This window comes from Streptomyces sp. NPDC048337 (genome assembly GCF_043201175.1).
GTDB lineage: Bacteria > Actinomycetota > Actinomycetes > Streptomycetales > Streptomycetaceae > Streptomyces.
On the sequence record NZ_JBICYR010000020.1, the window covers coordinates 90,990 to 171,833 of the forward strand.

At 71.1% G+C, this 80,844-nt stretch carries 86 protein-coding genes and 1 pseudogene; 54 read left to right on the forward strand and 33 right to left on the reverse strand.

From position 1 onward, the window contains the following. A partial coding sequence (locus tag ACGFYU_RS28000; RefSeq protein ID WP_393830072.1) for a hypothetical protein occupies nt 1-257 on the forward strand: 257 nt, incomplete at its 5' end. A gap of 75 nt (nt 258-332) precedes the next feature. Here the strand turns inward: ACGFYU_RS28000 and ACGFYU_RS28005 are convergent. Both ACGFYU_RS28005 and ACGFYU_RS28010 read right to left on the reverse strand, forming a co-directional pair. After that, nucleotides 333-1,109 carry a restriction endonuclease gene (locus ACGFYU_RS28005; RefSeq protein ID WP_393830073.1) on the reverse strand — a complete coding sequence of 259 codons (777 nt, stop codon included), beginning with the start codon at nt 1,107-1,109 and terminating at the stop codon, nt 333-335. A gap of 466 nt (nt 1,110-1,575) precedes the next feature. Continuing rightward, entirely contained in the window at nt 1,576-3,660 is a 2,085-nt protein-coding gene (locus tag ACGFYU_RS28010) for a GDP-mannose 4,6-dehydratase (RefSeq protein WP_393830074.1), read from the reverse strand. 247 nt (nt 3,661-3,907) lie between these two features. Between ACGFYU_RS28010 and ACGFYU_RS28015 the strand changes: the two genes are divergently transcribed. Next, nucleotides 3,908-5,299: a sporulation protein gene (locus ACGFYU_RS28015; RefSeq protein WP_393830075.1), complete on the forward strand. Its 1,392-nt coding sequence runs from the start codon at nt 3,908-3,910 to the stop codon at nt 5,297-5,299. 94 nt (nt 5,300-5,393) lie between these two features. Here the strand turns inward: ACGFYU_RS28015 and ACGFYU_RS28020 are convergent, their stop codons facing one another. The 8 genes from ACGFYU_RS28020 to ACGFYU_RS28055 all read right to left on the reverse strand — a co-directional run bounded on the left by ACGFYU_RS28020 (nt 5,394) and on the right by ACGFYU_RS28055 (nt 13,212). Then, a complete protein-coding gene (locus ACGFYU_RS28020) occupies nt 5,394-5,765 on the reverse strand; it encodes a DUF192 domain-containing protein (RefSeq protein WP_393830076.1) in 372 nt (123 codons plus the stop codon). A gap of 13 nt (nt 5,766-5,778) precedes the next feature. Continuing rightward, nucleotides 5,779-6,579, reverse strand: a complete 801-nt coding sequence (locus ACGFYU_RS28025; protein ID WP_393830077.1) for a hypothetical protein — start codon at nt 6,577-6,579, stop codon at nt 5,779-5,781. Further along, entirely contained in the window at nt 6,576-6,827 is a 252-nt protein-coding gene (locus tag ACGFYU_RS28030; protein ID WP_393830078.1) for a hypothetical protein, read from the reverse strand. Before ACGFYU_RS28030 ends, ACGFYU_RS28025 begins: the two co-directional genes overlap by 4 nt. Then, nucleotides 6,824-9,034 carry a Mucin-19 gene (locus ACGFYU_RS28035; RefSeq protein WP_393830079.1) on the reverse strand — a complete coding sequence of 737 codons (2,211 nt, stop codon included), beginning with the start codon at nt 9,032-9,034 and terminating at the stop codon, nt 6,824-6,826. Before ACGFYU_RS28035 ends, ACGFYU_RS28030 begins: the two co-directional genes overlap by 4 nt. 13 nt (nt 9,035-9,047) lie before the next feature. Then, nucleotides 9,048-10,409 (reverse strand): replicative DNA helicase, encoded by a 1,362-nt coding sequence (gene dnaB / locus ACGFYU_RS28040; protein ID WP_393830080.1) that lies wholly within the window; start codon nt 10,407-10,409, stop codon nt 9,048-9,050. Continuing rightward, complete coding sequence (locus ACGFYU_RS28045) at nt 10,406-11,440, reverse strand: hypothetical protein (protein ID WP_393830081.1); 1,035 nt, start codon at nt 11,438-11,440, stop codon at nt 10,406-10,408. Before ACGFYU_RS28045 ends, dnaB (ACGFYU_RS28040) begins: the two co-directional genes overlap by 4 nt. 666 nt (nt 11,441-12,106) lie before the next feature. After that, nucleotides 12,107-12,742, reverse strand: coding sequence for a DDE-type integrase/transposase/recombinase (locus ACGFYU_RS28050; protein WP_393830082.1), 636 nt, complete (start codon nt 12,740-12,742; stop codon nt 12,107-12,109). A 95-nt stretch (nt 12,743-12,837) separates the two neighbouring features. Then, nucleotides 12,838-13,212, reverse strand: coding sequence for a hypothetical protein (locus tag ACGFYU_RS28055; RefSeq protein ID WP_393830083.1), 375 nt, complete (start codon nt 13,210-13,212; stop codon nt 12,838-12,840). A gap of 321 nt (nt 13,213-13,533) precedes the next feature. Between ACGFYU_RS28055 and ACGFYU_RS28060 the strand changes: the two genes are divergently transcribed. Both ACGFYU_RS28060 and ACGFYU_RS28065 read left to right on the forward strand, forming a co-directional pair. Then, the gene (locus ACGFYU_RS28060; RefSeq protein ID WP_393830084.1) at nt 13,534-14,154 is read left to right on the forward strand and encodes a hypothetical protein; all 621 of its coding nucleotides are present in this window, start codon (nt 13,534-13,536) and stop codon (nt 14,152-14,154) included. Then, the gene (locus ACGFYU_RS28065) at nt 14,151-16,004 is read left to right on the forward strand and encodes a TniQ family protein (RefSeq protein ID WP_393830085.1); all 1,854 of its coding nucleotides are present in this window, start codon (nt 14,151-14,153) and stop codon (nt 16,002-16,004) included. Before ACGFYU_RS28060 ends, ACGFYU_RS28065 begins: the two co-directional genes overlap by 4 nt. Here ACGFYU_RS28065 and ACGFYU_RS28070 read toward each other — a convergent pair. The 3 genes from ACGFYU_RS28070 to tap form a co-directional block, all read right to left on the reverse strand. After that, nucleotides 15,990-17,552, reverse strand: coding sequence for a PQQ-binding-like beta-propeller repeat protein (locus tag ACGFYU_RS28070; RefSeq protein ID WP_393830086.1), 1,563 nt, complete (start codon nt 17,550-17,552; stop codon nt 15,990-15,992). The genes ACGFYU_RS28065 and ACGFYU_RS28070 overlap by 15 nt on opposite strands. Nucleotides 17,553-17,755: 203 nt before the next feature. Then, nucleotides 17,756-18,319, reverse strand: coding sequence for a telomere-protecting terminal protein Tpg (tpg, locus tag ACGFYU_RS28075; RefSeq protein ID WP_393830087.1), 564 nt, complete (start codon nt 18,317-18,319; stop codon nt 17,756-17,758). Nucleotides 18,320-18,334: 15 nt separating this feature from the next. Next, a complete protein-coding gene (gene tap, locus ACGFYU_RS28080) occupies nt 18,335-20,569 on the reverse strand; it encodes a telomere-associated protein Tap (protein WP_393830088.1) in 2,235 nt (744 codons plus the stop codon). 92 nt (nt 20,570-20,661) lie between these two features. Between tap and ACGFYU_RS28085 the strand changes: the two genes are divergently transcribed. Beyond that, nucleotides 20,662-22,518 carry a zeta toxin family protein gene (locus tag ACGFYU_RS28085; RefSeq protein WP_393830089.1) on the forward strand — a complete coding sequence of 619 codons (1,857 nt, stop codon included), beginning with the start codon at nt 20,662-20,664 and terminating at the stop codon, nt 22,516-22,518. Here the strand turns inward: ACGFYU_RS28085 and ACGFYU_RS28090 are convergent. Then, complete coding sequence (locus ACGFYU_RS28090) at nt 22,482-22,724, reverse strand: hypothetical protein (protein WP_393830090.1); 243 nt, start codon at nt 22,722-22,724, stop codon at nt 22,482-22,484. The two genes, ACGFYU_RS28085 and ACGFYU_RS28090, sit on opposite strands and share 37 nt — an antisense overlap. 152 nt (nt 22,725-22,876) lie before the next feature. Between ACGFYU_RS28090 and ACGFYU_RS28095 the strand changes: the two genes are divergently transcribed. After that, on the forward strand, nt 22,877-25,543 hold the full coding sequence (locus ACGFYU_RS28095; protein WP_393830091.1) for an ATP/GTP-binding protein: 2,667 nt from the start codon (nt 22,877-22,879) through the stop codon (nt 25,541-25,543). Nucleotides 25,544-25,621: 78 nt separating this feature from the next. On the opposite strand, the gene ACGFYU_RS28100 is transcribed toward ACGFYU_RS28095, so the two are convergent. Beyond that, a complete protein-coding gene (locus ACGFYU_RS28100) occupies nt 25,622-25,882 on the reverse strand; it encodes a hypothetical protein (RefSeq protein WP_393830092.1) in 261 nt (86 codons plus the stop codon). 126 nt (nt 25,883-26,008) lie between these two features. Between ACGFYU_RS28100 and ACGFYU_RS28105 the strand changes: the two genes are divergently transcribed. The 5 genes from ACGFYU_RS28105 to ACGFYU_RS28125 all read left to right on the forward strand — a co-directional run bounded on the left by ACGFYU_RS28105 (nt 26,009) and on the right by ACGFYU_RS28125 (nt 30,779). Further along, nucleotides 26,009-26,542: a hypothetical protein gene (locus ACGFYU_RS28105; protein WP_393830093.1), complete on the forward strand. Its 534-nt coding sequence runs from the start codon at nt 26,009-26,011 to the stop codon at nt 26,540-26,542. 219 nt (nt 26,543-26,761) lie between these two features. After that, the gene (locus ACGFYU_RS28110) at nt 26,762-28,732 is read left to right on the forward strand and encodes a hypothetical protein (protein WP_393830094.1); all 1,971 of its coding nucleotides are present in this window, start codon (nt 26,762-26,764) and stop codon (nt 28,730-28,732) included. Between the two features lie 87 nt (nt 28,733-28,819). After that, on the forward strand, nt 28,820-29,092 hold the full coding sequence (locus tag ACGFYU_RS28115) for a hypothetical protein (protein WP_393830095.1): 273 nt from the start codon (nt 28,820-28,822) through the stop codon (nt 29,090-29,092). A gap of 11 nt (nt 29,093-29,103) precedes the next feature. Continuing rightward, on the forward strand, nt 29,104-29,880 hold the full coding sequence (locus ACGFYU_RS28120) for a hypothetical protein (RefSeq protein ID WP_393830096.1): 777 nt from the start codon (nt 29,104-29,106) through the stop codon (nt 29,878-29,880). 380 nt (nt 29,881-30,260) lie between these two features. Continuing rightward, on the forward strand, nt 30,261-30,779 hold the full coding sequence (locus ACGFYU_RS28125) for a hypothetical protein (protein ID WP_393830097.1): 519 nt from the start codon (nt 30,261-30,263) through the stop codon (nt 30,777-30,779). Between the two features lie 45 nt (nt 30,780-30,824). On the opposite strand, the gene ACGFYU_RS28130 is transcribed toward ACGFYU_RS28125, so the two are convergent. After that, a complete protein-coding gene (locus ACGFYU_RS28130) occupies nt 30,825-32,069 on the reverse strand; it encodes a transcriptional regulator (RefSeq protein WP_393830098.1) in 1,245 nt (414 codons plus the stop codon). Between the two features lie 352 nt (nt 32,070-32,421). On the opposite strand from ACGFYU_RS28130, the gene ACGFYU_RS28135 reads away from it, so the two are divergent. After that, nucleotides 32,422-33,597, forward strand: a complete 1,176-nt coding sequence (locus ACGFYU_RS28135; RefSeq protein WP_393830099.1) for a cupin domain-containing protein — start codon at nt 32,422-32,424, stop codon at nt 33,595-33,597. 8 nt (nt 33,598-33,605) lie between these two features. After that, nucleotides 33,606-34,415, forward strand: coding sequence for a hypothetical protein (locus ACGFYU_RS28140; RefSeq protein ID WP_393830100.1), 810 nt, complete (start codon nt 33,606-33,608; stop codon nt 34,413-34,415). 51 nt (nt 34,416-34,466) lie between these two features. On the opposite strand, the gene dnaB (ACGFYU_RS28145) is transcribed toward ACGFYU_RS28140, so the two are convergent. The 5 genes from dnaB (ACGFYU_RS28145) to ACGFYU_RS28165 all read right to left on the reverse strand — a co-directional run bounded on the left by dnaB (ACGFYU_RS28145) (nt 34,467) and on the right by ACGFYU_RS28165 (nt 40,221). Next, the gene (dnaB, locus tag ACGFYU_RS28145) at nt 34,467-35,813 is read right to left on the reverse strand and encodes a replicative DNA helicase (protein ID WP_393830101.1); all 1,347 of its coding nucleotides are present in this window, start codon (nt 35,811-35,813) and stop codon (nt 34,467-34,469) included. Nucleotides 35,814-35,901: 88 nt separating this feature from the next. Beyond that, the gene (locus ACGFYU_RS28150; protein ID WP_393830102.1) at nt 35,902-36,552 is read right to left on the reverse strand and encodes a hypothetical protein; all 651 of its coding nucleotides are present in this window, start codon (nt 36,550-36,552) and stop codon (nt 35,902-35,904) included. 194 nt (nt 36,553-36,746) lie between these two features. Further along, a complete protein-coding gene (locus tag ACGFYU_RS28155) occupies nt 36,747-37,592 on the reverse strand; it encodes a DciA family protein (protein ID WP_393830103.1) in 846 nt (281 codons plus the stop codon). A 10-nt stretch (nt 37,593-37,602) separates the two neighbouring features. Further along, nucleotides 37,603-39,075, reverse strand: coding sequence for a transcriptional regulator (locus ACGFYU_RS28160; protein ID WP_393830104.1), 1,473 nt, complete (start codon nt 39,073-39,075; stop codon nt 37,603-37,605). An 840-nt stretch (nt 39,076-39,915) separates the two neighbouring features. Beyond that, nucleotides 39,916-40,221, reverse strand: coding sequence for a helix-turn-helix transcriptional regulator (locus ACGFYU_RS28165; protein WP_042812012.1), 306 nt, complete (start codon nt 40,219-40,221; stop codon nt 39,916-39,918). A 114-nt stretch (nt 40,222-40,335) separates the two neighbouring features. On the opposite strand from ACGFYU_RS28165, the gene ACGFYU_RS28170 reads away from it, so the two are divergent. Further along, a complete protein-coding gene (locus ACGFYU_RS28170) occupies nt 40,336-40,983 on the forward strand; it encodes an HAD family hydrolase (RefSeq protein WP_393830105.1) in 648 nt (215 codons plus the stop codon). A gap of 4 nt (nt 40,984-40,987) precedes the next feature. After that, nucleotides 40,988-41,827, forward strand: a complete 840-nt coding sequence (locus tag ACGFYU_RS28175; RefSeq protein ID WP_393830106.1) for a DUF1932 domain-containing protein — start codon at nt 40,988-40,990, stop codon at nt 41,825-41,827. Between the two features lie 7 nt (nt 41,828-41,834). Here the strand turns inward: ACGFYU_RS28175 and ACGFYU_RS28180 are convergent, their stop codons facing one another. The 4 genes from ACGFYU_RS28180 to ACGFYU_RS28195 form a co-directional block, all read right to left on the reverse strand. Continuing rightward, nucleotides 41,835-42,404, reverse strand: a complete 570-nt coding sequence (locus tag ACGFYU_RS28180; RefSeq protein WP_393830107.1) for a guanylate kinase — start codon at nt 42,402-42,404, stop codon at nt 41,835-41,837. Then, complete coding sequence (locus ACGFYU_RS28185; protein WP_042812010.1) at nt 42,401-43,438, reverse strand: AAA family ATPase; 1,038 nt, start codon at nt 43,436-43,438, stop codon at nt 42,401-42,403. The genes ACGFYU_RS28180 and ACGFYU_RS28185 overlap by 4 nt, the downstream gene beginning before the upstream one ends. Nucleotides 43,439-43,588: 150 nt before the next feature. Beyond that, a complete protein-coding gene (locus ACGFYU_RS28190) occupies nt 43,589-44,299 on the reverse strand; it encodes an AAA family ATPase (RefSeq protein WP_393830108.1) in 711 nt (236 codons plus the stop codon). Continuing rightward, complete coding sequence (locus ACGFYU_RS28195; protein ID WP_042811980.1) at nt 44,296-45,054, reverse strand: GntR family transcriptional regulator; 759 nt, start codon at nt 45,052-45,054, stop codon at nt 44,296-44,298. The genes ACGFYU_RS28190 and ACGFYU_RS28195 overlap by 4 nt, the downstream gene beginning before the upstream one ends. A 337-nt stretch (nt 45,055-45,391) precedes the next feature. Here ACGFYU_RS28195 and ACGFYU_RS28200 point away from each other — a divergent pair, with 337 nt between their 5' ends. From ACGFYU_RS28200 to ACGFYU_RS28355, 32 genes and pseudogenes are all read left to right on the forward strand, one after another. Then, complete coding sequence (locus tag ACGFYU_RS28200) at nt 45,392-46,243, forward strand: hypothetical protein (RefSeq protein WP_393830109.1); 852 nt, start codon at nt 45,392-45,394, stop codon at nt 46,241-46,243. Nucleotides 46,244-46,411: 168 nt separating this feature from the next. Continuing rightward, the gene (locus ACGFYU_RS28205; RefSeq protein WP_393830110.1) at nt 46,412-46,945 is read left to right on the forward strand and encodes a WhiB family transcriptional regulator; all 534 of its coding nucleotides are present in this window, start codon (nt 46,412-46,414) and stop codon (nt 46,943-46,945) included. Next, nucleotides 46,942-47,286 carry a hypothetical protein gene (locus tag ACGFYU_RS28210; protein WP_393830111.1) on the forward strand — a complete coding sequence of 115 codons (345 nt, stop codon included), beginning with the start codon at nt 46,942-46,944 and terminating at the stop codon, nt 47,284-47,286. Before ACGFYU_RS28205 ends, ACGFYU_RS28210 begins: the two co-directional genes overlap by 4 nt. Nucleotides 47,287-47,423: 137 nt before the next feature. Continuing rightward, nucleotides 47,424-47,606 (forward strand): hypothetical protein, encoded by a 183-nt coding sequence (locus ACGFYU_RS28215; RefSeq protein WP_393830112.1) that lies wholly within the window; start codon nt 47,424-47,426, stop codon nt 47,604-47,606. 217 nt (nt 47,607-47,823) lie between these two features. Further along, nucleotides 47,824-48,015 (forward strand): annotated as a pseudogene (locus tag ACGFYU_RS28220) (DUF5999 family protein); the annotation flags it as partial. A gap of 227 nt (nt 48,016-48,242) precedes the next feature. Beyond that, nucleotides 48,243-48,620 (forward strand): hypothetical protein, encoded by a 378-nt coding sequence (locus tag ACGFYU_RS28225; protein ID WP_393830113.1) that lies wholly within the window; start codon nt 48,243-48,245, stop codon nt 48,618-48,620. 92 nt (nt 48,621-48,712) lie between these two features. Next, a complete protein-coding gene (locus tag ACGFYU_RS28230; RefSeq protein WP_393830114.1) occupies nt 48,713-50,731 on the forward strand; it encodes a hypothetical protein in 2,019 nt (672 codons plus the stop codon). 59 nt (nt 50,732-50,790) lie between these two features. Beyond that, nucleotides 50,791-50,955, forward strand: a complete 165-nt coding sequence (locus tag ACGFYU_RS28235) for a hypothetical protein (protein ID WP_393830115.1) — start codon at nt 50,791-50,793, stop codon at nt 50,953-50,955. A gap of 267 nt (nt 50,956-51,222) precedes the next feature. Beyond that, the gene (locus ACGFYU_RS28240; RefSeq protein WP_393830116.1) at nt 51,223-51,780 is read left to right on the forward strand and encodes a hypothetical protein; all 558 of its coding nucleotides are present in this window, start codon (nt 51,223-51,225) and stop codon (nt 51,778-51,780) included. Nucleotides 51,781-52,153: 373 nt separating this feature from the next. Then, nucleotides 52,154-53,647, forward strand: coding sequence for a hypothetical protein (locus ACGFYU_RS28245; RefSeq protein WP_393830117.1), 1,494 nt, complete (start codon nt 52,154-52,156; stop codon nt 53,645-53,647). A gap of 10 nt (nt 53,648-53,657) precedes the next feature. Further along, on the forward strand, nt 53,658-54,029 hold the full coding sequence (locus ACGFYU_RS28250) for a hypothetical protein (protein ID WP_393830118.1): 372 nt from the start codon (nt 53,658-53,660) through the stop codon (nt 54,027-54,029). A 6-nt stretch (nt 54,030-54,035) separates the two neighbouring features. Further along, nucleotides 54,036-56,246 carry a hypothetical protein gene (locus tag ACGFYU_RS28255; RefSeq protein ID WP_393830119.1) on the forward strand — a complete coding sequence of 737 codons (2,211 nt, stop codon included), beginning with the start codon at nt 54,036-54,038 and terminating at the stop codon, nt 56,244-56,246. 16 nt (nt 56,247-56,262) lie between these two features. Further along, on the forward strand, nt 56,263-56,670 hold the full coding sequence (locus ACGFYU_RS28260) for a hypothetical protein (protein ID WP_393830120.1): 408 nt from the start codon (nt 56,263-56,265) through the stop codon (nt 56,668-56,670). Nucleotides 56,671-56,730: 60 nt separating this feature from the next. Next, nucleotides 56,731-57,204, forward strand: a complete 474-nt coding sequence (locus ACGFYU_RS28265) for a hypothetical protein (protein ID WP_393830121.1) — start codon at nt 56,731-56,733, stop codon at nt 57,202-57,204. 98 nt (nt 57,205-57,302) lie between these two features. Then, nucleotides 57,303-57,638 (forward strand): hypothetical protein, encoded by a 336-nt coding sequence (locus ACGFYU_RS28270; RefSeq protein WP_393830122.1) that lies wholly within the window; start codon nt 57,303-57,305, stop codon nt 57,636-57,638. A gap of 66 nt (nt 57,639-57,704) precedes the next feature. Next, complete coding sequence (locus ACGFYU_RS28275) at nt 57,705-57,920, forward strand: hypothetical protein (protein ID WP_393830123.1); 216 nt, start codon at nt 57,705-57,707, stop codon at nt 57,918-57,920. Continuing rightward, nucleotides 57,920-58,381 (forward strand): RRQRL motif-containing zinc-binding protein, encoded by a 462-nt coding sequence (locus ACGFYU_RS28280; RefSeq protein WP_393830124.1) that lies wholly within the window; start codon nt 57,920-57,922, stop codon nt 58,379-58,381. Before ACGFYU_RS28275 ends, ACGFYU_RS28280 begins: the two co-directional genes overlap by 1 nt. A gap of 18 nt (nt 58,382-58,399) precedes the next feature. Continuing rightward, on the forward strand, nt 58,400-58,648 hold the full coding sequence (locus ACGFYU_RS28285; protein WP_393830125.1) for a hypothetical protein: 249 nt from the start codon (nt 58,400-58,402) through the stop codon (nt 58,646-58,648). Further along, nucleotides 58,645-58,935 carry a hypothetical protein gene (locus ACGFYU_RS28290; protein ID WP_393830126.1) on the forward strand — a complete coding sequence of 97 codons (291 nt, stop codon included), beginning with the start codon at nt 58,645-58,647 and terminating at the stop codon, nt 58,933-58,935. Before ACGFYU_RS28285 ends, ACGFYU_RS28290 begins: the two co-directional genes overlap by 4 nt. A gap of 116 nt (nt 58,936-59,051) precedes the next feature. Beyond that, on the forward strand, nt 59,052-59,669 hold the full coding sequence (locus tag ACGFYU_RS28295; protein ID WP_393830127.1) for a hypothetical protein: 618 nt from the start codon (nt 59,052-59,054) through the stop codon (nt 59,667-59,669). Nucleotides 59,670-59,773: 104 nt separating this feature from the next. Beyond that, on the forward strand, nt 59,774-60,748 hold the full coding sequence (locus ACGFYU_RS28300) for an AAA family ATPase (protein ID WP_393830153.1): 975 nt from the start codon (nt 59,774-59,776) through the stop codon (nt 60,746-60,748). Next, complete coding sequence (locus ACGFYU_RS28305) at nt 60,745-60,957, forward strand: hypothetical protein (RefSeq protein WP_393830128.1); 213 nt, start codon at nt 60,745-60,747, stop codon at nt 60,955-60,957. Before ACGFYU_RS28300 ends, ACGFYU_RS28305 begins: the two co-directional genes overlap by 4 nt. Nucleotides 60,958-61,005: 48 nt before the next feature. Further along, nucleotides 61,006-61,779, forward strand: a complete 774-nt coding sequence (locus ACGFYU_RS28310; protein ID WP_393830129.1) for a hypothetical protein — start codon at nt 61,006-61,008, stop codon at nt 61,777-61,779. Between the two features lie 123 nt (nt 61,780-61,902). Beyond that, nucleotides 61,903-62,760 carry a DUF4097 family beta strand repeat-containing protein gene (locus tag ACGFYU_RS28315; RefSeq protein WP_393830130.1) on the forward strand — a complete coding sequence of 286 codons (858 nt, stop codon included), beginning with the start codon at nt 61,903-61,905 and terminating at the stop codon, nt 62,758-62,760. Between the two features lie 122 nt (nt 62,761-62,882). Next, nucleotides 62,883-63,131: a hypothetical protein gene (locus tag ACGFYU_RS28320; RefSeq protein WP_393830131.1), complete on the forward strand. Its 249-nt coding sequence runs from the start codon at nt 62,883-62,885 to the stop codon at nt 63,129-63,131. 256 nt (nt 63,132-63,387) lie between these two features. Then, nucleotides 63,388-64,062, forward strand: a complete 675-nt coding sequence (locus tag ACGFYU_RS28325) for a GGDEF domain-containing protein (RefSeq protein WP_393830132.1) — start codon at nt 63,388-63,390, stop codon at nt 64,060-64,062. Beyond that, the gene (locus ACGFYU_RS28330; RefSeq protein ID WP_393830133.1) at nt 64,059-64,499 is read left to right on the forward strand and encodes a hypothetical protein; all 441 of its coding nucleotides are present in this window, start codon (nt 64,059-64,061) and stop codon (nt 64,497-64,499) included. Before ACGFYU_RS28325 ends, ACGFYU_RS28330 begins: the two co-directional genes overlap by 4 nt. Beyond that, entirely contained in the window at nt 64,496-64,774 is a 279-nt protein-coding gene (locus tag ACGFYU_RS28335; protein WP_393830134.1) for a hypothetical protein, read from the forward strand. The genes ACGFYU_RS28330 and ACGFYU_RS28335 overlap by 4 nt, the downstream gene beginning before the upstream one ends. 21 nt (nt 64,775-64,795) lie before the next feature. After that, complete coding sequence (locus ACGFYU_RS28340; protein WP_393830135.1) at nt 64,796-64,999, forward strand: hypothetical protein; 204 nt, start codon at nt 64,796-64,798, stop codon at nt 64,997-64,999. Then, nucleotides 64,999-65,484: a hypothetical protein gene (locus ACGFYU_RS28345; protein ID WP_393830136.1), complete on the forward strand. Its 486-nt coding sequence runs from the start codon at nt 64,999-65,001 to the stop codon at nt 65,482-65,484. The genes ACGFYU_RS28340 and ACGFYU_RS28345 overlap by 1 nt, the downstream gene beginning before the upstream one ends. 167 nt (nt 65,485-65,651) lie before the next feature. Beyond that, the gene (locus ACGFYU_RS28350) at nt 65,652-66,332 is read left to right on the forward strand and encodes a hypothetical protein (RefSeq protein ID WP_393830154.1); all 681 of its coding nucleotides are present in this window, start codon (nt 65,652-65,654) and stop codon (nt 66,330-66,332) included. Beyond that, nucleotides 66,329-66,859 (forward strand): hypothetical protein, encoded by a 531-nt coding sequence (locus tag ACGFYU_RS28355; protein WP_393830137.1) that lies wholly within the window; start codon nt 66,329-66,331, stop codon nt 66,857-66,859. The genes ACGFYU_RS28350 and ACGFYU_RS28355 overlap by 4 nt, the downstream gene beginning before the upstream one ends. A 99-nt stretch (nt 66,860-66,958) precedes the next feature. Here ACGFYU_RS28355 and ACGFYU_RS28360 read toward each other — a convergent pair whose 3' ends face one another. Together ACGFYU_RS28360 and ACGFYU_RS28365 are read right to left on the reverse strand one after the other, a co-directional pair. Next, nucleotides 66,959-67,945, reverse strand: a complete 987-nt coding sequence (locus tag ACGFYU_RS28360) for a ParB/RepB/Spo0J family partition protein (protein ID WP_393830138.1) — start codon at nt 67,943-67,945, stop codon at nt 66,959-66,961. Further along, nucleotides 67,942-68,991 (reverse strand): ParA family protein, encoded by a 1,050-nt coding sequence (locus ACGFYU_RS28365; protein WP_393830139.1) that lies wholly within the window; start codon nt 68,989-68,991, stop codon nt 67,942-67,944. The genes ACGFYU_RS28360 and ACGFYU_RS28365 overlap by 4 nt, the downstream gene beginning before the upstream one ends. 500 nt (nt 68,992-69,491) lie before the next feature. Here ACGFYU_RS28365 and ACGFYU_RS28370 point away from each other — a divergent pair, with 500 nt between their 5' ends. Next, nucleotides 69,492-69,908 carry a restriction endonuclease gene (locus tag ACGFYU_RS28370; RefSeq protein WP_393830140.1) on the forward strand — a complete coding sequence of 139 codons (417 nt, stop codon included), beginning with the start codon at nt 69,492-69,494 and terminating at the stop codon, nt 69,906-69,908. 315 nt (nt 69,909-70,223) lie between these two features. On the opposite strand, the gene ACGFYU_RS28375 is transcribed toward ACGFYU_RS28370, so the two are convergent. After that, the gene (locus ACGFYU_RS28375) at nt 70,224-70,418 is read right to left on the reverse strand and encodes a hypothetical protein (RefSeq protein ID WP_393830141.1); all 195 of its coding nucleotides are present in this window, start codon (nt 70,416-70,418) and stop codon (nt 70,224-70,226) included. Nucleotides 70,419-70,637: 219 nt separating this feature from the next. Here ACGFYU_RS28375 and mobF point away from each other — a divergent pair, with 219 nt between their 5' ends. Beyond that, nucleotides 70,638-72,377 carry a MobF family relaxase gene (gene mobF / locus ACGFYU_RS28380; protein ID WP_393830155.1) on the forward strand — a complete coding sequence of 580 codons (1,740 nt, stop codon included), beginning with the start codon at nt 70,638-70,640 and terminating at the stop codon, nt 72,375-72,377. Then, the gene (locus ACGFYU_RS28385; RefSeq protein WP_393830142.1) at nt 72,374-72,700 is read left to right on the forward strand and encodes a hypothetical protein; all 327 of its coding nucleotides are present in this window, start codon (nt 72,374-72,376) and stop codon (nt 72,698-72,700) included. Before mobF ends, ACGFYU_RS28385 begins: the two co-directional genes overlap by 4 nt. 661 nt (nt 72,701-73,361) lie before the next feature. Here ACGFYU_RS28385 and ACGFYU_RS28390 read toward each other — a convergent pair. Beyond that, nucleotides 73,362-73,829: a hypothetical protein gene (locus ACGFYU_RS28390; RefSeq protein ID WP_393830143.1), complete on the reverse strand. Its 468-nt coding sequence runs from the start codon at nt 73,827-73,829 to the stop codon at nt 73,362-73,364. Nucleotides 73,830-74,099: 270 nt separating this feature from the next. Here ACGFYU_RS28390 and ACGFYU_RS28395 point away from each other — a divergent pair, with 270 nt between their 5' ends. Beyond that, a complete protein-coding gene (locus ACGFYU_RS28395) occupies nt 74,100-74,570 on the forward strand; it encodes a hypothetical protein (RefSeq protein WP_393830144.1) in 471 nt (156 codons plus the stop codon). A 20-nt stretch (nt 74,571-74,590) separates the two neighbouring features. Here ACGFYU_RS28395 and ACGFYU_RS28400 read toward each other — a convergent pair whose 3' ends face one another. Further along, a complete protein-coding gene (locus ACGFYU_RS28400; protein ID WP_393830145.1) occupies nt 74,591-74,812 on the reverse strand; it encodes a hypothetical protein in 222 nt (73 codons plus the stop codon). 130 nt (nt 74,813-74,942) lie between these two features. Between ACGFYU_RS28400 and ACGFYU_RS28405 the strand changes: the two genes are divergently transcribed. Together ACGFYU_RS28405 and ACGFYU_RS28410 are read left to right on the forward strand one after the other, a co-directional pair. Continuing rightward, on the forward strand, nt 74,943-75,752 hold the full coding sequence (locus tag ACGFYU_RS28405; RefSeq protein WP_393830146.1) for a replication-relaxation family protein: 810 nt from the start codon (nt 74,943-74,945) through the stop codon (nt 75,750-75,752). Nucleotides 75,753-76,169: 417 nt separating this feature from the next. Beyond that, nucleotides 76,170-76,646, forward strand: coding sequence for a hypothetical protein (locus ACGFYU_RS28410; protein WP_393830147.1), 477 nt, complete (start codon nt 76,170-76,172; stop codon nt 76,644-76,646). A gap of 66 nt (nt 76,647-76,712) precedes the next feature. Here ACGFYU_RS28410 and ACGFYU_RS28415 read toward each other — a convergent pair whose 3' ends face one another. Beyond that, on the reverse strand, nt 76,713-77,420 hold the full coding sequence (locus tag ACGFYU_RS28415) for a hypothetical protein (protein ID WP_393715043.1): 708 nt from the start codon (nt 77,418-77,420) through the stop codon (nt 76,713-76,715). A gap of 433 nt (nt 77,421-77,853) precedes the next feature. Here ACGFYU_RS28415 and ACGFYU_RS28420 point away from each other — a divergent pair, with 433 nt between their 5' ends. Next, nucleotides 77,854-78,681: a hypothetical protein gene (locus ACGFYU_RS28420; RefSeq protein WP_393830148.1), complete on the forward strand. Its 828-nt coding sequence runs from the start codon at nt 77,854-77,856 to the stop codon at nt 78,679-78,681. A gap of 29 nt (nt 78,682-78,710) precedes the next feature. Here ACGFYU_RS28420 and ACGFYU_RS28425 read toward each other — a convergent pair whose 3' ends face one another. Then, nucleotides 78,711-79,136, reverse strand: coding sequence for a hypothetical protein (locus tag ACGFYU_RS28425; RefSeq protein ID WP_393830149.1), 426 nt, complete (start codon nt 79,134-79,136; stop codon nt 78,711-78,713). A gap of 376 nt (nt 79,137-79,512) precedes the next feature. Then, the coding region (locus ACGFYU_RS28430; protein ID WP_393830150.1) for a helicase associated domain-containing protein at nt 79,513-80,844 on the reverse strand (1,332 nt) is incomplete at its 5' end.

The following is an 80,844-nucleotide window of genomic DNA, read 5'->3' on the forward strand; positions in this document are numbered from 1 at the left end:
TGTTGACCGCGGTTAACAACTCCGTGCCGGCAGGACGCACCGCAGCCCCGCCCGAACAGCCCAGCGAAGTGTTGACCGCGGTCAACAGTTCCGCTGGCCGGACAGCCACGCCGGTCCCACACCCGATCAACGAGTCAGCCCTGCGCCTGCGCCAGCACCTCGGCGCCACGCCACAGGAACAGGCCGACAACATCGTCCAGGCACTCTCTGCCGAGGAACTGGAAGCGCTGGTCGAGGAGCTGTACAGCAGGATCTGACCCCTTACGAGACAGGAAGCCGGGACGCTTGGCGTCCCGGCTTCCTGCGTTCCGGCTCACGGCCCTCGCGGAGCCTCAGCCAAGCGGAGGCCGGACGTGCCGTGGACGCGCTCGACGAGGCGACGGACCGACCTGCCGCGGGACTGGCAGGTCCGGCAGCAGAGCCCACAGGGGAGTGGAGCCAGCAGCCCACTCGTTAAGGAGGCCACGGTCCACCAGGTGCAGGCGCTGGCTTCGGGCGAACTTCACCGCGGGAGCGGTGATCCGGCCGTTGGTGACGAGGACGACGACATCTCCGCCGTGGACGGGGCGGCCGGTCCCGTTGAGGACATGAAGGTCCGGCGTCCCCACTGCCGCCCCTGCAGCTCCGTCGCGGCGGTGCTTGCACTGGATGACCCAGCGCCGGCCTGCGGGGTCGGTGCCCTTGACGTCGGCGCCGTTGTCGCCGGCGCCACCCACGCGGACGGCATCGCGGGCGCCATCACGGCGCATCAAGTCCCGCACGGTTTCCTCGAACTCGGTGTGATGCAGACCGTCCAGGAATCGGATGTCCCAGCCATCCGGCCGACGGCGCCGTCCGGCCCAGGCAAAGAGGCCGCGCCGTACGGCCTTAATGAGGAGCAGGATCAGCACCCCGGCAACGAGGGCCGCGGCGGCGCCTGCGGCAATGCCGGAGCCGTTGAACTCCAACCACTGTCGCGCCTGCGGAACGAGGACGGACGCGAGCGCGGCCGCTGCCAGAAGGCCAGCCGCGTCCTTGCCCTGTCCTCCCCTCCCTCGGCGCGCGGTTCGACGCCCTCGTCCTGGTCGTCGTGGAACAGCGGTGCGCGTCGGGTACCGACGTCCGGTCATGGCCGGCCTTCCTGGAGCGGGGCACGGCGCGCGGCCCCCCGAAAGTGCCGGCGAGCGAGCGGCCGCCTCCCACCGGACGGTGGGAGTCGGCGACCAGCCTCCTCAGAGCGGCTTGCCCAAAGGCTTGCCCACCTCCCGAAGAGACGCAGGGGGAGGCTTGCCCAACGAGGAGTTCTGCAAGGCGCTCCGCCGGGCGGATCCGCGTGCAGGGTCTCCGGCGGCGCCAGGACACTCATTTGCCGTAACCGACGGCCGATCCAAGGGTCGGAAACGCCACGAGAGGTCGCCTAAAGGCCTCCCAGATGATCAGAGGTCGATCCATACCGAGCCTGCCGAGTTCGTCGACCGTAGGGCCCATTCTGCGCGTCGCTTTTCGGTGCTGATTGCCGAATTTGCCGGATTGGATCCCCGTGCAAGGCCATCTTGCCTGTGGGCTCCCCAATTGGAGAGCTGTCGGCGTCGTCCGCTACGCCCAACGCATGCCGAGGACCGACAGCTCCTCGATTCGCTGCACCGACAGCTTCCCGGCCTTAACCCGCTGCTGGCTGATCCAGGCACCGAGTCGCACCGCCTCACCGTCGACCTCTTCGGTGTGGCTGCGCGGTACGTCGAGGTTGCCGACTCGGTCGCGGTACTGGACAGCAGCCCGCAGGTTGTGCGCCCACATCTCCTCCCGGGTCCGCTTGGCGGGCGCGGGGGCGGACGTGATGCCGAGCGCGGCGAGCATCGCCCGCTGCTCCCCCGCCAGCCTCCCGAATCCCTGCCGCTGCGCGGCGGCCCAACGGCCGAGGTCCTCGCCGTCTTCCACGAGGAGGCCGGGCCCGTCCGGGAGCTCACCGCCGGCGCTCACGTGACGATGGGCGAGCCGGAAAGCCCGCTGCCAGTCGATGGTCCACTCCGGGCACCAGCCGGGGTCGATCTCCGAGAGGGCGGCACGGCGCTCCGGGGACAGCGGGGCCTTCGCCCGGCGGGAGGCCGCGCGCTGGTTCTTCAGCCACCGGCCGACGGGGTAGCCGTCGAGGTCCGCGTCCACGGGGGCGGCCAGGCCGACGCCGGATTCGGCGGCCCAGGCGGCGGCCGCGGCCAGGCCCTCGTCGAAGCGTGCGTCGAAAAGACTCCAGAGCATGCCGAGCTTCTCCAGCTGCACGATCCGGCCGCCGTCGGGATTGCCGGCCTTGTGGTGGCGGCGGCAGTCGGCGATCCAGACGCCGAGCGGGAAGCCGGCGGGGGACCAGTCGTCGGGGGTCCGGTAGCCGTACGGGACGCGGAGGTCGTCGTGTTCGGTCCGGTAGCGCTGGGCGGCCTGGAGGCCGCGGCGCCACTGGACGCGCTCGGGGTTGAGGACCCGCAGCTGGACGAAGCTGGCCAGCTGGCTCGCGTCACGCGGCTTCGAGAACCGCAGGAGCTCGCGGGCCGGGGCGCTCACCGTGTCCTGGTCGTCGTCCGGGGCACCGTCACGGTCGGAGGGCATGGGGTCGGGGGTGTCGGTGCGTGCGGGGGTCGGGTTGCCCGGGTTGGTGAGCTGCTCGATGCGGGCGTCGTGTGCGCGCAGCGCGGCGAGGAGCTTGGCCAGGCCCGCGTACGCAGGGGAGGTGAGCATCAACTCCGTGCTCTCACCGGTGGCGAGGAAGGCCGGCACGAAGAGGGTGGCCATCTTGCCCTCACCGGGGTGCATCGGCCGGAAGCCGAGGGCGGCGATCTTGTCCCAGAGCATCGAGTACCGCAGGTCGTTGGCCTGCCGGTCGGGGATGCAGGTCACCGAGGTCTCGTCCTTGCCGCACAGGGCCAGGAGTTTGGCGGTCAGGTCCCGGACGGTGAGGTCGGTGCCGCCGCCGAGGTTGTAGACCTCGCCCGGCTTCCCGTCGTCGAGGATCAGTTCGATGCCGGCGCAGTTGTCCTCGACGTGCAGCCAGTTCCGCACGTGCTGCCCCTGGCTGTGCAGGGTCACCTTCTCGCCCCGCAGGAGGCGGGTGGTGAAGAGGGGGATGACCTTCTCGGGGAACTGGTGGGGCCCGTAGTTGTTCGAGCTGCGCGTTACGCAGACGGGCAGGCCGTAGGTCTGGAAGTGGCTGAGTGCCACGAGGTCGCTGGCGGCCTTCGACGCCGCGTAAGGGACACCGGGACGCACAGGGTCGCTCTCGCTCGCGGCGCCTTCGGCGAGCGATCCGTACACCTCGTCCGTCGAGACGTGCACGAACTTGGTGATGCCGTGGCGGCCGGCGGAGGCGGCGAGGGTCTGCGTGCCCAGGACGTTGGTCGTGAGGAAGTGGTCGGCCGTGGTCAGGGAGCGGTCGACGTGGGACTCGGCGGCGAAGTGAACGACTACGGTGTGCTGGGCCATGAGCTCGTGCACGAGGGGGCCGTCGAGGATGTTGCCGTGGACGAAGACCAGGCGCGGGTCGAGGAAGGACTCCCCCAGGTTCTCGGGGTGGCCCGCGTAGGTGAGCGCGTCCAGGACGGTCACCCGGGACACGTCGTCGCGGCGCAGTATCCGCCGGACGAAGTGCGAACCGATGAAGCCGGCACCGCCGGTGACGAGGACTTCGTACATCTGACACCCACCTTGGTCGTGGACCGGGAAGGGACAGCGGACCTCGAAGGCTCCTGGGTACGGGGCCGTCAGACGGGCCGCTGCCTACACCCAGAAAACCGCCGGAACAGATGGGTGCGGGAGGCGAACTAGGGGGGCGAACAACGCACATGCCGTTCCCCCGCCTCACCCCCGCCGCCTACGCTCGGAGTGATCCCGCAACCGCGGCATCCACGTCGCAGGACACCCGCTGGCACAAGGGGGCTCGGTGGCATCCACCAAGGACCGCCGGGGCAATCCCAATGAGGATCTGGCCCGGCTCGTCAAGCAGGCCGGGGCGAGCCACAAGTCCCTGGCCGCGCAGATCAACAAGCTCGGTGCTGCGGCCGGGGTGGCGCTTCGGTACGAGCACACCAGTGTCGCCAGATGGGTGAATCTCGGAATGATCCCGCGCGGCCGCACACCGGAGTTCCTGGCCACTGCGCTGGGAGAACGCCTCGGCAGAGCGGTGAGCGTGACCGAGATCGGCATGTACAGCAGGTCGGGCGGAAACCCTGATGTGGGGTTGGATTTCGCCCGCGACCCCGTCGATGCGATCCGCGTCGCCGCCACCTACTGGAGAACCGTGGACCGCACCCGCCGCCAGCTCATCAGCAACGGCTTCGCCATCGCCGCCTTCGCCACCCCTGTCACCCGCTGGCTGACCAAGCCGACCGACGCTCCGATCGCGCACGAGGGCGGACGGCAGGTCGGGCGCAGCGACCTCGACGAGCTCTGGAAGGCCGCCGATGAAGCCCGCCTGTGGGATTCGCGCTTCGGCGGCGGGAACTGGAAGGCCTCCTCCGTCACCGAGTGCCTGCGCCTGAACGCGGCGCCGCTGCTGACCGGAACCTACACCGAGACCGTCGGGCGAGAGCTGTTCGCGGCGACCGCCGAGCTGTCCCGTGTCGTGGGCTGGTCAGCGGTCGACACCGGCCACCACGACGTCGCCCAGCGCCACTTCGTCCAAGCCCTGCGCCTGGCACGCGCCGCGGGGAACGTGGAGTCGGGCTGCTACGTGATGGCGACCATGGCCCTCCAGGCCTTCCTCCGCGGCCACCCCGAGGAGGCCGCCGACATGGCCGAAGGCGCCTACGAGCGCGGCCTCGGCCACGCCGCACCCCGCGTGCTGGCCTTCGCCAAGCTCGCCGAGGCCCGCGCCCACGGACGCATCGGAAACGCCAACGCCGCCAAGGCCGCGCTCGGCCGCACCGAAGAACTGCTCGACTCCATCCGGCCGGGCAGCCACGACCCGCAGCAGCTCGCCTACATGACCCACGCCCGGCTCGCCGCCGACGCCACCGAAGTCCACCGCGACCTCCACGACCCTAAGGGCGCCTTCGCCTGGAACGCGCTGGCCGAACCCATGCCGGCCGACCGCTTCACTCGCGCCACCGGCATCCGCATGGCCGTCCTGGCCACCAGCCACCTCCACAACCGCGACCTTGAGCACGGGCTCACCGCCGCGCACACCTCGCTGCGCATCCTCAGCAACGTCCACTCCACCCGCGCCCACAGCTACCTCCACGACGTCACCCGCGCCCTCACCCCCTGGAAGGCTCAGCCCGAGGTGGCCGACCTCATCCACCGCACCCGCACCGAACTACCCGCCGCAGCCTGAAGCTGCGGAACGTCCGCCGGGCGGATCACACCGCGCTGCCAGTCAAAACTTCTGACACCAACACCGGTTTCCTGGGCCGCTACTACTCGCCCCCCTAGAGGGTGTCCGCCTGCGCAGGATCCTGCTGCAGCTCCACCACGCTGCCGACACGCAGGCCCCAGGCGGCCATGGCGCCGGCCTCGGCCTCCAGAACGTGGCGGGAGCGGAATCTCGGGAGGCCCAGGCGGTTGGGGACCATGGTGGTCAGCGCGATGACGCGGTGGCGCCGGTCCAGGAAGGCGACGTCGATGGCGAACCGCATGCGGAAGGTGTGCACGCTGCCGGCCGGAGTGAGCAGCAGGGCCCCCGCGATCCCGTCCCGCCCGAGCAGCCCCCGCGTCCGGGCCCGGTAGGAGGCGGCCACTTCCAGCTCCACCTCCACCGGGCCGCTCCGCAACTGCCCGCGTCCGTCCCGCCACTTCACCATGCGACCACCCTAGCTAGGGCTTCCAGGCGCGGATCTCCAGCCCGACGATCGGCGTACCGGGCTCGATCCGGTCGTTGTCGACGAGCCACTTCTGCACCGCGGCCGCGACGTCCCCGCCGGCCGCGTCGACCAGGGCCTTGAACTCGGCGCCGTCAAACCCCTCCTCGCCCGAGCCCGGGCCGCCGCGGTTGTCGGCGTAGGCCCGCTCCTCGGTGCCATCGCGGCGTTGGACGACGTTGCGCCGGACACCGGGGGAGTCGGCCATACGGCCGGCATCGTGCTTGAAGGAGCCCTTGCGGGCCCGGACGGTGAACGCGATCTTCCCGCCGTTGGCGGCCGCGTCGTCGACCACGGGCCGCAGCCGACCGGCACCGGAAGCGATGTGCTGCTTGCCCGCCTTGGCCAGGGACGAGGACCAGGCCCTGACCGGCCTCCCGTCGGCGCCGATGACCGGCTTGCCCTTGGCGTCCTTGACCGTCCGCTCCGCCCGCACCCGCGTCTTCCCGCGCACACGGGCCTTGTAGCCCTCGCGGTTCAGCCGCGGCTGGACATGCCCGGCAGCCAGCGCCTTCAGGCTCGCGAGATCCCGAGGGCCGCCGGCCTGCACCTCCTGGACCACGGCCCGAAGCGCCTCCACCATCGACGCCCCCTTGTTCTTGGTGAAGAACTGGCTGACCAGGGACGGGTTGCGGCCGAGGATCTCACCGACCTGCTTCCGGCTGAACCCAGCGCGCGCCAGCTCGTCGGTGAGCCTGGCGGCCTCGTTGCGCTGCGCGCCCCGGCCGCCCGCCGGCCTCCTCCTGCGCGGTGTCACGCCGCCACCTCCTCGTCCTCGTCTTCACACTCGTGGTCGGCGTACACCGGGCTGTCGTCCTCGAACTGGTCGTCGCCCTCGTCACCGCAGCCGTGGCACCGCCACTCCGCGCTCCAGGTCACCGCGCCTTCCCGGCCGCAGTCGTGCCCGGAGTGGACGGTGTCCTCGTCCTCCCACATGGCCTCGCCCGAGGCGCCACAGGCCGGGTGCTCCCACTGGCCGCCCCAGATCACGTCGGCGCTGCTCACATGCCCTCCGCTTCCAGCGCCTGGCGACCCAGGCCTTGCAGGTAGTAGAACTCCTCGTCGGTGCACGGGGTGGTCTGCTCCCAGGGCATGCGGCCCTTGAGCAGGTAGTCGCCCGGCTCCCCGCCGTACTCCCAGTCGACCGGCGCCGAGGTGTAGATCGCGTCGGTCCGGAACGCCAGGATGCTCCCCGGCGGGAGGTGCAGCGCACCGGCCTTCAGCGGCTTCCCGGTCGCCGGGTCCTTCGAGCTGGTGCTCACCGACAGCAGCGCCGCCCGGGCCGCCGACCACACCCCGGCCGCCCACTCCGGGTGAGCGTACTGATCCCGCGCGAACCCCTGGTTGCGCTCCCAGGTGACGTGGGTGTCCGTGATACCGGTCAGCCGCGCACCATCCGGCAGGTCCGGTACCGCGCCGCCGGCGCCCAGCTCCAGGGAGCCGGTCGTGATCCGGGGGCGCTGCGCGAAGGTGCCGATGCCGTACAGCAGGATGCTGCGCACCGCGCGGGAGGCCAGGTGACAGGCCTGCTTCTGCTGCTCGTCGCCGTGGAGTTCGGCGGTGGCCCGCAGGGACTGCCAGGCCTCGCGCAGCTTGGTGCTCCAGCTCTTGAGCGGGTCGCCGGACTCCCACAGCAGGCCGTCGAGGATCTCGATCCGCCACGGCGCAATCGGGTTGCGCAGCGCGAGGTTGACCTCGGCGCCGCCCGCCCATGTGACGAAGGTCTGACCGCCCTCGTACGGGTAGTGCCAGGACCGCTCCCCCGGAGCCGGAGCGGGCAGCAGCCCGACGTGGCTCCACCCCTTCGGGATGGTCACCCGCACCTGCCAGTGCGACGGGGCGAACAGCGCGTTGTTCTGCTCCTTCTCGGTCATGGCCGCGAAGGCCGCGGCGGTGATCCGGCGCGGGACGCCGACCCCGGACGCCCAGGTGTGCTTGGCGTAGGCGAAGGTGCGGTCGACCTCGTACCAGCCGGGCACCCGCTCCGGCACGCGCGGCGGCGTGATCAGCTCGGTGCGGCCCTGACCGGCAGTGGCGTGGAGCAGGCCGCGGATCTCCTGCGACATGACCGGGAAGCCGTCCGCCCACTTCGCGCCGGCCTTCGTCGGGATGGTCCGCGACCACAGGTCCCGGCCGGTCTGCGACGGCGAGCCCATGAGGACGACGTCCTCGAAGTGCGGCCGCAGCGCCTTCCACAGCTCGACGAACGCGGCGCGCACCGTCGCCGGGTCGGCGCCCTCGGGGTCGAACCACTCGCCCACGCTGCGGATCTCGGTGTGCTGGTCGCCGCGCTGCCAGCGGCCGACCGGGTTGCGGGGGTGGACCAGGTGGCCGGCCTGGCGGTCCTTGCCGCGGGAGGACTCCACCGTCCACCCCTCCGGGAGCGGTCCGTTCAACCAGGCCGCGACGGCGTCCTTCAGGAACTCGTGCCGCTCGCTGCCCCGGTGCCACGGGTCGCCCGCGGTGACGTAGATCCGCTCGACGGTGGCCGGGGCCTCCGCGTACACGGCGGTGAGGATCTCCGCCACCGAGGCCTGGCCGAGGTCCAGGCGCACCGTGCCGCCCTGCCACACCAGGACACCGGTCGCAGCGTCGAGGAACGCCATCCCGCGCGCGGCCTGCTTGAAGTTCGGCCGCTTCGAGGCCAGGTCACGCTCAGCGTGGAACCACCGGTCACCCTCAACGCCTGCGGGGATCGACGGCAGGACACGTTCGGCCTCGCCCGTTCCGGCAGCAGCCGGAGCCAGAGAGACCCCGATCTGCCCGCGCTCGCCGAGCACTGCCAGGTCGAAGGCCCCATCGGCGGTCGCCGCGCGCAGGCGCGCAAGGGCACTGGCCGGCTCGGAAGGGGCCTCGTCCGGCTCCGGTACCGCAGCCGTTTCGTTGATCGGCTCAGCGGGCGCCTGAGCGACTGGCTGATCAACGGTGACGGATTCGGCCACGGGAGGCTCTACGGGCCTCGCAGAGGCGCTTTGAGGGGCCAGAAAGGGCACCAGGGCCACGATGTCGATCACGGAAAGGCCGGCGGCCGTCGCGATCCGGTCCGAAGTGGCCTTCTCGTACTCGCCGAGCTGCCGGATCTTCTCGGCGCGGCTGCCGTGCAACTTGCCGATCTTGGCCTGGAGCTGCGTCAGCTCGCGCTCCAGGGGCTTGAGTTCGTCGCGTACGGCCCGCAGCTCGGCGAGGCCGGTGGAGAATTCCTTGCTGTTCATGTGGTGGTCCCCCTCAGGTGCTGGCCATGTCGACGAAGCGCGAATAGTGGCCCTGGAACGCGGTCGTGATCGTGGCTGTCGGGCCGTTGCGGTGCTTGGCGACGATGAGGTCGGCTTCGCCCGCGCGCGGCGATTCCTTCTCGTAGGCGTCCTCGCGGTGCAGGAGGATCACCATGTCCGCGTCCTGCTCGATCGCGCCGGACTCCCGCAGGTCGGAGACAACCGGCTTCTTGTCCGTCCGATGCTCGGATCCGCGGTTGAGCTGGGACAGGGCCACCACCGGGATCTGCAGCTCCTTGGCGAGCATCTTCAGAGCCCTGGAGATGTCGGAGACCTCCTGCTGTCGGCTCTCCGGACGACGCCCGGCGCCGGACTGCATCAGCTGCAGGTAGTCGATGACCATGAGCTTGAGCCCCTGGCGCTCTCGGAGCTTTCGGGCCTTGGCCGTGATGGTGACCAGGTTCAAGTTGGCCGAGTCGTCGATCCACAGCGGGGCGTCCATCAGCTCCGTCGTGACCCGGTCGACCTTGGCTCGGAGCTCGTCCGGCAGGATCGCGTGATTGATGTGGTGCAGCGGAACCCTGGCCTGTGCCGAGATCACCCGCCGGGTGATCTCGCGCCGACCCATTTCCAGGGAGAAGAACACGGAAGGCTGCCGGTCCCTCAGGGAACAGGCCCGCACGAAGTCCTGGGCGAGGGTCGACTTGCCCATCGCCGGGCGGCCGGCAACGACGATCAGCTGCCCGGGCTGGAGACCGTCGGTCAGTGAGTCGAGGTCGGTGAAGCCGGTGCTGATCCCGCTGAGCTTGCCGCTGCTGGCCGCCCGCGCCTCGTAGTCGTCGTGGAAGTCCTCCAGCGCTGGCCCGAGCAGGCTCAGGCCGTCGTCCTCATCCTCGTCGACTGCCGAGAGCAGGGCCCGCTGCTGCGCGGCGATCAGCTCGCTGGCCGTGCCTTCGCCGCGAAGAGCGGTGTTCAGGGTGGTGCGGGTGGCGATGATGACCTGCCGTACCGACCACGTCTCGCGGACGATCTCCGCGTAGAACCTGACGGAGCCGACTCCGAACATGAAGCCGGTCAAGGTGAACAGGTAGGCGCTGCCGCCGACCCGGGCGCTCTCGCCTCGCTGCGTGAGCAGGGCGGAGAGCGTGATGGGGTCGGCGGCCTCGCCGCGCAGGTACATCCCGACCGTGGCCTCGAAGATCGTGGCGTGGGCCGGCTTGTAGAAGTGCTCGGCCTTCAGGACTTCGACGGCCTCGGCAATGGCTTCCCTGGACATCAGCATCGCGCCGAGGACCGCCATCTCGGCGTCGAGGTCGTGCGGCGGGGCGGCACCATCGAGGCCGCCCCGCTGCTCGGGGAGTTCGAGTTCCTTCACTGGGCCACTCCGGCAAGGGCGATCGGGCTGCAAGTCCAGCAGTCCACGTATTCGTACTGGTCGTTGAAGCGCTTACGGTCGTGCTGGCCGCAGTTGCCGCACCACTCGACAGAGGCACTCCGCTCCGTCGGCGCGGTGGAGCGATCCGCGTGCTTGTGCAGATCGGTCCACCCTCGCGGGGCCATCTCCTGCACCCGGTCGCACAGCCACCAGGCGGGGAAGCCGTCGGCCAGCAGGTCGATGGCAGCGGAGCGGATCGTACCGAGGGCTTTGCTGGTGATGGGCCTGCGGAGCGCCTCCCGGTAGGCGGCGACGACCTGATCCGCTTCCTGGTCTGCCGTCCGCGGGGCGGGAACTACCCCGTGGTTTTCCGGCGCAGCCGAGGTCTCTCTCTCCGTCACGACAGCACCACCCTCACCGGGTGCCGCATCAAGCGCACCCCCCTCTTGAGAGAGAGATTCTTTAAGAGAAGAAGGAACCGCCGCACTGGTGCGGCCACCCTGGCCGCGTCCATGCGGCCCCCCTGGCCGCACGGGTGCGGCCACCCCCTCATCGGGGGTAGCCGCACCCATGCGGCCACCCCTCTTAGGGCTGCTGGCCTGCTGCTTCGCCTTTCGGGCAGCCCTCGCGTCCCGCTCTGCCTGCCGCTTCTCGGCTCGGGCGGCGGCGCGCTCGTCCCACCGCTCGTGGTCGAGCAGCCGGTACAGGCTGGGGATGTTCACGCGAGGGTTGTTGGGGTCCGGGCGACGCTCGACCTCCAGCAGCCCCTTGTCCTCCAGCCGCTTCGTGGACCGGTCCACAGTGTCGACCGACCTCCCGATGCAGCGGGCGAGCACCTTGCGGGTGGGGATGTCGTCGGCGTCCGGGGCATCGTCGGTCTCACGGGTGCCCTGGTCGGCGAAGGAGGCGATGGCCGCGTAGAGCGCCTTGTCGACAGGCTCGACACTGCCATCGCGGGCGAGCAGGGCATCGAACTTGATCCAGTCGATGGCGGCCGCGCTGACGACCCGGGGGATCAGATCGTGGCGCATACCGCTCCTCCCGGGATGAGGGCGGTGGGACGGGCCGCTGCGGACCCGGGGTGCACAGGTACGTGCACGGCACACCTCCTAGTGGATGTTGTGCCGTGAACTCTCCACATGCGGGCTTGCCCGAAGGCTTGCCCACTGCTCGGAAGGCCCAGGTGACAGGCTTGCCCATTCCCGCGCGGCGTGGGCAAGACGGCACCGGGCAAGCCGGTGTGCGCGGGCAAGCCGGGCGGTCGGTGGGATGGGAGGGGTACAGCCGCCGTGGCGGCCTTTCTCAGGTGTGACACATACGGTCCCTTGATCAAGGGAGCCGTGGATCAGCTGGTCAACCGTGTGACTCAGGCCACTGGGCAAGCCTGTCTGGGCTTGCCCGGGAGTCGTTGTCTATGCTGTTGGGTAGGTGACCGGCGGGCCTGATGGTCCAGGCACCCAGCGCGGTCACGCGCTGAACCACGACTCCGGATTGCTTGCCGGCAGGGGAGTCGCTTCGACGGCCGTCCTGTCCAACCAGGGCGGCCGTCCTCATTTTCTACGCAGGATCTGTACTCATGGCGCGTTCTCCTCGCGTTTCCTGTGCTGCGAGCGGGGACCCGCTCGTGGGCCGGCCCGATCAGTTGTTCACCGAGGACGCTCTCTCCGTGGCGGGGCCGACGCACGACGTAGCCGCGCTCAACCAGCCGCGGCCAGGCGGACGGTGTCCTCCGCGAAACCCCACCGGTGCCCCACGATAGCCCGCGAGTGATCGTCGATGAAGGCGAAAAGGTAGGTCTTGCGGCCGTCGATCCGCGGCCCGTGCAGGGCGTCCCCGGTCCAGAGTTCGTTGGGCCGGTCAGCCTCGAACCGGCCGAAGATCTCCGTCTGCTTCGGGGCCCGTAAGGACGTCAGCCCCGTGCGGTTGAACATCCGCTGGACCGTGCGTTCGTCCGGAGCCCAGCCGATCTGGGCCTTCAAGATCCGGCGGATCTGCGCGGCCGTCCGCTCCGGGTTCTCCTTCTTGAGCGCGCTGGCCAGCTCGAACACCTCCGGAGGCGTCCGTGGCTGGGCCTGTCGGGGCGAGGGGACCAGCGCGTCGAAGCCGCCCTGGCGCCATTCCAGGATCCACCGGTCCAGCGTCCAGCGGCTGATCCTGATCCGCCGCCCGTCGGGGTCGGTGTGCTCTTCACCTGCGAGTTTGCGGACCAAGGCCCCACGCTGCCGCCCGGATAAGGACGGGTCGGCAGCCTCCCTGATCAGCATGTAGCGGAACAGGCCGATCTGCCTCGCCCGTTCCAGCCGGGCAGCCTGTTCATCGTCGTGGTGTGACACGTGCACCTTCCTGAGACTCGGTCGTGCTCATGGGCCCGCCGAGGCTGTCAGGAACAACCCGCCTTCCATCAGAGGCAGTTGGTGTTGATCGTTGATCAAGGCCAGGACGGAGCCAGCAGCCGGCCATGCGAGACCGCCGCGGCCAGCCGCCACGGCGACACCTCGCCGACGGCCGGCCACCGCGAGCGGACCGCTTCCCAGGCCCCGGCGACCGCCGAGACCGCGTCCGCGAACGCCGTCAGCGTGGCCGCCGGCGGCACCGGATCAACGCCTGCGTCAACCAGGAGCACGGTGAAGTACGCGCGAACGTACTCAGCCCGCCGCCCGAACCTTCGCAGCCATCCCCGAACCGTCTCGACCGGCCTCCCCAGCCAGGCCGCGATCGTCCTCGCCCCGGCCCCTGCCGCCTTCGCCGCCAGCGCGGCCCCGATGACCTCCACCAGATCCACTCGCCTGACCAGCACGAACACCGGAAGAAGGACCTGTGAGATGCCGCAACCACCACACCGGGCCCGCCGAGGACGGACCCGCACCGGACCCGACCCGCCCCGCAGGACCCGCCACCTGGCCCAGCCCCACGGAGCCAGCACACCACCACAAACGGGACACTCCATGCCACCCGATAACAGCCGGGTCTCGACCTCAGCCACGTCCGCCTCTACCGTGAGCACAAGCGCCTCCATGCGCTGCACGGCCCTCCCGGACACTCGGCCAAGAGAAATGCGGGAGGGCCTTTTGCATGCCCTCATCGGCAAGGTGCCGCCGCCAACGAACACCCCGACCTCAACGGCATGCAACCGAAAACGTCGGCATGTTCAACGCCGCAAACCCGCCCGCGACATGGGCATCTTCAATGCCGCTCAACAGACATCCCCGGCTCCGGGCTGCTGCGCGAAGGACGCCACGACCCCGCCACCGGACAGTGGCGCCTGCCCCCGTCCCGGCATGCCAAGGCTCATGGGCTGGAGGCCACCCAGACCGAACGGCGTTTCGACCTGATCGAACTGGACCGTTTCCACTACAGCACCGCACCGCAGATCTCCGCCTGGGTCCAGCACCTGCACGGAGTCCAGAGCGGTCTGCGGCTCCTGGACGCGGGCCCTGGCATGCTCACCGAAGGCACGATGCCCGAGTACCTCTACCACCGCACCAACGGTGTCGTCGGACTCCTGGAACGGCTCATCGAAGACGGCTGCCGCGAGGCCATCGACTCCGGCCGCGAACGCCTGGACGAAGAAGTCCTGGAGCACATCGCCATCGACCTGCGCGACAGCGACCGCCGCGACGCCGGCGCCGGCGAAGTCCCCGACGTCCCCGAAAAGCCCGCCTCACGCCAGCGCTCCCGCCGCGGCCGCAACACCGTCTTCGACGACCGCGGCCCCATCGGCACAGCTCAGGAAGGCGCCCGGTGATCACACCTCTGCCCCGGAGCCTGGACCCGCTGGCCGGAGAGCTTCTGGCCGGCTACGTGATGCGGCTCGCCCACCGCCTCGACGTCGCTCCGGACACCGTCCTGCGTCGCACCGGCCTGGTCGACATCCAGGCCAACACCCAGGCGGTCACCCGCACCGCCTTCTCCCTCGAGCTGCCGGCCCAGCGGATGAACGACTTCCTGACGGCCACCCGGCTCACCGAAGCCGAAGCCGCGGCTTTGACCCTTCTTCCGCTCGCACCCCGCTACCCGCCCATCGTCCACAGCCTCAACGTCGCCCGCACCGGCAAACGCATCCCCGCACTGGACTGGCTCTTCCCCGCTGCCGCCCGCTACTGCCCCGACTGCCTCACCGGCGACGGAACCTCCTTGCAGACGGACCACGGCGGCCCATGGAAGACCGACTGGAGACTGCCCGTCGTCTTCGCGTGCTCCGGCCACCAGCGCTTCCTCGAACATGCCTGCCCTGACTGCCGGGAATCCATCTCCGGCCGACCCGGAGTGCTGATTCCCCGGCCGACCATCGCCGGTCTGCACCCGGCCCAGTGCAGAGCGCCCCTCGCCCACGGATCGTCCCCAGCACGGCGGGCAGCCCAACTCTGCGGAGCCCGCCTGGACCGGCCACAGCCCGAACCGGGTGGGCCCTTGCCCAGCGAACTCGCCGCGCTGCAGATGAAGATCACCGCCATGCTCAGCCCGGACACCCCAGCGGTCACGGCCAGCGAGTACTTCACCGACCTCCAGATGGTCAGCGGGCTGGTCATGATCACCTGGCCGAAAGCCCGCCCATCCGCACCGGGCGTCGACACCCACCGCACCGACCTGGTGCTGGCGGGCCGCCAGGACCCTTCGCACTCCCTCCACGCCAGTGCACCGCCCCAGGACGCCCGCGCCTGCGCAAGCATCCTCTTCGCCGCCGACGCCATCCTGACGGCCGCCGACCTGCGAACCGCATTGGCTCCCCTCGCGCCGGTCGAGAACCGCACCCGCAGCGGCATCGAACCGAAACGTCACCGCAGCTGGGACAGCACCTACCGCCGCTACCAGGACGAGTGCTCCGAGAGGTTCCGGAACGCCGCTGAATACCTTGTCTCGACTCACCGCAGACGCGGCAGGGGCGGAAGCCGGCTGCCCCACCGCGGCCTCGACTACAGCCCCCAGCACGTTCCGGCGTTCCTCCCCCTGGAATGGGCCGAGACCCACCTCGGCGCCTTCACCGAGGCCTGCAGCATGTCCGTCCTACGGCGCACCACCTCCACCTTCCTTGCCCGGCGAGCCCTCGGAAGGACCGTCCCCGAGGCCGCTGAATTCCTCGGAATCCGACTCGCCGGACACGGCCTGGGCGGGCCCATCAACAGATGGGCCCGCCGCCAGGGCACCCCGGAAGCATACGAACGAGCCCTGGACGCGATCGCCGCAGAACTCGCCTCCTCACCGCTGATCGACTACCAGCACCGCCGCACCCTCCTCGTCGACTGGGCACTGCCACCGCAGGCATGGCGCCAGATCGCCGACCAGCTGGAACGCCGACCCAGCCCCCGCTACATCTCCGACGACCGAGCTCGCCTCGCCGTCACCGTCTACCTCTGGACGCAAGTCACCCAAGGCGAAACCCAGTTCGCACCGAAGCCGACGGAAGCCCGAAACGCCCCCGAGCTTGACGCGTCATGGAGACTGGACCGGTTCACCATCGGACACTGGCTCCGGCAGAACAAGGTGCCCTTCTACCGGCAGATGAAGCCGCTGCTCGACGCCTACGCCACCCAGCTCGCCCGAACCGTCGATACAGCACGCTCCACTCGCCAACTCACACACTCACTCGCCAACTGAAGCGCTCAGAGGCCGTCGCGTGGCGGCGGAGCAGACGAGGATCCGGCCGTCGCGGGTCCCGACGAGGAGCCGACCCGACGGGGTGACGGTGAGCGCCGTGGGGATGACGGAAGCGTCTCCGAGGGTGAGGTGGTCTCGCCAGAGCACGGTGCCGTCGTCGAGGCTGAGAGCGACGATCTCGCCGCCGTCGAAGGCGGTGAAGACTGTGCTTGCGTCGGCGGTCAGCGCGGTTGCGGAGCGGTCGGTGCGGAATACCCATCGAGGTGACCCGTCCGAGGCTTCGCGTCGTACGACGAACGAGTCACCGGGCTGGCGCCGCTGCCGGAAGACCCTGCCCGCGTGGACCAGGCTCCCGTCGGCGGCCTCCACGCCGGGCCCACCGAAGTGTTCTTCCTCGGGAACCCAGGAGTAGGGGAACAGCCGTCGTACGTCCTTCTGCGCCGGCTCGACCGGTCGGCCAGACTCTCGTCCGGATTTCAGCTCGGCCGTGGCCACCCAGGGGACTCCGGGATGCGAACGCCGAGTGCCCCCCTGCTTCACGTAGGACAGGAACCAGGTGCAGCTGGCGTTCCGGACGCGCAGGGGCGCCCTGCCATTGACGGGTACACCCCGGACCCAGTACCCGGCGGGGGCGAGGGCCGGTTCACCGTCCGCCGCACTCGACAGCGATACGTAGCCGGACGGTGCGATCTGGTCCACTTGCGCACCGTCCGCCAGAGACAGCCGGACCACAGACTGCGGGCGCCGGTCGTGTCTTTCGGGACGTACAAGGGAGACCCAGGCTGAGCTCTCGTCCCGGGCCACGGCAATCTCGCGGCCCCCGTCTTCGTCCGGGACGGCCCATGCCCGTTCCCCCGACGGAAGCCAGCACTCCAACTGCACTCCGCCGAGCGTGGCGAGGATCCGGCCGTCCGAGAGTTCCTCCACTGCCTGAACAGCGAGACGGGGCTCCCAGTCCGGCCCGAGCTCGGTCACCAGCCGATACGCGGCGGCCCTGCCATCGGGACGGGGCGCCGGCACCCGGGGGCCGGCCAGCTCGTTGGGCGTGATGGACCTGGGCGGCACCAAGCTCCAGTCGGACCGGCGTACCACGGCGGTGTGACCGTGCGTGTGCGCTTCCTTGTCCTGCCAGTCATCAGGCGGGGCCATAAGCACGCGAAGTCGCTGCTCGTCGAGCCACTCCAGCTCCAGGACCTGGCGCCCGTCCTGATGCTCGAAGGCTGAGATGGATGCTCCTGTCTCCAGGTGGAGGAGGAGCAGGTCACCGGAGAAGAAGTACCCGCCGTCGTAGGAACCGGTTCCGACGGCGAGTAGCGGCAGCGTGGGGTGGAACGCCATCGCCTGGACCACGTCGCGAGAGCGGATCAGTGCGCGGCAGGACAGGGTGGCGGTGTCGTAGACGCCGACCGCCGGGTGATCGGAGAAGCCGTGCGTACCCGCCACAGCGAGAAGCCCCCGCCGTCCGTCAGCCACGGCAAGGGTGGGGTAGCCGATCTCGGCGAAGGAGCGGTCGCCGAGAATCCGGTCGACGGAGAACGAGTAGGGCATGGGAACGATCTTCGCAACACCTTGTGAAGGACGAAAATGAAATCCTGGTCTACGAGCCGCCACCGACCTCAGCCCTTAAGCGCAGCCGTGGGCGGCGGCGTACACGCCAAGGTGTGACGCTCAAGGTGCCAACTCAAGCACTCACTCGCCAACTGAAGCGCTCAGTCACAGGGGCTCACGGGCTGTTCGGGCTGAGGCCTGACTCAGAGGTCAAACTCGAGATCCAGGACGTCGTTGATCTGGACCTCTTCGAGGGAGCCGGCGCGGCGGCCGCTGTCCTGGAAGTAGACCTCCTTAAGTGCTTCGGCCGTGAGCTGGCGCAGGGTGTTCTCGTTGGCTCCCTGCTGCTGGGCGTCGAAGAGTCGGGCGGCGTGCTGCGGGGGCAGGGCGACGGTGAGGTGCCGGATGCGGGCCTCGTCGGTGCTTTCCATAGGAGCCCCGGTGTAGCCGAGGCGGGCGTGGACGTCGATGACGATGCCGCCGGTGGTCGCCGCCTTCTCGCGGGCCTTGGCCCTGACCTGAGGCTGCCAGCGCTTCTTCACCTCGCGCTCCAGGCGCGCGGCGAGGTCGGCACGCGGCTTCTTGGCCGTGCCCGCGACGTACCGCTCCACCTGCCGCTGCGAGATCCCGAGCACCTCGGCGACCGCCTTGGTGGCCTTGAGCTGCTTGACCAGGTACCGCATCTGCGTGCCCGCGCCCTTGGGCGCGGGGCGGGTGAACGCCTTCTGCACCGCCTGGTCCAGGCCGTCCCCGAACTCCTTGGCCATCGCCTGCTCTCTCCCCTACTCGCCGTTGTCGTCGTCGGTGACGTTGCCGTCCTTGATGTACCGGGCGAGGTTGAGCTCCGGAGCGTTGTGCCGCTCGCGGACCTCCTCGCCCCACAGCACGCTCTGGGTGCCCTCCCACTTGACCAGGCCGGGGTTGACCCCGAGCTTGAAGCCGCCCGGGAGCGGCTTGCCCTCCCGGTAGGGCAGGAAGTCCAGCGGGGTCTCGCCGGCCGAGGCGTAGACGACGCAGTCGGACAGGATCGCGATCGGGTACTGCCCGGTGAACGCCGCGTGCTTGACGATCTTGCGGTGCAGGTTGATCCGGGTGCGGGAGATGACCGCCGCGCGGATGTCCGGTCGCCACGTCGGCCGGGACAGCGCGCGCCACGGCTCACCCGGCCGCCAGCCCTCGCCGCGGGGCCGCTCGCGGAGCTTGCCCAGGCCGCCCTTGACGGTCGCCTTGATCGCCGAGGCCACGATCGTCATCTGCGGGTCACGCTGCTTGTAGCCGTCCATTGCCGCCAGGAAGTCGGCCGGGGCCAGGTCGGCGTCGACGCCGAGGTCGGCCATGGTGGCGAGGTAGGCGTCCCGCAGGCGGCTGTACCAGCCGTCCAGGTAGCGGCCGTTGTCGTACCGGACCCACGCCTCAGTCGGCGCGACGTCGTAGCCGAGCTCCACCGCGTACGCCACCGTCGGCGTCGCGTACCAGGCCGGCCCTTCGGGGCGCTCGCCCTTCGGCGTGAACGGCGAGGGCAGCAGGCTGCCGTCCAGCTGCAGCCACTCCTTGCCGACCTTCACCTTCGACAGGTCGACGTGGCTCAGGTCCACCAGCCAGGAGCCGGGCAGCTTCGGGTCGAAGACCGGGTTTGTGACGCGCGTGGGCGCGCCCAGGCCGACGATCAGGCCGTTGGCGCCCGCCGCGAAGGCCATGTTCACGTCCAGGCCGACGAGGTGGCGCAGGGAGCACTCGGCGTCGGTCATGGGACGGGCCCAGTCGTACGCCTCCTCGAAGAGCCGCTCGGCGGGGCCGCGGACGTGGAAACGGCCCAGGTCCTTGAGCAGCGGGTGCCCGTCGGGGGCCTCGCACGGGGCGCAGTCCACCGGGTCCTTGCCCAGGGAGCCGGGGGTCTTCTCGTCGGCCTGGCGCAGGGCGCCGGTCTCCTCGTCCCGCACGGCGTGGGTCGGCGGGTGCAGGGCGGTCATCAGCTCGAGGCCGGTGACGGCGGTGGAGCCGCGCGGCGTCATCACCCGGGTCGCGTACACGCCCAGGAGACGGGCGAGTTCCGCCGGCGCCAGCTGTCCGGCCGCGCCCCAGTGGCGGGTGTCCAGTGCGTTCCATGAGGGGATGCACAGCTGGACGCACTGGCGGTCGGAGCCCTTGGCGGGCCGATAGATGCGGGCCCAGGGACCGAAGCCGCGCTTGGTGAGCTGCCAGTCGGCGCGGGTCAGCTGCCGGATGACCTTGTGGTTCTCCGGGATGCGCCCGGCGGCCCGCTGCTCCTCCGTGAGGGTGGCCGGGAGCCCGTAGCGCTCCAGCGCGGCCTCCGTGAGGACGATCAGCGGGTCGGCGTCCTTGCCGGGGCCGACGAGCTTGGGCTGCCCGAGCTTGGCCTCCTTGAGGGTCCAGTCCACCAGAGCGGGCAGGGACTTGGCGGGCACGTCCAGGACCAGGCCGCCGGTGCAGTACGCCAGCACCTTGCCGTCCTCGACGTCCAGGACCGCCAGCGGGCCGTTCTCGAACCGCGGGTCGGTGCCGCCCGCCGGGGTGTTGGCCGGGGCGGCCTTCTTCGCCGCCGGGCGGCGCGACGTGGACGGCGTCCTGGTGGCGGGCGCCCGGGTCTCGGCGGCCGGGGCCGCAGCGGCGACGGGAGCAAGAGCGGGGGTCTGGGTGTTCTCGGTTGAAGTCATGGCCGCAGCCTCGGCGGCCGGGCCTGTGGACAGAGTCGGCGCTTCGGCCGGAGCGGGTGCGCTGGTGAACGTGGCGGGCACCGGGGCAGCCGACTCCTCGAGCGCGGGGTAGAGCTCGGCGAGCTGCTTCAGCAGTCGCGCGTACGCGTCGCGCTCCGGCGGGCGGGGCTCGGTCTTGCCCGCCTCCCAGCCGGACACCGTGGCGCGACGCACCTTCAGCGCGGTGGCCACCTCGTCGATCGTCAGGCCGTGCGCGGCACGCAGCCGCTTGCGCTCCGCCGGCGGCGGGAGCGTGGCGCGGGACGCGATCAGGGCGTCGACCGCGTCGAACAACTCGGACATGCAACACCTCCTTTCGTCGATTCTACCCCGTGGAACGAACGAATGCCGTACGTTTGCCGTACGAAGTGCGTACATCACTGCGGAGGGTTGTGTTGAGAGACGAGAACGTCGTCCCGGTCGTCTTGGCCGAGGGTCAGCACGAAGAGATCCTGAGGACGGAGATCCTGCCGACCTGGACCAAGGACGCCGTTCCCCAGGACCGGCCGGTGGTGGTGATCGTCGCGGGGCCTGGGGGCAGCGGGAAGTCCGAGCTGTGTGAGCTCCTCCTGGCCGTCCTTGACCGGCGCGGCGGCGCGGTGCTGATCGGCCGCGACCTCTACAAGGGGGCCCATCCTCACTACGCCGGCCTCATGCGCAGTGATGACCGCACGGCGGGCGTGCGGATCCGTCCGGACGTCATGCGGTGGCAGGCGGAGGTCGAGGAGTACGCCCGCAGCGGGCGGTTCGACGTGGTGTTGGAAGAGCCACTTCCTGACCTGGAGGAAGCATGTGCGAGGGCCCGCTCCTACCGCGCGGCCGGCTACCGCGTGGAGCTGGTGGCGGTGGCCACGGCGGAGGCCACCGCGCAGCTCAGCGGCCTGGACCGCTACCTGACGCAGGTCGCCGAAGAAGGCGTCGGCCGGTACATCTCCTGGGGCAACTTCGACCGGTGTGCGCGCAACCTGCCGCTCTTCTTACAGGCCGTCGAAGCCGAGAGGCTGGCGGACCAGGTCCTGGTGGTGCGGCGCGGCCTTCACGTGCTGTACCGCAACGAGCTCACCGCGGACGGAACGTCCTGGCGCGAAGAGGAGGGCGCCTCCGAGGCGCTGACCTCGGAGTGGGGCCGGCCGTGGACCGCGCCGGAGACCTGGCAGTTCCGGCGCCGTCTGACCAGCACGCAGGAGCGCCTGCACCCGGCGGCGCTCGCGCCGGAGCGCCGTCTGGCGGTGGCTGGCGGGCTGGAGCGGGCCTTCGCGCTGGCCGAGCCGGTGCGCCGGATCGCCCAGCCGCTCACCGTGCCGCCCGGTGTCGACTACCACCGTCTGTCCGCCAGCGAGCACCGGTGGGTCTTCGACGAGCTGATCGTCCCCATGTTCCTGGGCACCATCACGCCGCAGGACGACCCGGTCACCCTCTACGTGATGGGGCCGCAAGGGTCAGGGAAGACCCACACCGCGCGGGCCCTGCGCCGTGCGCTGCGCGTGCGCCGGCCCACCCGGATCGAGGGCGGCACGTTCAAGTCCTTGCACCCCGACTACCGCCAGCTCCTCCAGGAGGAGCCACGTACGGCGTCGGCGCGGATCCGGGCCGACTACCGGGCCTGGCAGGAGATGGCAGAAGCCCACGTCCGGGCCCGCCGTGGGGACATGCTGATCGAGATCGCCCCGGACAGCATCGACCACTTCCTCGGCAGCGCGCGCCGCGACCACCGGGCGGGGCGCCGTGTGGAGCTGGTCGTGATCGGGGCGCGGGCCGCGGACAGCCGGCTGGGGACCGCGACCCGGTGCGCCGAGGTGGCCCGCATGGGCGTTGCGCCCCGCTTCACTGCGGCCGCCGCCCACACCAGAACCTTCGGCGTCGTGCCCGCCGTGGTCCGCGCGGCCGAAGCCTCACCGTACGTGCACTGCGTGTCCGTCATCCGCCGTGACCTGACCGCGCTGTACCGAAACGAACGGACTCCGGACGGTGCCTGGAGGAAGCCGGCCCGGGGCGGGGACGTCCTGGAGGCCGAGCAACACCGCCCCTACACGTCCGCCGAGGCCGCCCACCTGCTGGCCACCTTGCAGCGGCTGAAAGGCGAGCTGCCGCAGTACTGGGCGGACCTTGTCGAGATCGCCGCGCTGGCCTGGCCGCTGATGCCCGGGCACCTGCGGCCGCGTACCCTCGCTTCCACGATCACCCCGGCCCTGTTGCCCGTCCGGACGGGCAGCGGCTACTGGCCCTCCAGCTCCTGGGCGAGGGCCGCGTAGCGGTCCCCGATCTCAGCCGCTTCCGTCTGACCGCCGTCCTGGAGTGCCTCTAGGTCGGCGGCGCAGCCGGCCAGGCCCTCCTTCAGCGCCTGGAGCCGCTCCGGGTCCGTCCCGGCCTGCTGCTCCTTCCTGATCTGCTCGACGTACCACCTGGTCACGCCGTGTACGGCCTGTTCGGCGGCCTCGGTGCTCCACTGTTCTGACAAGGGACTTCCTTCACGTATCGGGAGGCGGTGGGGCGTCATTGTCTCTGGCCGAGACGATGCGGGAACGGCACCCGCGTTGCGGAAGACAGCCACGCCGCACGCCCCAGGCTCTACGGTTGATACCGTCGATGATCATTCTGGGGGGACCGACCGTGGCCGACCTTCGTGCGCTGTTCAGCTCCAACAACCCGTCGGAGTACGACGCGGTGGAGGCGTTCACCGACCGCCAGTACCAGTGGGCGGTGGTCGCGGCCGCGCTCGGCGAGCACCTGCAGCACGTGGCCCGGCCCGGCTTCGACGTCGAAGACCTCGAGTCCCCCCGTACGAACCTGCTGATGTTCCACGGGGTGGGCGGGGCCGGGAAGTCGACCCTGCTCCGCAAGATCGAGGCTGCCCTGACCACGGCCGAGGACCGCCCCGCTCAGTGGGGTGAACCGGCCTGGACGCAGCGGCTCCTGCCGATCCGGATCGACCTGTCGCGCTCCGCGCAGGCCGGGTCTGACTACGAGCGCGTCCTGCTGACGATCCGCCTCGCGCTCGCCGGCGGACTCGGCCGAACCCTGCCGTCCTTCGACGTGGCCCTGCGCAACTACTGGGAGACCGTTCACCCGGGCGAGCCCCTCGACGAGTACATCCGGCGCACCGGGATCGCGGGCAAGGTCACCAACCTGCTGCCCAGCCAGCTCCAGGCCGGCGTCGGCGAGCTCGCGGCCGCCCTGCAACTGCCCGGCCTGGTCGGCTCGGCCGCCGGACAGCTCACCTCCGCCCTGGTCACCGCACTGCGCGAACGCCAAGAACGTGCCCAAGCCCTCGCAGGCGCCGTACGGACCGCGGCCCTGCTGGAAGCCACCCCGGACCTGGAAGCCCTGTCGTACTACCCGCACCTGCTGGCATGGGACCTGAGCCGCCTGCCCGCGAAGAAGACGGTGACGCCGGTGGTCCTGCTGGACACCTTCGAGGACACCGCGGACCGCCACCGCGACCTGGAGCGGCTCCTGCAGCGCTTGGTCTGGCTCATGCCGAACGTCTTCTTCGTCCTCGCCGGGCGCAGTCGCCTGCAGTGGGCCGACCCGGCGCTCCACGGCCAGCTCGACTGGACCGGACCCACCGCCTGGCCCGGCCTGTCTGCCGCCCGGAGCGTGCCCGCGCCCCGGACCGACGCACCGACCGGGCGCCAGCACCTGATCGGGGACCTGTCCGCCGAGGACTGCGAAACCCATCTCGCCCAGCGGCTCACCATCGAGGGCCGGCCCCTCATCGACGCCGACATCAGGGCCGCGATCACCACCCGGTCCCACGGCCTGCCCCTCCACCTCGACCTCGCCGTCTCCCGCTTCCTGGAGATCCGCCGCACCGGCCGCACACCCGTCGCGGCGGACTTCGACTGCTCCTTCCCCGCCCTGCTCGCCCGCACCCTCTCCGACCTCACGGCCGAAGAACGCCACCTCCTGCGCAGCGTCTCCCTCCTCGATGCCTGGGACCTGGAGCTGGCCACCCGGGCCGCCCGCCTCACCCAGCAGGCCCTCGCCCGACGCCTCACCGAACGCCCCCTGATTGCCGAGAACCCGAACGCGTTGTGGCCGTACCACCTGCACCGGGCGATCCGCACGGCCGTACGCGAGGACACCCACAGCGAGGACCGCTGGACGGACGCCGACTGGCAGCAGGCCGCCACCCGCGCCCTGGCCGCCCTCGGCGAGCAGTGGACGGCAGCCACCACGCTCGGCCCCAGCCGCCTGCTCCTGGTCGCCTGCCTGCGTCAGGGCCTGCGACTCGCCCGCGACCACAACCTCGCCGACCTCGGCTGGCTCACGGACGCCGCCTACGCCTACACCGACGACTCCGTCTGGGAGCCGCTCACCCTGCCCGCCGACGCCGCCGACGCCCCGGACACGCCCGCGGACGCCCTGGCCGAGCTCCTCACCGCGATCACCCGCCGCCAGCACGAACACCGCCAGCGCACCGTGGACCGGCTGACCGAGGTGCTCGACTCCGGCCTGCTGTCCGCCGAGGTCATCGAGCTGGCCCTGTACTACCGGTCCAAGGCATACAAGGACCTCGATCAGGGTGCCTCCGCCCGAGCCGGGATGCAGCAGGTCGCCGACGCCGACGGGCGCCTCGCACCGAAGGCCCGCCGCGGCCTTGCCAACCTGGCGCGGCTCGCCGGCGACTTCCCCACCGCCCTGGCCGCCGTCCCCACCCTGGGCTGGAAGGGCCGCCACCACCGAGTGCTCGGTGACATCCTGTGGTCCCACGCTGACACCGCGGCCGCCGTTGCCGCCTTCGAAGCAGGCCGTGCCGAAGCCGAGCAGCACGGCGCCCCTGGCGAGCGCGCCATGATGCAGGTCCGCCTCGCCCTCGCGGCTTCCTTCGCCGACCCTGACCGTGCCGACGACGAGCTCGTCCTCGCCCACCAGCTCCTCGAGGGCCTCGACCAGCGCTCCAACACCCTCCTCGCCCAGGTCGTCGCCCTGATCAAGGACGCCGGAACCGGCGAGGTCACCGCCCGCGCCGAGACCCTGCGGACCGACATCGAGGCTGCGGGACTCCCCTTCCTCCACCGTTTCGTGGAGCTCGCACTTGTCTTCCACCACGCCGTCCGCGGCGACGACCAGGACCTGGCCGCCACCATCGACCGGCTCCGCGCGCTCACCGCCACCGGGGACTTCGCCTACTTCACCGACATCGCCCACTTCATGGCCGGCCTGCCCCTCCCGGAGCCCTCGACCACCCGGTGGACCAGGAGCGACCACGAGGTCCGCTCGGCATGGCGCGACCTGGTCCAGGCCCGGCAGGAACACCTACGCGCCGGAAACTGACCCCGGACGCACCACGGCCCCGACCATGTGTCTGGTCGGGGCCGTCGCCATGACGGGCCGGGGGCGGGCCCGGAAAGATCAGCTGGCGTCGGGGCGCTGGCCGACGAGCTGGGTGAGCAGCTCTACGATCTGGGCCTGGTTCCGGTCGATCTTCTGTTCCAGGCCGCTGACCGTGCTCATCAGGCTGTCGACCTTCTGGTCGAGGTTGCTGACCTTGAGCTGGAGGGTGGTCAGCTCGCTCTTGATGATCCCGAACTCGCGGACGTTCTGATCCTGAGCCTGCTCGTGGCGCCGGGTCAGCGCGGCGAGCTCACCGTGAGCGATGGGGTCCTCGGGCACGCGGGCACTCCTGCCAGATCACAAAACCGCAGATAAGAAGCTCCACAATATCGCGCTCTCACAGCCATCCGAGTGAGGTTCTTTCCCGCAGGGCAGCTTCCGTCGAAGCCGGACCGTTGGTGTGGGGTGACCAGCTGCACGTGCGACTTCGGCTTCATCAGCGGGCCGGCTGCGAGGGCCGCGAGCCTTCTTCACCTCATTCAGGCCCGGGCCAGCGGCAAGAAACGCGGAGGCGAGGGCGGGACCATCAGGGATGTGCTGGCCATCCTTTCCTGCCAGCTGCAGGGCAGCGGGCCGGTCCTGTTCGAGTTCGCTCGATGGTCGGAGCAGCTCGATGTCACCGTCGTGCGCCTGCGGGAGGCGGTGGCGTGGCTCGCTGAGCACGAATTTCTGGCGCTGGAAGGAGACGTGGACGGTGTCGCCCGATTGTGGGTGAACCCTTCGGTGGCCTTCTCCCCAGGTGCAGACCCGAGGATCACTGCCGCCCGTCACCGCTTCCCCTACATCATGGCGGCGGACCAGGGCGCGGCCGCCGAGCAGCGCGTGATCGTCCACCCGTACGACGCCGACGCGTGGAATGAGGTCTACCAGGGGACCCGGCACATGGTCGAGGACCCGTTCTGCTACTCCTCCAAGGGATGCGCACTCCACGACCGGTAGTAGCCAATTGCTGGCCTCCGGCTCACAGGTCGGCCCGTTCCCATGGCTCCGCCACGCCGGCCGGTCGCCTGAGCGCGCGTCCCCAGCCGGTCACGGCGCCGACGGGCCAGTACCTCTGCGGAGGGACACAGATGGGCTGAACCGGTGACAGAGCTCATGAGTCCTCACGCTTCCGGGTGGAAGGTGGGCCCGGCGAGAACCAGATGCAGGGAGCGGCTCATGGCGTACGAGGTGATCAGGGTGGAGTTCCGTACGGAGCTGCACGCGCGCTGGTCGGTGTTCTTTGACCACCTGCGGGTGCCGTGGGCGTACGAACCGGTGACCTTCTACGACAGCCAGGGCTCGCCGCGAACGCCGGCGTTCTGGCTCCCGGAGCAGCGGATGTGGTTTGCGGCCGAGCTGGAGTCCCCGGTGTGGTGGGGCCGGTTCGCCATGGCCGCCGAGGGCAGCGACTACTGGGGTGACGGCTGGGGTGAGCAGGCCGGCCGCTGTCTGCCGGTAGAGGTCCCGGAGGAGTGGCAGGGGCTGACGCTGCTGTCCGAGGGCCCGTTCTTCCCCGACGACGACCCTGGCATCGACACCTGGGGGCGACCCGACCCTTGGGACGGGCCTTGGCGGCTTCACGAGGCGAAGGGGATGCTCACCTACGGCGACTCGCCCTACCAGTGGACGATGTGTCCGCAGTGCGGGTCCTTCGGCGCCGAGTTCTGCGGATACGCCGAACGGCTGCCCTGCGGCTGCCTCGACGACGGCGAGCACAGCAAGGTGGCGGGCGGCAGCGACAAGCGGCTGCTCGCCGCCTACCGGGCCGCGCAGCTCGAGCGGTGGCACGACGACATCTCCCACGCGACCGTGCTGTGGCCCACCGTGCGCGAGGCTCTGGTCCAGCAGCCCGGCGCCGGGGCCGCCGCCGAGAACTGCGTCGGCGAGTGCCAGTCGGTCGCCGAGCAGATGCGCCAGGAGCTGTGCCCGCCCGATCCCGGGGAGAGCGAGGAGCTGGAGACCCTGTGTTCGGCGTGCCCGGGTTTCGTCTGCGGGCAGTGCGGCGAACAGCCGGCCCCCGCGGCCGATGCCCCGTGCCGGACGTGTGAGCCGGTCGTACTGCTCACCGAGAACCAGGTCCGGCAGCGGATCAACTGGAAGGTGGAGAAACTCGCCGCCGCCACAGGCATGCAGGGGCGCCGGGTCAACGGCATCGTCAACGACTCCATCGGGGAAAAGAGCAGGTCAGGGGTCTCACTGGCCAAGCTTGGGACCGCCCTCACCAATGTCGAGCGGTGGCTGGACGACCCGTCGTCCATGCCGACCGGGCTTCCCGCCCCCTCCTCCGACGAGCTCGGCGAGCTGCACGGAGCCGAGCTGCGCAAGCTCCTCACCACCTACGTGGGACCGCTGGCGGGCGCGCTGCGCGACCCGATCCCCTTCGTCCAGCGGCAGCTGAACGACTGGATGGGCGCGTCCAGCCGCGCCGAGGCCACAGACGAACAGCTGCGAGACGCCATCATCCAGGCGAGGGCCTGGATCGAGGACCCCGCCTCCTACCGCGCCTACACCCACCCGGAGCCGGCCGAGCCCGGCGGCCTGGCCGCGCCAATGCGCACGAAGAACGCCCTCGCGGACGGCTCCTGCAACCTGTGTGCGGCGCCGGTGGTGGCGGGCGAACTCATCGGCCGGATGCCAAACCCCCGGAATCCCTTCAAGCCGATGACCTGGCTGTGTGCCCACTGCCTGTACGACCGGCGGGCCAAGCCTCGCCTCACCGACGTGCTCCTGCGGGTCTTCCACCACACCCTCAGCGGCAGCAACGCCACCTTGCTGAACACCGCCGAGGCCGCCGTGCTCCTCGCAGCTCTACTGGCGCTTCCCGTCATGGTGAATGAGGAGCACCTCCAGGAGGCAATCACCGAACTCCGGCAGGGCATCGACGCGCCGGAGCCCGTGATGCAGCTGAGCTACCACCCGGCCGACGCTGCTGTCGCCGCCCTTCACGCGGCGGCCCCGCAGGAGAGCGGGCCCGGTGACGCTGCTGTTCTCGCAGCCGTCGCCCAGCATCTGGCCGAGTGGCGGCACAACCCGCAGAACATCGACGAGACCCCCTACAGGAACCGCGCCCTGTGGCGGCAGGCCGTCCTCGAAAGCACGCCCGCCCCGACGATCCTGTCCCAGCGCGGCGGCCCCTTCTGGGTATGACCCGGGCCCCTTCGCCCCCAGCCCGGCGCGGACCTTCACCACACAGGACACCCGCTCTGCCACGCCCGACCCACCTGGAGGACACCGATGCCGTACGACGTCACCCGCGACATCACCGCTGGCTCCCTCGTGCTGCCCGGCGTCGCCGGGACCGTAGGCGCCACGTACTCCGAGCACCGTAAGGACCAGCCGGGACGTGGCGCCGCCGTCGAACTCCCCGCCGTACTGGAGCTCCTCGGCGCCCTCGAGGCCGGCCAGATCACCGCAGCCCAGGCCCGGGCAGCGTTCGACCCCTTCCTCGACCGGCTCGAAGGGTACGACCGGGACATGGACAACCACCTGGCTCGCTACGAGTACTGAGGGGAACAGCCATGGCCGACACCGAAGACTGGCGCACGCACTGGACGACGTACGAGGACGGCGGAACGGACCGCGGGATCGTCCACGACGTGTGCAACGGGATCCGGATGATCGCTGAAACCGGAGCCAACGACCCCGTGGAGACCATCGCCCTGTCCATCGCCGGGGCCGAGGCCGCCGAGGCTCTGACCGAGGCCCTCGCCAGTGAGTGGGCGCTGTACACCCCCGAACAGATCACGGCCACCGCCTCCGCCGTCTTCAGCCAGCTCGAAGGAGTGCTGGCCAACCTGCAGGCCCTCAAGGACACCCTCGACCGCATGGAGGCCCGCCGGGAAACGGCCTTCACGGCCATCGCCCATGACCGGCTGAAGCATGCTGCTGCCGCTGTCGAGTTCGCCCGCGGCTTCGCACCCGGCGTGATCGACGCGCTCCACAGCCTCCCCCGGATGGTCGAACTCCCCAGGGACGCGCACGAACTCCTTGCCGCGGTCGCCGGCCTGCTGGGCCCGGATGCCAAACTCCGAACCGTCCACGAGCCCGGTGCCTACCGTGAAGACGACAGCGGATTCGGCTGTGGATGCGAAGTCCTGATCGCCCGCGACGGTGATATCTGGAGCCTTCACCGCGGCGACTCGGCCTGGAACATGACCCGAGAGAGCGAGGGCAAACAGCAGCCGGACGGCAGCACCCACTTCAGCAACTGGATCGACCTCGAGCCCACACCCACTACCAGCCACCCTCAGCACCTGGCCGCAGAAGTCCGTACGGCGCTCGCCACCGTCACCTGATCCACACCCGACGGTTCTGTCAGGGGCACAGGGACGACGGCCGAGTTCAGCCTGGCCCCGTACCGCCGCTTCGTCGTCGTGGTGGTGGCCTTTTCCAACGGTCATCGGGGCGCGCGCCAGCTTGAGGTGCCAGCTCGGCGTTGGCCGCCAGGCCGACAGCACCTATGGTTCTCGGCTGCTGCGAGAGGCGGCACACGTCATCCCGCGAACGGGCAGTTCCCTCGGACGCGCTGACGAGAAGGCGTCTGACAGCCCGGCTCCGCGGATGGAGCACGGAAGAATCCGAGGGCATGGCGAAGAAGCGCAAGGACAACAAGGGCGGCCCCAACAAGCAGGCGGCTCGGGTGGCCGAACAGCGCCGGGAGCAGCGACTGCTGTAGATGAATCCCCTGTTCCACGGCAGGCCGCCCTACGACGGATACCAGGAATGGCTGACGCCAAATCCGCTGACCGGCAGGTTCGATCTGCAGGCGGCTGCACCCATGGACACCCGGCTCTTCTTCGCACGGATCGAGGAGCTCCTGCTGCCTCTCTACCAGGGCAGAGTTCCGATGGCGGCCACCTACCTGGATGACCGGATCAAAGCAGGCTTCATTGTGTACGCCCAGGGCGACGAACCGAACGACACGGTGAATGTGGTGCCTGTTGCAGAGTTCGCAGAGAAGGTCGGAGTTCACGACGGGACCGGGCACCAAGACGTGTGCCCTCGGCTGAACTGCAGCGGCAAGCAGCACGTGGCCGCCGAGCACAGGATCTGGGTCCACCTGCACCACCTGCACGCCAGTGGCCGGCTCCTGCTGAACAACCACGATGCGATCCGCCTCACCATCCCTCCCCACGCCCCCGGAGAAGCCTGGCAGTTCGTCTCCGCCAGCCCCAGTGAGGAGCACGTCGGTTGAACGGATGACATCGGCCAGCTCGGAGAGACTGCCTGACCGGTTGCCTCAGGCGAGGGCGTCGCCGAGTAGCCGGCGTGGGGCGCCGTCCAGGTGTTGGTGCAGCAGCTGGGCGCGGGAGTGCACCAGGCCGGTCCGGTAGGCGGGCGGCAGCCGGTCGTAGACGGCGGCTGCCATCGCGGCGGCCGCGCCCGGGTCCCCGTCGACGCGCAGGCACGCGGCGGTGTCCATGGCGATCAGGGCCCGGGTCATCACCGACGGCGAGGTCGTCAGGGCCAGGGCGTCGTCCTGCGCGCGGTAGGCGGCGCGGGTGTCGCCGAGCAGCGTGTACGCCTGGGAGAGGTGCACCGCGTGCTTCTGGGCCGGGTATCCGAACCAGGTGTCCGCCGACTCGGGGCCGTCCAGCTGCTCGGCCAGGGTGCGAACGTCGTCGACCGCCCGGCGGGCGCCGGGGACGTCGCCGATGGCGGCCAGGGCGCGGGCGTTGACGGCGGCCGCGAGTGCGGCCGCGCCGGACGGGCGGGCGCCGGCCTCCCGGCGGGCCTGTTCGGCGATGCGGGCGGCTTGTCCCGGGGCGCCGTAGTTCAGGCCGACCATGGCGTGACGGCCGAGCACCCAGGCCGTCATCCGCCGGTCCCCGGATTCGCGGGCGGCTTTCGCCGCGGTGGCGAACCAGCGGTGCGCGTCGGCCTGGTCGCCGCGGTCGTGCTGGACGATCGCCACCAGGCCGGAGATCCCGGCGGCCGTGCGTGCCAGGTCGGTGCGGTCCTTCGCGGGGTGGGGCCGGCGCAGGACGGCGGCGAGGAGCGCCAGGTCCTCACGCATCTCCCCGAGGACGGCGTCGGGTGCCCGTCCGTTGTAGCCGCCCCGGTGCCGCTCGAAGGCGCCCTCCAGGTAGGCGAGATCCCCGGCGCCGTCGGCGTCCAGGCCGTTGTCGATGCCCTCCCGGGCCTGCGCGATGCCGGGCAGCACGGCGAACCCCGCCGTGGCCGCCGCCAGGGTGAACAGCTTGCGTCGCTTCACGTCGTCGTCCTCCATCCTCTGCTGCCTGCGGTACCTGCGGGTGTTCTCCAGGGCCCGGTCCAGCTGCTCGTCGGTCAGGCCGTAGACGGCACGGATCGCCGAACGCCAGACCGGAGTCGGTAACCGCTTCTCGGTCTCCCAGCGCTTGATGTTCTCGACCGTGCACACCAGGCCGACGGCCGTCATGCGCTTGGCCTGCTGCTCGCGGGTCCGCTCCGCCCGCTCCCTGATGGTGCGCAGCAGCTCGCCGATTCCGTCCGGGCTCACCATGCCGGGCCTCCCCTGTCCAGGTCTCGAAAGACCATCCTGGCCCCCCAACGCGGCACCCCGCAGGGGTAATCGGCCCCCCGGAGCGGCCCTCCCCTGTGGTCTTCCCCAGACCTTCAATGGTCGAACGGAACCGGCCGGGACAACGCCTCCAGGGGCTCCCCCTCCCGGCTGGCCCCGTACTGGGCGCCCGCCTTGCCTGGGGGCGGCGGGCGCCGTCCACGCTCCATCCGACACGAAGGAGTACGTCATGAACGGTCTGATCCTCTCCAGCCGCTCCATCAAGGGAGCCGCGACCCGGACCCCGGACGGCGGGGGCACCGGCAAGGGCGACGGCAACGACTGATCGCCGACCATGACCACCGCGATCAACGCGGCGGTCCGGAGCCTCGGCGGGGACTTCCTCGCCGGGGCTTTCGGCCGCTCCTACCAGCACTGGTCACAGGCCGCCGCAGGACTGTGCGGCCTGTTCACGTGGGACGACCTGAACGACCTGGTCGCCCGCCACCGCCTTGACGCCCCGCGCCTGAGGCTCTTCAACGACGGCACCCAGGTCCCGCCGTACGAGTACCTGCACACCTCGGTCACCAAGCGCTCCGAGGTCCGCCACCGCGTCGAACCCTCCGGCCTGCACCGGCAGATCAGCGCCGGCGCATCCCTGGTCCTGGACGCCGTCGACAAGCTCCACCCCGGCGTCCAGGACCTGGCCGAGGCGCTGGAGCGGCACTTCCGCACCGACGTCCAGGCCAACCTGTACGCCTCCTGGCACCCCACCGAAGCCTTCGGCATCCACTGGGACGACCACGACACCGTGGTCTTCCAGCTCGCAGGCGCCAAGCGGTGGAACCTGTACGGGGCCACCCGCACAGACCCGCTCCGCCTGGACGTGGAAGCCCCCGAGAAGCCCGACGGTCCGCCGATCGCCGAGGTCATCCTGCAGGCGGGGGACATGCTCTACGTCCCGCGCGGCTGGTGGCACGCGGTCGCCGCCACGCAGGGCCGGTCCCTGCACCTGACGTGCGGCCTGACTCCCGCGACCGGCCACCACCTCCTGGTGTGGTTGGCCGGGCAGCTCCTCCACTCCCCCACCCTGCGCGCGAACGTACCGACCGTGGCCGGCCCCGCCGAGCGCACCGCGTACGCCGAGCAACTGCGCAAGGAGGTCGCCGAGGCGCTCCACGACCACGTGGTCGCCGAGTTCGCCGCCTCCATGGACGCCCGCGACCCGGGCCGCCCGGCACCGTCCCTGCCGCACATCGGCGACGTCCCCGCCGACCCCGAGCTGATCCTGGCCCTCACCACCGCCCGGGCCGCGCTGGAGGGTGCCGACGCGTCGGTGGTGCTGCGCGCCGCCGGACACGAATGGGAGCTCCACCCCGGCGTCCGGCCCGCGCTGGAGGCCCTGGTCTCCGGCGCCCGCCTGAGCATCGGGGACCTGGCCGAGCGCTCCGGCCTTACCGTGGAACAGGTCGCGGCCCTCGCCACGGAGCTGGTATCCAAGGACGCGGCAGCCGTCTCCCACCCGAGGTAGGACCCGCCGTGTTCGAGCCCCCCGCCACCGCCACCGCCGACCGGATGCTGGCCGCCCAGCGGCACGCCGCCGACCAGTTCGGCCTGCGCGCCACCGGCCGACGGGTGTGGGGGTACCAGGGCCGGACCCTGTCGGCGGCCGCCGGCCCGCACTGGCTCCGAGTGGTCTGCGCCGAGGCCGGCACCGAGGGCGGGACGCTGTGGGACGGCCCGTCCGCCTCCCGCGCCCTGCCCCCCTCGGTGCCCCGCCCCGGCCTCTTCCGAATCCGGGACTGGACCACCGAGGGCTACGCCTACCGGGCCGAGCTGTACGCCTTCGCCCCGGACCCGATCGTCTCCCCGCGCCCCGTCCTCGACGCAGACCCCGGCCTGCCCGAGACATGGTGGAAGGAGACGACCGCTGCCCTGGACGCCCTCGCCGACGTCCCGCCGCCGACGGACCGCGAAGCCGTACGCGAGGAGTACCTGCGCCGCGTCATCCCCCAGTTCACCGGCCACCAGGCCGACACCCGCATCACCTGGAGCACCGCCCACGGCGACCTCCACTACGGCAACATCACCCGCGGCCCGCACATCCTGGACTGGGAAGGCTGGGGCCGCGCCCCGTACGGCTACGACGCCGCCACCCTGTATCTGTACGCGCTGCTGGCTCCCGTCACGGCCGCCCGGATCCGAACCGTGCTCGCCCCCGTCCTGGACCGGGCAGAGGCCCGCACCGGTCTGCTGACCGTGGCCGCCCAGATCCTCCAGGCCCAGGACCGCACCGACTTCTACGCCGAGCTCGCCAGCCCCGTACGCGAGCACCTGAACCACCTGTAGCTGCGCCTTCGCGCCGCCGTTTCCAATGGAAACGGCGGCCGCCTTCGAGGGTCAGTGCTGTGCCATGTCGACGAAGCGCCCGTAGTGGCCTTGGAAGGCCGTGGTGATTGTCGCGGTGGGCCCGTACCTGTGCTTCGCGACGATCAGGTCGGCTTCGCCGGCGCGGGGTGAGTCCTTCTCGTAGGCGTCCTCACGATGCAGGAGGATGACGAGGTCGGCGTTGTCCTCCAGGGCACCGGAGTCGCGCAGGTCGCTGATCTGCGGCAGCTTGTCGGCACGCTGTTCGGGGCTGCGGTTGAGGGTGGAGACGGCTACCACGGGGACCTCGAGCTCCTTGGCGAGGTGCTTGAGGCCGCGGGCGATCTCGGAGACCTCTTCGTAGCGGGAGCCGAGGGGCCTGGTGCCGTAGTGGAGTTGTTGGACGTCGTCGACGGCGATGAGCTTCAGGTCGTGCAGGCGGTGCAGGCGCCGGCAGCGGGCGCGGAGTTCGGTGAAGCTGGTGCAGGGGTCGTCCTGCAGGTAGAGCGGTGCTTCGGAGATGTCCGGCAGGCGTTTGGCCAGGCGGACCCAGTCGTCGTCGGCCATGGTGCCGGAGCGCATGTGGTGTAGGGGTACGCGGGCTTCGGCGGCCAGCAGGCGCATGGTGATGTCGATGCGGCGGGATTCCAGGGCGAACAGCGCCGCGGGGAGGTTGTGCTTGATGGCCGCGCAGCGCAGCAGGTCGAGGGCGAGGGTGGAGGTGCCCATGGCGGTGCGGCCGGCGATGACGATGAGCTGCGCGGGGTAGAGGCCGCCGGTGAGGGTGTCGAGGTCTTCGAAGCCGGTGGAGATGCCGGCGATCTGGCCGGGCTGGCTGCCGATGGTCTCGATCTCGTCCAGGGCGCCTTCGAGGATGTCGGCCAGTGGGTGGGACGGGGCGGTGAAGGACCGGGTGCGGCTGGTGGCGGCGAGGATCTCCGCTTGAGCCGTGTTGATGATGTGTTCCACGGTCTCGGGAGTGGCGTCGGCGGTGAGGTCGTCGATGTGGGCGGTGGCGACCTGGAGGCGGCGCAGCACGGCCATGGCCTGGACGGTATCGGCAGCCTGCACCCAGGTGCCGGGGGGTGCCGGGTCGTGGGCCAGGGTGTGTAGGTAGACGTTGCCGCCCGCCTTCGTCAGCTGGTCGTCCTTGGCGAGTTCGGCGCCGACCGTGACCGGGTCGGGTGTCTCGCCGCGGGCGTAGACCGCGATGACGGCGTTGTAGATCAGCTCGTGCGCGGGGCGGTAGAAGTCGTCGCCCAGGAGCACGACGACGATGTCGGCGACGGCATCGACCGTGCGGAGCATCGCGCGCAGCACGGCTTTCTCTGCTGTCAGGTCGTGAGGGGGCTGCGCCGCCTGGGCGCCATCGTCGGCCACGGGTCTCCTTCGTACGTCGTGCTCGGAGGTCCAGGCGCTCCGGCGCCGCGGGTCAGCGTAGCGACCATCCTGGTGGTGGCCGGTCAGATCAGGACGGGGAGCTTCGGGCTGTGCGGGCCCGTGCCAGTGCGCGGGCCCGCACAAGGTCGCTCTGCGATGTGGCCGGCTGTGCGTCGTTGGGAGGGAACCGGTGCCCGGGTTCGCGGGGTCCTTGCGCGGCCTGCCGTCGGCGGGCGGCGAGGACCAGTTGTTCGTCGTCCTGGGGGGCCGGCTCTGGGTGCCGGAAGGCCCGCGGCGGCAAGGACACAGCTGGGCGGTGCACGGCGGCGGGCGGCAGGATGGCGATTTCCCGCACGAGCTGCCGCCCGAGGGCCTTGTTGACGGTGTGCTTGATCTGCGGCGTACGAAAGCGCCCGAGGGTCCCGTATGCGGGGCTGGTGCCCCGCAGGCTCAGCAGGCCGGAGACCGGATCGAAGTGGACGGCGATCAGGCCGGTGGCGAGGTCTCCGGCGAGCTTCGGCCACTGGGTGACCACGACGGCCTCCGCGGGTACGGGCCAGCCGAGGTGGTCGGCGACTTCGGCGACAGTCACCTTCAGCAGCACGGGCAGTCGCCCGCCCGGCCGGGGACCCAGTCGCGAGCGCAGTCGGTGGGCGCGGCCCCGGCTGTAGCGGGCGTCCTGGATCGCGTTCCGCAGGGCGAGTCGTGCCAGGTCCTGACCACCGGCTTGCTCTGCCACCTCGTCCTCCCCGCTGCCGTCCACGGCGCCAGTCTCCCCCCTCTCCGTGTGAGCCACGCTCACGATGCGCTCTGCCGGGGCCCGGGTCGGTCCGGCCGGATTCCCGCGAAGATTCCCGCGCCACAGCCTGGCCGTGGGCGAAGGCGGCTCCCCGGGGCGCTCAGAACACGGGTTGCCGTTCACAGGCGAGCCGCTCAGGCAGTGCGGCCCAAGAACTCGCCTGCGGTCGCGGTGCTCTGGTGCGGGAGGTGGCCGAGGCCGGCCCTCTCTGCGCGCGACCGAGCCAGCGCCCGGGCCTCCGAAGATGCCCGGGCCTGCTCTCGTTCCGCCTCTCCGCGGAGGCGTTCGGCTTCGGCCCGGCCTTCGGCGAAGGCGGTCTCGGGCTCGAGGATCCTGGTGCGGATCTGCTCGCGGGCCGCCCGGGCGATCCGGGTGTCCGCAGGGGGTGTGTAGCGGTGGGCGCGGTGCTGGGCGATGGCCTCCCGGTAGCCGACGGGCTGCTCGTAGGGCTCTGCCCGTGGCGGAGCGGGAGCAGGGGCTGTGCTGGTTCGGGGTGCCTCGGCCTGGTGGGGGATGGCGGGGGTGGTGCCAGGCGGAAGGATGCGGATCGTGCGGACGGCAGTCGCGGAGCGCATGACCTGGTTGGCGTTGTCGATGAGCTGGCGGGTACGCAGCCGGACGGCGGTGGCGTAGGGGGAGGAGGCGGGGCGCACCGCGAGTTCGCCGGTGTCCGGGTCGTAGCCGACGAGGGCGACGTGTCCGGTGAGGTCGGTCACGACAGCCGACCATTCGTCGACCAAGGATCCTCCGGCGGAGGGGAGTTCCCAGGCCCGGTCGGTGACGAGGTTCGCCAGGAGTGCGGCAAATCCGATCGGCTCGCGGCCGTCGGCCTGTCGGCTGGTGGGACTGCGACGGGCTTTGCGGGACCCGCTGGGCCGCTCACCCCGCTGCCTGGCTGCGGCGCGGGCGGCAGCGAGGGCCTGGCGGGCGAGGTCGACACCGGACGTCGGGGCCTGCGTGGTCGTGATCGTTTCGGTCATCGAGGGCTCCCTACCGGTATGCGGGGCTGGTCGGGCGGGCGGAGCGGGGGATGTTGAGCGCGCGGTGGACGAGCTCGGCGCCGAAGACCATGTCGGCGGCGTTACGACCGGAGCTGCTGAGGATGGAGCGGATCAGCGTGCTCTGGCCGTTCTCGTACTCGGCCTTGGCCAGGGCCCTCATGTCTGCGACTTCCAGAGAGCTCAGTCCGTGGCTGGAGTGCTGGTCAACGACGGTGCCTGCGGTCCTGTCGTAGTCGGAGGTGAGGGCCTGGCGGGCGGTGAGGTAGGGCATCCACGCGGCCTGCGCGGCCCGGCTGCGGGGGCCCTGGGGTACTGCTTCGAGCTCCTGGTGGCGCCGTCCTGCGGCGATACGGGAGTCCCGCCAGTCGGAGACCAGCCCGGCCCGGGCCGCGGGGGTGCGGACGATCTCGTGGGCGCCGCGCAACAGTGTCGCGAGGAGCCCCGAGGCGCGGTGAACGGTGTCGACCTGGCCGCGTGCGTGCAGCCACGCCTGGACCTCGGCAGCGCTCCAGCCGGCGTCGGCGACGTGCCGGACCACCCAGGCGATCCGGGGCGTCGAGGCCCGGCCCAGCCAGGGGATCTCCCGGATCAGCTCAGCGGCCAGCTGGTAGCGCCGTCCCACGCTGTTGATCCCCCGACGAGCCTGCTTGCCGGACTTCTTCCTGGTGAACGACTCGCTCTCCCCGCTGGCGACGTCTGTCGTCTCAGAGGGAAGCGAGGTAGTTGCTGCAGGAGATAGACCAGAGGTACCCACCTGCATTGGGGTGCAACGGCTCTCACCGGAAACAGCCGTCACAACGCCCTGGCCAGCACCCTCTATGGCACTCCTCGCCGGGGCCTTCGAGGAGGTCTTCGAGCGCGGCTTACGCACCTTCCGGGACGCCTTCTTCGCCAGCTTCGCGATCAGCTCCCGCTTGGACTCCGCAATCCCGGACACCGCCCGCGTGTACGCCGGAGCGTCCTCATCCCGCTGCACCGTGCGGATCCCCAGCGCGACGTCGAAGGCCGGCGGGATCATCCGCGCGAACTCCGATGCCTGCGCCGGGCCGCCGGAGACCCGGGTGCCACGGACGACCCACGCGAGCAGGCCCGTCTCCCTCAGCATCTGCAGGTGGTACTCGACAGCCCGCTCCGACAGCCCGGTACGCCTCATCAGGTAGTCGATGCCGGGACGGCAGGGCGACAGCTCGCTGAGCAGCTGCGCGATGTAGACGGTCGTCGGCCCGAAGCTGCGCGGCCCGTGCGACCGGTGCTGCCGCGGCTCGTACAGCCCGGACCCGGCGACCCAGTGGACCGCCTGCATCCAGGAGTACCCATCCAGCGCGACCCGGCCCGACGACGTCGACAGCCACTGCATCGCCTCCGGCACGAACAGGCCGGGCAGCACGGAGACCGCGTCGCCGTCGACCGACGCACGCGGAGCAGGAATCAGCACAGCGGCCGGCGCCGCCACGGCGCTCACCGGTCCGCCCGAGGGTACGAGATGGAGATCATCTCGGCAGCCTGGCGCAGGCAGCCTGTGGACAGAGTCCGGGAAGCGGCGGGTACCCGGTTCGCTCCCGCCCGGCGGGCAGAAATCTGGAAACCCGTCCCGCCACACGGGAAGCCGCCCTCGCGGACGCTCCCGCCGACGCAGTTGTGGACGTCGTCCGCGAGCAGGTGCACGAGCCGAGTGGCCGGCGCTGCGACCGTTCCCGGCGAGCCTGCTCTGAAAGCACCGCTCTTGTAGCTTCCTACCGGAAATCTAACTTCCGGTACGGAACGGAAAAAGAGGGATGAATCGAGCGTCGACCCCGTTGCGCGGGACGACTGGCGCGCCTGAACTGGGGTGAAACGGACAAGGTCAAGCTGACAGGGGGACACCACTTCGGGCACTATGAGAACGACCTGCCTTCCATATAGCTGGACCGGCCAGAGCCCTCGGGGCTGGACGAGCCAGGTGTGCGGATGTGTGGGACCGCCCCCTTCGCGAGAAGAGGGCGGACACCGATCGGGTGGGGGGAGATTTCTCCGTCCCTCCCGGTCCTGCTGAACCGCATGGCCCCTGTGGTGGGGGCGCTGCGGGTAACGCGGGTCGGTACTGATCTGGCTGTGGTGGCCGTGGTTAGTGGCCGGTGGTACTGGTGGCCCTGATAAGGGGCCGGATTTCGAAATGAGCGGCTTGATAAGCCGCAGCTCAGGACCGGTAGCAGCCGGGACTTGAGCGGCCGACGCGGGTGGTTATTCCGGTCGGTAGACGGGCCGCGCGAGGCCAGCGGGAGGTTAGTCCGCTTCTTGGCGCGCGCGGCCGATGGCCACTAGGTCATCCCGACCCCCCTTCGGAGGCCGGCGTCGGCATACCCTCATCCGCCTTCGCGGCCTCAGGAAAGCGTTCCGCAAGGCCCTTCAGGAGACGCAAGTAGTTCTCGCGATGCGGGCGTCGAGGGCTGGTCTGGCCCAACTCCCAGCGCGTGACCGCGACCCTCTTCACGCCCACGGCATCCGCGACGTCCTGCTGGGTGAGGCCAGCCGCCAGGCGCAACTTCGCGCACACGTGCGGAGGCGGCAGAACCTCGGGCAGGCCGTTCAGCAGGGCGTCGACCTGCTGCGAGCGGTCCGGGTCGGGCATAGTCAAGCCTTCCATGATCGTTGTAACCATGAAAGATACACGATCTGATCTCCGTTTGGGTGAAGCGGCCGCCGCGAATTGAGTTCCGCTAAGCGCCGGGTAGGGTCCGTGCCCATGTCCCGCTTCGCATTCTTCGATCTGGACGGCACGCTGGCCGACCGACAGTCGGCGCTCAGCGACGCGTTGACGTGCCTGACCCGCTCCCGCGCACTCTCCCCAAGTGCCGAGCGGTGGCTGCGTATCGAGCTGGCCGACCGCGCGACCGTCAATGACTTCGCCCGGCTGCGGGACGCCTTCGGCCTGGAGGCGTCGGCCGCGGACCTGTGGGAGGAGTACGCCGACCTCATGTCGGCCGCCGTCACCTGCCGCCCCGAGGTCCTCGAGGGCCTGGCCCGCCTGCGCGCGGCGGCCTGGACGATCGGCATCATCACGAACGGGGCCGGCGACATCCAGCGCGCCAAACTCGCCGCGACCGGTCTCGCCGACCTGGTTGACGGTGTCGCGGCCTCGGGCGACCTGGAGATCCGCAAGCCGGACCTGCGCCTCTTCGAACTCGCGGCGACCCGGTGCGGGGTGAACCTCGCGGACGGCGGCTGGATGATCGGCGACAACCCGGCCGACGACATCGGCGGCGGCCACCAGGCCGGCCTGCGCACCATCTGGCTGCGCGGCCGCCCCTGGCCGGACGATCTTCCCGCCGCGCACCACGTCGTCGACGACGTCACCGCCGCCATCACCATCCTGCTCAACGAGACGGAGTAGCACCGTGGACCAGCCGACCGTTGGCATCCTCCACCCCGGCAGCATGGGCGCCGCCGTCGCCGCCTGCGCCGCGACCAACGCGGCCGCGGTCCTCTGGTGCGAGACGGGGCGCAGCGCCGCGTCGGCGGCGCGTGCCGCCCGGTTCGGCCTGACGCCGGTGTCCGCGCTGCCCGAATTGCTGGACCGCAGCGACATCGTCATCAGCCTCTGCCCGCCGGCCGCTGCCGAGGACCTGGCCAGCGACGTCGCCGAGCACGCCTTCACCGGGCTGTACGTGGAGGCGAACGCCATCAATCCCGAGCGTGTGCGGCGGATCGCCGAGCTGCTTGAACCCAGCGCGACCGTCGTGGACGGGGGTGTCGTCGGCTCCCCGCCGGTCGGCGGCAAGACACCGACCCTGTACCTGTCCGGCCCGGCCGCCGCGGCTGAGCGCATCGAGGTGCTGTTCGGGGGCACTGCCGTCCGGACGGCAGTGCTGGGCACGGAGGTGGGAAAGGCGTCCGCGTTGAAGTTGTCGTACGCCTCGTTCCAGAAGACCAGCCGGGTGCTGGTGGCGCTCGCGGTCGGGATGGCACGCGAGTACGGCGTCGACCAGGAGCTCATCGAGGTCGCCTCGAGGCGCACCGACTCGTACCTGTCCGAGCCGCAGTACGTCGCCAAGACCGCGGCTCGCGCTTGGCGCTGGGGCCCGGAGCTGGAGGAAGCCGCCGACGCGCTCGCGGCCGCCGGCCTTCCGCCGGAGATGCTGCGCGCGGCCGCGTCCACGCTGGCACGGTGGAACGACGCCAAGGACGACGGCAAGCTCACGCTCACCGACGCCCTGGACCGCCTCGCCCAGCCGTAACCCGCACTCATGCCGTCGCCGCTCCCGCCCGCTGCGCCAGCAGCCGGTCGATGAGCTGCGCCGCGTCCGGCGGAGCCGACGTCGTGGTGTCCACGATCAGGTCCCAGACCATGCCCGGGTGCGCGGTCAGGTCCTTGCGGGTCGCGTCCCACGCCGCCAGACGCGCCGCGGTGTCGCTGTCGCCGCGCCCAGCCGACCGCTGCTCGGTCACCTCACGCGGGCACCACAGCAGCACCACCGACCAGTCGGCCGGGTAGCTGTCGACCAGCGCGCGGATGCCGTCGACCTGCCCGAGGTGCACCACCGGCACCCCGGCCGCGAACGCGGCATCGACGCCGGGCCGGTCGATCGCGTACGTGTTGCCGTACCGGGCGTTCGCGTAGACAACGTCGCCCGCGGCCTCCAGCTCGCGCAGCTGCTCTGCCGTGCCCATCCGGTAGCCGGCCGACTTGCCCGACCCGACCTTGAGCCGCGCGAACTGGGCGTACTTGGAGTCCAGTTCGCCAAGCGCCGCGGTGACGGTGTCCTTGCCCGAGGCCGGCGGGCCGTAGAGGATCACACCCTGCTTCGCCGTCATGCGTACATCGCCCCCATAGCCTGCCGGGCCTGGTCCGCGAGCGTCACCGCGGTCCCCAGCCGGTTGTCGACGACCAGGTGCGGCACCGCCGGGCGCAGGTCGAGGTCGATCGTGGCCATGTACTCATCCCACCGCTGGAGCTTCCACGCGTCCCGGGCCGCAGAGCGGAATCCGATGTACTCGCGCATCGACTCCTCGTCGCAGCGCACCCACACCGGGAAGACGTCGACTCCCATCGAGCCCGCGCGATTGGCCAGGCGCTGCATCCAGGCCGGGTCAGTCATCTCCGCGATGAACGGCGCGGTCAGCACCGTGGAGATGCCGCACTTGATGTTGGCCATGGCCGACTGCATCAGACAGTCGTACTCCACCGGCCGGACCTTCTCGCGGTAGAGGTCGGTGTGCCGGTCGTTCGCGTCGCCGCCCAAGGCAATCAGGAGGCGCTCCACGAGAGGGCGGGTGAGCGGGTCCTTGTCGAGCAGCGGCCAGCCGGTGAGCTGAACGAAGAAGCGGGCGAGCTCCGTCTTGCCGCTGCCGGCGTAGCCGCCGACGAGGATGAGCACGGGGCGGTGGGGGTCACCGCCCGTGTGACGGCGCTTCCAGGCGTCGATGATCCGCTGCTGCAAGTCGAAGTGGTCGGCCTCATCCGAGCCCGGCGCGATGCGATGAACCGCGCGCTCAACAGCCAAAACGTGCGATCCGTTGAGGCGGTCGTCCAGCGGCGTGAGCTTGAAGGCGGACTCCTCACCAGGCAGTGCGGCGCGGAACCCCAGGTCAGGCTCGGTCGCCCGGTAGAGGAGACAGTAGGCCCGCCGATAGTGAGGACCGGGGAAGACCTCCCCCTGCTCGTGCTGCCACAAGGTCTGAGGATTCGCGGCCGGGATGCCCTTCAGCTTCGCCCGCTCCGCCACTTCGCGAAGGCGTTCGCCGGCCTTCTCCAGGGTGAGACCGTGCGCCTCCCGCTGCTCACGGAGCCGGTCCGGCCTCCACCCTGCTCGCTGCCTGCCCACGCTGTTCCCCTCCGTCATCGTCATGCCCGCGAGCCTAGACCGCAGCCCCAAAACCCCATGTGTATGCAGATGTTGAAAACCTGTGAATGAAGCTGCTCACGGCGCTGTGATGGTCGGTTTCCTCCGTCGAGAGTGGGATGGCCCACGTGAATTGCCGCTCGTGGGAGGTCGGAATCAATGAGGGTCGTCATCCGTGGAAGGACGCGCACGGCGGAGCTTCTCCAAGACGTGCTCTGGGACACCGTCGTACACGATGTGCGGCTCTCCGTCGGTCGGCGGGACGAAGCGGCCCGCGTGGCGCAGGAGGTCCTCCTCACTGAACTCGATCGCGTTGGCGTCGACCAGCGACTGCTCATTTCGCTGCCGGATCCGGTCCCAGCGCACCTCGTGCGGCACGGGCAGGTAGATCAGGACAGGCGCGCCGCCGGCCTCCATCACCGTCGCAGCCCAGTGGGCCCGCTCTTCGTGAGTCCAGAACCCGTGATCGACCACGACGTCGTGCCCGGCCTCCAGGAGCTCCTGGAGCTCAAGAGCGACGTCCTTCAGCACAGGGGCCTCCCGGACCTTGAACTCGCCCCGGGGGAAATCCCTGCCGTAGTGGCCGTACCGGCGGAACATCTCCTCGTCCGGGCAGAGGCGCCGGAACCCGGCCTGTTCCAGAGCACGTGCGAGGGTCGTCTTGCCGGATCCCTGCAGACCGGACAGAAGGATCGCCCGTGGTGCGGGACCCGGCCGGCCGGACAGGGCTGTGGAGATGCGTCGGATCTCGAATCGTCCTTCCAGAGGCAGGGTGTCGGTGCGCTGCGCGTGCAGGAGCACGTCGAGCCGGTGCTCAAGGCAGCCGACGAGGGTGTCGTCCAGAAGCCCGGAGCTGTGTGTGGTCACCGCACGACCTCCGAAGTCGTCCTGCGCGTACGGCCCGGAGCGCCCAGGTCCACGCCGTACTCCAGCACTTCGCCATCGGCGTCCACGAAGCGGGCGGTGAGGACCAGGATCGCCGCGGTGGTACCGGCCTCTAGCTCCAGGAGCTCGAGGTCGTCCGCAGTGGCGATCCGCGCCGACTCCTCGTCGATCCGCTTATCAACCTGGCGCCCGGTGGCCCGAGCGATCAAGTCGAGCGACAGCCCGCCCTTGAGCCGCGCGCTGCGCGCCAGATCCGGCAGCACCCGAGCGAACTCGGCGGGGATCCACGACGTGGAGTGGGAGACGATGCCGTGATCATCCCGGTAGACACGGCTGCGGCGAATCACGTCGTCACCAGGCGAAATGCCAAGCGCGTGCGCAACGTCCTCAGGGGCTTCGACTATGCCGGCGGTGTGGCCGGACGACTTCTCGCCGACGCCCCAGGAGGACTGGGTCTTGCTGCTGCGGTCGTGACGTTCCGATCCAGAGGACAGCGAGATGGGGCGGGCCATCACCTCTGTTCCCACACCCGGGATGCCCTGCACGAGCTTCTCCTCGCGCAGCAGCCGCATCGCACGGTCCGCGGTGGCGGTGCTGACGTTCCACTCGGTGGCCAGCGTTTTGATGCTGGGCAGGAGATCGCCGGGCGCGAGGTTCCCGGAGCTGATCAGGTCGCGGTAGTGGCCCGCGATCCGCGCGTACGGCGGCCGGTTATCGGCTCGGGGCGGCCCGGTCATGTGCCTTCGCCTCCTTCAGGTTCATCTGGTTGCCTCACTATACCGCTTGACACCTGAGGGTACCTGAGGCAACCTGATGTACGTAAGGCGGTGGTCCTCCGGGAACACCGAGTGACACCCGCAAGACGTAGGAAGTCCCTTCCCCGTACGGGGAGGGCCGGGGTTGATAGCTCGACCAAATCCCCCGGGCCAGTCCCCTGGCTGGTGCGGCTCCCGCATGCACGTCGCAGCGCAGATGCGCTGTCCGTCCATCAGGACGCCGGGATCGACCCGTGCGGCCTGACGGGCGGAGAGAGCACCGCGACGCGCCCCGTCCCTCCGACCATGAGGAGTCCCCGTGATTACGACGCCCGTGATGCCGAAGGCCAGCAAGCGCCGCCGCAAGACCCGCACCTCGAACGTCAACAACCGCCCGCCGGTTATCGCCTCCAAGCTCAAGGTCAACGAGCTCGACCTGACCCCCGGCAAGGAACACCTGGTCTGCCCCGACTGCTCCACCTGGGTCCCGATCACCGGCATGCTCGGCACGCCGAAGCTGGTGCCCCACCACACCGGCCGCGCCAAGACCGCCGAGCCGCGCCGCTGCACGGCCGGCAGCAACCGGCAGGTCACCATCGACGTCGAGGCCGACACCTGGCGCACGAAGCTGACCGAAGGGGCCCCGACCGCCGCCTCCCGGCGCGCCACCAAGGTGCTGCCGAAGCCGAAGGTGAAGCCGGCCCCGGCCGCCACCCAGATCAAGCCCGCCCCGATCAGCGCGGAGCAGGTCCGCCAGGCGTTCCGTCAGCACCAGCAGCAGTGCCTGGCCTGCAAGGGCGAGGCCAAGAACCGAGACGGGCAGACGCTGCCCTGCCCCGACGGAGAGCGCCTGGCCGTCACCTTCCTCCGGCTGCTCCGCCAGGAGCCCAAGCGCCAGGCACTGCGCGACTTCTTCGCCCGAGAGCGCCGGCGCTTCGACCGCCAGTACGCCGCGGCGGCCCCCGCGAAGCGGGCATCCGAATGGGCGGCGGTGCTGCCGAAGGTGAAGGACGCCGACACCCGACGCTCGCAGCTGCCCGGCGGCGACAGGCCGACCGACGCCCGCAACGTGCCGCTCGCCCCGGGCAACGAGAAGGCGTTCGACCAGCGGCAGGCCGAGCTGGGCAGGCAGTACGCCGCCCGGAAGGACCTGGCCCCGACGGCGGCCTGAATCGCACACCGCGACGATCGACCACGGCCTCGGCCGCCCTGCACGACGGGGCGGCCGAGGCCGTGGCTGCTCGTACAGCAGTCAGAAGACGACGAACCCCCGGGGGCCTAATCCCGGGGGTCGTCTTTGCAGTCACCCTCCAGACAAGGGAAGACGCACATGCACAGGATGACATCCACTCAGGCCCGCCGGATGCGGCGCCCGGTGCTCCAGGCCGCGATCGACGCCAGCGCCCGCTGCACGAAGGCCGACCCCGACCTCTTCTTCCGGGCCGACGGGGAGCCGCCGGCCACCTGGCAGGCGCAGCGCGCCGAGGCGATCGGCTTCTGCCACGGCTGCCCCGTCCGGGCGGCCTGCGAGGAGCTGGCCCTGCGCGACGGCGACGGCAACGACCGCGTCGACGACCTGGTCCGCGGCGGCCGTTCCGGCTACGAGCTGGTCGCCCTCCGCGAGCTCCAGGCCCAGCGCCTCGCCGCCGCGATCACCGCCGACGAGGCCAGCGACCAGGAGTGGAACAAGCTCCAGGACCTGGCCGTGAAGCTGAACCGCGAGGCCCGCAGGATGCCGACCCGGAGCGGTGGCATGCCGCACCAGGCCGCACTCCTGCGGCAGCAGAACGAGCGGATCGCCGAGCTCGCCGCCAAGCTGGCTGTGGTGCGCACCGCCCGTCGCGCCCGGACCGGTTGGGAGGTCGCGGCATGACCGCCACCCTGACCCCGCGCGCCGGGAAGATCGACGACATCCGCCGCGAAGACGATTCCCGCGGCTACGAGCGGGACGAGACCGACTCCCTCCACCAGCTCGGCACCCTGCTGCTCACGATGGCCGAGCGGGACGACGCCCGGATCCCCGAAGGCCGCCGGGCCCGGCGCACCCTCGCCGAGATGGCCCCCGGCTACGTCCGGCCCCCGCTGCTCACCTTCAACGTGCCGTTCCGCGCGGCGGACGACGCCTGCGTCCTGTGCGGCTTCTGGACCTGCCGCTGCGGCCAGAACGCCGCCGTCCCGGCCCGGCAGCCGAGCGCAACGGGCACGGTCCGGTGAGCGGCTGCGGCCACCCGCCGACCCTGGTCACCGTGAACTCCACCGGCGCGGACGGCAAGCCGTACCAGTCGGTCAAGCACGAGCCCTGCACCTGCGGGACGCCGCCGCAGCCGCAGCCCGAACAGGAGTAGCCGGCCTTGCACATACCGGCCGCCCGTACCGCCCAGCACCACGCGGTACGGGCCATCGCCGCGCGCGGCCTGACCCACCCCCTCACCCAGACGCTCCTGGCGGCCGCCGTACTCACCGCGGCGGCCGCCTGGGACGCCGGCCACCGCGTCACCGACATCCACCCGCCCGTCGCCCGACGCAAGAGCTGAACACCCGGCGTCCCGTCCGACGGGCCCGGAGGCCAGATTCTCGACCACAGCCCTGGCCCGCCGCGTACCGGCCGCCCGCCCTCCGGGACGCCGCCCTTTCACACCGCCTTCGGTCCGGGAGAGTCTCGGGCCCGTCACTCGCCAGGAGAGCCCCATGCAGCGCAGCACCAAGCTCGACACCGCGACGACCCCGACCGGCAGCCGGCTGCCGGAGTCCATGTGCACGCACCGGCCGACGTGCCCGACCGCCGACAGCCCGGACCGCGAGGCCGCGCGCACCATCGCCTCCCACCCCGACCAGGGCTGGAGCCTTCTCTGCAACTCCGTCCTGGTCTTCGAGGACACCGGGGAACTGCTGCCCGACGGCCGGATCATCGACCCGCACCGGCCCGTCGGGGCCATGCGTGCCGGGCTGCCCTTCGGGCGGCCGGACACGCACGCGCTCATCGAGGGCACGGTCGGCAGCGGCAAGACCGACAGCGCCGCGTTCCACAAGATGGCAACCCTGGCCAACTCCTCCCGGCCGGCCTGACGACTGCCTGATCCGCCCGCACCGACCGCCGAACATCTGGCGGCCGGGTCGGGCGGTGACGGGGAGCCGGACAGCCCGGACCATGACCCGCGAGGAGAAACCGGATGCACTCCTACACCGGAGCCGACACGGCCGCGGCCACGACGTTCAAGACCGACGACTACGTGCTCTACCGCAACCCGGAGAAGTTCTGGAAGGGCGAGCCGAACCACACGTTCGTCTGCCGGGTGGAGGCGTCCTTCCCCGCCTCACGCGGCCAGGTCTGCTACACCCTCGCCCGCCTGAGCGACAACGGGCGGATCTACAACGCCCAGCCCGCCTACATGCGGCTGCTGCCGGCCGTCGACGCGATGCGCGACATCGACACCGCCCCGCTCAACACCGGTACGGCCGCCGACATGACCCCGGCTGCCGTCGCCTGGCTCACCCAGCAGGCCGCCACCATCTCCCGGCGCCCGGAACTGCCGCCCCACAGCGGCTGACCCGGCCACGCTCCCCCACCCCTTCCCCCGTCTGCCGACCGGCCCCCGGTCGGCAGACGGAGGAAGCGCACTGCCAGAAAGGACTTCCCGCTGTGACCAACCGACGCCCTGCCCGCCGGCCCGCCACGAAGCCCACGACGAAGAAGATCACCACCGCCGCCGACCAGTCCGCCGAGACCACCGAGACTGCCACCGCTGTGGCCGAGCCCACCGCCGCCCCGGTTGAGGGCACCGAGGCGCTGGTGACCTCCGCGCGCGCCGAAGCCGACCAGCTGCTCGCCGCAGCCCGCACCGAAGCCGCGTCCCTGGTGGACCAGGCCCGCCAGCAGGTCAACGACGCGGACGCCGCCGCCCTGAAGGCGCAGACCGAGGCGGAGGAGATCCTCGAGGCTGCGACCGCGCAGGCCGAGCGGATGCGCAAGCTCACCGACGAGCAGATCACCGCGGCCGAGGAGACCGTGCAGCGCGCCCGCACGATCGCCGACGGCGACCTGGCCGCCGCCGAGCAGACCCTGGCCCGCCGCCGCCAGGCCGCCGAGAAGCTCCAGGCCGAAGCCGAGCTGGAGGCCGGCCGGATCGTGGACGCGGCCCGCACCCGGGCCGAGCAGATCCGTGCCGAGGCCGAGGAGGACAAGGTCCGCGCCCAGACGGAAGCCGACGTCACCGCCGCGCACGCCGCGCACCTGGTGGAGGAAGCCAAGGAGCGGGCCGCAGACCTCATCGCGGCGGCCGAGGCCGACGCGGAGGCCCGGCGCGAAGCCGCGGCCCAGATGCGCGAGCAGGCGGAGAAGGACTCCGAGCAGCTGCGCACGCAGGCCCGCGACGGAGTGGCCGCCGCCGAAGAGGACGCCGCGCGGATCCTGGACACGGCCCGCAGCCAGGCCCGTGAGGTCCTGCGTGAGGCCGAGGACGACGCGGATGACCGCCGCACGGAGGCGCAGCAGACGCTGCAGGCGGCGCAGGAGCAGGCCGAGGACGAGGTCCTGAAGGTCCGTTCGCTGGCGGAGGCGAAGGCGGCCGGGGTCGTCACCGGCGCGGAGGCCGCGGCCGCCGAGCGGATCGCGGTCGCCGAGAAGGAAGCCGCCCGCCTGGTCGCCGAGGCCGAGGAGCAGGCGAACGCGGTCCGCTCCCGGGCCCGGTCCGAGCAGCAGAGCGCGCAGCAGCAGCTGGCGGCCACGCGGGAGGAAGTCGCCCAGGCGCAGGCGCTCATCGAGCGCCAGGAGCAGCGGAAGAACTTCGTCAACACCTGGGGCCCGCGCGTGGCTCTCGGCGCGACGATCGTCCTCACCGCGTCCGGCGAGTTCGCGCTGGCCAAGCTGTCCGGCTGGCCGTGGCAGGTTGCCTGGGCGCTGCCGCTGGCGATCGACGTGTACGTCGTGCAGGCGTTCCGCCGGCACCGCGACGTCGCCGCCGCGCTCATCCTCATGGTCGCCGCGAACGCCGCCTACCACCTGGCGGCCGCCGGGCTCGTCGGCGTCGAGACGCCCGTCGGCGACAAGCTGAAGCCGCTGTGGTGGCTGATCGTCTCGGTCGCCGCCATCGCCCCGTGGGTGATGTGGCGCATCCACCAGATCACCAAGGAACCCGGTGAGACGGCTCCTGGTGAGACCGGCACGGCCACGACGGCACGACCGGTTGAGACCGACAGCACCCGGGCCGCCGGTGAGACCGACGCCGCCCGCTCCGCCGATCTCACCGCCCCCGGTGAGACGGTCCCCCACCCGCGCACCGCCCCGGCGAACCTGGCTGAGACGGCCGAGGGTGAGACGAGGCGGGCCCTTGAGACGGCACCCGGTGAGACCGGGGCCCCGGTGAGCACGGCTGAGACGACGTCTCACACGGGTGAGACCCGCAGGTCAGACCGTGAGACGACCAGCAGCGCCGGGGGCGCGGTCGCCCTCCCGCTGCGCTCCGTTGAGACGAACCGCCCCGTCCTTGCCAGGGACGCTGAGATCGAAGGACAGGTCACCTCGCTGCTGAGCCTCATGTACCGGCGGCAGGGCCTCGACACCGTCTCAGTCGACGAGGCCAAGGACATCCTCGGCGTCTCACGGGCCACCGCCGGCCGCCGCCTTGAGATCGCACGGTCCCGCTACACGAACGTCTCGTGAGACGACGCGGCCAACCCGGCCGCGCCAGCCGCCCCGCCCGACCGAGAGGAGCTCCTCCTGTGAGCACGACCCAGTACGTGATCGGCATGGTCCTCGTCCTGGTGGCCCTGGCCGCCCTCGTGGCCACGCCGCTGATGATCGCCCACTCCCGCACGACGTACGACCACGGGCCCAGCTGCTTCTGGTGCCACCCGCGCCTGCCGCGCGGGCGCAGCCGGCACTGACCCGCCCCGCACAGCGTCCGACACCAACAGTGAAGGCCAGCCCAAGTCGAATTTGGGCTGGCCTTCGCTGCGACTGCCGGAAGCAGCAACAGCCTGCCCAGTAGACCAGATCCACCGCCCCCAGCAGGCCCGGTCATTCGTACTGGGACCTCCTCTGTCCTCAGCTTCGGCGAGCCCGGCCCAGCCGGTCCTCGCCGCAGCTGTCGCGCCCTCGCCGAGACGCGCAAATGACGACAAAAGCACCTGACCTTCCAAGGAGGAACCAGCGTGACCCACGACCGCGAACGCGAATACATCGACCAGAGATTCACCAACCTGACCGCCGGGGTGCAGTGGGAGCAGCCTGCCCCCACCCCCTACGGACCGCCCGTCAAGGCCCAGATGACGGGACAGACCAAGGCCCTGCTCGCTATGGCCGGCCTGGTCATCGTCGGCGCCAGCGCGGTCGGCGTCTCCGCCTTCAGCGCCTCCTCCGGGCAGGCCGAAGTGCGGGCCCAGGAGCTCGCTCTCCAGGCCCAGCAGCTCGAGGTGGAGCGGGCCAAGGTCAACGCCCCGGACGCGAAAGCGGAAGAGCGGCGCATCGCCGGATTCCAGGCGTGCATCGAGAAGGCCGGCATGAACAAGGACGTCTGCGCGCAGGCGTTCCCGCCCGCCAACGGCACGAACCTCGGGGGCTCCCGGGGCGCGGCCAACGTGTCCTCCGTTTCCGACGCCAACCAGGGCGGAGGGTCCGGCATCACGGGAGGTCTCGTCATCGCCGGAGTGGCGGTCGTCGGGATCGGAGTCATGGTCCGCAAGGCCAACAAGGCCGGTAACGCCGCGTAAGTTCCTTCCTTCCTTCCTTCCCGCATAGAAAGGCCCGTTCCCGCGTCCTATAGGGCCGTGAACGGGCCTTTCGGTCGGGAGGGAAGGAAGGAAGGAAGTCACAGAAAGTGAGGATTCCGCAGTGTCGACCCCGCCCGCCCCGCCGCCGATGCCCCCTCAGCCGCCTACCGTCGGGGCCCCGGCCACCCCGCCGACCCAGGCCCCGGCGCCGCCCTCCACGCCCGCTCCGAACCCCCCGGCCGGGGGTGGGATCCTCGCTCCGGTTACGCTCGCGCGCCCCACTCGGGACGCCTCCGGAGGGTCCGCCGCCTACGCCTCCCAGGAGGAGAACGGCAGCACGGACAGCAAGCCCGGCAAGGCTGGAAAGAACACCGTGAGCCCCGGTATGTGGAAGGGGATCGCCGCCTACATCGCGAACCGTCCGCAGCAGAAGATCGCGGTGCAGCACACGATCAGCGAGATCCGCGGAACGTCCACCGATCGCAAGATCAACCACGGGATCACGGAGAAGAAGGGCGCCACCTCCGACACCAAGTCGAACCGCACGGCGACCACTGCCCACGCCAGCAAGAGCGACAAGTCCGCCAAGGACCACAACACCCGCGACGCCAAGACCTCGGCGGCCAGCACCAAGGCCGACAAGAACAGCCGTGACGCGAAGACCGCCGACACGCGCAGCTCGGCGGACAAGAACAGCCGGGACGCCAAGACGTCGGACACGCGCAGCTCGGCGGACAAGAACAGCCGTGATGCGAAGACGGCGGACACCCGCAGTTCCGCGGACAAGAACAGCCGCGACGCCAAGACGGCCTCGGACCGCAAGGACCACAACACCCGCCAGCAGACGGGCAAGACGTCCACGGACACCCAGGACCGTACGGCCCGCGACGACAAGACCAGCCGCAAGACCGACAGCGCCGGGCGGCAGCCGCCGGAGAGCAAGCCCGCCGCCGTCACCACGCCGCCGAAGGCCCCCGCCCCCGGCACGGCCACCGCGCCCCCTACCCCGGCCAAGGCTGGGGACAAGCCCACGGCGGTGAAGCCGGACCCGGCCACCACGAAGCCGGGTCCCCAGTCCGTGCCGGGCGCGCCGGCGCCCGGCCCGTCCGCACCGACCGGTCCCGCTCCCGCCGGCAAGCGGGGCAAGGTCAAGCTCCGCAAGGGTCCGTACAGCGCGCAGCCCGCGCGTGAGGAGGGCTTCAAGGCCGGGGCGCAGCAGGCCGCCGTTGACGCGGACAAGGCCGCGTGGAAGGACGGCTACGCGGACGGCCAGCAGGCCATCCGCGACAAGGCCGCCCGAGACAAGCAGCAGATGGACGCCGCCCGCGACCGCACCCGAGGAGTTCCGCCCGTGCCCGCCACGCCCCCCGCCCCGCCGGCCCCGCCCGCACCCCCCGCCTCCGCTCCGGCGACGCCGGGAGTGATGCCCCTGGGGGCGAAGGTCGTCGGCGACAGCGTGCAGCTGTCCAACGGCACCACCCTGACCCGCGGCGAGGTCCTCAACCTGCGCGCCTTCACCCGGTTCCTTCAGGGCAAGGAGCAGCAGACCCACCAGATCGTCGACCAGTGCAAGCAGGCCAAGGAAGTCTCGGCGAACCGCGTCCAGCAGATCCAGCAGCTGATCGAGCAGTGCCAGGACCCGAAGATCAAGGGCGGCAAGCACCTGGTCGCCTCCCTGCAGAAGCTCCACGACGCGACCGAAGCCCAGGCGAAGGAGGCCGACAAGATGCACGCCAACGCCGCTCGCGGCATCGACGCCCTGCAGACCCTCAACAAGAACGCGGAGACCCGCCACGGCGGCGTCTACAAGGCCGTGGCCGACTCCCCCGAGACCAGCCCCGCCGAACGCGCCTTCTACACCCGATAGGAGCCCCCAGATGACAGAGACCACCTACCGCGCGCTGCGCGCCGAGGTACAGAAGGTCGCCTACTCCGTGGCCAGGGAGGGCGAGACGATCCGGGAGATCGGCCAGCGCGCCGACCAGAACGCCCAGCGTGTGGCCCAGGTCGCCGACAACCTGGCGAACCTCGAAGTGGACACCCACACCACCGGCGAGGCCAAGGACACGGCGCGGATCATGCGCGGCCTGTCCCAGGTCGCCATCGCCGCGGCGTCGGCCGCCGACAGCGTCGGCGGCGCCGCGCGTGCCGCCGACGCCCAGGCCCAGAAGTCCCACGAGGGCATCGACGAGCAGGTCGGTGCGATGACCGTCCCCATGGCCCGCGCCTCTTTCTACGAACAGGAGTAACCGAGCATGTCCGAGATCACCGTGACCCGCCGCCCTCAACTCGCCGACCAGGTCCCCGCGCTGGTCTCGGTGATCGCCCCGCCCGTCCTCGGCGCGCTGACCCCGCTCCTCGAGCCCGGCCTCGCCGCTCTCACTGCGGCTGCCACGGTCTGCGGGAGCGCTGCCTTCGCCACGCACTACGTGGGCCGCGTCCCGGCGAACGTCGTCAACGCCACGGGGATCGGGGACGTTCTGGCGGCCCAGCGCTCCACCCTGCTGGGCTCCAGCCTCCTGACCTCCATGGCCGTCGTGCCGGGCGCGTTCCTCGGCCCCGCGTACGCGGACGCCCTCATGGCCGGCTTCCTCGACCCGGCCTCGGTGTCCGGCCTCGTCTCCGCCGCCTGGTGGACGATGTGGGCCGGCCTCACCATCAAGCTCCGCCCCGCCCTGGCCGCCCGCAAGGTCCGCATCACCGCCCCCACCCCCGAGGCCGGCCCGGCCCCCGCGGTGGGGCCGGGCGGGCTCTACAAGGTGTGGGCCGACCACATCTCCGGCGAGGGCGGCGCGCACCCCGGCCAGCACCTCGTCGGCGTGAGCGACACCGGGGACCGGTGGGAGGGCATCATCGAGGCCCCCCAGGGCCGGTCGGTGAACGTCTCCGCCGAATCGGTCGGCTCCGCATACCGGGTCCCGGCCGAGTGGGTCAGCTTCGCTGCCGGCCACCACCCCGGCGAGCAGTACGTGACGGTGCGCCGGACCGCGCCGGCGGAGCTGGACCCCACCACGATGGAGGGGATGTGGGCCCGCCTGGTCCGGCCGACGGTCATGCCGGGCACCCACCTCAAGGACGCCCAGGTCGACCCGGCGACCGGCGGCTGGGTGGCGTGGGTCGTGGCCGACGAGGACAAGGCGTCCCTCCCCGTTCCCGACCGTACGCAGCTGGTCGGCGCCCTGCGCTCGTCGATGACCCTGGTCGACTACCAGCCCAACAAGTCCGACCCCCGCAAGGCGAAGATCCACATCATGGAGAAGAACCCCCTGGAGGACGGGGTGCCCTTCCCCGGCCCGCAGGTGCTCAAGCCGTCCCCGGGCGGATACATCTCCATCGGGCGCGGCGTCTCCGGCCGCCCCGCACGCCTCCAGCTCTTCGACCCCGTCCTGGGCGCGCAGCACGTGTTCATCGCCGGGGTCACCGGCTCCGGCAAGGGCGGCGCCGTCCAGATCATCGCCCTCGCCGGACACCTCGCCGGGATGGCGATCATCTACGCCGACCCCAAGGGCAGCTCCAACCCCGACGTCGAGACCATGGCCGCCTACGCCGCCACCGGCGACGACGCGATCAAGGCGCTGCGCCTGTCCTACGCCATCCTCAAGCACCGGATCGCCGAGTCGGCGCGCCTGGGCCGCAAGAACTTCAAGGCGACGGACGACTGCCCGTGGGTCATGACGGTCGTGGACGAGACCCACATGATCACCGACACGGCCACCGAGACCGGCAAGGAAGCGGTGTTCATCCTGGACAAGCTCGCCTCTCTCGGTCGTAACCTCGGCATGACGCTGCTGATCGTCAACCAGGCCGTCAACGCCGCCAAGCTCGGCGGAGACACCGCGATCCGCACCAACGTCATCCAGGGCGGCGCGATGATCATGCTGCGCACCGACAGCGCCCAGTCCAACCTCGTGACCGTGGAGGGCTTCGAGGGCATCGACCCCGGCGCGATCCCCGCCGCCTGGAACATCGAGGACGAGCCCCTCATCTGGTCCGACGACCTGCCCATCAACGACCCGGCGAGGACGTTCGGCCTCGGCTACGTCGGCTCGCCCGGCGAGCCGGTGCAGATGATGCGGACCTGGGTCCTGGAATCCGCCGCCCCCTACATCCGCCACGACGCCATCATCTGGCCGCAGGACTTCACCAGCTGGGACGACCGGCACCAGATCGCCGACACCCCCGTGAACGGGGAGGGCGACGCCCCTGCCAGCAGCAGCGGCTCGGACTGGGGCAGCGGCGGATACGAGCCCCCGCCCGGCGGCGGGTTCAAGGCGCCGGCCGAACCCGCCGCGGACGTCGCCATCCTGGACTGCCTCGACGACCACGCCGGCCTGGAGATGCCCAAAGCCACGATCCTCGCCCTCACCGGCCTCAACGAGAAGACGCTCGCCAACACGCTGACCGACCTGGTCAAGAAGGGAGCCATCGAACGTGTCAAGCCCGGCGTCTACCGCAAGAACTCATAGAAGGGAGCAAGAACCCATGCTCGGCAACCTCGCCAGGCCCGCACACCGTGCGGGCCTTCCCCGCCCCGATGCCCGAGCCGTGCAGGGCCTGATCGGTCAGGTCGACGCGGTGTTCGCCACCGGCCCGGCCGGCTACCCGGAGCCCAGCATCCGCCACACCCTGCGTACCGCGCGGGAGCTGATCATCCGCTACGGCTGGACCCGCGGAACCCTCTGCGACCGACACGGCCTGTGCCTCCTCGGATCCGTCCAGGCCGCCGCCCTCGCCTACGACCCGGCCGTGTGGGCGCGCGAAGTGAAGGCGGCGGAACTCCGGCTCATGACCACCCTCGGCACCGCCGACTCCCATGAGCTCCCCCGCTTCAACAACCGCCAGACGTGGGCCGGTCCGGTCCTCGACCTCCTGCTCCGCGCCGCGAACTGACCCAACTCGGGCTCCGGTAACCCCTGGGCGCACAGGCCCCGGCTGCGGTTTCATGAGGCCATGCAACCGAGCGAGGGCAGCAGCGACTTCGAGGCGCCGTGCAACTGCGGCGCCCTCGGCGACCACGAGCCCAACCGGAACTGCTCCCATCAGCCGGTCATCCAGATCGAAGTGACCGGTGGCCGCTCGGCCTGCCTCGAAGCCCTCGGAGTGCTCCGCGCCCACTACCACGTGTTCCCAGAGCACGAGTGGCAGGACCCGCACAGCGAGCAGTGGGTGTTCAAGCTCGGCGCCGTCCGCAACTACTGGCGGCCGCTCGCGCCGGCCCCGGCGCTCACCGCACCCGCGGCGCCCAGCCCGGAAGCCGCCGTACTCGCCTGCCTCCACGACGCGCTCGGCCTGGAAGTCGACGAGAACGCCATCGGCGCCCTCACCAACCTGACCGGCGAAACCCTCTCCACCACCCTGACCGCCCTGGTCAAGGTCGGCAAGATCGAACACGTCCGGCCCGGCTACTACCGCAAGAACACCTAGCCGCAGCCCCCAGCTCAGCCCCGCGCCCCGCCCGGAGACCCTTCCCGGCGGGGCGTCGCACTGTCCTGCCCAAACCCAGCCACCAGGAGACACCGCCCGTGCGCCGCTACGTCTACCGCTGCACCGTCTGCCGCACCACCAGCCCCGTCGTCCACCAGCCCGACGACCTGGCTGCCGAAGGTGCGGCCCACCGCCTCGCACTCCACGGCGGGCACATACCCGACAACGAAGGCGCCGGTGAAGTCGATCGCCTCGGCCGCTGGTACGCCTCCCTGGGACCGCTGATCGCGATGCACGCCCGCATCACGGACGGGCTCAGCGACCTCCGCGACCCCAAAGGCGCGGGTCACCCCTTCTGGGCCTCCGCCGCCGCCACCCTCATCCTCGGCAGCGCGGCCGCCCTCGTCCTCGGTGTCATCTCCGCCGCCCTCTGACCCCAGCACCGACCGCCCTGCCTGGCCACCGGCCCGGCCGCCCCGCACCCGGGGCGGCCGCAGCCGGTGACCGGCCAGGCCGACCGGCCTACACGCTCAGCCCGCGCCCGCCGCCCCGCACCCGAAGGCGGCGGGCGCATCCACGTCCACTCCACCGACACGGAAGGGTTCATCGTGCTCATCCCCCGCCCCCGCCGCAGGATCGGCCGTCCGCGCCCCACCATCCCCGGCCCCCGCTACCCGCTGCCCCAGCGCCGCCTGCCCGGCACCTGGAGCAGCTGATGCCGCGGGCGCGACGGAAGCGGCGCCGCGAACTCAAGCGAGTCCCCCGCACGGACGCGACCCTGCCCGAGCACGACCGCGGGGCCATACCCGAAGGGCTGCTCACGCGACGGCAGCTGCGGGAGAAGGGGCTGAGCCCCGGAGGCCACGACCCGGTCGCGGTCCTGCGCTGCAAGTACTGCGCCTTCCGGCCCGACCAGTCCTGCAACCACCCCACCCGGGGCTGGCTCTACGACGCGAGCCTCGCCCGACCGAAGCGCGTCCCCACGCTCGCCCAGGAGTGGGCGCTGGACCGTGCGATGGCCGCCCGCCAGACGTGCCCCGTGCCCACCTGTCGCCGGCGGTACGTGTTCTGCCTCCCCCTCAAGACCCTCGGCTCGTGCCTGGAATGCGCGGAGGGCACCCCGGCCGACCCCAGCTCCTACTTCGCTCCCCCGGCCGGCCACCCGCTGGCCGCCTGACCGAGAGGACACCCGCCCATGAGCACCGCCGTTCGCCCTTCCGCCTTCACCGAGCCGGACCGGCCCAAGAACCTGCAGATCCGCTTCATGACGACCGGCGGCAGCTTCGTCGACGTCACCGGCCACGGCGAGCACTTCGACAACAACAGCTGGAACTGCCTCGGCTGCGGCGACGCCTCCCGCAGCCCGGAACGGGACGGCTTGTGGCGCATCCGGCCGGACGCCAACACCCACGCCACCGCCTGCCGCGCCATCCCGCTGAAGTGACCGCCCGCCGCCTGCGCACCGCCCTACTGCTCGCCGCCGCCGTCCCGCTCACCGCAGCGACCGTCGCCGCCCTGCTCACGGCCGGCCACCGCAAGCTCCACGTCGACCGGCACCACATCGAGATCACCGCCCGCCCCCGGCCGAACTGCCCGCAGTGCCACGGCGAGGGCGGCTGGTGGACCGGCGGCGCCTTCCCCGAGATGGAGGCGTGCGGCTGCTGGGCCCACCGCCGCGAGCTCCGCATCCGGCTCCTGCCCATCCCGGCCTGGGACGAGCCGCCCTTCTGACACCACCGCCCCCGGCCGGGGGCGAAAGCGCATCGCGAGGTGCCCGCAGCATCGGCTAAGGGCCGGGCCGCCCCGCACACCCCACCCGAACATCCGAGATGAGGAGCACACCCAGCATGACCGATCGCCTCCGCGCCATCGAGGGCCTCGCCCTGGTCGCCGCCCTGACCGCCGTCTTCGACGGGGTCCACGGACTCGGGGACCAGTTCGTCCAGAACAGTCACGACGCCTCGACCAAGGGCATGCACGGCTCCCACCTGGTCTACAAGAACGATGGCTCCCCGGTCACCGAGGACCCGTGGCGGCACGGCCCCGAAGGCCGTACCTGCACCGCCAGCGCGTACGGCCGCCGCAGCGTGAGCCGGCACGTCGCCAGCTACTCCGGCGTGCAGCTCGCCTCCACCCTCGCCGTCACCCGCACCTTGGGCTACCGGATCCCGGCGGTCGCGCTCCTGACCGGCGCCGCGATCAACGCGATCACGCACGGAATCCTGGACCGGCGCGACCCTCTGCTCTGGCTCGCCGAGAAGACCGGCAAGACCGGCTACATCAAGCACGCCACCGTTGTCCGCAAGGCCGGCGGCGAGGGCACCGAGTACCCCAAGGCCGTCCAGGACATCTCCGGTCCCGGGACCGCGCTGATGGAGCTGGACCAGGCGGCCCACCGCGCGATCGGCGTGGCCGCCGCCCTGGTCACCACCTGGATCACCCTGCGCAAGGGCGACCGCCGGTGACCACCCCGCCCGCGGCCGCGCACCTGCCGCCGGACAGCGACGACGCCCAGTCCGCCGCCCGGCACCCGGGCACCGCCACCCTCCACCCGCAAGGAGAACCGCTCATGAAGACCACCCTCAGCGGCATGCAGCCGCTCGACACGACCATCCCCGAACCGGCGCTGATCGTCCTGATCGGGGCTGCGGGCGCCGGCAAGTCGGTACTGGCGAGCAGCTGGCCGTCCACGCAGGTCCTGGAGCTCGACCAGTTCAGGGCGATGGTGGCGGACTGCGCCGGTGACCAGTCGGCCACCCTGTCCGCGGCGACCATCCTGCACGCCGTGCTCGAGGCTCGCCTCGCCCGCAAGCGCACCACGGTCATCGACGCCACGAACACCGAGGAGCACGTGCGGGCCGGCCTCCTCGGAGTTGCCCGCTCCTACGGCGTGCCCACCGTCGCTCTCCTGGTCTCCACCCCGGTCTCCGTGTGCGTGGAGCGTCAGGCCGACCGCGCTCCGGCGCGCGCGGTACCCGACGACGTCGTACGCCGCCAGCACGCCGAAGCCGTCGCCGCCTTCCCCGGCCTGCACGCCGAGGGCTTCGACCACGTCGTCTTCGCCGACAACATCCACCGCCTGGAGCCGCTGCTCCAGCGCGCCAGCGACACTCGGCGCGCGGACCTCGGCTGGGACGGCCACACCGGCCTGGGCGAACTGCTCCTGGTCCGCCGCTTCTTCGGCGCGGACGTGCTGCCCCTGTGGCGGTGGCGGGAAGGCTCCCAGCTCGCCGGCGGCGATCGCGTCGGCGAGATCTGCCTCGGACCGGACCGCCTGGTCCTCGCCCTGCGCACCGACGTCGACGGCGAAGGCGACCTCGGCTTCGACCTGCTCGTGGGCTGCCCGTACGACGACGACTGCAACGCCCCGGCGTGGCAGGCCGTCCACAACGTCACCGACCTCCTGGTCGCGCACGTCGGCACCGGACCGCACCCGGACACCGTCTGCACCGTCCACGGCGGCCCCGACGACCACCACCAGGACGACGACCCCGACGGACGCGCCGACCTGGAAGAGCAGTTCGCGGCGGCGGTCCGCGAGTGAGCCGCGCCGCCGACGGCCCGCACCCGCACCCCCTCACCCCCGCGGAGCTCCCCGCTGGGGACGTGTGGCTGTACGGCTGCGACGAATGCCAGCTGCCGATCCAGGGCGGGGCCGCAGGCCTCGCCGCGCACCGCCGCACCGTCCACGACCCCCGCCGTGACTACGGCGACCGCCGCACCCCAATCACCGTCCGGCTCGACCTGCCGTGACCCCGGCGGCCCACCCGGGCCGCCCGCACACACCTTCTGGAGGACTTCGTGACCCGCACCCCGAAGCAGCCCGTCTGGTACATGGCCACACCGGCCGACGGCATCATCGAGCGCAGCCGCGGCTTATCCCCGGTCAGCCTTGCCGATGCTGTCGGCGACGTCCTCGACCACCCCACCCCCTGCACGAACCGGTGGTTCGACGAGACGCCCCACTCCTACTTCCGCATGGTCAAGCGCGTCGGAGAGGTCCTGGAGGACACCAACATCCGGCCCGTCTGGCCGGTGAGGCTGTGGATCGTGGAGCCGCTCGGCGAGACCGGCAACTGGGGCCGGTGCTACTACCCCTACCGACTGCTCTCCCACCGGATCCGCGTGGTGGAGGAGACCGATGCCCACCAGGCCCTCGGGTCCCGCGGCCGCGACGTCCTGGACGCCATCGACCACCAGCTCCCCCACCTCGCCCCGCACTGGGCCGCCGACTGGGACGTCGACCCCGAGACGATGGACAGGCGGCGCGAGACCTGGCGACTGTCCGGAGGCCCGGACACCACCAGCGGCATGAAGGCCGAGTCGCTGGCCGACGACGCCGCCCGAGCCCGCCGCGAGTCGGCCGCCCAGTGGTGGATCCGCCGCCTGGCCGCCGACGCCACCGACCGCGCCCTCGCCGGGACCGGCGCCAGCGCGGCCGCAACGCACTACGCCAGCGCCCGCGCCGCCGGCCTCGCTCAGGCCGTCCAGCACCAGGACCGATTCGACGCGTACGTCCTGGACGCCCTGCGCGGCGTGGGTCTCGACTCCCGCGCCCCGGCTCTGGCCGTCTGATCTGCACCAACAGAAAATGCGTCCTCGAAGGATGCAAGATGCTTGAAATGCATCCTTCGAGGATGCATTCTTAGTCGTGGGGGGGCCGCCCGGCCCCCGCACTCTCCGACCAAGGAGCGCGCCTTGACCACCTCTCAGACCTTCACCGCCACCGCCGCCGGCGCCCTGTGGACCGACATCATCAGCCACCTCGGCACGGTCAACGTCACCATCGACCCGACGCTGACCAACGCCGTCGTCACGGTGAGCACGGGCGACGACGAGGGCCCGCTCGCCGACGCCGTACACGCCGCCACGATGCAGGAGAGCACCCACAAGAACCTGAACTGCCTCACCGTCCGCGTCCCCGAGGTCGAGGGCGACACGATGTCGATGGGCAGCTCCACCTTCAACTTCCACGGCGGCAACATGCGGGTCGCCCAGAACTTCGGCGTCATCACCGGTTCGGTAACCGGCATGCACATCAGCGGCAACGACATCACCATCGGCGGCCGCAAGGTCGTCTCCGGCGGCCGCGTCGTCGCTGCGGAGGGCACCGTCGTCTCCGGCGGCGGCATGGGCACCATCACCGTCGACGTGACGCTGCCCAGCGAGATGTCCTCGGTCCGCCTGGCGACCACCAGCGCCGACCTCACCGTCGACGGCGACCTCCAGGTCCTGGACGTCCACTCGCTCTCCGGCGACGTCGAAGCCCGCGGGGTGCACACCCTGCGTGGCAACACCACCAGCGGCGACTTCGAGGTGGACCGCGTTGACGCCCGCGTCGACATCAACTCCGTCTCCGGCGACCTCGAGATCGGCGCCTACAACGGCTCGGAGTTCCGCTTCAACAGCGTCTCCGGCGACATCCACGTCACCGCGACCCCGGCCGCCACCGGCTCGCTCGACGTGAACACGGTCTCCGGTGACGTCTCCACGCGCGGCGCCAGCCACCTGCACGAGCGCGTCCGCACTGTCACCGGCAAGCTCCGCAGCCGCTGACTTCGCCCCGGGGCGGCCGCCTCCTGGCTACCAACCTTCACCGGCCGCCCCGGGCCTCCCATCCCGCTCCACGAGGAGCAAGGGGCAGGATCATCTTCCCCCGCACCCACCTGGAGCCCGCCATGACCCCCCGCCCTGACGATCAGGCCCGCGCCGAGCTGAAAAAGCTGGCTGCCCAGGCCAATGAGCACCGCGAGCGAGAGCACGAGCGCATCGAGACCGAGTTCTGGCAGGCGATCGACGCCCTCCAAGGCAGCTACCACGGCGCGCAGCAGGACATCGCCGATGCCCTGGACGTCAAGTACAACCAGATCCGGCGCCAGACCAAGCGCTACCGCCCCACCGACTCCGCCGACACCGACACCGACTGAAACCCAAGCCGTTCCGGCCTCGCCTCTCACAGGCCGGAACGGCTCCGAGGCTGCCCAGCCAAAGGCGTGCGGACCTCATCGACGGCGGCGGCAGCCGCATGGTCAACACCCACGTCACCGGCACCATCGACGACGTCCGCGGGTCCCGGCCGTCGCGCTGTAGCTCTGCCCCGGGACAGGCGCAACCAGGTGTCCAAACCAGCCGCCTGCCCCGGGCCTGCCCACCCCGTGCAAGACGAGAGAGGGAGATCTCAGTATGGACTCCGTCCCGCGCGCACAGGCCCGATTCGGGCAGCGCGCACTCTTACTGACCACCGCCGCACTGCCGTTGACCGGCTGGGCCGTCCACGCGGTCGCGCTCCACCGACGGCTCGCCGCCACCCGCCGCGACCCGCTGACCAGCCTGCTGCGCCGCGACGCCTACACCGCCCGCGCCCGCCGGCTCCTGGCCCGCCACGACGACGTGGCCGTGCTCGTGGTCGACCAGGACCACTTCAAGACCATCAACGACACGATGGGCCACGCGGCCGGGGACACCGTCCTGACGGCGACTGCCGCCCGGCTCACCGCTTGGGCGGGCCCGCACGGCGTCGTCGGCCGGCTCGGCGGAGACGAGTTCGCCGTCGTCGTCCAGCTGCCCACCGCGGCCCTGGAGCAGCGGCTCGCGCAGCTGGTCCGGATGCTGCACACGCCGGTCGTCCTCGACGACGGCCGCACCGTCGACGTCGGCGCCTCGGTCGGCGCCGCCACCGGGCCCGCGGTCGGCTCCCGGGACCTGAGCCTGTTGCAGCGGGCCGCAGACGCCGCCCTGTACGACGGCAAGCACTCAGGCCGCGCCCGCCTTGCCACCGCCGCGCACACCACGGTTCCGTCCATCAACGGGCGCAGGGCCGGCCGTCCGGGTACGAGCGTGTGGGGGCGGGCCGCGTGAGCGCCGTGACCCTGCCCGAGGGCGACTGGATCCGGGGGATCAGCATCCGGCAGCCGTACGCGGCCTGCATCCTCGCCGGCGCCAAGACGGTGGAGAACCGGCCCGCCCGGTGGCGGACCGGCTGGGTGCTGCTGCACACGAGCAAGACCATCGACCGCACCGCCCTGCGCACGCCGCTGGTCGACCGCACGATCCGCGACCGCCAACTGGTCACCGGCTCAGTGGTTGGGATCGCCCGGATCACCGACTGCCACCAGGACCCGGCAGGAGCGCCGCTCTGTTCGGAGTGGGCGTTCCAGGACGCCTGGCACCTGGTGCTCGCCGACGTCCAGGAGCTGCCCCTGCCCGTACCCGCCCGCGGGCAGGTCGTGCCGTGGAAGCCGACGCCGGACCTGCTGGCGCGGGTGTTTCAGCAGCTGCCCGACTTCCGGCCGTGACCCGTACCCGAGGCAAGAAGCCGCCGTGCGAGCCGGGCCTGGTCCCGGCTCCCGGCGCTCTCCTCGAATGGCGTGACAGCCAGCACTTCGACCGCTGGCAGGACCGCCCCTGCGTGCTGTGCGACAAGCCCACGCCGATGCGCTCCCACGCCGGGGAGCCCGTGCACAAGGCGCGCGCCGAGGACTGGATCGTCGCGAACCCGGTTGAGGCTCGCCTCGGCCGGTTCGCCTCCGACACCCAGTCCAAGAGCAGCCAGCGCGCCACCCACGCCTGACCCCTCCCACCGGAGGCCCCCATGAGCAGCACCGACCATGACGTCGACCACGCTCTCGCCTACCCCGAGCCGCCCAGCTCCCCCCTCTGGCACCGCCACGGCCGCGTGCAGGCCCGGCCCCTCACCGACGCGGAGAAGAAGCGCAATCGCGAGCTGCTGCTCGCGCAGTACACCCCCCGCCCCCGCTCCCCTCGCCCCACCGAGACCCTGGCGGAGGCCAGCTGATGGACACCAAACACTGCGCCCTCGACGGCTGGGTCGACGCGATACCCGCCCCCGGCCCGCACGGCACCGCCACCTTCGACCTGGTCGTCCGGCCCGCCGACTTCGACACCGCCGACGAGGACGCCCCCGACACGATCGTCACCTGCACCAGCAGCAACCCCGGGATCACCCACGAGCTGCTGACCGGCATACAGCCCGGCGACTTGCTCCGCGCGACCGGCACCCTGATCCAGCCGCCGACGCCCGGCGAGCCCGCCCGGCTCACCGTCGACGGCCTCGAGGTCCTGAGCACCGCGCTCATCCCGGTCCTGCACGACATGGTGCTCGACCGGTACGGCGACTACTGCGTCGTCTTCCACGCCGACCGCGACCAGGCCCCCGTCTTCACCGTGCACGGGACATGGGTCGGCCTGGCGGACAATCCCGACGCCATCACCACCCTCATCGACATCCACGAGCGCGTGACCGGCGGCGACGCGTTATGACCGCCACCGGCATCCAGGGCCGCACCGTCCTGGAGCACTTCCCGGCAGGAGGCCCCCGCGACTCCTGGCCGGCCGAGGAGTACGCCGCCGCCCAGCGTGCCCAGGGCACACAGGCACAGGTCGTGATGGACCTGCGCACCGACCAGTACCGAGCAGGAGACCGCCCGATGATCCGACGCTTCCGCCGCTGCGGCCACGCCCCCGGCGCACTCACCCCCGAAGACCAGGCCGCCGTCGACCAGTTCCGCGCGATGCTCACCGCCGTACGCAACGCGCAGCCCTGGCGCCCCGGCCACGGGCAGGACGTCGCCGTACGGGTGGGCCCGTTCGTTGAGCGCGCGCACACCCGACCCGGCGACGACCACGGCACCGAGACGATCGCCGTCGCCTTGGTCCACCCCGACACCGGTCACGCCGCTGGCTACCTCCACGGCCGCCAGCTCGGCTACACCGACCGAGGCTGGCTGCGCTGCGAGACGACCGCGATCCTCGGCGCCTGGCAGCCGGCCTACGCGATGCTCACCCACGCCGCCGCAGGTCTGCCCCTGCCCGAAGACGTCGGCATGCCCCCCGCCCACTACGCCGTTGACGTCGAAGCGCGCGAGCCCGACGGGTCCGGCTTCACCTTCCTTCGCCTCGGCCCGTACACCCAGACGTGGCTCGCTTCTCGCGACGCCGACCGCCTCAACACCGAGCTGGAGGGCCAGGCGGCCACCGTCGTCCCCGGGTTCGTGGTCACCGCGAAGTGCGGGCCGTTCGACTTCGGCGACCGCGAGAACTACAGCGACCCGTACCGGACCGATGTCGCCACACTCCTGGCCGCCGCCATCGCGGGGGTGAACGAGTGACCACCACCGACCTGTACGAGATCGCGACCAGCGAGGGCGACGACGGCACCCTGCACCCCGTCGAACAGATATGGACCCCCTGCGCGGACGACGCCGCCGACAGCGGGTTCATCACCCACCGCGGCCTCCACGTCACCGGGATCGACGACTCCACCGACGACCACCTCTACCCCGTCGCGTTCCTCGTACTCGGACACCAGAGGTGGACCGACACCATCGAGGCCGCCGCCGCGTACATGGCCCGGATCCACGGCTGGCGGAACCTGCACCTCTACCCCGGCGACGACCCCTCGGTGCTCATCCCCCTCATCCCGCGCGCCGTCCACACCCACGGCGTCTTCTTACGGCATCCGCACCCGGCCTACGGCTGCGGATGCGAGTGGGACGACACCTGGCGCATGGTCTGGGCACCCGACACCGCACCCGGGGCCGTGCCGGTCACGGCCCTGCGGCACCCGGCCGCACTGGCGGCCGCCGCCAGCATCCCCAACCCTGATGAAGGCACGCCCGCGACCTGGGCGGTCTGACAGCCGAAAGCCCGGCTCCCCCGCGATCGTCTGCGGGGGAGCCGGGCCTTCTTGCGTTTCAGGGTCCTGCGGCGACCCTTAACCGGGTTAAGAGCCGCCCTACTCGTCAGCCATGAGAAGCAGCACAAGCTCGTCCCGATGCTGCCCGGACATGTGCTTCCGTAGATGCCTGTTAAACCAGGCCGGGTCGGCCCAAGGGAGAGCAGGCACGCTGTCGTCCGTCGGGTCACCGTCACCCTTAACCGGGTTAAGGCTGTCACCTCCAGCCGCGCTGCCTGTCGCCTGTGCCGGCAGGGCCGGTGCCGCTTCGGGAGCCGGATCCCCAGGCTTCTGCTGCTCGGCAGGAGCCGAACTGCCACGCGGCTTGCGGGGGGCCTTAACCGGGTTAAGAGCCTTCTCCGCTTCCGCGTGCTGCTGCTCAGCCGGAAGGCGCCCGATCCGGCGAGCATGCTTCACCGGCAGATCCCCCGACTCGACCTTCGCCTGGAGGTCCGCAGGAAGCTCCAGGAGAGCGAGGCGCTGGGAGACCCACGCCTCCGACTTCTGCAGGCGCCGCGCCACCTTCCCCTGCGACCCGTGCTTCGCCACAAGCCCCTGAATGGACCGAGCCTGGTCCAACGCCGGCACGTCCACACGGTGGATGTTCGCGATGAGGGCTGACTCGAGGATGTCCTCTGCGCTGGTGGCCAGAGCATCGTTGACATCAATACGCAGCTCAGCCAGGCCGGCCACCCGCGCTGCGGCCAAGCGGCGGTTTCCGTCGATGACGACGTATGCGGCGTCGCCGATGATCTCGGCCTGATCACTGTGGACCGCGAGGAACGCGGCGGTTCGAACCACGGCGACGGGCTGGAGTTGACCCCGTTCGCGAAGGGACTCCGCCGTCTCCTCGACGTCGGTGAGCTCCTCGCGGGGGTTGAACGGGTTGTGCGCCAGGTCCGACAGCGGCACAGCCGCAGGCGGACGCTTGCCTTCGCCAGCCATGATCTGCTGACGCGTTCGGATGCGGCGGGGCGTAGCGCTGGTCTCCGTCCCCTCGTCATCGATGCTGAAGCCGCGGGTCACCCGCTGCGTGGGGGGCGTCATACCGCCAGCTCCTTCGCCAAGTCGCGCATCACCTGCGCGTGCTCACTATCGGGCGCGTACTCAAGCAGGGGAATCTCACCGTCTGCGGCTTCGCGCCCTTCCTTCAGGTCACCGATCACGGCCAAGACGCCCGGAGAACTGCTCTGCTCCCACTGCTCCTTGTTCTCCTTCACGAGCTTCCCGCGCCGACTGTCATAGGCGTTGACGATCAGACCGAGATAGTCGACCTGGATGCGGCCCTTCCGGCAGAGGTCTTCCTTCTGGGCCTTCAACAGCCGGAACGCCCTGTGGGAGGCGCGGTTTGCCCAGACGGGGGTGATGACACCGGACCTGTCGGCCAGTTCACCTTCGCGTCGGCGTACGTAGTACAGGGCGGTGTCCATGTTGAGGCCGAGGCTGGGAGGGCCGTCGATGATGATGACGTCGTAGTCCGCCTCCAGTGGTTCGAGTGCCCGCTCCAGCGCGGCTTCGGAGAAGCTGACCTTGGAGAGGGCAACGTCGCGGAGGAACGCGTCGTCGGAGGCGGGGAGCAGGTGGAGTCGCTCGCCGAAGCGCTCGCCATCCAGGGCGACGAGCAAGTCGCGGATGTCACCGCGGGCGGTGCCGTCCATGTGCATCATCAGGGTTTCGACGCCGTCCTCGTACATGAGGTCCTCGAAGCCCAGTTCAGCCGTCAGGTGGCCCTGCGGGTCGTAGTCGACGATCAGCACCCGGTGACCGGCTTCAGCCAGCGCCTGTGCGATCCCGGAGGAGATGAACGTCTTTCCGACGCCGCCCTTCTGGTTGGCCACTATGACCCGGACGACGGGCTGAGCGACCAGAGGAGCGGTGGGGGAGGGGTGGTTGTCGAGCCAGAGCGTCAGAGCCTGGGCAAGCCCCTGAACGTAGGTCACACCGCGCTCGGCGCAGGCCGACTTGAACTTGTCCGGCTCGCCGACGGGCAAGAAGGTGCCCCAGGTCTTTGCGCCGTCGGTCTTGACCTCAGCCAGGTTGTCGGCCGAGTACCAGGTGTTGATCGCGTGCTCGGTTGCGTCCTGGATGTCCATTCCATGCTCGAAAGCACGGATTTTGAGGTGTCTACGCAGCTGGGGAGTGAGAGCAGTAATTAGCTTCTCTCGCTCTCCTCGGGGGCTAGGGATGCTCATGTGGCCGAACATTACTAGGCCCGAGCCTGATGGGGATGGATGCGCTCCGGTTCCTTGCCGAAGTTGAAGGGGACGCCGGAGAGTCGGAGCACCCTTAACCCGGTTAAGGGCCCAGCGTGGTGAGCCATCCCAGATGCCAGATATCGACAACCAGGCGCCGGTGCACACGGGATAGAGGGTGGCCCCAGTGGGGAGCTGTACCGCTGGCGAACAGCCGACTCACGGGAGGGGACAGCATGGGAACGGGCACGGTGGTACTGGTGGTGTTAGCCGTCTTGGGCGTGGGTGCCGTGGTTGGGGTTCTGGCACGCGCCGGACGCCGAGAGGCTGAGGCGGAAAAGGGCCGGCTCAAGGAGCAGGCACGGGTTCAGGCCCTGCGGTCGCTGGAATCTATCTGGGCCATGAGCCCTCTGGAGTTCGAGGAGTACATCGCCGAACTCTGCCGCCGGGACGGCTGCACCGGGGTGCTCCGCGTCGGTGCAGCGAACGACCTGGGGGCCGACGTGATGGGCCGGCTCCCGGACGGCCGGAAGCTCGTAGTGCAGTGCAAGCGCTACGCGAAACACCGCACCGTCGGTAGTCCGGACCTCCAGAAGTTCAACGGCACCGCCCGCAGCGAACACGGAGCAGACGTCCCGCTCTTCGTCGCCTCGTGCAAGTTCACCAAGCAGGCCCGAGCCTTCGCAGCCCGCCACGGCCTGGTCCTCGTCGACGTCGATCTGCTCGGCTTCTGGAACAGCGGCACAGCCCTGTCCGCGCTTTTGGACCTGGACATCGGCCGGTCCGGTACCAACCGGAAGCTGGCCCCGGACAACTGAGCTCTCCTGGCGATCAGCGGCCGGTGTCGATCAGGGACCGGTGAGGATCGAGTGGGTGCTGAGGCGGTCCAGGTCGGCGGTGAAGCGGGGCAGGGCCTCGTACGTGGGCACGGTGAACTCCTCCAGGAAACACGAAGCCCCCGGCCGGTGGCCGGGGGCGGGGGTGGCTGTTCGTGTTGAAGGGCGTCGGTGACGTGGTGTGCTCAGAGATGGCGGGTGCTCGGGACAGTCGTGCGCTGGTTCGTGCTCGATGAGGGTGGATTGGGTGGGAGTGGACCTACGGGGAGGGCGGGGCGCAGCATTCGCACGGCGCCGTCAGATGTCGCCGTAGTGGTCTCGCATGGCTTCCGTCCACTGCTCAGGTTGGGCCGCCTGGCAGCCGGGGCATCGGCGCCCGGTGACGCGCTCGGCGATGGGGTAGTCGGACTGCGCGGAGCGCACCTGGAGCAGGTCCAGGAGCAGTGGCGCGTGGCAGAGGGGGCAGGGCTCGCCGTACGTGGTGGTGTTCATGCGTGGGAGAGTGCACACACGCATGGCTTACCGTCTCGGGCTGTCGGGACGGCCCGCCTGACGGGCGCTCCGACAAAAACTTGCTGATGGCTTCCCGCCCGGCGGGAAGGACCCCAGATCGCGCTTCTCCGCAGGTCATGAGCAGGTTTCCATGACTCGGTGATCAGTAGAGAGGACTTCCGTCCGGGAGACAGGTGGCAATACCTGTTCCGCGGCGTGATGGTCGGCGACGGCCGGCGCCCTGCGGGCAAGCCGCTGCGCGCCGCCCAGGAGGAGGCGGGCGTCCCGCCCGGTGTGTGGAAGGGGCGGGGCCTGGCTGCGGTCGGCCTGGCGGCCGGGGACGTGGTGACCGAGCGGCAGGCCGAACTCCTCCTCGGCGAGGGCCGGCACCCGGACGCCGACCGGATCGAGTGTGAGCGCCTGGAGGCGGGCGACACCCCGGCGAAGGCGCGGCGGGCGACCGTGCTGGGCAGACCCATCGAGCACAACCAGTCGCCCGAGACCGAGGAAGCCAAACAACGCACACCCTGGCTGGGGATGGGCCTGGTGTTCCGGCCGCCGTCGACGGCACACATTGCGTGGGCGCTCACGGATGACGAGACCCGGCTGGTGTTGGAGCTGTGCCAGGACATCGCCCGGGACAAGACCCTGGCCTGGCTCGAGGACGCGGTCGCGGAGATCCGGTGGAAGAGCGGCGGCAAGAACCGCGCCCGGGTCCGCGACGGTCTGATCGTCGCGGTCTTCCGGCACTACGAGTCCCGCGCCGTCGAATCGCGACCCTTGCTTCACGATCACGCCGTGGTGTCGATCCGCGCCCGCCGGCCGGACGGCACGTGGGGCAACCAGACGGCCGACGCCTTGATGACCCACATCGTCGCGGCCGACGCCCTCTACACCCTCCACTTCATGGAGCAGGTCTCCGCCCGGCTTGGGTGGGCGTGGGAGCCACGAGAGGTGACGCCCGGCCGCCGCCCGGTCATGGAGATCGCCGGGATCGACCGCCGCCTGATCGGCTGGCAGTCGACCCGCCGCCAGCAGATCGAGGACGCCCTCCCCGTCCTCACCGCCGAGTACGAGGCCCGGCAGGGCCACCCGCCGGGGGAGCAGGCCGCCTACGCGCTCGCCTGCCAGGCCGCCGACCAGACCCGCCGGCCCAAGCGCAAGGAACTGCGTTCGCTCTCCCAGCTGCGCGCCGCCTGGCGTGAGTCGGCGACCCAGGCGTACGGAGCGGACGTCGTCGACCGGCTGGCGGCGCGCGCCCGAGCAGCGGCCGCGGCGATATGGGCGCGGGTGCGCCCGGTAGTCGACGTCGCCCTGGCGGCCGTCAACGTTGCCGCCGTGGTGTACGTGATGCGCGGAGGGTTCAAGCACCACCACCTCCTCGCCGAAGCCCGCCGCCACCTCTCCTACGCCCTTCGCGGCCGACCTCACCGGCCTGGCCTGGACGAGGAGATAGTCCAGGCGGCCATCGACGGCTACACCCGCCCGGCCAGCCGGCGGATGATGACCGCCGACCTGCGCGCCCTGTACCCGCACGACACCGAGGACCAGGCCGTGCTCCGCGCGCTGACCCGCAAGCGCGCCGCCTCCCCGTACGAGCGAGCCCGTCTCGCCGCTGCCGCACTGACCGCACGCGTCCACGCGCTACGCCGCGCGGACCGCCTGAATTCCCGGCCCCGGTCGCACACCGTCGCCGTGCCGGCCACCCTGAACTCCCGCCTCGGGCGGAGGGCCGGCCGGGACCTGGAGCCGACGACGGACGTCGCCGCGGTGGAGCTGACCCGTCGGACGCTGGAGGCTGCAGTCGCCGAGATGGCTGCCTGGCTCCAGGCCGGGGTCCGGGAGCGAGCGGCCGCCCCTCGCCCCTCTCCCAAGTCCGCGGCGGCTCCGCCGCCGAGCGCCCAGCAGCCTGTCCAGCCCGCGCCGGGCCGGACACCACCTACCGGAGGAATCGCATGACCAACATGCCGCCCGTGGACCCGAGGATCGAAGCCGTCGCCGCCCGGCTGAAAGCCGCTTCCCAGGAGCGCGCCGAGGCGTACGCGCCGCCGACGGACTGGCAGCCGATCTGGAAGCGGCCCCGGAAGCCGAAGTCCATCAAGGCGAAGAAGGCGGAGCTGGCCAAGCAGCGCAAGCGGCTCAAGGCGGCGGGAGTCCGACGGTTCTACGGCGCCCAGTCGCGCCGGCCGCGGCCCCGGCAGAACCGCATCGGCAGCGCCGCCGCCCGCCGCGATGCCCGCGCCCTGTCCCGGATGCGGCACTCGAACGCCTGGCTGTGGTGACGAGGCCGAGCACCGTCCACCGAGTGGACCGCCCCGAAGTCGACACCGAGTGGATTCCATCGGGTGGACTCCACTCAATGGCCTCCACCCAGTGGGCGCCACCCTCGCGGTGGGCTCCACTCGGTGGACTCTACCCATGCGGTGGAGCACGCGGTGGAGTCCACCGCGGTGCGCACCCGATTGACGGTGGGCTCCACTCTCGGGCGCACCACGATGTCCCGCACCGCACCGGGTGCGCACCATCCGCACCCTCGCCCAGCCACCCCTTGTCCAGGTTCGGCCGACCCCCTTGTCCACCCTCCGCACCACCCCTTGTCCCGGGTTCCACCGACCCCCTTGACCGGGAGCGGCTCCACCCCTTGACCACGTTCTCCACTGGCACGTTTCTCCTTGACACAGCCGGTTGCGGCCGCCGATCAGGTCCTGGTCAAGGGGGTGTGTGATAGGGCCCCGCCAACGCTGAAGCACACCTGGTGCGGTGCACGGTGGTGGGCATCATGGCCCCGGTGCGGTGCGGTGCGGTGCGGTGCGGTGCGGTGCGGTGCGGTGCGGTGCGGTGCGGTGCGGTGCGGTGCGGTGCGGTGCGGTGCGGTGCGGTGCGCCCACCGGGTGGAGGCCACCCGATGGGCGCGGTGCGCACCGCCGCCGTCCCCGCCGCGAACTACACGATGGAGAGGCGCACCCGGTGGGCATTGTCCGGTGCGGGGTGGGCGGCGAGGGCCTGGCCCACTCCCACCGCCTCCAGCTGGCGCAGGACCTCGGCGACATCCTCGTGGTCGTTGGTGAGGAACTGCAGGACGAAGTTGATGACGGCGCAGGCGATGCCCTCCGCGGCCTCCGGCCCGGCCTGCGCCCAGGTTCGCAGGGTGGACACCAGGACGTGGCCGAGGGCTTCCAGGGCGAACATCTCCGTGGTCGGCTCGCCGGCTTCCGGGCCGGGCAGGGCGGTGAGGGGGACGACGATCCGCTCGACGGCGTCGACGAGCAGCTCGGCCATCCGCGACTCGGCGCCGGCGAACTCCCGGGCTGCTTCGACGTCACTGGCCTGGACGGCCCGTAGGTAGCCGAACGCGCTGATCGCCGCGTGCGGGGTCATCGGGGCGAGCGGCAGGGCGGTGGTCTCGGGCATGACGGCTCCTCACGTACGGCCGCCGCGCGGATCGCGACGGCCTGGTTCCGAGCCTCGGGGAGCCGCCCTGTGGACAGAGTCCGCGCACCGACGGTGACCACCCACCCCCCTTGTCCAGGTTCCAACGGCCGCGCGTTTCCCCTTGACAGGGTCCGCCAGGTGCGACAAACCGCCCATCCCGAGAGAGGAGAAATCTCCGTCCCGGCACACTGAGCGGCGGCCGGGGAAAAGCCGCTGCCGGACCCGGCACACCGCTGGGAGATTCCGGAGATGACCACGCAGCGCCTCCCGTTCCCCGTGCCCGACGAACGCGCCCACTACTTCGTCGGCCAGTACGCCGACATGCACGACCTCGTGGAGGACCTGGTCGTGCCCGACGGCGTCCCCGAGGCCGCGGCGACCGTCCTGCGCACGGCCCGGGAGCTGCTGCGCCAGTCCTACTACTGCTACGAGTTCTCCACCGTGGCGGTCATGCACTCCCTGATCGCGGTGGAGATCGTGCTGCGCGACCGCATCCCGGGCGCAGGCAAGAAGCCGCTGCACCAGCTCATCAAGCAGGGCGCGGAGACCGGCGTCCTGACTGCCCGGCAGGCGGAGTACCTCGACGACGGGCGGAAGATCCGCAATGGCATGGCGCACGGCAAGACCACGCACGCGGCGATGCCGCCGGCCTTGGCCGTGCCGATGGTGACGACCTCGTTCACGATCGTCTCCGAGCTCTGCGCCGCACCCACCACATGATCACGGCTCGATAACGGACGTCACACCATCGGCTTCGGCGGCACCTGTAACAGGTGAATGCGGAACTCTGCCCGGAGTCCCGCGCCACCCGCGAGGAGCCCGATCATGACGTACGCCAGCAGCGCCCGGCACCCCGAGCCGGAGCCGCGCCCGACCTGGTCAAGGGGTGCCGAGAGCCCCGCCGACGGCCCGGAAGTCGATGCCGCGTCCAGTGCCGTGAACGATTCCAACGTCGTGCCCATCACCGCAGCTCACACCGCCCGCCAGGGGGCTCCCCGACACGCTGACACCTCTCTCCCTAACCCTGAGACAGCAGCGAAGGGGAAGAAGTCCACTCCCACGGCCGGGAAGGTACGGGCCGATGCTCTGAGGATGCTGGGGTGTGTACGGATAGCCACGGTTCGGCAGATGGCTCAGGTGATCACGGCGGAGGAGTCGGACGGCCGGTCGTACGTGCGCAGGGCCATGGTGGAACTGGAGAAGCTCGGGCTGGTGGAGACGAACGGCAAAGATGGCAAGCACCGGATCTGGAACCTGACCCCGGCGGGGCAGAAGGCTCTGGCCGACGGCAACGAACTACCGGCACGACCGAAGGCCGGCACCGGAGCGAAGGCCGTCCGAGCCGGGTTCGGCCCGCATGGTCTCGCGGTAACCGACACGATCCTCGCCTACACCGACACGGTCCTGGGCGGTCGCCGGGAGTACCTGACCGACTGGCAGGTGGAGGTCAACCACGCCATCAAGCAGACCGGCCTGTCCTTCAACACCGACGCCGTCCTCGCCGTGCCGACGAAGACCAGCGAGGTCCGCCTCTTCGAGCTCGACAACGGCACCATGTCCCAGGCCCTCCTCGCCAAGGAGGTCTGGGACTACGAGCGCTACGCCGGGCACCGCGTCTGGGAGGGGGCCCGCGGCACGATCGGCGGGACGTATCCGTTCTGGCAGCGCCACCGCTACACCCGCTCGAAGACCTTCCCGCGGCTGCACGTCGTCCTGGCGGGCAAGGCCGAGCATCTCCTCGACAACCGCCGCCAGGCGCTCACCGACGCCGTGCAGGGCATCACCATCGCGGTGTGGGTCAACACCCTGCCCCGGCTCCAGCGCGGCGAGCCCTGGTACGAGATCGGCGTCGACGACCCGCACGAGCGCCGCTCCCGCTACCCCGAAGCGGTCGGCCGCTGACCGGTGACCGGCGCTGGGCAAGCCCAAGGGGAGCCTGGGCAAGCCGCCCCGAACACCGGCTTGCCCACCCCGGCCGGAGGTACTTCGGGCAGGCGGCATCGGTCACGGCCACCCGGTCTTCCCGGCGGGGGCCCGGCTGACCGATGACGGGTGACCGATGACTGGTCACCGTCTCGGCTGGGAGTTGCACGGACCGGTCACGGCGCTGACGTGCTGGTTGACCGATCGCGGGAGGCGGATCGGTCACAGTCGGCCTGCCGATCGGTCACGGCCACTGCTGGGCAAGCCCTCGGCTCGGAGGGCTTGCCCAGCGTCCGGATCACGTGGCGGGACGGCTCCCGAGGTTGTGGCGTCATCGTCTGGGACGCGACGGCCTGGAGCTGGCCGACGCTTCCTCGCTGGCCGTAGACCGGAGCCATGACACGAAACACGCTGCAAGGGGACATGGACGGACTCCAGCGCCACGGCCCCGACGATATGTGGCACGCCCTCACCCGCCTTCACGCTTCCCACCCCGAGCCGCCCGACCGCTTCCTTCCCCATCTGACGCCGGAGGTGCTGCTGTCTCTCACACGGTCGGAACTCCTCTGGAGAGTTCGGGTGGAGCTGGCCGGCGGCGAGACCATGGCCGACCTTTACAACCTGGTGGCGAATCTGATCCCTGCTGCCTTGGAAACGGACGAGCGGCGTGCGCTTTCCGGGGAGACGCTGGAAATCGTGGTGGGCACTCGTGACGAACTCACGCTGCACCCGGCCCACGTCCACGGCCTCACCCAGCTCCTGCGCCAGGCCGTCGGCACCATCGGGACCCGCAGCACGCCCGGGGGCGGCCGGTGCTTCCACTGCGACGGCACCGGCCGTGCCCGCCCGCTGTGGGCGGCCGGGCAAGCCTGAGCGCCTGGGCAAGCCGGAGGCGACCCTGGGCAAGTCCTCCGCGAAGAGGCTTGCCCAGGGACGTGGTTACGCCATCGCGGCGGCCACGGTCTCCAGGACGACGAGCTGCTCCGGGTCGACGGGGACGCCGTCGGCCTGGCGCAGCGAGCGGAGAGTGCTGCCGTCGGCGCACAGCCTGCACAGCCCGGCCAGGGGGAACGGGGTGGCCCCGATGAGGGTGTGCGAGGAAGAGCTCTCGTAGACGGGCCGGTAGCAGCCGGGGCACGGCAGGCAGTCGTCGACTCCGTCTCCGGCCGGCGCGTCCGGGCCGAGCTGCGGGACAATCCGCAGGAGGTTCTCCCCGGCCTCGGCCCACAGCCCCATCGGCCGCTCTGCGGACCGCTCGAAGACCACGTCACCGTCCGGGCCTTCGCCGGAACGGACCCGGGCCAGGGTGCCGACGCCTTCGGCGGGGTGGTTCGGGAGGAACGCCAGGACGGTCTTGGCGCCGGGCTCCTCGCTCACGCTGTAGACGTGCCCGCGCCCGGCCTTCATGGCCGCGCCCATCTCGTTCAGGCCCTGGCCGCCGTCGTCGTTGCGCAGGCGCAGCTGCCACGAGGCCGGGGCCCCGTCGATCTCGGCGGGGGAGGAGGTGATCAGGATGCCGTTGCCGGACCGGCGGACGTCCAGGTGCTGCATCCCGCGGACGGAGTGGAACGCGGTGCCGAACCACTCCGTCGGCCGCCCGCCCTCACCGCGCGGCGCGCGCGGCTTGTGCAGCTTGTGTCGTCCCATGCTCTGCCTCGCAGACGTGATCCGTGCACGGGCCGGATCGGTCCGCTGAACCCACAACCGCTGCCCGGCGGCCCAGGCACGCCACAGGCCCGGCCTCCACCCGTTCAGCGCACCTGGGCAAGCCTCCCCGGCCGGGAGGGCCGACGGGCGCATCCCGACCGCAGGAGGGTTGCACCGGAAGGGGGCTGGAGAGGTGTCTGCACGGGTGCACTAGGCGGGGGACCGCAGGTGTGACCGTGAGTGGGACCCCCCGAATCTGGTGATCTTCCATTCGCGCAGGTCAGAGCCCGTGGGCAAGCCCCCTTCGGAAAACGACACCTCTTACCTCGCGATAGCCGAGGAGAGAGGTCTAATCCGTATCAGGGGGCCGGCGGCGGCGCGGAGGGGTACGTGTACCGGTATGGCGCGTGAACGGATCCGGTGGCCCCTCGTCGTGGAACGAGCAAGGGAGATCGTGGACGGGTACGCGCCGCTCAAGGTCACGTTGCGACAGGTGATGTACCGGCTCGCAGCCGAGGGCGTGCTGCCACACACGCCGCCGATGTACCGGCGGCTGTCCTCGCAGCTGGCCCAGGCCCGCCGCGAGGGCCGCTTCCCCGACCTGATCGACACCGTCCGTGAAATCCATGTCCCGCCGGCCTGGCCGAGCGCGGACGCCTTCGTGCGGGAGATGCCTGCCTGGTTCCGCCTGGACCGCACGGCGGGCCAGGAGCACGCCCTGTACGTCGCGGCGGAGAAGGACACCCTGCGGCAGCAGCTGACCGGCTGGCTCGAGTTCGCGGGCATCCCCGTGCTCATCGTCCGCGGCTTCAGCTCCCAGTCCTACGCCGACGTCGTCCGCGACCGCGTCGCCCACGAGCAACGCGAAGCCCACCTTGCCGTGGTCGGTGATTTCGACTGCTCCGGCGAGGACATCGAGCGGGACTGGGTGGAGCGCACGGGCTGCTGGAGCTCGGTGACCCGGGTGCTGCTCACCTACGAGCAGATGCGCGCGTACGGGCTCCCGGCGACCGAGGGCAAACGCGACGACCCGAGATGGCCGGCCTTCGCCCGCCGCTACGGCTTCGACATCCAGCACCCGGTCCAATGGGAAGTGGAGGCACTGGAGCCGGACGAACTCCAGCGCCTGGTCCTCGCCGCCGTCGACCCGTACATCGACCGCGACGTCCTCGCGCAGCAGATCGCCCGCGAAGGACAGCAGCGCCGCGCCCTGGAGGAGTTCGCCGGTCGGTGGGGTGCGACGAACGAGGGGCCCTCGTAGGCCGCGAGCCCTTGGCCCTGGCCGGAGGGTCAGCGGCGTCGTCCGACGGCGGCGCGGACGAGAGCGTAGGGCATCACGCAGAAGGCCCCGAGGGTGGCGGCGACGATCATGCCGAGGAACAGCCAGTAGGAGAAGCCGTGGCCGTGGGAGGCGGCGAGGAGGTACCCGAAGGTGAAGGTGGTGAGGATGCCGGTGCTGGCGAGTCCGGCCGCCCAGCCCGTCTTGCTCAGCCCGATGCCGAGGCCGATGAAGGCCCAGAACAGGGTGGGGCCGGTGATGGCCGCGATGGCCATGATCATCGGGTGGTCGATGTCTTGACCGCTCATGTAGTCCGTGAGCTGAGGCACCGAGATGACGGTCCATAAGCCGGTGTAGGCGACGATGAAGACAATGGCGACGATCATGATCACGCGGGCGGCGCGAGTGGTGGGAGGGGTGTTCGCGGCGTCGGTCATGAGGCGGTGGACTCCTTCTCCTACGGCGGGCAGGGCAGTCGGCCCCGCTCCGGTATAGCCGCTCCGGGCCACAGGGGTGTGTGGTTCCCGGCAAGGCACCCCCGGCCGCGACGAACGCGCCACCCGCAGCGGTGACGATCGCGCCACCGCTGCAACGCACTCACCCGGGCCGTGCAACACCGACGCTGCGACACGACTGCGCGTTGCACCCTTGACCTGCACAAACGTGACCCATCAGCCGTCAAGGGGTCGTGTTGCAGACCGTGTTGCACCACCATCCCGGGGCCGGAGGACAAGCCGAAGGCCCCGGGGGTCACGACGCCCCGGGGCCTCCACTTTGCTGACCTCCCCGCTCAACGACGAGCCGGGCAGCCTGTCACGCCCAGTCCACGCCCAGCTTCGCGAGGGCGGCGAGCTGGTCGGCTGTGAGCTTGTCCCGCCGGCTCTTGGTGTTGGAGACCCACACACCCAGCTTCACGACGACCGGCTCCTCCTCGCCCTCGACCGCGACCTCCTCCCCGTGGGCCCTGGGGACCGGCCGGTGGGCGCCTTCCCGCTCCACCCACTGCGTGAGGGCTTCCAGGCCCCGCTGGAACGCCTGCTGCGCCCTGCTCGGCCCCTTCGCCGCACGGCTGGCCGCCGGGGCCGGAGGCGGCGCCTGGGCGGGTTCCACGCCCAGCGCGGTCAGCCGCGCCTGCTGCTCGGGCAGCAGCCGCGCCCAGGTAGCCGCCTGCTTCTGCTGCTGGAGCCACCGTCCGATGTCGTCGCCGTCCAGCAGCACGCCCGGGGCGATGTCGGGCAGCTGCCCGTCGGCGTCGACCAGGTCCACGAGCACGCGGTACTGCCGCTGCCAGTCCAGGGGCCAGGGGCAGTTCCAGTCCTTGTCGATCGCGGCGAGCTGCGCGGCCCGGGTCGTGGCGGTGTCCTCGTCCTTCCCCAGCCCGTTCTTCGTTCCCTTCCGGCGGAGGTTGGCCATGTACTGCCCGACGGGCACCATCTCGTCGTCCTCGCCCCACACGGCGTCCTGCCGGGGCGCGAGGTGCCCGGTGGCCCGCCGGTACGAGCGGAGCACGGCGAGCTTGGCCTCCCACGCCTCCTCGCCCGGCTCCCAGACCATCCCGGCCTCGGGTGCGTCCAGGAGGACCTTGCGCCGGTCCTCGAGCTCCCCGGCCCGCAGGGCCTTGCGCTGCTGGTGCACCCACCGCCCCAGGGGGAACGCCTTGGTGACGCCGACCTCGACCTCCACGTCATAGGGCACGGCGTGGAGGCCGCTGATCTCGTTCTCCGCCCGCCACCGGATCAGGGCCTGGTAGCCCTCCAGCCACACCAGCGACTCCGGCCGGTAGACCCGGGTGCGCAGGAACGCGGCGATGGTGGCGGCGTCGCGCGGGCTGGAGAAGTGGAGCAGGGCCGATTCGGCGGCGGCGTCGGCGCCGTCCTCCTGGTCCTCGCCCTCGCCGCCGGTGCCGACGATCTGCCCGTCCTCGTCGCGCCGGACGTGCAGCTTGCGCTTGCCGCTGGTGAGGGCGCGGGAGGCGAGCTGCTCGACCAGACGGTCGTCATGGGAGCGCAGGCCCTGGAGGACAGCTACAAGAGGGCGGAAGCTCGCGGAGGGTGCTGTCACGTTGTCGGTGGGGTGATCGTCTGGGGGCGTGAGGAAGCCGTTGGCGGCTGGTTGCTCAGGCTTCGGAGGGCACGCCGGCGGCGC

Coding starts and splice junctions, on each gene's coding strand:
- ACGFYU_RS28345 (WP_393830136.1), top strand. CDS start 64,999: ATGGACACCAAACACTGCGCCCTCGACGGCTGGGTCGACGCGATACCC.
- ACGFYU_RS28365 (WP_393830139.1), bottom strand. CDS start 68,991: ATGGACATCCAGGACGCAACCGAGCACGCGATCAACACCTGGTACTCG.
- ACGFYU_RS28425 (WP_393830149.1), bottom strand. CDS start 79,136: ATGACCGACGCCGCGAACACCCCTCCCACCACTCGCGCCGCCCGCGTG.
- ACGFYU_RS28375 (WP_393830141.1), bottom strand. CDS start 70,418: ATGAACACCACCACGTACGGCGAGCCCTGCCCCCTCTGCCACGCGCCA.
- ACGFYU_RS28060 (WP_393830084.1), top strand. CDS start 13,534: ATGCAACCGAAAACGTCGGCATGTTCAACGCCGCAAACCCGCCCGCGA.
- ACGFYU_RS28360 (WP_393830138.1), bottom strand. CDS start 67,945: ATGACGCCCCCCACGCAGCGGGTGACCCGCGGCTTCAGCATCGATGAC.
- ACGFYU_RS28185 (WP_042812010.1), bottom strand. CDS start 43,438: ATGACGATGACGGAGGGGAACAGCGTGGGCAGGCAGCGAGCAGGGTGG.
- ACGFYU_RS28130 (WP_393830098.1), bottom strand. CDS start 32,069: ATGGTGAGCCCGGACGGAATCGGCGAGCTGCTGCGCACCATCAGGGAG.
- ACGFYU_RS28195 (WP_042811980.1), bottom strand. CDS start 45,054: ATGACCGGGCCGCCCCGAGCCGATAACCGGCCGCCGTACGCGCGGATC.
- ACGFYU_RS28035 (WP_393830079.1), bottom strand. CDS start 9,034: ATGAACAGCAAGGAATTCTCCACCGGCCTCGCCGAGCTGCGGGCCGTA.
- ACGFYU_RS28325 (WP_393830132.1), top strand. CDS start 63,388: ATGGACTCCGTCCCGCGCGCACAGGCCCGATTCGGGCAGCGCGCACTC.
- ACGFYU_RS28285 (WP_393830125.1), top strand. CDS start 58,400: ATGAGCACCGCCGTTCGCCCTTCCGCCTTCACCGAGCCGGACCGGCCC.
- ACGFYU_RS28165 (WP_042812012.1), bottom strand. CDS start 40,221: ATGCCCGACCCGGACCGCTCGCAGCAGGTCGACGCCCTGCTGAACGGC.
- ACGFYU_RS28250 (WP_393830118.1), top strand. CDS start 53,658: ATGACAGAGACCACCTACCGCGCGCTGCGCGCCGAGGTACAGAAGGTC.
- ACGFYU_RS28415 (WP_393715043.1), bottom strand. CDS start 77,420: ATGGGACGACACAAGCTGCACAAGCCGCGCGCGCCGCGCGGTGAGGGC.
- ACGFYU_RS28400 (WP_393830145.1), bottom strand. CDS start 74,812: ATGGGCACGACGTTGGAATCGTTCACGGCACTGGACGCGGCATCGACT.
- ACGFYU_RS28370 (WP_393830140.1), top strand. CDS start 69,492: ATGAGCCCTCTGGAGTTCGAGGAGTACATCGCCGAACTCTGCCGCCGG.
- ACGFYU_RS28170 (WP_393830105.1), top strand. CDS start 40,336: ATGTCCCGCTTCGCATTCTTCGATCTGGACGGCACGCTGGCCGACCGA.
- ACGFYU_RS28155 (WP_393830103.1), bottom strand. CDS start 37,592: ATGACCGAAACGATCACGACCACGCAGGCCCCGACGTCCGGTGTCGAC.
- ACGFYU_RS28120 (WP_393830096.1), top strand. CDS start 29,104: ATGGCCGACACCGAAGACTGGCGCACGCACTGGACGACGTACGAGGAC.
- tap (WP_393830088.1), bottom strand. CDS start 20,569: ATGTCCGAGTTGTTCGACGCGGTCGACGCCCTGATCGCGTCCCGCGCC.
- mobF (WP_393830155.1), top strand. CDS start 70,638: ATGGTCGGCGACGGCCGGCGCCCTGCGGGCAAGCCGCTGCGCGCCGCC.
- ACGFYU_RS28410 (WP_393830147.1), top strand. CDS start 76,170: ATGACACGAAACACGCTGCAAGGGGACATGGACGGACTCCAGCGCCAC.
- ACGFYU_RS28295 (WP_393830127.1), top strand. CDS start 59,052: ATGACCGATCGCCTCCGCGCCATCGAGGGCCTCGCCCTGGTCGCCGCC.
- ACGFYU_RS28405 (WP_393830146.1), top strand. CDS start 74,943: ATGCTGGGGTGTGTACGGATAGCCACGGTTCGGCAGATGGCTCAGGTG.
- ACGFYU_RS28125 (WP_393830097.1), top strand. CDS start 30,261: ATGAATCCCCTGTTCCACGGCAGGCCGCCCTACGACGGATACCAGGAA.
- ACGFYU_RS28225 (WP_393830113.1), top strand. CDS start 48,243: ATGCACTCCTACACCGGAGCCGACACGGCCGCGGCCACGACGTTCAAG.
- ACGFYU_RS28340 (WP_393830135.1), top strand. CDS start 64,796: ATGAGCAGCACCGACCATGACGTCGACCACGCTCTCGCCTACCCCGAG.
- ACGFYU_RS28210 (WP_393830111.1), top strand. CDS start 46,942: ATGACCGCCACCCTGACCCCGCGCGCCGGGAAGATCGACGACATCCGC.
- ACGFYU_RS28110 (WP_393830094.1), top strand. CDS start 26,762: ATGGCGTACGAGGTGATCAGGGTGGAGTTCCGTACGGAGCTGCACGCG.
- ACGFYU_RS28255 (WP_393830119.1), top strand. CDS start 54,036: ATGTCCGAGATCACCGTGACCCGCCGCCCTCAACTCGCCGACCAGGTC.
- ACGFYU_RS28265 (WP_393830121.1), top strand. CDS start 56,731: ATGCAACCGAGCGAGGGCAGCAGCGACTTCGAGGCGCCGTGCAACTGC.
- ACGFYU_RS28115 (WP_393830095.1), top strand. CDS start 28,820: ATGCCGTACGACGTCACCCGCGACATCACCGCTGGCTCCCTCGTGCTG.
- ACGFYU_RS28385 (WP_393830142.1), top strand. CDS start 72,374: ATGACCAACATGCCGCCCGTGGACCCGAGGATCGAAGCCGTCGCCGCC.
- ACGFYU_RS28320 (WP_393830131.1), top strand. CDS start 62,883: ATGACCCCCCGCCCTGACGATCAGGCCCGCGCCGAGCTGAAAAAGCTG.
- ACGFYU_RS28350 (WP_393830154.1), top strand. CDS start 65,652: ATGATCCGACGCTTCCGCCGCTGCGGCCACGCCCCCGGCGCACTCACC.
- ACGFYU_RS28280 (WP_393830124.1), top strand. CDS start 57,920: ATGCCGCGGGCGCGACGGAAGCGGCGCCGCGAACTCAAGCGAGTCCCC.
- ACGFYU_RS28010 (WP_393830074.1), bottom strand. CDS start 3,660: ATGTACGAAGTCCTCGTCACCGGCGGTGCCGGCTTCATCGGTTCGCAC.
- ACGFYU_RS28005 (WP_393830073.1), bottom strand. CDS start 1,109: ATGACCGGACGTCGGTACCCGACGCGCACCGCTGTTCCACGACGACCA.
- ACGFYU_RS28300 (WP_393830153.1), top strand. CDS start 59,774: ATGAAGACCACCCTCAGCGGCATGCAGCCGCTCGACACGACCATCCCC.
- ACGFYU_RS28260 (WP_393830120.1), top strand. CDS start 56,263: ATGCTCGGCAACCTCGCCAGGCCCGCACACCGTGCGGGCCTTCCCCGC.
- ACGFYU_RS28390 (WP_393830143.1), bottom strand. CDS start 73,829: ATGCCCGAGACCACCGCCCTGCCGCTCGCCCCGATGACCCCGCACGCG.
- ACGFYU_RS28135 (WP_393830099.1), top strand. CDS start 32,422: ATGACCACCGCGATCAACGCGGCGGTCCGGAGCCTCGGCGGGGACTTC.
- ACGFYU_RS28395 (WP_393830144.1), top strand. CDS start 74,100: ATGACCACGCAGCGCCTCCCGTTCCCCGTGCCCGACGAACGCGCCCAC.
- tpg (WP_393830087.1), bottom strand. CDS start 18,319: ATGGCCAAGGAGTTCGGGGACGGCCTGGACCAGGCGGTGCAGAAGGCG.
- ACGFYU_RS28020 (WP_393830076.1), bottom strand. CDS start 5,765: ATGGTGAAGTGGCGGGACGGACGCGGGCAGTTGCGGAGCGGCCCGGTG.
- ACGFYU_RS28045 (WP_393830081.1), bottom strand. CDS start 11,440: ATGCGCCACGATCTGATCCCCCGGGTCGTCAGCGCGGCCGCCATCGAC.
- ACGFYU_RS28205 (WP_393830110.1), top strand. CDS start 46,412: ATGACATCCACTCAGGCCCGCCGGATGCGGCGCCCGGTGCTCCAGGCC.
- ACGFYU_RS28180 (WP_393830107.1), bottom strand. CDS start 42,404: ATGACGGCGAAGCAGGGTGTGATCCTCTACGGCCCGCCGGCCTCGGGC.
- ACGFYU_RS28070 (WP_393830086.1), bottom strand. CDS start 17,552: ATGCCCTACTCGTTCTCCGTCGACCGGATTCTCGGCGACCGCTCCTTC.